The 114,482-nt window shown below is 71.7% G+C and carries 100 protein-coding genes, 2 tRNA genes, 1 other RNA gene and 5 pseudogenes (1 of these 108 only partly in view); 50 read left to right on the top strand and 58 right to left on the bottom strand.

Translation table 11 applies throughout. The features are described 5' to 3' along the window. Nucleotides 1-157 precede the first annotated feature (157 nt). The 3 genes from FHX44_RS14830 to FHX44_RS42780 all read left to right on the top strand — a co-directional run bounded on the left by FHX44_RS14830 (nt 158) and on the right by FHX44_RS42780 (nt 1,990). Nucleotides 158-1,006, top strand: coding sequence for an ATP-dependent DNA ligase (locus tag FHX44_RS14830; protein ID WP_147256338.1), 849 nt, complete (start codon nt 158-160; stop codon nt 1,004-1,006). Then, on the top strand, nt 982-1,440 hold the full coding sequence (locus tag FHX44_RS42785) for a site-specific integrase (protein ID WP_212612479.1): 459 nt from the start codon (nt 982-984) through the stop codon (nt 1,438-1,440). Before FHX44_RS14830 ends, FHX44_RS42785 begins: the two co-directional genes overlap by 25 nt. Nucleotides 1,441-1,606: 166 nt before the next feature. Beyond that, on the top strand, nt 1,607-1,990 hold the full coding sequence (locus FHX44_RS42780; protein WP_246170384.1) for a tyrosine-type recombinase/integrase: 384 nt from the start codon (nt 1,607-1,609) through the stop codon (nt 1,988-1,990). 79 nt (nt 1,991-2,069) lie between these two features. Here the strand turns inward: FHX44_RS42780 and FHX44_RS14820 are convergent. Continuing rightward, nucleotides 2,070-2,154, bottom strand: a tRNA-Ser gene (locus FHX44_RS14820). A gap of 62 nt (nt 2,155-2,216) precedes the next feature. Between FHX44_RS14820 and ffs the strand changes: the two genes are divergently transcribed. Together ffs and FHX44_RS14810 are read left to right on the top strand one after the other, a co-directional pair. Beyond that, nucleotides 2,217-2,311, top strand: an RNA gene (ffs, locus tag FHX44_RS14815) — signal recognition particle sRNA small type. A 680-nt stretch (nt 2,312-2,991) separates the two neighbouring features. After that, a complete protein-coding gene (locus FHX44_RS14810; RefSeq protein ID WP_212612478.1) occupies nt 2,992-5,112 on the top strand; it encodes a DNA polymerase III subunit gamma and tau in 2,121 nt (706 codons plus the stop codon). A gap of 320 nt (nt 5,113-5,432) precedes the next feature. Here the strand turns inward: FHX44_RS14810 and FHX44_RS14805 are convergent, their stop codons facing one another. After that, entirely contained in the window at nt 5,433-6,206 is a 774-nt protein-coding gene (locus FHX44_RS14805) for an N-acetylmuramoyl-L-alanine amidase (protein ID WP_246170383.1), read from the bottom strand. Nucleotides 6,207-6,301: 95 nt separating this feature from the next. On the opposite strand from FHX44_RS14805, the gene FHX44_RS14800 reads away from it, so the two are divergent. Together FHX44_RS14800 and recR are read left to right on the top strand one after the other, a co-directional pair. Further along, nucleotides 6,302-6,649, top strand: coding sequence for a YbaB/EbfC family nucleoid-associated protein (locus FHX44_RS14800; RefSeq protein WP_246170382.1), 348 nt, complete (start codon nt 6,302-6,304; stop codon nt 6,647-6,649). Between the two features lie 12 nt (nt 6,650-6,661). After that, nucleotides 6,662-7,282 (top strand): recombination mediator RecR, encoded by a 621-nt coding sequence (gene recR, locus FHX44_RS14795; protein ID WP_147256336.1) that lies wholly within the window; start codon nt 6,662-6,664, stop codon nt 7,280-7,282. Between the two features lie 9 nt (nt 7,283-7,291). On the opposite strand, the gene FHX44_RS14790 is transcribed toward recR, so the two are convergent. Beyond that, on the bottom strand, nt 7,292-7,522 hold the full coding sequence (locus tag FHX44_RS14790; RefSeq protein WP_147256335.1) for a hypothetical protein: 231 nt from the start codon (nt 7,520-7,522) through the stop codon (nt 7,292-7,294). Between the two features lie 248 nt (nt 7,523-7,770). Between FHX44_RS14790 and FHX44_RS14785 the strand changes: the two genes are divergently transcribed. The 4 genes from FHX44_RS14785 to FHX44_RS14770 all read left to right on the top strand — a co-directional run bounded on the left by FHX44_RS14785 (nt 7,771) and on the right by FHX44_RS14770 (nt 10,130). After that, a complete protein-coding gene (locus tag FHX44_RS14785; protein ID WP_147256334.1) occupies nt 7,771-8,634 on the top strand; it encodes a helix-turn-helix domain-containing protein in 864 nt (287 codons plus the stop codon). Nucleotides 8,635-8,739: 105 nt separating this feature from the next. Next, nucleotides 8,740-8,943: a DUF397 domain-containing protein gene (locus FHX44_RS14780; RefSeq protein ID WP_170308910.1), complete on the top strand. Its 204-nt coding sequence runs from the start codon at nt 8,740-8,742 to the stop codon at nt 8,941-8,943. 93 nt (nt 8,944-9,036) lie between these two features. Next, complete coding sequence (locus FHX44_RS14775; protein WP_147256332.1) at nt 9,037-9,936, top strand: helix-turn-helix domain-containing protein; 900 nt, start codon at nt 9,037-9,039, stop codon at nt 9,934-9,936. After that, nucleotides 9,933-10,130, top strand: a complete 198-nt coding sequence (locus tag FHX44_RS14770; protein ID WP_147256331.1) for a DUF397 domain-containing protein — start codon at nt 9,933-9,935, stop codon at nt 10,128-10,130. The genes FHX44_RS14775 and FHX44_RS14770 overlap by 4 nt, the downstream gene beginning before the upstream one ends. 118 nt (nt 10,131-10,248) lie before the next feature. Here FHX44_RS14770 and FHX44_RS14765 read toward each other — a convergent pair whose 3' ends face one another. Further along, nucleotides 10,249-10,458 carry a hypothetical protein gene (locus FHX44_RS14765; protein ID WP_147256330.1) on the bottom strand — a complete coding sequence of 70 codons (210 nt, stop codon included), beginning with the start codon at nt 10,456-10,458 and terminating at the stop codon, nt 10,249-10,251. A 520-nt stretch (nt 10,459-10,978) separates the two neighbouring features. Between FHX44_RS14765 and FHX44_RS14760 the strand changes: the two genes are divergently transcribed. The 5 genes from FHX44_RS14760 (at nt 10,979) to FHX44_RS14740 (ending at nt 16,810) form a co-directional block, all read left to right on the top strand. Then, a complete protein-coding gene (locus FHX44_RS14760; protein ID WP_147256329.1) occupies nt 10,979-12,658 on the top strand; it encodes an ABC transporter substrate-binding protein in 1,680 nt (559 codons plus the stop codon). 72 nt (nt 12,659-12,730) lie between these two features. Continuing rightward, nucleotides 12,731-13,735 (top strand): ABC transporter permease, encoded by a 1,005-nt coding sequence (locus FHX44_RS14755; protein ID WP_147261182.1) that lies wholly within the window; start codon nt 12,731-12,733, stop codon nt 13,733-13,735. Next, a complete protein-coding gene (locus FHX44_RS14750) occupies nt 13,732-14,655 on the top strand; it encodes an ABC transporter permease (RefSeq protein ID WP_147256328.1) in 924 nt (307 codons plus the stop codon). The genes FHX44_RS14755 and FHX44_RS14750 overlap by 4 nt, the downstream gene beginning before the upstream one ends. Continuing rightward, nucleotides 14,652-15,680 (top strand): ABC transporter ATP-binding protein, encoded by a 1,029-nt coding sequence (locus FHX44_RS14745; protein ID WP_147256327.1) that lies wholly within the window; start codon nt 14,652-14,654, stop codon nt 15,678-15,680. Before FHX44_RS14750 ends, FHX44_RS14745 begins: the two co-directional genes overlap by 4 nt. Nucleotides 15,681-15,685: 5 nt before the next feature. Beyond that, entirely contained in the window at nt 15,686-16,810 is a 1,125-nt protein-coding gene (locus tag FHX44_RS14740; RefSeq protein ID WP_147256326.1) for an ABC transporter ATP-binding protein, read from the top strand. Between the two features lie 235 nt (nt 16,811-17,045). Here the strand turns inward: FHX44_RS14740 and leuA are convergent, their stop codons facing one another. Continuing rightward, the gene (gene leuA, locus FHX44_RS14735; protein ID WP_147256325.1) at nt 17,046-18,842 is read right to left on the bottom strand and encodes a 2-isopropylmalate synthase; all 1,797 of its coding nucleotides are present in this window, start codon (nt 18,840-18,842) and stop codon (nt 17,046-17,048) included. A 280-nt stretch (nt 18,843-19,122) separates the two neighbouring features. Here leuA and FHX44_RS14730 point away from each other — a divergent pair, with 280 nt between their 5' ends. After that, nucleotides 19,123-19,425 (top strand): hypothetical protein, encoded by a 303-nt coding sequence (locus FHX44_RS14730; protein ID WP_147256324.1) that lies wholly within the window; start codon nt 19,123-19,125, stop codon nt 19,423-19,425. On the opposite strand, the gene FHX44_RS14725 is transcribed toward FHX44_RS14730, so the two are convergent. Further along, on the bottom strand, nt 19,385-21,598 hold the full coding sequence (locus FHX44_RS14725) for a helicase-associated domain-containing protein (protein WP_147256323.1): 2,214 nt from the start codon (nt 21,596-21,598) through the stop codon (nt 19,385-19,387). The genes FHX44_RS14730 and FHX44_RS14725 overlap by 41 nt on opposite strands. Nucleotides 21,599-21,679: 81 nt before the next feature. Between FHX44_RS14725 and FHX44_RS14720 the strand changes: the two genes are divergently transcribed. The 3 genes from FHX44_RS14720 to FHX44_RS14710 all read left to right on the top strand — a co-directional run bounded on the left by FHX44_RS14720 (nt 21,680) and on the right by FHX44_RS14710 (nt 24,932). Continuing rightward, entirely contained in the window at nt 21,680-22,381 is a 702-nt protein-coding gene (locus tag FHX44_RS14720) for a hypothetical protein (protein WP_147256322.1), read from the top strand. Nucleotides 22,382-22,542: 161 nt separating this feature from the next. After that, nucleotides 22,543-23,808, top strand: coding sequence for an aspartate kinase (locus FHX44_RS14715; RefSeq protein WP_147256321.1), 1,266 nt, complete (start codon nt 22,543-22,545; stop codon nt 23,806-23,808). Between the two features lie 5 nt (nt 23,809-23,813). Then, nucleotides 23,814-24,932 (top strand): aspartate-semialdehyde dehydrogenase, encoded by a 1,119-nt coding sequence (locus FHX44_RS14710; RefSeq protein ID WP_147256320.1) that lies wholly within the window; start codon nt 23,814-23,816, stop codon nt 24,930-24,932. Nucleotides 24,933-24,974: 42 nt separating this feature from the next. Here the strand turns inward: FHX44_RS14710 and FHX44_RS14705 are convergent, their stop codons facing one another. From FHX44_RS14705 to FHX44_RS14695, 3 genes are read right to left on the bottom strand one after another with little or no spacing between them, the layout of a single operon-like run. Further along, nucleotides 24,975-26,018, bottom strand: a complete 1,044-nt coding sequence (locus tag FHX44_RS14705) for an endonuclease/exonuclease/phosphatase family protein (protein ID WP_147256319.1) — start codon at nt 26,016-26,018, stop codon at nt 24,975-24,977. A gap of 15 nt (nt 26,019-26,033) precedes the next feature. Continuing rightward, nucleotides 26,034-27,254: an MFS transporter gene (locus tag FHX44_RS14700; protein WP_147256318.1), complete on the bottom strand. Its 1,221-nt coding sequence runs from the start codon at nt 27,252-27,254 to the stop codon at nt 26,034-26,036. A gap of 48 nt (nt 27,255-27,302) precedes the next feature. Beyond that, on the bottom strand, nt 27,303-31,436 hold the full coding sequence (locus FHX44_RS14695; protein ID WP_147256317.1) for an nSTAND1 domain-containing NTPase: 4,134 nt from the start codon (nt 31,434-31,436) through the stop codon (nt 27,303-27,305). A gap of 162 nt (nt 31,437-31,598) precedes the next feature. Here FHX44_RS14695 and FHX44_RS14690 point away from each other — a divergent pair, with 162 nt between their 5' ends. After that, on the top strand, nt 31,599-32,498 hold the full coding sequence (locus tag FHX44_RS14690; protein ID WP_147256316.1) for an SCO4651 family lipoprotein: 900 nt from the start codon (nt 31,599-31,601) through the stop codon (nt 32,496-32,498). A 13-nt stretch (nt 32,499-32,511) separates the two neighbouring features. Here FHX44_RS14690 and FHX44_RS14685 read toward each other — a convergent pair whose 3' ends face one another. The 4 genes from FHX44_RS14685 to FHX44_RS14670 all read right to left on the bottom strand — a co-directional run bounded on the left by FHX44_RS14685 (nt 32,512) and on the right by FHX44_RS14670 (nt 36,978). Continuing rightward, the gene (locus FHX44_RS14685) at nt 32,512-33,513 is read right to left on the bottom strand and encodes a LacI family DNA-binding transcriptional regulator (protein ID WP_147256315.1); all 1,002 of its coding nucleotides are present in this window, start codon (nt 33,511-33,513) and stop codon (nt 32,512-32,514) included. 20 nt (nt 33,514-33,533) lie between these two features. Continuing rightward, nucleotides 33,534-34,454: a carbohydrate ABC transporter permease gene (locus FHX44_RS14680; RefSeq protein ID WP_147256314.1), complete on the bottom strand. Its 921-nt coding sequence runs from the start codon at nt 34,452-34,454 to the stop codon at nt 33,534-33,536. 34 nt (nt 34,455-34,488) lie between these two features. Continuing rightward, entirely contained in the window at nt 34,489-35,457 is a 969-nt protein-coding gene (locus tag FHX44_RS14675) for a carbohydrate ABC transporter permease (protein WP_212612477.1), read from the bottom strand. Nucleotides 35,458-35,571: 114 nt separating this feature from the next. Then, complete coding sequence (locus FHX44_RS14670; RefSeq protein WP_147256313.1) at nt 35,572-36,978, bottom strand: ABC transporter substrate-binding protein; 1,407 nt, start codon at nt 36,976-36,978, stop codon at nt 35,572-35,574. Nucleotides 36,979-37,230: 252 nt separating this feature from the next. Here FHX44_RS14670 and FHX44_RS14665 point away from each other — a divergent pair, with 252 nt between their 5' ends. Beyond that, nucleotides 37,231-38,316, top strand: coding sequence for an ABC transporter ATP-binding protein (locus tag FHX44_RS14665; protein ID WP_147256312.1), 1,086 nt, complete (start codon nt 37,231-37,233; stop codon nt 38,314-38,316). Between the two features lie 54 nt (nt 38,317-38,370). Here FHX44_RS14665 and FHX44_RS14660 read toward each other — a convergent pair whose 3' ends face one another. After that, the gene (locus tag FHX44_RS14660; protein WP_147256311.1) at nt 38,371-39,417 is read right to left on the bottom strand and encodes a GNAT family N-acetyltransferase; all 1,047 of its coding nucleotides are present in this window, start codon (nt 39,415-39,417) and stop codon (nt 38,371-38,373) included. A 111-nt stretch (nt 39,418-39,528) separates the two neighbouring features. Between FHX44_RS14660 and FHX44_RS14655 the strand changes: the two genes are divergently transcribed. Further along, a complete protein-coding gene (locus tag FHX44_RS14655; protein ID WP_147256310.1) occupies nt 39,529-39,951 on the top strand; it encodes an organic hydroperoxide resistance protein in 423 nt (140 codons plus the stop codon). Between the two features lie 67 nt (nt 39,952-40,018). On the opposite strand, the gene FHX44_RS14650 is transcribed toward FHX44_RS14655, so the two are convergent. Together FHX44_RS14650 and FHX44_RS14645 are read right to left on the bottom strand one after the other, a co-directional pair. Then, nucleotides 40,019-41,863, bottom strand: a complete 1,845-nt coding sequence (locus FHX44_RS14650; protein WP_147256309.1) for a S9 family peptidase — start codon at nt 41,861-41,863, stop codon at nt 40,019-40,021. Nucleotides 41,864-41,870: 7 nt separating this feature from the next. Beyond that, nucleotides 41,871-42,791: a cation diffusion facilitator family transporter gene (locus FHX44_RS14645; protein WP_147256308.1), complete on the bottom strand. Its 921-nt coding sequence runs from the start codon at nt 42,789-42,791 to the stop codon at nt 41,871-41,873. A gap of 79 nt (nt 42,792-42,870) precedes the next feature. Between FHX44_RS14645 and FHX44_RS14640 the strand changes: the two genes are divergently transcribed. Then, a complete protein-coding gene (locus FHX44_RS14640; RefSeq protein WP_170308909.1) occupies nt 42,871-43,299 on the top strand; it encodes a DUF1707 SHOCT-like domain-containing protein in 429 nt (142 codons plus the stop codon). A gap of 4 nt (nt 43,300-43,303) precedes the next feature. Here the strand turns inward: FHX44_RS14640 and FHX44_RS14635 are convergent, their stop codons facing one another. After that, nucleotides 43,304-43,681: a VOC family protein gene (locus FHX44_RS14635; protein ID WP_147256306.1), complete on the bottom strand. Its 378-nt coding sequence runs from the start codon at nt 43,679-43,681 to the stop codon at nt 43,304-43,306. Nucleotides 43,682-43,904: 223 nt separating this feature from the next. On the opposite strand from FHX44_RS14635, the gene FHX44_RS14630 reads away from it, so the two are divergent. Further along, on the top strand, nt 43,905-45,080 hold the full coding sequence (locus tag FHX44_RS14630) for a Cmx/CmrA family chloramphenicol efflux MFS transporter (protein WP_147261180.1): 1,176 nt from the start codon (nt 43,905-43,907) through the stop codon (nt 45,078-45,080). Here FHX44_RS14630 and FHX44_RS43835 read toward each other — a convergent pair. Together FHX44_RS43835 and soxR are read right to left on the bottom strand one after the other, a co-directional pair. Then, nucleotides 45,055-45,180 carry a hypothetical protein gene (locus tag FHX44_RS43835; RefSeq protein WP_281287892.1) on the bottom strand — a complete coding sequence of 42 codons (126 nt, stop codon included), beginning with the start codon at nt 45,178-45,180 and terminating at the stop codon, nt 45,055-45,057. The two genes, FHX44_RS14630 and FHX44_RS43835, sit on opposite strands and share 26 nt — an antisense overlap. Before the next feature lie 67 nt (nt 45,181-45,247). After that, entirely contained in the window at nt 45,248-45,739 is a 492-nt protein-coding gene (gene soxR, locus FHX44_RS14625) for a redox-sensitive transcriptional activator SoxR (protein ID WP_147256305.1), read from the bottom strand. Nucleotides 45,740-45,793: 54 nt separating this feature from the next. Here soxR and FHX44_RS14620 point away from each other — a divergent pair, with 54 nt between their 5' ends. Beyond that, nucleotides 45,794-47,320: an MFS transporter gene (locus FHX44_RS14620; protein WP_246170381.1), complete on the top strand. Its 1,527-nt coding sequence runs from the start codon at nt 45,794-45,796 to the stop codon at nt 47,318-47,320. Here FHX44_RS14620 and FHX44_RS44205 read toward each other — a convergent pair. Continuing rightward, on the bottom strand, nt 47,262-47,507 hold the full coding sequence (locus FHX44_RS44205; protein ID WP_425469187.1) for an ester cyclase: 246 nt from the start codon (nt 47,505-47,507) through the stop codon (nt 47,262-47,264). The two genes, FHX44_RS14620 and FHX44_RS44205, sit on opposite strands and share 59 nt — an antisense overlap. Here FHX44_RS44205 and FHX44_RS14610 point away from each other — a divergent pair. Further along, nucleotides 47,494-49,353, top strand: coding sequence for a TetR family transcriptional regulator (locus tag FHX44_RS14610; protein ID WP_147256303.1), 1,860 nt, complete (start codon nt 47,494-47,496; stop codon nt 49,351-49,353). The two genes, FHX44_RS44205 and FHX44_RS14610, sit on opposite strands and share 14 nt — an antisense overlap. Before the next feature lie 28 nt (nt 49,354-49,381). Continuing rightward, complete coding sequence (locus FHX44_RS14605; RefSeq protein ID WP_147256302.1) at nt 49,382-49,759, top strand: hypothetical protein; 378 nt, start codon at nt 49,382-49,384, stop codon at nt 49,757-49,759. Between the two features lie 59 nt (nt 49,760-49,818). Here the strand turns inward: FHX44_RS14605 and FHX44_RS14600 are convergent, their stop codons facing one another. Together FHX44_RS14600 and FHX44_RS14595 are read right to left on the bottom strand one after the other, a co-directional pair. Beyond that, nucleotides 49,819-50,442, bottom strand: coding sequence for a maleylpyruvate isomerase family mycothiol-dependent enzyme (locus FHX44_RS14600; RefSeq protein ID WP_147256301.1), 624 nt, complete (start codon nt 50,440-50,442; stop codon nt 49,819-49,821). A gap of 293 nt (nt 50,443-50,735) precedes the next feature. Then, nucleotides 50,736-51,170, bottom strand: coding sequence for an Rrf2 family transcriptional regulator (locus FHX44_RS14595; RefSeq protein ID WP_147256300.1), 435 nt, complete (start codon nt 51,168-51,170; stop codon nt 50,736-50,738). A 125-nt stretch (nt 51,171-51,295) separates the two neighbouring features. On the opposite strand from FHX44_RS14595, the gene FHX44_RS14590 reads away from it, so the two are divergent. Continuing rightward, nucleotides 51,296-52,048, top strand: coding sequence for an SDR family NAD(P)-dependent oxidoreductase (locus tag FHX44_RS14590; protein WP_147256299.1), 753 nt, complete (start codon nt 51,296-51,298; stop codon nt 52,046-52,048). Between the two features lie 156 nt (nt 52,049-52,204). Continuing rightward, nucleotides 52,205-52,525: an alkaline phosphatase family protein gene (locus FHX44_RS42775; RefSeq protein ID WP_212612476.1), complete on the top strand. Its 321-nt coding sequence runs from the start codon at nt 52,205-52,207 to the stop codon at nt 52,523-52,525. 502 nt (nt 52,526-53,027) lie between these two features. Here FHX44_RS42775 and FHX44_RS14580 read toward each other — a convergent pair. Further along, nucleotides 53,028-53,264, bottom strand: a complete 237-nt coding sequence (locus tag FHX44_RS14580) for a hypothetical protein (RefSeq protein ID WP_147256298.1) — start codon at nt 53,262-53,264, stop codon at nt 53,028-53,030. A 1,605-nt stretch (nt 53,265-54,869) separates the two neighbouring features. Between FHX44_RS14580 and FHX44_RS14575 the strand changes: the two are divergent. Next, nucleotides 54,870-55,033: pseudogene (locus tag FHX44_RS14575) on the top strand (IS701 family transposase); the annotation flags it as partial. Nucleotides 55,034-55,153: 120 nt separating this feature from the next. Here the strand turns inward: FHX44_RS14575 and FHX44_RS14570 are convergent. Further along, entirely contained in the window at nt 55,154-56,134 is a 981-nt protein-coding gene (locus tag FHX44_RS14570) for a phosphotransferase family protein (RefSeq protein WP_147256297.1), read from the bottom strand. A 301-nt stretch (nt 56,135-56,435) separates the two neighbouring features. Between FHX44_RS14570 and FHX44_RS14565 the strand changes: the two genes are divergently transcribed. The 3 genes and pseudogenes from FHX44_RS14565 to FHX44_RS14555 all read left to right on the top strand — a co-directional run bounded on the left by FHX44_RS14565 (nt 56,436) and on the right by FHX44_RS14555 (nt 58,718). Next, a protein-coding gene (locus tag FHX44_RS14565; RefSeq protein ID WP_246170948.1) for an IS5 family transposase occupies nt 56,436-57,343 on the top strand; the annotation gives its coding sequence in 2 pieces (ribosomal slippage) (nt 56,436-57,093 and nt 57,093-57,343; 909 coding nt in all). A gap of 66 nt (nt 57,344-57,409) precedes the next feature. After that, nucleotides 57,410-57,910, top strand: a pseudogene (locus FHX44_RS42150) (IS701 family transposase); the annotation flags it as partial. Nucleotides 57,911-58,100: 190 nt separating this feature from the next. Next, nucleotides 58,101-58,718, top strand: coding sequence for a hypothetical protein (locus FHX44_RS14555; protein WP_147256296.1), 618 nt, complete (start codon nt 58,101-58,103; stop codon nt 58,716-58,718). Nucleotides 58,719-58,992: 274 nt separating this feature from the next. On the opposite strand, the gene FHX44_RS42145 is transcribed toward FHX44_RS14555, so the two are convergent. Further along, complete coding sequence (locus FHX44_RS42145) at nt 58,993-59,157, bottom strand: hypothetical protein (RefSeq protein ID WP_170308906.1); 165 nt, start codon at nt 59,155-59,157, stop codon at nt 58,993-58,995. A 146-nt stretch (nt 59,158-59,303) separates the two neighbouring features. Here FHX44_RS42145 and FHX44_RS14550 point away from each other — a divergent pair, with 146 nt between their 5' ends. After that, a complete protein-coding gene (locus FHX44_RS14550) occupies nt 59,304-59,696 on the top strand; it encodes a dihydrofolate reductase family protein (protein ID WP_246170380.1) in 393 nt (130 codons plus the stop codon). A gap of 77 nt (nt 59,697-59,773) precedes the next feature. On the opposite strand, the pseudogene FHX44_RS44200 reads toward FHX44_RS14550, so the two are convergent. The 3 genes and pseudogenes from FHX44_RS44200 to FHX44_RS14535 form a co-directional block, all read right to left on the bottom strand. Beyond that, nucleotides 59,774-59,998: pseudogene (locus tag FHX44_RS44200) on the bottom strand (GrpB family protein); the annotation flags it as partial. A 161-nt stretch (nt 59,999-60,159) separates the two neighbouring features. Beyond that, nucleotides 60,160-60,236: transfer RNA gene (locus FHX44_RS14540), tRNA-Pro, on the bottom strand. A 24-nt stretch (nt 60,237-60,260) separates the two neighbouring features. Beyond that, a complete protein-coding gene (locus FHX44_RS14535) occupies nt 60,261-61,199 on the bottom strand; it encodes a metallophosphoesterase (RefSeq protein ID WP_147256295.1) in 939 nt (312 codons plus the stop codon). A gap of 45 nt (nt 61,200-61,244) precedes the next feature. Here FHX44_RS14535 and FHX44_RS14530 point away from each other — a divergent pair, with 45 nt between their 5' ends. Further along, nucleotides 61,245-61,715, top strand: a complete 471-nt coding sequence (locus tag FHX44_RS14530) for a GatB/YqeY domain-containing protein (protein ID WP_147256294.1) — start codon at nt 61,245-61,247, stop codon at nt 61,713-61,715. 52 nt (nt 61,716-61,767) lie between these two features. Here FHX44_RS14530 and topA read toward each other — a convergent pair whose 3' ends face one another. The 6 genes from topA to FHX44_RS14500 all read right to left on the bottom strand — a co-directional run bounded on the left by topA (nt 61,768) and on the right by FHX44_RS14500 (nt 69,780). Next, complete coding sequence (gene topA, locus FHX44_RS14525; RefSeq protein WP_147256293.1) at nt 61,768-64,608, bottom strand: type I DNA topoisomerase; 2,841 nt, start codon at nt 64,606-64,608, stop codon at nt 61,768-61,770. 253 nt (nt 64,609-64,861) lie between these two features. Further along, a complete protein-coding gene (locus FHX44_RS14520) occupies nt 64,862-65,455 on the bottom strand; it encodes a hypothetical protein (RefSeq protein WP_147256292.1) in 594 nt (197 codons plus the stop codon). A gap of 62 nt (nt 65,456-65,517) precedes the next feature. After that, nucleotides 65,518-66,141 carry a hypothetical protein gene (locus FHX44_RS14515; protein ID WP_147256291.1) on the bottom strand — a complete coding sequence of 208 codons (624 nt, stop codon included), beginning with the start codon at nt 66,139-66,141 and terminating at the stop codon, nt 65,518-65,520. 4 nt (nt 66,142-66,145) lie between these two features. Further along, nucleotides 66,146-66,727: a hypothetical protein gene (locus tag FHX44_RS14510; protein ID WP_147256290.1), complete on the bottom strand. Its 582-nt coding sequence runs from the start codon at nt 66,725-66,727 to the stop codon at nt 66,146-66,148. 102 nt (nt 66,728-66,829) lie between these two features. Beyond that, nucleotides 66,830-67,378 (bottom strand): hypothetical protein, encoded by a 549-nt coding sequence (locus FHX44_RS14505; protein WP_147256289.1) that lies wholly within the window; start codon nt 67,376-67,378, stop codon nt 66,830-66,832. Between the two features lie 89 nt (nt 67,379-67,467). Continuing rightward, a complete protein-coding gene (locus FHX44_RS14500) occupies nt 67,468-69,780 on the bottom strand; it encodes a sodium-translocating pyrophosphatase (protein ID WP_147256288.1) in 2,313 nt (770 codons plus the stop codon). A 223-nt stretch (nt 69,781-70,003) separates the two neighbouring features. Here FHX44_RS14500 and FHX44_RS14495 point away from each other — a divergent pair, with 223 nt between their 5' ends. Then, nucleotides 70,004-72,409, top strand: a complete 2,406-nt coding sequence (locus FHX44_RS14495; RefSeq protein WP_246170379.1) for a DEAD/DEAH box helicase — start codon at nt 70,004-70,006, stop codon at nt 72,407-72,409. A gap of 462 nt (nt 72,410-72,871) precedes the next feature. Here the strand turns inward: FHX44_RS14495 and FHX44_RS14490 are convergent. From FHX44_RS14490 to FHX44_RS14455, 8 genes and pseudogenes are all read right to left on the bottom strand, one after another. After that, nucleotides 72,872-73,219 (bottom strand): annotated as a pseudogene (locus FHX44_RS14490) (Rv3654c family TadE-like protein); the annotation flags it as partial. Beyond that, nucleotides 73,216-73,599 (bottom strand): TadE family type IV pilus minor pilin, encoded by a 384-nt coding sequence (locus FHX44_RS14485; protein ID WP_147256287.1) that lies wholly within the window; start codon nt 73,597-73,599, stop codon nt 73,216-73,218. The pseudogene FHX44_RS14490 and the gene FHX44_RS14485, both read right to left, overlap by 4 nt. Then, a complete protein-coding gene (locus FHX44_RS14480) occupies nt 73,599-73,817 on the bottom strand; it encodes a DUF4244 domain-containing protein (protein WP_147256286.1) in 219 nt (72 codons plus the stop codon). Before FHX44_RS14480 ends, FHX44_RS14485 begins: the two co-directional genes overlap by 1 nt. A 32-nt stretch (nt 73,818-73,849) precedes the next feature. Continuing rightward, a complete protein-coding gene (locus FHX44_RS14475) occupies nt 73,850-74,599 on the bottom strand; it encodes a type II secretion system F family protein (protein WP_147256285.1) in 750 nt (249 codons plus the stop codon). Beyond that, nucleotides 74,596-75,399 carry a type II secretion system F family protein gene (locus tag FHX44_RS14470; protein ID WP_147256284.1) on the bottom strand — a complete coding sequence of 268 codons (804 nt, stop codon included), beginning with the start codon at nt 75,397-75,399 and terminating at the stop codon, nt 74,596-74,598. Before FHX44_RS14470 ends, FHX44_RS14475 begins: the two co-directional genes overlap by 4 nt. After that, a complete protein-coding gene (locus FHX44_RS14465) occupies nt 75,396-76,598 on the bottom strand; it encodes a TadA family conjugal transfer-associated ATPase (protein WP_147256283.1) in 1,203 nt (400 codons plus the stop codon). Before FHX44_RS14465 ends, FHX44_RS14470 begins: the two co-directional genes overlap by 4 nt. Beyond that, nucleotides 76,595-77,707, bottom strand: coding sequence for a septum site-determining protein Ssd (ssd, locus tag FHX44_RS14460; protein WP_342792566.1), 1,113 nt, complete (start codon nt 77,705-77,707; stop codon nt 76,595-76,597). Before ssd ends, FHX44_RS14465 begins: the two co-directional genes overlap by 4 nt. A 354-nt stretch (nt 77,708-78,061) precedes the next feature. Next, nucleotides 78,062-78,763 (bottom strand): GntR family transcriptional regulator, encoded by a 702-nt coding sequence (locus tag FHX44_RS14455; RefSeq protein ID WP_147256282.1) that lies wholly within the window; start codon nt 78,761-78,763, stop codon nt 78,062-78,064. A gap of 120 nt (nt 78,764-78,883) precedes the next feature. Here FHX44_RS14455 and FHX44_RS14450 point away from each other — a divergent pair, with 120 nt between their 5' ends. The 7 genes from FHX44_RS14450 to FHX44_RS14420 all read left to right on the top strand — a co-directional run bounded on the left by FHX44_RS14450 (nt 78,884) and on the right by FHX44_RS14420 (nt 87,926). Beyond that, nucleotides 78,884-80,170, top strand: coding sequence for an ABC transporter substrate-binding protein (locus FHX44_RS14450; RefSeq protein WP_147256281.1), 1,287 nt, complete (start codon nt 78,884-78,886; stop codon nt 80,168-80,170). Further along, complete coding sequence (locus FHX44_RS14445) at nt 80,167-81,120, top strand: carbohydrate ABC transporter permease (protein WP_147256280.1); 954 nt, start codon at nt 80,167-80,169, stop codon at nt 81,118-81,120. Before FHX44_RS14450 ends, FHX44_RS14445 begins: the two co-directional genes overlap by 4 nt. Then, nucleotides 81,117-81,935 (top strand): carbohydrate ABC transporter permease, encoded by an 819-nt coding sequence (locus FHX44_RS14440; protein WP_147256279.1) that lies wholly within the window; start codon nt 81,117-81,119, stop codon nt 81,933-81,935. Before FHX44_RS14445 ends, FHX44_RS14440 begins: the two co-directional genes overlap by 4 nt. After that, a complete protein-coding gene (locus tag FHX44_RS14435; protein ID WP_147256278.1) occupies nt 81,932-83,986 on the top strand; it encodes an alpha-amylase family protein in 2,055 nt (684 codons plus the stop codon). The genes FHX44_RS14440 and FHX44_RS14435 overlap by 4 nt, the downstream gene beginning before the upstream one ends. Next, a complete protein-coding gene (locus FHX44_RS14430; protein ID WP_212612475.1) occupies nt 83,974-85,929 on the top strand; it encodes an alpha-amylase family protein in 1,956 nt (651 codons plus the stop codon). The genes FHX44_RS14435 and FHX44_RS14430 overlap by 13 nt, the downstream gene beginning before the upstream one ends. After that, nucleotides 85,929-86,876, top strand: a complete 948-nt coding sequence (locus FHX44_RS14425) for a D-2-hydroxyacid dehydrogenase (protein WP_147256277.1) — start codon at nt 85,929-85,931, stop codon at nt 86,874-86,876. Before FHX44_RS14430 ends, FHX44_RS14425 begins: the two co-directional genes overlap by 1 nt. Before the next feature lie 243 nt (nt 86,877-87,119). Then, nucleotides 87,120-87,926: an HAD family hydrolase gene (locus FHX44_RS14420; protein ID WP_147261175.1), complete on the top strand. Its 807-nt coding sequence runs from the start codon at nt 87,120-87,122 to the stop codon at nt 87,924-87,926. 460 nt (nt 87,927-88,386) lie between these two features. Here the strand turns inward: FHX44_RS14420 and FHX44_RS14415 are convergent, their stop codons facing one another. Further along, a complete protein-coding gene (locus FHX44_RS14415; RefSeq protein WP_212612474.1) occupies nt 88,387-89,130 on the bottom strand; it encodes an oxidoreductase in 744 nt (247 codons plus the stop codon). Between the two features lie 224 nt (nt 89,131-89,354). On the opposite strand from FHX44_RS14415, the gene acs reads away from it, so the two are divergent. Both acs and FHX44_RS14405 read left to right on the top strand, forming a co-directional pair. Next, nucleotides 89,355-91,334 (top strand): acetate--CoA ligase, encoded by a 1,980-nt coding sequence (gene acs / locus FHX44_RS14410; RefSeq protein ID WP_147256276.1) that lies wholly within the window; start codon nt 89,355-89,357, stop codon nt 91,332-91,334. Nucleotides 91,335-91,445: 111 nt separating this feature from the next. Continuing rightward, a complete protein-coding gene (locus FHX44_RS14405; RefSeq protein WP_147256275.1) occupies nt 91,446-93,170 on the top strand; it encodes an NAD(P)H-dependent oxidoreductase subunit E in 1,725 nt (574 codons plus the stop codon). 57 nt (nt 93,171-93,227) lie between these two features. Here the strand turns inward: FHX44_RS14405 and FHX44_RS14400 are convergent, their stop codons facing one another. Next, nucleotides 93,228-94,229 carry a TerC family protein gene (locus FHX44_RS14400; protein WP_147256274.1) on the bottom strand — a complete coding sequence of 334 codons (1,002 nt, stop codon included), beginning with the start codon at nt 94,227-94,229 and terminating at the stop codon, nt 93,228-93,230. A gap of 439 nt (nt 94,230-94,668) precedes the next feature. Here FHX44_RS14400 and FHX44_RS14395 point away from each other — a divergent pair, with 439 nt between their 5' ends. Further along, on the top strand, nt 94,669-94,848 hold the full coding sequence (locus tag FHX44_RS14395) for a hypothetical protein (RefSeq protein WP_170308904.1): 180 nt from the start codon (nt 94,669-94,671) through the stop codon (nt 94,846-94,848). Nucleotides 94,849-94,869: 21 nt separating this feature from the next. On the opposite strand, the gene FHX44_RS14390 is transcribed toward FHX44_RS14395, so the two are convergent. Beyond that, a complete protein-coding gene (locus tag FHX44_RS14390; RefSeq protein WP_246170378.1) occupies nt 94,870-95,430 on the bottom strand; it encodes an Nramp family divalent metal transporter in 561 nt (186 codons plus the stop codon). 130 nt (nt 95,431-95,560) lie between these two features. On the opposite strand from FHX44_RS14390, the gene FHX44_RS14385 reads away from it, so the two are divergent. Then, nucleotides 95,561-96,013, top strand: coding sequence for an ATP-binding cassette domain-containing protein (locus FHX44_RS14385; RefSeq protein ID WP_246170377.1), 453 nt, complete (start codon nt 95,561-95,563; stop codon nt 96,011-96,013). 48 nt (nt 96,014-96,061) lie between these two features. Here FHX44_RS14385 and FHX44_RS43230 read toward each other — a convergent pair. The 7 genes and pseudogenes from FHX44_RS43230 to FHX44_RS14350 form a co-directional block, all read right to left on the bottom strand. Then, nucleotides 96,062-96,476, bottom strand: a pseudogene (locus FHX44_RS43230) (xanthine dehydrogenase family protein molybdopterin-binding subunit); the annotation flags it as partial. 60 nt (nt 96,477-96,536) lie between these two features. Beyond that, entirely contained in the window at nt 96,537-97,538 is a 1,002-nt protein-coding gene (locus tag FHX44_RS14375; protein ID WP_147256273.1) for a TerC family protein, read from the bottom strand. 89 nt (nt 97,539-97,627) lie between these two features. Then, nucleotides 97,628-98,224: a hypothetical protein gene (locus FHX44_RS14370; protein WP_212612473.1), complete on the bottom strand. Its 597-nt coding sequence runs from the start codon at nt 98,222-98,224 to the stop codon at nt 97,628-97,630. 2 nt (nt 98,225-98,226) lie between these two features. Further along, nucleotides 98,227-99,633 carry an Nramp family divalent metal transporter gene (locus FHX44_RS14365; RefSeq protein WP_147256272.1) on the bottom strand — a complete coding sequence of 469 codons (1,407 nt, stop codon included), beginning with the start codon at nt 99,631-99,633 and terminating at the stop codon, nt 98,227-98,229. A 324-nt stretch (nt 99,634-99,957) separates the two neighbouring features. Next, nucleotides 99,958-102,093 carry an acetate--CoA ligase family protein gene (locus tag FHX44_RS14360; RefSeq protein ID WP_147256271.1) on the bottom strand — a complete coding sequence of 712 codons (2,136 nt, stop codon included), beginning with the start codon at nt 102,091-102,093 and terminating at the stop codon, nt 99,958-99,960. A 2-nt stretch (nt 102,094-102,095) separates the two neighbouring features. Then, nucleotides 102,096-103,322, bottom strand: coding sequence for a formyl-CoA transferase (gene frc / locus FHX44_RS14355; RefSeq protein ID WP_147256270.1), 1,227 nt, complete (start codon nt 103,320-103,322; stop codon nt 102,096-102,098). Between the two features lie 13 nt (nt 103,323-103,335). Next, nucleotides 103,336-105,057: a thiamine pyrophosphate-binding protein gene (locus FHX44_RS14350; RefSeq protein WP_147256269.1), complete on the bottom strand. Its 1,722-nt coding sequence runs from the start codon at nt 105,055-105,057 to the stop codon at nt 103,336-103,338. 170 nt (nt 105,058-105,227) lie between these two features. On the opposite strand from FHX44_RS14350, the gene FHX44_RS14345 reads away from it, so the two are divergent. Continuing rightward, nucleotides 105,228-106,205: a 2-dehydropantoate 2-reductase gene (locus FHX44_RS14345; protein WP_147256268.1), complete on the top strand. Its 978-nt coding sequence runs from the start codon at nt 105,228-105,230 to the stop codon at nt 106,203-106,205. A gap of 1,008 nt (nt 106,206-107,213) precedes the next feature. On the opposite strand, the gene FHX44_RS14340 is transcribed toward FHX44_RS14345, so the two are convergent. From FHX44_RS14340 to sucC, 6 genes are all read right to left on the bottom strand, one after another. Then, nucleotides 107,214-108,140: a methylenetetrahydrofolate reductase gene (locus FHX44_RS14340; RefSeq protein ID WP_147256267.1), complete on the bottom strand. Its 927-nt coding sequence runs from the start codon at nt 108,138-108,140 to the stop codon at nt 107,214-107,216. A gap of 67 nt (nt 108,141-108,207) precedes the next feature. After that, nucleotides 108,208-109,923 (bottom strand): glyoxylate carboligase, encoded by a 1,716-nt coding sequence (gcl, locus tag FHX44_RS14335; protein ID WP_147256266.1) that lies wholly within the window; start codon nt 109,921-109,923, stop codon nt 108,208-108,210. Beyond that, complete coding sequence (locus FHX44_RS14330; RefSeq protein ID WP_147256265.1) at nt 109,923-110,801, bottom strand: 2-hydroxy-3-oxopropionate reductase; 879 nt, start codon at nt 110,799-110,801, stop codon at nt 109,923-109,925. Before FHX44_RS14330 ends, gcl begins: the two co-directional genes overlap by 1 nt. Beyond that, complete coding sequence (locus tag FHX44_RS14325; protein WP_147256264.1) at nt 110,798-111,643, bottom strand: hydroxypyruvate isomerase family protein; 846 nt, start codon at nt 111,641-111,643, stop codon at nt 110,798-110,800. Before FHX44_RS14325 ends, FHX44_RS14330 begins: the two co-directional genes overlap by 4 nt. Next, nucleotides 111,640-112,545, bottom strand: a complete 906-nt coding sequence (gene sucD, locus FHX44_RS14320; RefSeq protein ID WP_147256263.1) for a succinate--CoA ligase subunit alpha — start codon at nt 112,543-112,545, stop codon at nt 111,640-111,642. The genes FHX44_RS14325 and sucD overlap by 4 nt, the downstream gene beginning before the upstream one ends. A gap of 2 nt (nt 112,546-112,547) precedes the next feature. Continuing rightward, nucleotides 112,548-113,708 (bottom strand): ADP-forming succinate--CoA ligase subunit beta, encoded by a 1,161-nt coding sequence (sucC, locus tag FHX44_RS14315; RefSeq protein ID WP_147256262.1) that lies wholly within the window; start codon nt 113,706-113,708, stop codon nt 112,548-112,550. A gap of 130 nt (nt 113,709-113,838) precedes the next feature. Between sucC and FHX44_RS14310 the strand changes: the two genes are divergently transcribed. Then, on the top strand, nt 113,839-114,482 hold the 5' portion of the coding sequence (locus tag FHX44_RS14310) for an MFS transporter (protein ID WP_170308903.1). It continues 727 nt past the right edge of the window; 644 of the gene's 1,371 nt are visible here — the first part of the coding sequence; it begins with the start codon at nt 113,839-113,841; its stop codon lies off the right edge, out of view.

The raw sequence follows: 114,482 nt of genomic DNA, 5'->3' as shown, positions 1-114,482 counted from the left end.
GGCGGCCAACAGGACGCGGCGTGGACGGAGGGCAGCGGCGCGGTCACGGGCGTCGCCACGGCCCTGTCCACCAGCGTCGCACCCGCTGTGACCTGCGTATTGTCCGCGGGGTGAGCGGGTTGACGGGCATCGCCGGATCGAGTACCCGGTCCGACCGATGCTCGCCGTGCCCGCGCTGCAGCTGCCCACCAGCCGCCGCGGCGGCTGGGCAGCGGAACCCAAGCTCGATGGCTTCCGCTGCATCGCGCTGCGCAGCCTGGGCACCGTTGCTCTGCAGTCTCGCCAGTGCCGGTCGCTCACCCGGTACTTCCCGGAGATCGTCGACGCCGTCGCCGAGCTCGGCGGCGACGTGGTGCTCGACGGAGAACTCGTCTGCTGGAACGAGGGACGGGTCGACGTCGCTGCGCTGCAGCGGCGTCTGCACCCCAGCCAGGCACGAGCGCAGGAGTTGGTCGTCGCGATGCCGGCCGCCTACGTCGTGTTCGACATCCTCGCCCTCCCCGGCACCGACGTGCGCACGAGGCCCTATGCCGCGCGCCGGGCCCTCCTCGAGGACCTGACCGGCCTCGTCCTGATGCCCATGACCACCGATCTCGCTGTCGCCCGCACCTGGATGCTCGACCACAGCCATGCCGGAGTCGAAGGCGTGGTCGTCAAACGCCTCACCCACACCTACCGACCCAGCGGCGGCCGACCCTGGTTGAAGATCCGCACCAGGCTGACGGGCGGAGCCGTCGTGGGCGGGGTCCTCGGCTCGCTCGACCACCCCGAGGCCCTCTTCCTCGGCCGAGCCGATCCGCAGCGCCGGCTACGGGTCGCCGGCCGCACCAGGCCGTTGTCTCCCACGGCGCGCGCCGAACTCGCCGCCCTGCTGACCCCGGCCGCCGCGGCCACCCCTGGCCACCGGCCATCTCGTACAGCTGGTTCGGACAGCTACCGAGCAAGCAGCGCGACGCGGGATCGGTCCGTCGGACCGGACGGGTGTGGACGGTCGGCGAGTGGCTGACCTACTGGGTGGAGAACTTCGCTGCACCCGCCGTCCGCGAGAACATGCTCGCCGGCTATCGCGTCGCGATCAACACGCATCTAATTCCGGGTGTCGGGGCACATCGCCTCGACCGCCTCGAGCCGGAGCACCTGGAGCGGCTCTACGCTCGTATGATCGCGGCCGGCCGTTCGCCGGGGACGGCGCATCAGGCGCACCGCACCATTCGGACCGCGCTCGGCGAAGCGGAGCGACGCGGCCGCATCATCCGGAATCCCGCCAAGGTGGTTAAGGCGCCGCGGCTCGCAGATCACGACATCGAGCCGTACTCGATCGAGGAGGTGCAGGCGCTGCTGCGGACCGCCGACCGTCGCCGGAACAGCGCGAGGTGGGCGATCGCGCTCGCGCTCGGACTGCGCCAGGGAGAAGTGCTCGGACTCGGTGGTCAGACGTAGACCTCGACAGCGGCACCCTCTGGGTGCGACGAGGCCGGCTTCGACCACGCTACGAGCACGGGTGCGGCGGGAGGTGTGGAAAGTCGCCGGGGTACTGCCCGGACCGGCGACAGGTCCGGAGCGAGACCGACGAGACGCGGTCTCGCGCCCCCGCCGCGCCATTGGGTTGCCTGACGAGCTCATCGAGCTGCTCAAGCGGCATCGGGAGGAGCAGGAAGCAGAGCGGGCGACGGCAGCACAGCTCTGGCGAGACGGCGGGTACGCGTTCGCCACACCCACTGGGGAGCCGATCGATCCCAGCACCGACTACCACCAGTGGAAGCGGCTGCTGAGCGAGGCGGGGATCAGGGACGGGCGGCTTCACGACGCCCGGCACACCGCGGCGATCGTCCTGCTCATCCTCGGCGTTCCGGAGCGGGCAGTGATGGGACTGATGGGCTGGTCGACCACCGCGATGACGGCCCGCTACCAACACATCACCGGCACGGTCCGGGACGACGTGGCCCGGCTCGTCGGCGGGCTCATCTGGGGCGCTGTCGGGACCGACTGAGACTGAGACTGAGACTCGCACAGACGAACGCCCGGTGGTCGCGACCGCGACCACCGGGCGTTCGTGCTGCTCACAGCGGCGGAGGATGCGGGATTCGAACCCGCGAGGGCGTGAACCCAACACGCTTTCCAAGCGTGCGCCATAGGCCACTAGGCGAATCCTCCGCGTCGAAGCATAGCCGCCGGGTCGCCCGCCACCCTCACGCCCCCACTCCACTACACTCACCCACGGACCCCGCGCGGCGTCCATCCTGTGAACCCCCCCAGGGCCGGAAGGCAGCAAGGGTCAACGGGCTCTGGCGGGTGCGCGGGGTCCCCTTGCCTCGCTCATCGTGTTCCCTGGGGGCCAAGCCCCCAGACCCCTGCCGGAGGGGCTTCGCCCCCCGGACCCCCCGCCGTGGTCCCGTTGCGTTGCTCGCCCTCGCCCGTGAGTCGGTATATCGCCACGGTGAGTCTGGCGTCCACGCTGGGCGAGTTCCGCGTTTCAGCATGGTGAGTCGGGCGTCTCGGTGCGGTGAGTCGGGCGTTCGGCATGGTGAGTCCGGCGTTTCAGCGCGGTGAGTCGGGCGTCTCGGTGCGGTGAGTCGGGCGTTCGGCATGGTGAGTCCGGCGTTTCAGCGCGGTGAGTCGGGCGTCTCGGTGCGGTGAGTCGGGCGTTCGGCATGGTGAGTCCGGCGTTTCAGCGCGGTGAGTCGGGCGTCTCCGTGCGGTGAGTCGGGCGTCTGCGCGCGGCGGGTCCGGCGTCTCGGCGCGGCGGGTCCGGCGTCTCGGCGCGGTGGGTCTCGCGGTTCGGCTGGGTGAGTTCCGCGCTCGGCATGGTGGGTCCGGCGTTTCGGCATGGTGAGTCGGGTGTCTGCGTGCAGTGAGTCCGGCGTCTGGCCACGGTGGGCCTGGCGCCCGGGGCGAGCTCGGCGTCTCGGGGCGGCGGGTCGGCATCTCGGTGCGGGTGTGCAGGGCTTCCCCGTCGTTCGCGTGTCGGTGGTGGTGGGTAGCCTCGCGGCCGTGGCGCTGGCTCTGTACCGCAAGTACCGCCCGGCGAAGTTCGCCGAGGTGGTCGGGCAGGAGCACGTCACCGAGCCGCTGAGCACCGCGCTCGCCTCGGGCCGCATCAACCACGCGTACCTGTTCTCCGGGCCGCGGGGCTGCGGCAAGACGTCCTCGGCCCGCATCCTGGCCCGCTCCCTCAACTGCGAGCAGGGCCCCACCCCCGACCCGTGCGGTGTCTGCGCCTCCTGCGTGTCGCTCGCGCCGGGCGGCCCGGGCAACATCGACGTCACCGAGCTCGACGCGGCATCGCACGGCGGTGTCGACGACACCCGCGAGCTGCGCGACCGCGCGTTCTTCGCCCCCGCCGAGTCGCGGTACCGGGTGTTCATCGTCGACGAGGCCCACATGATCACCACGCAGGGCTTCAACGCCCTGCTGAAGATCGTGGAGGAGCCGCCGGAGCACCTCGTCTTCGTGTTCGCCACCACCGAGCCGGACAAGGTGCTCCCCACCATCCGCTCGCGCACCCACCACTACCCGTTCCGCCTCATCCCGCCCGGCACGCTGCGCAAGCTGCTGGAGCGGATCTGTGCGGAGGAGGGCGCGATCGTTGCGCCCCCCGTCTACCCGCTCGTGCTGCGGGCGGGCGGCGGGTCGGCGCGCGACACCCTCTCCGTCCTCGACCAGCTGCTCGCAGGCGCCGGGCCGGAGGGCGTCACGTACGAGCGGGCGGTCGCGCTGCTCGGTGTCACCGACGTCGCCCTGATCGACGACATGGTCGACGCCCTCGCCGCAGCCGACCGCGCCGCGGTGTTCGAGACCGTCGACCGGCTCGTGGAGGCGGGCCACGACCCCCGCCGGTTCGCCGCCGACCTGCTGCAGCGGCTGCGCGACATCGTGCTGCTCCAGTCGGTGCCGGAGGCCGCCGAGCGCGGGTTGGTCGAGGCCGCCGACGACGAGATCGCACGCATGGCCGAGCAGGCCGGCAAGATCGGCGCGGCCACGCTCACCCGGTACGGCGAGATCGTCCACACCGGGCTCACCGAGATGCGCGGCGCCACCGCTCCTCGGCTGTTGCTGGAGCTCCTCTGCGCGCGCATGCTGCTGCCCGCGGCCACCGGGGCCGAGTCCGGGCTCCTCGAGCGGATCGAACGGTTGGAGCGGCGCAGCGCCATCGCCTCCGCACCGCCCGGGCAGGAGGACCCGGCGGCGGCCGGGGAGGGGCGGCGCACCTTCCGCAGGCCGAGCGTGGCCCCGGCGACCGGCACCGGTGGTGAGCCGGCGGGTGCGGCGGCCGTCCCGCCCGCTCCCCGGCCCGAGGAGCAGGCCCCACCACCCGAGGCGCCTGCCGCCCGGCGCGCCGAGCGCCCCGCACCGGCCGCGCCCGTGTCCCCGGCGCCGAGCCGCCCGCAGGAGCCTTCGCCCCAGCCGGCACCCCAGCGGGCGCCCCAGCCTGCCGCCGTCCGGCCCGCTCCGCCCGAACCGGCCGCGCCCCCGCCGCCCCCGCCGCCCGCGGCGGCCCCGGAACCCGCGGAACCCGCCGCTGCCGCTCACGGCGCCGCGCTCGATGCCGCCGCCGTCCGGCGCGTCTGGTCCGAGGTGCTCGCCGCAGCGCGCGCGCAGAGCCGCAGCATCGAGGCGATGCTGGTCAACGCCACCGTGCGGGCCGTGCAGAGCGACACCCTCGTGCTCGGCATCGGTGCCCCCTCCCTCGCGCGCCGCCTCTCCGAGCCGCGCAACGCCGACATCGTCTCCGCCGCGTTGCACGCGGTGCTCGGGGTGCGCTGGCAGGTGCGGTGCGAGTCCGGCGACGCCCCGGCCGCCCCGGCCGCCCCGCCGGCCGGTGGCCGGGCCAGTGCTCCGCGGCGCTCCGAACCGCCGTCGCGCCCGCAACAGACGCCGCCGCAGACGCGGCCTCAGCGGCCGCCTCCGGTTCGCCGGTCGTCCGCCTCCGACGACGGCGTGCCGCTGCCCCCCGAGCCACCCGACGAGGACGTCCCCCCGGAGGACGACGAAGAGGCGATGCTCGCCGAGGCCGCCGTCCCGGTGAGCGACGCGGAGCGCCGCGACCCGGAGGAAGCCGCGATCGAGCTGCTCACCACGCAGCTCGGGGCGCGCGCCATCGAACGGCCGTAGCCGCCACGTCGGTGATCATCAGGTGGGCACGTTCGCGGCCGCCGCTGCACCGGACCGGTGGCGCACCTCGATCACCAGCCTGGTGCGCCCACGGCCGTATACGGCCGCCACCGCGCCGAACCGGTGATCAGCAGCCCCGTGATCGTCACCTTGGCGCGGAGGCGGCCACATCTGGCCGCCAGCGCACCGGTCTGGCGATCAGTGGCGGGGCAGGGCAGCCCGCCCCATCGCCGGCGCAGGCCGGGCCCGCCCGGTGATCGCCGCTCCGGCGCAGAACCGGCCAAATCCGGCCGCCGTTGCACCGGTCGGGCGATCATGCGTCATTCCTGCACGCCGAGGAAGGCCAGCACGCCGTCGCTGATGGCGGCGGCGTAGCGCTCGCGGCCATCCGGGGAGGACACCACCGCGGCCTCGTCCGGGTTGCGCATGTTCGCGCATTCCACGAGGGCCGTCGGGCGGGTGGCGTGGTTCAGTCCGGCGAGATCGGCCCGCGGGGAGAGCCCGTCCCGGCCGATGTAGTCCGAGTCGGGGAAGCCGCCCGCCCGCAGCGCGTCACGCAGGGCGGTGGCGAGCTCCAGCGCGGGTCCGGCCTGCGCCGGGTTCAACGGTGGATCGGAGTAGGCCACGTGGAACCCCGACGAGGTGGGGGCGGCCCCGTCGGCGTGGATCGACACCACGGCCGCGGCGCCTGCCGCCTCACCGGCGCGGCCGCGCTCGTCCACACACGGGCCCACGCCGTCGTCGTCCGGTCGGGTCAGCACGACGCGGACGCCGGCCGCCTCCAGCCTCGTCGCCACCCGCTCGGCGACGTCGAAGGCGAAGGCGTGTTCCGGGTAGCCGGCGTCGGTGGACGTGCCGGTGGTGTTGCACGCCTTCTCGCCGCCGCGACCGTCGGGCACGAGGCGGCGCGTCGCGGCCGGCTCGGAACCGTTGCGGCCGTTGTGGCCCGGGTCGAGCACCACCACGGGCGGCGCCGCCGCCTCTGACGGCGGTGCCGCCGGGGCCCGTTTCGGTGGCTCGGCGGCCGCGCCGGAGCACGCGACGGTGGTCAGGACCGTCGCGGCGACGAGCACGACCCATCGCGGGGTGCGCACGGCGCCAGCCTGCCACCCTCCCGGATCGCGGATGGCATAGCCTGGCTACGGAGCCGGCCGTGCCGGCGCAGGCGCGATGTGCGAGGAGATCGCTGGTGCAACCGGGTCAGCCCGACATGCAGATGATCCTGCAGCAGGCGCAGAAGATGCAGCAGCAACTGATGGCCGCGCAGGCCGAGCTGGCGTCCGCGGAGGTGGTCGGCCAGGCCGGCAACGGCCTCGTGCAGGTCACCACCACCGGGGCGGGTGAGGTGCGGGCGGTGCGGATCGACCCGAAGGTCGTCGATCCGGAGGACGTCGAGACGCTGCAGGACCTCATCGTCGGCGCGCTCGAGGACGCTGCGCGGGCGGCCCAGGAGCTGCAGGCCGAGAAGATGGGACCACTCGCGGGTGGTCTCGGCGACGCCACCGGTGGTCTCGGCCTGCCCGGCCTCGGCGCCTAGCGCTGTCCTGTCGTGTTCGAAGGGCCGGTCCAGGACCTGATCGACGAGCTCGGCCGGCTGCCGGGCGTGGGGCCGAAGAGCGCGCAGCGGATCGCATTCCACCTGCTCGCCGCCGATCCGGCCGACGTGGCGCGGCTCCAGGACGTGCTGCAGAAGGTCAAGGAAGGCGTCCGCTTCTGCGACGTGTGCGGCAACGTGTCCGAGCGGGAGCGGTGCCGCTACTGCGCAGACGCGCGCCGCGACCCCACCCTGGTGTGCGTCGTCGAGGAGCCGAAGGACGTGCTGGCGGTGGAGCGCACGCGCGAGTTCAAGGGGCGCTACCACGTGCTCGGCGGCGCGCTGGATCCGCTGGCCGGGGTCGGTCCCGACGCGCTGCGGATCCGGGAGCTGCTCGCCCGGCTCGGCGGCACCGGACCGGCGGCCGACGAGACCGAGATCGCCGAGGTGATCATCGCGACCGACCCGAACACCGAGGGTGAGGCCACCGCGACCTACCTCGTCCGGCTGCTGCGCGATTTCCCCGGCCTCACCGTCACGCGGCTCGCGTCCGGGCTCCCGATGGGTGGCGACCTCGAGTTCGCCGACGAGCTGACCCTCGGCCGCGCCCTGTCCGGACGGCGCGCTCTGAGCTGAGCCGCCCGGCTACATCGGGTCGTGCAGCTTGCCGCGCTCCCGGAGCAGCCGGCAGGCCGGGCACCCCTCCGACTCGGCGGCGCGGATCAGCTCGCGCTCCCACTCGCCGAGCTCCCGGCGATGGCGGGCGATGCGGTTCCACGCCTCCCGCTGCGCTCGCGCGTCCGCGTTGCCGATCAGGACGGCCAGCAGGACCAGCGCTATGACTCCTCCGACGGCGACGAATGCGATCCCGGTCATCGGTGCCTCCTCGGGCGGTGACCCGGTTCCGAGTGTGAGGCGCGGGCGCCTGCCATGCAAGTGCACAGCGGGATTGCTCATAGGATGTGCACAAGGAGTGCGGTGTTCTGCACGACAGTGATGGCCATCGCGTGACGGCAGGAGTACTCTCATTCGTCACGCACACCTGGCGGTCAGCCGCCGGGTACGCGCTCGGCGTCCGCGCACCGGACGTCCCCGGCTCAGGTCTGACCCGAAGGGGTTCCGGCATGGCTACCAGCCCTGTCCTGTCCCGTCGCACCCTCGGCACCGAGCTCCGGCGCCTGCGGGAGGCGGCGGGGGTGGCGGTCAGTCGGGCAGCGGAGGAGCTCGACTGTTCGGTATCCAAGATCAGCCGCATCGAGACCGGGCTGTCCACCCCCCGGCGTCCGGAGATCGACACGCTCCTGCGTCTCTACTCGGCCCCCGGCGCGCGCGAAGAGCTCGTGCAGCTGGCCGGTGAGGGCAAACAGGCAGCGTGGTACGACTCGTACGGCGACCTGCTCGCCCCGGGTTCGGCCCTGCACCGCTTCATCGGTCTCGAGGCCGGCGCGTCCATGCTCCGTCAGTTCTCATCGGGCGCCGTGCCAGGCCTGCTGCAGACCGAGCGCTATGCCCGGGCCATCATCACGGCGTCTCAGCCCACGGTGTCGGGCGAGGCGCTGGAGACGATGATCCGGATGCGGCTGGAGCGCAAGAGCGTCCTCCGGCGCGAGCCGGACCCGCTGCGTGTCGCGGCGCTGATCGACGAGTCCGTGCTGCGCCGTCCCGCGCAGGGGCCGGGCGTGATGCGCGAGCAGATCGAACACCTGTGCCGGATCATCGAGGAGGGTTCGTCGTCGATCGAGGTGCGCGTGCTCCCGTTCTCCATCGGGTTGCACGGGTTGCTCGGCGGCGGGTTCCAGATCCTCTCGTTCGACCAGGGCGAGAGCGATGTCATCTTCTTCGAGGGCCAGGACGGGGGCGGGCTGCAGGAGAAGGCCGACATCGTGCGGGCCCACTCCGACCGCCTCGACGCCGCCTGGAAGCAGGCCCTCGAGGGTCGCGAGCTGTTGAACTTCCTGCGGGAGGTCGCCGACACGTACGACGAGTAGGCCGCGGCCGCCACGTCCTCGCCCTCGGTCTCGCAGGTCGGCGAGACAGTGGATCACGCTCTGCCCTTGTACGATCACGCGATCGTGCGACGGAGGGGTGGACCGTTGAGTGATGCGGGTCGCGAACTCGAGTTCGTGGGGCGGGAGTTCTGCAGCGTGGGCGACTGCATCGAGGCCGCCCGTCTCCCTGACGGCCGGATCGCCCTGCGCAGCACCCTCGCCCCCGACGAGCCGCTGTGGCTGGTCACGGCGGGTGAGTGGGCCCAGTTCCTCCGGACGGTGAAGGACGGGGGCTTCGACGGCGTCTGACGGCGAGCCCTCATCGGGTCGGTCGTGGCGTTCGCTATCCTCGGTCGAGGCTGGTGCAATTGCACGCCTGGATTTCGACGAGTGGCGGACCTGATGCCCACTGCGCAAGGACCTGCGGGCCCGCGACGGCGGTTGGGGGCCGAGCTGCGCCAGCTCCGTCGCCGGGCCGAGCTGCAGCTGGTCGAGGTCGCCCGCGAGCTGGACTGCTCCGCGTCGAAGATCAGCCGTCTGGAGAACGGTAAGGGTATTCCCCGCATGCCCGATGTCGTCGCCTTGATGGAGCTGTACGACGTCACCGACGAGGAGCGCAGGGAGCGGCTCGCCCAGTTGGTGCACGAGAGCCGCGAACAGGGCTGGTGGGAGCGCTACACCGACGGCGTGCAGGCCGAGCGGTTCGTCATGAACGCGCCGGCTCGCTACACGGCGCTGGAGACCGAGGCGGTGCGGGTGCGGTCCTTCGAGGTCGCCTGGGTGCACGGTCTGCTCCAGGCGCCCGAGTACACCCGTGCGGTGCTGGAGGCGCTGCTGTCGGAACGTACCGGCGGCGAGGTGGACCGGCTCGTCGAGCTGCGCCTGCGCCGCCAGGAGGCGCTCACCAAACGGACGCCGCCGCTGGAGCTCGAGGTGGTGCTGGACGAGTCCGTGCTGAGCCGCGTGGTGGGATCGCCACGGGTGATGGCGACCCAGTTGCGCTATCTGCGTGAGCGCTCGGAGTTGCCGAACGTCACTGTTCGGGTGCTTCCGTTCTCGGTCGGGCTGCACCGGGCGCACGCGGGTCCGTTCCAGATCCTCGAGTTCCCCGACACGGTCGGGGGAGATGTCGTGTTCATCGAGGGCCCCGCGGGGGATACCTACGAAAACCAGTCCGATGTGGACCTGTATAAAGACGTCCTCGCGGACGTGGCGGACCGGGCGCTGGACCCGGACGCTTCGCGGGAGATCGTCCATCGATACGAGCTCCAGCACGCTCCCCCCGGAGGAAGACCGAGATGACCCAGCACACGGCGGCCGAGTACAGGATCAGCAGCTTCTGCTCCGGCGGCGACTGCGTGGAGGTGGGGGTGCTGCAGGAGGGTGTCGTGGCGGTGCGCGACACCAAGGACCGCAGCCGCGAGCTGACGTTCAGCTCGCAGGAGTGGGCGGCTTTCGTGGCCGAGATCAAGCGCGGCGCGTTCGACGCGCTCTAGGCGCGAGCCTGGGCGACGACGACCCGGCCCGGCCGTTGCGCGGGCGTATGGGCCGGGGCCGCCGCCCGACTCGGGGCGGCCCCGGCGGCCGCGCGATCACTCCCCGGGATCGCGCTGCCTAGTCGTCGTCCCACGACTCGTCGTGGTCGTAGGGCTGGGAGCCGGCGTGCGGGTCGAGGCCGTGCGGCTGAGGCTGCTTGGCCTCCCAGCGTGCGCGCCGCTCCGCCGCGATCTGCCGCCAGGTGGGTGCCTGTGTGGCCTCCACGATGCCGACCACGATCGCGACCAGGGCGAGAAGACCGATGCCTGCGACGATCAGAGTGATCATGGCGACGATCCCTTCCGGTCGGTCGAGCTGGCAGCGGTGTGCTTCCCCAGTGACATCAGTGGGCTCCTTTCCCGTGTGCTGCTCTCGCCGGCGGTCTGCCGGACGCTTGGGGCCCCGGGACGGGGGGCGGTTCCTGGATTGCAGGAGCTCCGCGATGAGTGCAGAGCGGCGGAGGTGGGTACCGGAGTGTTCGTCACGGTCGGCCTCCTCTCGGGATGACCCGGCCGGGCCCCCTCGGCGTCGGAGGTGAGGTCGGCCGGACACTTAGATTGCCGGACGCAAGGTCCTCCTGCAATTGCAAGAGGAGCGGTCCCGGGACAATCACCCGACTGCACCAGCCTGCGTTCGCTGTGGAGGGACGCCCACGGGCCGAAGGATGCCCGCCGCGTACGACATTCCGACCCGGCCGGCGTCACCTGATCGTTAGAGGCCGTAGCGGAACCGTGACTCGATGAGCTACCGGCAAGTGTCACGGCCGCACTAGTTTCCAGCGGGTCTCCTACGAAGAGGTGTTGCCCGGATGAGATCAGCCGCCAGACGAATCTCGGCCGCGTGCGTGGCCGGTGCGCTCGCCATCACCCTCGCCGCGTGCGCCGAGTCCCAGCGCGACTCCGGCGATGAGCAAGGCGGAGCCGGTGCCACCGGTGGGACGATGGTGTTCGGCGCTGCCGGTGCCCCGCGCAGCTTCGACCCGCTGTTCGCCCAGGACGGGGAGACGTTCCGGGTCTCGCGGCAGATCTACGACACGCTGATCACGTACAAGCAGGGCACCTCCGAGCTCACGCCCGGGCTCGCGACCGAGTGGTCCCCCAGCCCGGACGGCACCGAGTGGACGTTCACCCTCCGGGAGGGGGTCAAGTTCCACGACGGAACGGACTTCAACGCCGAGGCCGTCTGCTTCAACTTCAACCGCTGGTTCAACCTCCCCTCGGCGGCGGCGCAGAGCCAGGCGATCTACTACTACGAGCTGTTCGGCGGGTACGCGAACAACCTCACCGACGACACCACCGACCCCGTCTACAACTCCTGCCAGGCGCCGAACCCGACCACCGCGGTCGTCAAGCTGAACAGGGCCAAGGGCGCGTTCCCGGCGGCGTTCGGGCTCACCTCCCTGTCGATTTCCAGCCCGGCCGCGCTCCAGCAGTACAACGGGGACGAGGTCACGCAGAGCGGTGAGTCGTTCGCCTACAGCTCGTACGCGATGGAGCACCCCACGGGCACCGGCCCGTTCCGCTTCGAGAGCTACGACCGGACGAACCAGACCATCACGCTGGCCCGCAACGACCAGTACTGGGGCGAGCCGGCCAAGCTCGAGCGGCTCATCTTCCGCGTGATCCCGGACGAGAACGCCCGCAAGCAGGAGCTGCAGGCCGGCACGATCGACGGCTTCGACTACCCGTCCGCGGCCGACTGGCCGTCGCTGGAGCAGGCGGGGTTCCAGGTCCTCGTCCGGCCGGTGTTCAACATCCTCTACCTCGGGATCAACCAGAAGAACCCGGCTTTGCAGGACGTCCGGGTGCGCCAGGCGATCGCGCATGCGCTCGACCGCGAGTCGATGGTGCGCAACCAGCTGCCCGAGGGCGCGGTCGTGGCCACCCAGTTCATCCCGGACACGGTCAGCGGCTACAACCCGGACATCGCACCGATCCCCTACGACCCGGAGCGGGCGCGGGCACTGCTCGCCGAGGCGGGGCAGTCGAACCTGACGCTCAACTTCTACTACCCGACCGAGGTCAGCCGGCCCTACATGCCCAACCCGACCAACATCTTCACGGCGCTCGCGGAGAACCTGCGGCAGGTCGGGATCACCGTGAACCCGGTGGCGCGGCCGTGGAACGGCGGGTACCTCGACGACGTCCAGGTCAACGGCGTGCAGGACCTGCACCTGCTCGGCTGGACCGGTGACTACAACGACGCAGGCAACTTCATCGAGGGCTTCTTCGGCTCGCCGGGCCCCGAGTTCGGGCTCACCCTCCCCAAGGACGCGGCGATCGTCGACAGCATCGCCAAGGCGGACGCCACCGTGGGCGAGGAGGCGCACGCCGCCGCGTACCGGGACGCCAACCGGATCATCATGGAGCAGCTGCCGGGTGTGCCGCTGTCCAGCTCGCCCCCCGGGATCGTGGTGAGGCAGGGCGTGAACGGTCTCATCCCCTCGCCCCTCACCGATGAGCGGTTCCTCACGGTCAGCGTCGACTGAGAGGAGCTCCGAGTGGCACCGCCCTGCTGGGCGGTGCCACTCTCGGCGTCCTGGTTCGACGGAGGGGGGATGATGCTGCGCTTCGTGGTGCGGCGCCTGCTGCAGGTGATCCCGACGCTCCTGCTGCTGTCGATCGTGGTCTTCGCATGGCTGCGGTCGCTTCCGGGGGGACCGGCGTCGGCGCTGCTGGGCGACCGGGCGACTCCCGAGCGGATCGCGGAGCTCAACCGGGTGATGGGGCTCGACCAGCCGATCTGGGTGCAGTACTTCCGGTTCCTCGGTCGCGTGGCCACCGGCGACTTCGGCACGTCGTCCATCACCGGGCAGCCGGTCATGGACGAGATCGGCCGCGCTCTGCCGGCCACGATCGAGCTGTCCGTCGCCGCCCTCGTGATCGCGGTCGGGTTCGGCATCCCGCTCGGGTACGTCGCGGCGCGCTACCGCGGCCGTCCGCTGGACGTCGCCACGGTGATCGCCACGCTCGTCGGTGTGGCCGTGCCGGTGTTCTTCCTCGGGTACGTGCTGAAGGACGTCTTCGCCGTCGACCTCGGCTGGTTCCCGCCTTCGGGCCGGCAGTCGGTGGCGGTCGACGCCACCAACGTCACCGGCTTCGCGGTGCTCGACGGGTTCCTCACCCGTGAGTTCGACGCGAGCCTCGACGCGCTGCGTCACCTGGTGCTGCCGGCGATCACGCTCGCGACGATCCCGCTCGCGGTGATCGTGCGGATCACCCGCGCCTCCGTGCTCGACGTGCTCGGATCCGACTTCGTCCGGACAGCGAACTCGAAGGGCCTCGCGCCGGGCACGATCCGCGGCCGGCACGTGATGCGCAACGCGCTGCTGCCGGTGTCCACGACGATCGGGCTGCAGGTCGGACTGCTGCTCGCCGGGGCCGTGCTCACCGAGCGGGTCTTCGTGTGGGGTGGCATCGGCACGCTGCTCGCCGACGCGATCACCTTGCGGGACTACCCGCGGCTGCAGGCGGTGCTGCTGCTCGGCGCCCTGATCTACGTGCTGGTCAACCTGCTCGTCGACCTCTCCTACGCGATCATCGACCCCCGGGTTCGGTTGTCATGACGACCACGTGGCTCGAACGGCGCCGAAGCCGCATCGACGACATCGCGGGCGGGCGCAGCCTCGGCGCCGAGGCGTTCCGGCGACTGCGCCGCGAGCCGGCCGCGATCGTCGGCGCGATCATCATCGGGCTCTTCGTGGCGGTGGCCGCCTTCGCGCCGCTCCTGGCCCCGCACGATGCCACCGCGGCCTTCCCCGAGCTGCAGGAGAACCTGCGCCCCGGCGCGATCCCCGGGCCGCAGGAGGGTTTCCCGCTGGGCAGCGATCAGCTCGGACGGGACTTCTTCTCCCGGATGATCCTCGCCTCCCAGCAGACGCTGCTCGTCGGCGTGTTCGCCACGCTCATCGGGCTGGTGTTCGGCATCGTGATCGGCACGGTGGCCGGCGCGTTCGGTGGCTGGGTGGACACGCTGCTCATGCGGATCACCGACGTGCTGCTGGCGATCCCGAGCCTGCTGCTCGCGATCTCGGTGGCGGCGCTGGCGGCGAGCCCGTCGCAGACCACGGTGATCATCGCGGTCTCGATCGTGAGCGTGCCGATCTTCGCGCGGCTGCTCCGGGGGTCGATGCTCGCCCAGCGCCACAGCGACCACGTCGTCGCGGCGACCGCACTGGGCGTCAAGCGGCCCGCCGTCGTGATGCGGCACATGCTCCCGAACGCGATCGGTCCGGTGATCGTGCAGGCCACGCTCACGCTCGCGACCGCGATCCTCGATGCGGCAGCGCTGTCGTTCCTCGGTCTCGGCGACGCCGATCCCGGCCGCGCCGAATGGGGGCTCATGCTCGCCCAGGCCCAGACCTACCTCGACGTCCGGCCCGCACTGGCGTTCTACCCTGCGCTCGCGATCATCGTCGTCGCGCTGGGTTTCACGCTGCTCGGCGAGTCGCTGCGCGAGGCCATCGACCCGAAGGGGCGCCGATGACGGCCGCGCACCGCGCAGACGACACGCGCAGCAGCGGGCTGACGGCCGAGCCGCTGCTCTCGGTCCGTGACCTGCGCGTCACGTTCCAGCGCAAGGGCGAGCCCGAGACGGTGGCCGTCGACGGGGTCAGCTTCGACGTCGCGCCCGGGCAGGTGGTCGGCCTGGTCGGGGAGTCCGGCTGCGGCAAGTCGGTGACCTCGATGGCGATCATGCGGCTGCTCCCGGAACGCGGGGTGCGCGTGAGCGGCAGCGTCCTGATGGACGGCACCGACCTGCTGACGCTGTCCGACTCGCAGATGCGCGAGCGCCGTGGCCGGGACATGTCGATGGTCTTCCAGGACCCGCTCACGTCGCTGAACCCGGTGGTCCCGGTGGGGCTGCAGGTCACCGAGGTGCTGCGGCGCCACCGCGGGATGCGCAAGGAGGCGGCGCGCAAGGCCGCCGCGGAGCTGCTGGACCGGGTGGGGATCCCCGACCCGCGGCGTCGGCTCGACTCCTACCCGCACCAGCTCTCGGGCGGCATGCGGCAGCGAGCGCTGATCGCGATCGCGCTGGCGTGCAGCCCGCGGCTGCTCATCGCGGACGAGCCCACCACCGCGCTGGACGTCACCATCCAGGCGCAGATCCTCGAGCTGCTGCGCGAGCTGGTGCGGGAGACCGGCGCCGCACTCGTCATGATCACCCATGACCTGGGCGTCGTTGCGGGGCTGTGCGAGACGGTCAACGTGCTGTACGCGGGCCGGATCGTGGAGCGGGCCCAGCGGCACCGCCTCTTCAGCACGCCGCGGCACCCGTACACCCACGGCCTGCTGCGGTCGATCCCGCGGCTGGACAGCCAGAAGGGCGAGGAGCTCACGGCGATCCGGGGCTCGGTGGTCGACAACGTGCCGTGGGAGCACGCCTGCGCGTTCGCGCCGCGCTGCCCCCGGTCGCTGGAGCGGTGCATGGAGGTCACGCCGCTGGGCGAGACCTCCGGCGGGCGGCTGCTGCGTTGCCACAACCCGGTGCCTGCGAGCGCGGAGTGAGCGACATGGCGGAACCATCGAACGACCTCCTGCTGGACGTGCGCGACCTCGCCGTGCACTTCCCGATCAAGCGTGGTCTGGTGCTCGACCGCACCGTCGGCTACGTGTACGCCGTGGACGGGGTCTCGCTGCAGGTCCGCCGCGGCGAGACGTACGGGCTCGTCGGCGAGTCCGGCTGCGGCAAGTCGACCCTCGGGAGGGCGATCCTGCGCCTCGTCGACCCGACGGCCGGCACGGTGGAGTTCGACGGGGTCGACGTCGCGCAGCTCGCAGGTGAGCGGCTGCGCACCATGCGCCGACGCTTCCAGATGGTGTTCCAGGACCCGATGTCCAGCCTGGACCCCCGCCAGTCGGTGGAGTCGATGCTGCTCGAAGGGATCAAGGCCCACGGGCTGTCCCGCGGTCCGGAGGCCGACTCCGACCGGCTGCGGGAGCTCGTCGGCGCCGTCGGGCTGCCGGCGAGCGCCCTGCGCCGCTACCCGCACGAGTTCTCCGGCGGGCAGCGCCAGCGACTCGGGATCGCCCGCGCCCTGTCGGTGGAACCCGACCTGATCGTGGCCGACGAGCCGGTCTCTGCGCTCGACGTGTCCGTGCAGGCCCAGGTGCTGAACCTGCTCGGCAGGCTGCAGGCCGACCTCGGGCTGACCTACCTCGTGATCGCCCACGACCTCGCGGTGGTCCGGCACGTCAGCGACCGGATCGGCGTCATGTACCTGGGTGGGATCGTCGAGGAGGCCCCGTCGCAGGCGCTCTACGACGACCCGCAGCACCCCTACACGAAGGCGCTGCTGTCGGCGATCCCGGTGCCCGACCCCGAGCTGGAGGACCAGCGCGAGCGCATCCTGCTCACCGGCGACCTGCCGTCCCCTGCCGCCCCGCCACAGGGCTGCCGGTTCCACACCCGCTGCCCGTGGCGCCAGCCCACCCGCTGCGACTCCGAACGGCCCGAGCTCCGGGTGATCCCCGGCGGACCGGACGGGCACCGCGTGGCCTGCCACTGGGCCGAGGAGATCCGCAGCGGGGCGCTGCAACCCCACCGCGTGGAACCGGCCGCGGTGGCCGATGACGTGCTCGGGCCCGGCGCTGTGCCCGAGCACCCCGGCTCCGTCACGGAGATCCTGGGACGCTAGAACGAAGAACCCGTGAGTGGTTACGGGTACTGGTACAGGTTCTGGAGCACTCGTAACCACTCACGGGTCGGTGCTGGGCCGGCGTGGGGGATCGATCACGCCGGGCCGCTGCCACCCCGCGATCGGCGGGTCGGGCACCCACCGCAGGGTCGCGAATCCTCTGCCGAGAGGGATCGCCCCTCGGGAAGGAGTGGTTCCCGCGGCCACCTGTGGGCAGCGCGGGTGTGGCGGATGATCAGCGCATCGCGCGGTTGACCGCCGAGACGACGGCCTTGAGCGAGGCGCTCACGATCGAGCCGTTGATGCCCACACCCCAGAGCACGGTGTCCTCCACCGCGCATTCGACGTAGGCGGCGGCCCGGGCGTCGTCGCCCGCGGACATGGCGTGCTCGTGGTAGTCGAGCACCCGGACGTCGAAGCCGATGCCGGCCAGTGCGTCGACGAATGCGGCGATCGGCCCGTTGCCGCTGCCGGCGATCTCGTGGAGGTCGTTCTCGACGCGGACGGTCGCGACGATCTCGTCGTTGCCCTCGCCGTCGCTCGTGATCCGGTGGCGGATCAGCTTCAGCGGGGTGACCCGGTCGAGGTACTCCGACTCGAAGACGTCGCGCATCTCCTTGGGGGAGACCTCGCCGCCCTCGGTGTCGGTGACCTCCTGGATCACCCGCGAGAACTCCATCTGCAGCCGCCGCGGCATGTCCAGCTGGTGCTCGGCCTTCATGATGTAGGCGACGCCGCCCTTGCCGGACTGCGAGTTCACCCGGATCACGGCCTCGTAGGTGCGCCCGATGTCCTTCGGGTCGACCGGCAGGTAGGGCACCTCCCAGCGGAAGTCGTCGACCTCGACGCCGGCCTCGGCCGCGTCCGACTGCATCGCCTGGAAGCCCTTGTTGATCGCGTCCTGGTGGCTGCCGGAGAACGCGGTGTAGACCAGGTCGCCGCCCCAGGGGTGGCGCTCGGCGACGGGCAGCTGGTTGCAGTACTCGACCGTGCGGCGGATCTCGTCGATGTCGGAGAAGTCGATCTGCGGGTCGATGCCCTGGGTGAACAGGTTCATCCCCAGCGTCACCAGGTCGACGTTGCCGGTGCGCTCGCCGTTGCCGAACAGGCACCCCTCGATGCGGTCGGCGCCGGCCTGGAAGCCCAGCTCCGCGGCGGCGACGCCGGTGCCCCGGTCGTTGTGCGGGTGCAGAGACAGCACCACGGCGTCGCGGCGGTCCAGGTGCCGGTGCATCCACTCGATGGAGTCGGCGTAGACGTTCGGGGTGGCCATCTCCACGGTCGCCGGCAGGTTGACGATCATCGGCGACTCGGGCGTGGGCTGCCAGATCGCGCTCACGGCGTTGCAGACGTCCACGGCGTACTCGAGCTCGGTGCCGGTGTAGGACTCGGGGGAGTACTCGAAGCGCCAGTCGGTGGAGGGGTACTTCTCGGCGAACCGCAGCACCTCCTCCGCGCCGTCCGTGGCGATCTTGGTGATGCCGGCGCGGTCGGAGCGGAAGACGACGCGGCGCTGCAGGATCGAGGTCGAGTTGTAGAGGTGGACGATCGCGCGCGGCGCGCCCTCGCACGCCTCGTACGTGCGCTCGATCAGCTCCGGACGGGCCTGGGTCAGCACCTGGATCGTGACGTCGTCCGGGATCAGGTCCTGCTCGATGATCTCGCGGACGAAGTCGAAGTCGGTCTGGCTCGCGGCGGGGAATCCGACCTCGATCTCCTTGTAGCCCATCCGCACCAGCAGGTCGAACATGCGGCGCTTGCGGGCCGGGCTCATCGGGTCGATCAGCGCCTGGTTGCCGTCGCGCAGGTCGACGGCGCACCACAGCGGGGCCTTGGTGATCCGCTTGTCCGGCCAGGTGCGGTCGGGCAGCGATACCGGCTCCACCAGCTCGTGGAAGGGCCGGTAGCGGTGCACCGCCATGTGCGAGCCACGCTGCGGATTCCAGGGCGGCTGATCATCCGGAACCGGGCGGTCGGGCGTGCGCAGACGGCTGGCGGACGACGAGGTGTAGGCGTCGGGGGACGTGGTCATCGGGTGCTCCTGTGGTGGTGGGCCGATCTTCCAGGACCGGCGCACGCCACGACCCGCGACGAGGGGCCGGTCGGTCAGACCCCGCCGCGGCGGCGAAGGAGCAGGCGTGCCACGTGGTCGAGAGTAGCGCCGGGGTGGGGGAGTTCCGCAACCCACCCCTCTGCGGCATGCCCGGCCGGGGGCCCGAACCGCCGTCACCCGATCGGGTAATACCAGTCAGTAGCGCATGCCGGTGGGCCCCGTGGGAGCATGGCGTACAACGAGCCCGGGGAGGTCTCCAGTGGCAGTGGGGAGCACGGCACGGCGGGGTATCGACGCCCTCGGCAACGTGCTGCGGATCGTCGGCATGCTGATCGTCACCGTCCTCGTGGTGCACATCGTGCTCACGCTGCTCGGCGCCAACCCGGAGAACGGGCTGACGCAGCTGATCCGGGACGCCGCCGACACGTTCAACCTCGGCCTGAGCGACCTGTTCCTGCCCCAGGACCCGCGCCTCGGGGTGGTGCTGAACTACGGCACCGCCGCCCTCATCTGGTTCGTGATCACGACGGTGGTCGTGCGCCTGGTGCGACGCATCCCCTGACCGTCCCTACGCAGCGCCCGTGAGCCGGGGCCGCGAGCGCGGCCACGTCGATCGGATTGCCCGTCCACTGCTGTTCCGCGGGTGCGGGCGCCCGGCGGACCGGAGCGCGGGTGATCACCGCGGTGCCCGACGCGTCCTGCTCCACCGGCGAGTAGCCGGCCGAGCGCAGTGCTCCCATGACCTCGGCGGCCGGGCGATCGCTGACCAGGACCGTGTCGGTGAGCGGGCGCAGCCGCAGCGGGGCGAGCCCGCGCTGTGCCGCGAGCTCGGCGCCCAGTGCGGGGTCGGCTACCCGCACGCACGTCGCGACGGCGCACACCTGGACCTGACCGTGCCGGCGGGCGACGTCGCGGACGAGGTACTCCAGCGGCTGGGGGAGCGGGTGGTCGGCGGCGCTGGCGAGCGCCGCGAGCAGCCCGTCGGCGGTGTGGCCTGCGTCCAGCGCCCGCCGCACGCTCGCGGCCGTGAACCTCCAGACGGAGGTGATGTCGCGGCGCTCGGCATCGGCGACGGCGTCGAGCAGCCGTGTGAGCGGGGCTGCCGCGATGCCGGTGACGAGCGCGGTGAGGTCGGGCAGGAACGTGGCGGTGCCGGTGGGCGCCGGCAGGACGCCCGCGAGGGCGCGGCGCAGCGCGGCGTGCGGCTCGTCGGTGCGGACGGCGGCGAGCAGCTCGTGGCCGAGTGGGGTGAGCGCGCCGGTGGCGATCAGGCCGAGCAGCTCGGCCTCGGCGAGGGTGGCGCGCAGCTTGGCTGCGTCATCGGGGAGGCCGCGGTCCAACGGGGCCCGGTGGGCCAGTAGCTCGTGCACGGCGTCGAGGTCGACGAGGCCCCGGCCCGGGCCGTGTCCTTCCCGCCCCCCTGCCCTTCGGGCCCACCCCCCGAGCGTGGCCAGCGCGGCGAGGGCGCCGGAACGCATCCGCAGGTGTTCCGGGTGGCCGTAGGCCCGCACGAGGGCGGGCGCGGGTCGGCCCGACTCGTCGACGCGCAGGCTGGGGACCATCGGCAGCCGCCACCACGCGAGCAGGAGGCGGGCGTAGGCGTCGGCGGGCTCGGCCGCCAGCCACTCGTCGACGACCTCGGTGGGAAGCGCGACGCCGACGGGCGACTGGTGCCCGCGCCGCAGGCTGGTGCGTGCCGGGCCTTCGCGAGCGAGCGCGACGAGCCCTGCCGCGGCGGCGATCTCCAACCCGAGCCGGACGACCGTGAGGTCGGAACCGAGCTCCTTCGCCGCCCGCCGCAGCTCACGGACCCCGATGCCGCCACCCTGCACGGTGGTGAGCGGGCTGTGGTCCAGCAGCGTGACCAGCGACCGGACCGAATCCAGCGCCGCGACCGCCGCGTGCCCACCGGCCGCGCGCAGCTGCCCGGGATCGACGGGCGCGGTGGCCGGGCACGGCGGATGGGCGTCGAACGGTGCGTGGTACTCCGGCCCCCGCACGGCGAGCGCGACCTCCCGCGGCATCTCGGCGATGCCCCACTCGGTGGGTACCGCCCACCCCTGCAGCGCGAGCTGGCGGGCCACGTCGTGTGGCTCGACGGGCTCGCCGGGCTCGGGGAACTGCACACCCGACCGCCGGGGCCCGTGCCAGGCCAATTGCCGTACCGCCTCCGCGACCCGGGGACCGGCCCTGGACAGCCGGTCCGGCACCGCGCCCGGGTCGGAGAGGACGGCGACGACGGTGTCGATCCCGGCCCGCCCCAACCCGTGGACGCCGTGGTGGGCGCCGATGCGATCGAGCTGCTCGGCCGTGAGCCTGCCGTAGAGCTTGCGGCCCGAGCGGCCCAGCCCGAGCGGATCCGGGGAGATCGCTCCCCAGCCGCCGACCTGACGCACCCGTCCCTTCAGCGACCACGCGAGCGCCATCGAGGTGAGCTCGGCGACCGCGGCGTCCACCGCATCGGGGGCATCGGTGGCCCGGAGCAGGGCGTACAACTCCTCGCGCGACGCCGAGCCGCCGAGGGCGAGCAGGGCCTCGGCGACCTGCAGCGCGGGCTTGGAGAGCTCCGGCAGCGCCCGGTTGACCGAGGCCCGAGCCGCCAGCCGGTCGGCCAGCACGGCCAGATCCGTGGGCGCGGGGTGGCGCAGCACGTCGGGCCGGGCGCGCAGGATCGCCTCCAGCTCCGCTGTGCTCAGCGTGGCGAGCCACGCTGCCAGCCCGGCCGACCCGCTCATGAGCAGCAGGGTAGGCCGGTGCGCCGACAGATCCACCCTCTCCAGGAGCGCCCTGGACAGGGCCCTCCTAGGCTGCGGGCCGTGGCTCGTGAGGAGCGCGTCGACGTCCTGCGTCTGCAGTGGTACGTCGACAGCCGCCGCGAGCCGGCCGACGTGCCCGAGCGCTGGCTCGCGCTCTGCCGCCGGCACCTCCCGCAGGCCGTGCCCCGGCGGTTCGGCGCCACCGAACCGCTGCGCGGTCGGCTGGACCGCGACGGCGACACGGCCTTCGTGCGGGCGTACGCCGATGCGGACACGCTGCTCTTCATGGCGGGCGAGCCGCCCTGCCTCCACGCGAGTCTCGGCACGCCGCGGCGGCCCGTGCGGATCGGCCCCATGGCCACGCACCAGCTCGACGTCCGGTTGGACGCCGCCACCGCGGACCCTGCCGTCCGCGCGCTGTTCGAGGCGGCGGCGGAGGCGTTCGGCACCGTCTTCGCCTCTGCGTCGGTGCGGCGCGACCTGCTGTGGACCGGCCGCACGCTCGTCGTCGACCGGCCCGACCCGGACGAACAGCCCTTCCTCGCGCCGCTCGGCGAGTGGCTCGGCCTGCCGCCGCGCCCACCCCGGTGGGCCTGGTTCGGGCCGGGCTACCGACGGCTCGTGCCGCGGAGCTGGGAACGGGAGTGGGTGCCGCCGGACCTGATCGCCCGGCTCGCCGAACCGGATCCCGCGCGGCGGCGGGCGCGGCGGCTGCCCGGGGTGCTGGGCCGTTCGCCATGGTGGGTCTTCCGCCGCCCGTGAGCTGTGGCGTACCCCATTCCGGTCGGCGCCGCGAGCCCCGGCCGGTAGGGTGGGCTCCCGACCAGCACCCGGAGCGCACGTCCCCTGCGTGCGCGCACCTGCGGTGATGAGCCCCCAAGGCCGCGTCGGGACAGCCGCGCGGCCAGGACAGGAGGTCGGCGGTGGCCCTCGTCGTGCAGAAGTACGGCGGATCGTCCGTACAGGACGCGGACCGCATCAAGAAGGTCGCCGAACGGATCGTCCGCACGCACAAAGAGGGCAACGACGTCGTCGTGGTGGTCTCGGCCATGGGCGACACCACCGACGACCTGCTCGACCTCGCCGACCAGGTCTCCCCGGCGCCGCCGCCGCGCGAGCTGGACATGCTGCTCACCGCGGGCGAGCGCATCTCCAACGCGCTCGTGGCGATGGCGATCCACGCGCTCGGGGTGCAGGCCCGTTCGTTCACCGGCTCGCAGGCCGGCATGGTCACCACGTCCAGGCACGGGGACGCGCGGATCGTCCAGGTCAACCCGCAGCGGCTGCGCGAGGCGCTCGACGAGGGCGCGATCGTGCTCGTCGCCGGGTTCCAGGGCGTGAGCCAGGACTCGAAGGACGTCACCACGCTCGGCCGTGGCGGCTCGGACACCACCGCGGTGGCGCTGGCCGCCGCGCTGGAGGCGGACGTCTGCGAGATCTACACCGACGTCGACGGCATCTACAGCGCCGACCCGCGCATCGCCCCGGACGCGCAGCTGCTCGAGACCATCACCTACGAGGAGATGCTCGAGATGGCCGCCTGCGGGGCGAAGGTGCTGCACCTGCGCGCCGTGGAGTACGCCCGGCGCTACAACGTCCCGCTGCGGGTGCGCAGCTCGTACAACGACAAGCCGGGCTCGCTCGTCACCGGCTCGATCGAGGAGATCCCCATGGAGCAGGCGATCATCACAGGGGTCGCTCACGACCGGTCGGAAGCGAAGATCACCGTCGCCGACGTGCCGGACACGCCCGGCATGGCGGCCCGGATCTTCCGCACCGTGGCCGACGCCGAAATCAACATCGACATGGTGCTGCAGAACATCAGCCGCTCGTCGGCGCGGCGCACCGACATCACGTTCACCCTCCCGCGCACCGATGGCCCGCGCGCCGTCGCCGCGCTCACCGCGGCGCAGCCCGAGATCGGGTTCGCCGAGGTGCTGCACGACGCAGAGGTCGGGAAGGTGTCGCTGGTCGGCGCCGGGATGCGCTCGCATCCGGGCGTCACGGCCACGTTCTGCGAGGCGCTGTCCAGCGCCGGGATCAACATCGAGACCATGAACACCTCGGAGATCCGGATCTCCGTGCTCTGCCGGCCCGACCAGCTCGACACCGCGGTGAGCGCGCTGCACGCCGCGTTCGAGCTCGGCGGTGACGAGCAGGCCGTGGTGCACGCCGGAACGGGACGGTGACGGGAATGACCGACGAATTCGCCCATGAGCAGCACGGCCGCCACGAGCACGGGCGCCACGAGCGGGGCCCGGTGCTCGCGCTCGTCGGGGCCACCGGCGCGGTCGGCACCACGATGATCGAGATCATCGACGCGCGCGAGAACGTGCCGTGGTCGGAGATCCGGCTCGTGGCGTCGCCCCGGTCGGCCGGGAAGGTGCTGCGCGTGCGCGGGCAGGACGTCACCGTGCAGGCGCTCGCGCCCGAGGTGTTCGACGGCGTGGACGTCGCGCTCTTCGACGTGCCCGACGAGGTCAGCGCGCAGTGGGCGCCGATCGCCGCCGAGCGTGGCGCGGTGGCCGTGGACAACTCCGGCGCCTTCCGGATGGACCCCGACGTGCCGCTCGTGGTGCCCGAGGTCAACGCCGAAAAGGCGGCGGAGCGGCCGAAGGGGATCATCTCCAACCCCAACTGCACCACGCTGTCGATGATGGCCGCGATGGGCGCGCTGCACCGCGAGTTCGGCCTGGAGGCTCTGGTCGTGGCCTCGTACCAGGCAGCGTCCGGTGCGGGCCAGGGAGGCATCGACCGGCTCTACGCCGAGCTCGCGGCCCTGGCCGACAAGCCGGTCGGCGTGCGCGGCGGGGACGTCGCGGCCGCGCTGGCGGCCGCAGGCCTCGACCCGGCCGACTCGCCGTTCCCGGCGCCGCTCGCGCTGAACGTCGTGCCGTGGGCGGGTTCGCTCAAGGACGACGGGTGGTCGTCGGAGGAGCTCAAGGTTCGCAACGAGGCGCGCAAGATCCTCGGCATCCCGGACCTCAAGGTCTCCGCCACGTGTGTGCGTGTCCCGGTCGTCACCACCCACTCGCTCGCGGTGCACGCCACGTTCTCGCGTGAGGTGTCGGTCGAGGCGGCCCGCAAGGTGCTCGCCGAGCAGCCCTCGATCGTGCTGCGCGACGACCCCGCCGCGGGCCAGTGGCCCACCCCGGCCGACGCGGTGGGCGCCGACCCCACCTGGGTCGGCCGGATCCGGCAGGCGCTGGACTTCCCGAACACGCTCGAGCTGTTCGTCTGCGGCGACAACCTGCGCAAGGGCGCCGCCCTGAACACCTACGAGATCGCGGAGACGGTGGCGATCAGCCTCTGACCACCTCGTGAGCGGTGACGAGCGATCGACGCTCGTCACCGCTCACTGGTTCGTGAGGCGCAAGGTCGTCATGATCGCGCGGTGGTCGCTGCCCGGGATGTCGCGCACGTCGAACGTCTCGGCGGTGATGCCGTCCGTGGCGAACACGTGGTCGATCTGCGGACCGAAGCGGCGCAGGTTCGGGCTCGGCCCCCAGGTCGGGATCAGCCCGGCGCCGCGCTGGGCTGCTGCGTTCCCGCACCCGGAGGTGCCGTCCCGCAGCGCGGAGTGGTCCAGGGTGGCGTTGAAGTCGCCTGCGATCACCGCAGGCGTGGGTCCGGCGCACCACCGGGAGAGCAGGGCCAGGTCCTCGTTCCAGTCCGGCACGGAGCCGGGCACCGGGGCCACCGCGTGGAACGCCACGAAGCGGAGCGTGTCGAGCGCGCCACCGCTCACCTCGATGTAGGGGAAGGCGGAGGTCTCGTCGCCGACCCGGACGTCGACCTCACCGAGCTGGTCCGACACGACGGCGGTGACCTCCTCGACGTCGTCGTCGGCGCCGTCGTCGGTGGACACGTGCACCCGGTAGCCCAGTGGCTCGACCAGAGGGGTGAGCTTGTCGGCGAAGTTGTTGCCGGACTCGCTGATCGCGACCGCGTCCGGCTGCTGCTCCTCGATCAGGGCGGCGAGCTGGTCGGCGTCGGCCTCGCCCTCGAACGTGTTGAACGCCAGCACCCGGAAGGGGGCTCCGCGCACGGTGTCGGCGTCGGGCAGCACGCGGGGCAGCACCATCCCCCCGCCGACCAGGAGCACGGCCAGCACACCGGCGGCGAACGGCCACACCCGGCGCTCGAACACCATCACCAGGAGCAGCAGCACGAGCAGGGCGAGTACCCCGCCGAGGATCCACGGCCGCAGCGACACGAGCTGCACGAACGGGCTGCGGCGGTCGAGCCCGAACAGCAGGTCCGGGAGCGTCGCCACCGCGACGATCAGCGTGAACACGACCGCGACCACGTATCGGACCGTGCCGCGACCGCGCCGGACATCCCGCGCGCGTGGGATCGGCGGGTTGGCGGAGGCGAGCCGATCCGGCGATGCGGTCATCGACCCGAGTGTTCCCTAGATCGGTTGAGAACCGGCTGAGGGTGTGACGGGTGCCTCCCGCCGTGGGCGGACGAGCATCCCGACCAGCACCGCTGCGCCCAGCCCGGCGGCCCCGACGGTGAGGACCGCGACGGCGGGTGAGGCGACGTCGACGAGAAGGCCGGCGAGGGGGGTTGCGACGGTGGCGCCGATGGTGATGGCGGAGCCGTGGAGCCCGGTGACCAGCCCGCGCGCATGCTCGGGCGCCAGCGTGCTGACGGTCTCGGCGCTGGCGGCCATCGAGGGCGCGATCAGCAGCCCGACGGGTACGAGCAGCAGTGCGTAGGACCACCACGGACCGGCCAACGCGACCGGCAACGCGGCGGCCCCGAGACAACCGACGAGCAGCGGGAGGGGGAGGGAACGCCGGGCCCCGCCGTACACGAACCCGCCGATGAGCGATGCCACGCACCACACCGCGTTGACGAGCGGGATCCAGCCTGCCTGCCCGCCGAGCTCGAGACCGGCGATCATCGACAGCTCGGTGCCGAAGACGACGATCACCGCCGCGGTGGTGGCCAGCAGGGCTCCGAGCAGGCGCAGGTCGAGCCACTGCCGGACGGGCAGCGGTGGCCCGGTGCGCGAGGTGCCCGCCGCGTGGGTGGGCGGGTTCAGCAGCATGAGCGCACCGCCCGCGACCAGCCACCCGGCCCCGACCACCCACATCGCGGAGGCGGACGACACCTGCAGCGCCAGCAGCGCACCGATCGCCGGTCCGATGATGTAGGAGACCTCGACCGACATCGAGTCGAGCGCGAATGCGGTCCTCCGGCGCTCCGGTGGCACCAGCACGGCGAGCGACTGCCGGGTGACCGAGTAGACCGGCACGCCCAGCAGCCCACCGATCAGGGCGCTCACCAGCAGCGCCGGGTACGCGAGGAACGGCGCGACGCTCCAGAACACGGCCTGCGCGGACAGCGTCAGGCCGAGCATCGTGCGCAGTCCGCGGCGGTCGACGAGCCGGCCGAGCAGCGGCGCCCCGACCGCCATGCCGACGGTGGCCGCGGCCCCGACCATGCCCGCGGCCGCATAGCCCCGATCCTGGGTGAGCACCACGTGCAGCGTGAGCGTGATGGCCGCCGCGGAAGCGGGCAGGCGGGCCAGGAAGGAGACGGCGGTGACGGCGCCGACGCCGGGAAGGGCGAGGACCGCGCGGTAGGCGGTGAGCCCCCGGGCGGGCGCGGCGTCGACGTCCACGCGTCCATCGTGCTCCGGGGCACCGACGGAACACGACCGGATTCCCGCTCAGCAGGGCGGGTCGATGGTGCTCCCGGACGGCAACGCGGCCCGTTCCACATCGGTGAACTGGTGGCGGGACACGTGGCACAGCTCGTCGGCCCACTGCTGCGCCGTGAGCGCCATCGCGATCGGCAACGCCCCGCTCGACTTCGCGGTGTAGCCGTCGCCGCCCGCGACCTCCAGCCGCGTGCCGTCGACGACCTCGGCCTCGTTGTCCTCCCCGAGCGTGAGCCGCACCGAGCCGCTCGCCCGGCCGGATGCCGGGTCCCAGAACGTGAGTACCCCGCTTTCACCCCCCGGGGAGGAGGTCACCACCATGCCATCGGCGGTGAACCCGACGGGGTCCTGCGTGCCCTCGGTCGGGACGGAAGGGGCGACCAGTTCGCGGCGGTCGAGATCCCAGACGTCCAGCACCCCATGGCTCGTCGCGCTCGCGAGGCGGGACCCGCTGTCGTCGAACGCGAACGCGTAGGACTGCCGGCCGGCGACCTGCGGGAGGGTGGTGAGCTGGATGCCCCGTCCGACGTCCCACAGCTCGATCGTGTTGTCCGGCCCCAGCACGGCCACCTCGCCGGGATGGCCGGGACGGGCCTCGAGCACGGATGAGGTGTCGATGAACCATTGCCTGCGCTGCGGCGTGGTGGCGAGGTCCACCGGCGGCCCCAGCGGGGCACCCGTCGCCCTGTCCCACCCGGTCAGCAGGCCGTCCGCGAGCGAGTAGATCCGGTCGGGGAGCGTGTCGGTGTCCGCCCTCGATGCCGGTCCGCTGGTGCGCGAAGGCAACTCCACGCGCAGCACCCGCTCCAGCGAGGGCAGCGCGTACTCGGCGATCGACCAGCCGTCCTCTGCACGGGTGCGCAGGGCGAGCCGGTGGTCCACCGTCGGAGCGAGCGTCGGCTCGCCGCCGAGCGCCGCCACGTCGAGCCGCCCGATCGGTCCACCCCCCGCGCGGTCGAACGTCGTGTAGTCCCGGTGACCCTCGGTGGCGACGATCGTGCGCCCGTCGTCGCTCATGCCCAGCCAGGGTTGCTCACCCGCCGCGACGTAGGGGTTCGGGAGGGCGGTGAGCCGCAGGAGAGAGGTTCCGTGCGGTGCGAGGACCGTTCGGGTTCCGTCCGGTCCCGGCAGCACCAGCATCTTCTCGGCTGGTACGCGGCCGCCGCCGAACGTCGTGGCGATGGGGTCCGGTGGCAGGGTCACGTCGTATGCGCTGCCGTCGCTCAGGTCGCGGATGCGCACGAAGTCGACGTCCAACGGCCCGCCGAGCCGCTCGGCGCGGTGCCGGCCGTCCAGCGTGACCGTGCGGCGGAAGCCGGCGCACGTGTACGAGTCGACGGGGATCCGCCGTTGCGGCGTGGCCAGATCCGGACCCGTGACGACGGCGGTGGCTCTGTTCGCGGCCGAGCCCGCACCGGTGGCCGGCGACTGGCAGAGGACGGCGGACGCCGCGCCCGCGAGGAGCGCGCTGTGCTCCGGCAGCGTGCCGAGCGTCGCACCGTCGGCGAGCGACCGCACCGTGAGGCGCATGACGTCCGGCTGCTCGATGTCGCCCAGTCGGATCACGGCCCGGGTGAAGTCGGGTGTCAACACGATCCCGACGACGTCGGGCTCCATGATCGTCCCGAGCCCGTGTGCCACCGGCGCTGCCGCAGCGACATCCCAGATGCGTAGGTCGGCGCCACCGCGCACCGGCTCGAGCCAGAGCAGGCGGTCGCCGGCGAACCCGAACACACGGCTGTCCGGAGTGCCGGGTGGGGGCGCCGACTCGAACCGCGGACCGCCGCCCCCGGCGACGTCCCACATGCGCACGACCCCGGTCCGGTCCATCGTCGCGACGTAGCGCCCGGTCGGGTCGACGGAGGCACGCAGGAGTCCGGGCGGGGCGCCGGGGAGGGTGTGGCGCTGCACGGGGCCGTCCGGGAGCCCGGTGAGGACCACCAGCCCCTCGTTCTCGGGGACGACCATCACCCGCCCGTCCGCCGACAGCCCGAACCCGATGATCGACTCGGTGGTCACAGCGGGGATGACACCGTCGACGGAGCGCATCGCGACGTACTGCCGCAGGAGGGCCGTGCGGGCCGCCGCGTTCCCCGGGTCGAGCCGCCACGCCGCGAGCGCCAGCTGTGTGCTCGTGACCGGGTCCGTCGGTGCCCGCGACAGCGACGTCTGGGCCAGCAGCTCGGCGTTCGCCCGGTCGAGCTGCTCGCCGAGCGCGTTGCCGCGGTCGACCGCGACGACCGCGAGGGCACCGGCGGCGAGCGTGATCACCCCCAGCACCGCGGTGACGATCCGCCACCGCCGCACCTCGCGACGCTGCCGTGCCCGGCTGCGCTGCACGAACTCGACATCGGGCGCCGGTACGTCCGCCGTCCGGGCCGGCAACCGGTCGAGCGCGGTCGCGAGTGCCGCGCCGCGCAGCAGCGCGCCGTCGTCGTGCCCGCTCTCTTCCCAGCGTTCGCGCTGCTGGCCGACCTGGTCGCGCCAGGCGATGAAGTCGCGGTCCTCGGTGAGCCAGTCGCGCAGCCGTGGCCAGTGCGCGATCAGGGCCTGGTGGGCGAGCTGGATGGTCTCCTGCCCGTCGGCCGCCCGCTCCACGACCACCAGCCGGCCTGCGGCGAGCCGCAGCACCAGCGGGCGCAGGTCGGCGGGCACGTCGCCCCAGCGCAACGGCCTGCGGACGAAGCGGCCGTCCCGGTCCGGCCCGGCCAGCGCCGTGAACAGCCGCCGCAGGCGATCCCCGTCCGCAGGGTCGAAGCCTGCGACGACGGACTCGGCGTGCGTGGCGACCACCCCGGCCACGCCGCCCGCCTCCTCGTACGCGCGGAGCGTGAGGTACCCGCCGTCCCTGCGCGCCCACAGCTCGGTGAGCAGCGACTCCACGAGCGGCAGCTGACCGGGCTCCGCCGCGGCGTCGTCGAGGATGCGGTCGACGAGGCCGGGCTCGAACGACAGGCCGGGTGCCCGTTCGGCCGGCGCCACGATCGCCGCCCGGAGCTGCCGACGGTCCATCGGGGGGAGCAGCACCGTGCCGGAGCCGAGGAGGTTCGCGAGCTCGGGGACCCGGATGTCGTCCAGCGTGGCGGAGCGCAGGGTGAGCACCGCCCGCGCGCGTCCGCCTCCGACCAGCTCGCCGATCCGCTCGAGCAGCTCCGTGGCGGCGTCGGGATCGGTGGCGGCGAGCTCCTCGAACTGGTCGAGGACGAGCACCACGCGCCCGTCCTGGCCTGCGGGGACGAGCGCGGCCACGTCGGCGACCAGCTCGGCGACCGGGCGCCCCGGCATCGGCCGCAGCTCGGCGACCTGCACCCCATCGGCGCGCAGCCGCGGGAGCAGACCGGCCCGCACCAGCGACGACTTGCCTGCACCGGACGGGCCCGCGACCGCCACCAGCGGTTGGCGCTCGACGGCGTCGACGAGCCGCCCGATGTCGGCGTCGCGGCCGAAGAAGAAGCTCGCGTGCTCCTCCCCGAACGGCTCCAGGCCGCGGTACGGGCAGGGTAGGAGCTCCGGGTCCACGCCGAGCACGAGGTCGATCGGGATCAGGTAGGCGGTGGACGTGCCGGCGACGTCGGTGGCGACCGTCATCCCGACGACGGCACCCGACTCCTCGTCCCACACCGGCGAGCCGCTGAAGCCCGGAACGATCGGCTGCTCGCCTGCGGTGGCCTGCATCTGGAACCACCGCGTGCCCTGCCGGCCGCGGAACCGGCCGGTGGCCCACACGCCGTCGGCCATCCCGGCGGGGAAGCCCAGCACCCGGAAGGTGTGGTCCCACAGCTGATCGACCCGGCGCAGCGGCGGCATCCGCGCGCCCTCGGGCAGCGGGTCCCGCACGCGCAGCACGGCGATGTCGCCGGTGCCTTCCGGGGCGATCGGGATCCACCGCGCGACCTCCGCCGACACCCGCGCGGGGACGTCCGCGTCGGATTCGATCAGCAGGGGGAGGTCGAGCGCGATCCGCTGCGAGGGAGGCTGGGCGTCGTACGGGTCGGCGCGCACGGCCGCCGCCGCGACGTGGGCGCACGTGGCCACCAGGTCCTCGCCGATCACGAAGCCCGCGCCGACCGGCTCACCGGCGGGGTCGAGCACACGCACGATGACGCGCGCGGGTACCGCCTGGTCTCGCTGTGTCGTGGTCACTGACCCCCCGATCGTGCCGGCCGGGAGTGTAGCCGCTGATCAAAGTGATCCACGTCACTCGGGGGCAACGGCCGCTGCTCCCGGCGGGTCCATCCCAGTGCCGGCCGGGCCGACGACGGGTGGGGGGCGGTCCGGCCGGATCGACTCGACGAGGAGGGGACGATGACGATCACCATCGTGCGGAGGAACAGGGCGGTTCTCGCGGGCTGCGTCGCCGGGATCGCGCTCCTCACGGCGTGCGGCGGCGGGGGCGGCCCCGCGGGGAGCGGCCCGCTCGCGGCGAAGCCGGCGGCGGAGGTCGCCCGCGAGGCGCCGGACGTCACCCGGGCCGCGGGTTCGTCCCGCTACGCGGTCGAGATGACCTATTCCACCACCGGAAGCCCGATGGGTGACTCGTCGTGGACGGCGAGCGGCACCGGCACCTACGACTACGCCCGCCAGATCGGCGAGGGCCGGATGACCACCAAGGACGCGCAGTTCCCCGTGCCCCCGCAGGAGACGGTGTTCCGCAACAACGTGCTGTACCAGCGCGACGTCGGGGCGACCAGGTGGCAGAAGTTCGACTTCTCCCAGCTGGTGAACACCCCGATCGGTCAGCACGACCCGAGCCAGCAGCTCGATCTGCTGCGCGGGGTCTCCGACGACGTCCGCGAGGTCGCAACCACCCAGGTGCGCGGTGCGCAGGTGCGTCAGTACGCGATCACCATCGACCCCCCGCGGCTCGCCGGCGCGAGCGGTGTCGTCGTCGACGGCGGGCTGGTCCAGGCGGCGCTGCAGGCCGCTGGCCCGATGCCCGGCCAGGTGTTCGTGGACTCGGACGGGCGAGTGCGACGGCTGGAGGTCAGCATCGAGTCGAACGGCGCGGACCTCGCCGCGTCGCCGGAGATGAGCCAGATGTTCGGTGACAACCCGCAGCTCCAGGAGATGTTGCGGAACCGGAGGACCACGTCGTCGGTCAGCATCGAGTACTTCGACTTCGGGGTACCGGTGACGGCCCAGGAGCCCGACCCGTCGCAGGCCGACACCGGCCCCGCCGTCCCCGGCTTGCCCGGGGGGAACTAGCCGCCCGGGGGAGCTAGCCGCGAGGAGAGCTCGTGGTGCCCCGCACCATGAGCTCGGTCGGCACGGTGATCGCGGGCAGGGGTTGCTCCCCGTCGGTGAGCGCGGTGAGGATCATCTCCGCGGCCAGCTCCCCCTGCGCGACCACCGGCTGCGCCACGGTCGTCAGGTCCATCAGCTCCGCCATCTCGTGGTCGTCGATGCCGATCACCGACACGTCCTCCGGCACGCGGAGCCCGCTGCGGCGCGCCGCCTGCACGGCACCCATCGCCATCTCGTCGGAGGCGGCGAACAGCGCCGTCGGTGGCTCCGGCAGCCCGAGCAGGCGCTTGGCCGCGAGATGCCCTCCGGAGACCGTGAACCCGCCGACGGCTTCGAGCTCGGGGAGCGCGGGAAGGCCTGCGGCGGCGAGCTCGGCCCGGTACCCGACGCGCCGGTCGGCGGGCATCGCCGTGTGCAGCTCGTCGGCGCCGCCGATGAACCCGATGCGCCGGTGGCCGAGATCGAGCAGGTGCCGCACGGCGCAGCGGGCGGCGGCCTCGTCGTCGATGCGGACGCTCGCCCAGCCCGGCACGTCCGCGCCCACGATCGCCACCGGCCCGCCGACCGCGGAGAGCGCCGCGACCTCCTCGGCGGTGGGATGCAGGCCGAGCACGAGCACCCCGTCCACGCGCTTGCGCAGCAGCGTCCCCGAGAACGCGCGGCGACGCTCGTGGGTGTCGGTGCCCAGGCTGTAGAGCAGCAGGTCGTAGCCGGCCTTGCGGAGCCGCTCCTCCGCGCTGTGCACGATCGCGGCGAAGTACCAGCGGTTGACGAACGGCGCGACCACCCCGATGGCGTTCGTCTGGCCGCTCGCGAGGCTCGCCGCGCTGGGGGACGCCACGTACCGCAGCTCGGCGGCGGCGGCGAGCACGCGTTGCCGGGTGGCCTCGGAAACCCGGGGCAACCCGTGCAGCGCGCGCGAGACCGTCGCGATGGAGACCCCCGCTGCCTCCGCGACGTCCTTGATCGTGCTCACGACGGGCCCCGGCGCTCCGATCAGCCCTTGACGCTGCCGGCCAGCAGGCCGCGGACGAAGTAGCGCTGCAACGAGAGGAAGACGATCAGCGGAACGATGATCGCGACGAACGCCCCGGGCGCGAGGAGGTACCAGTTGGAACCCCGCTCGCCCGCGAGGTTGGCGAGGCGGACGGTCAGCGGGGCGACGTCGAGCGTGCCGCCTGCGAAGACGAGCGCGACGAGCAGGTCGTTCCAGACCCACAGGAACTGGAACACCGCGAACGCGGCGATGGCCGGCTTCATCAGCGGCACCATGATCGTGGTGAAGATCCGGACGTGGCCCGCGCCATCCACTCGCGCCGCCTCCACGAGCTCGGCCGGGATCTCCCGCATCGAGTTGTGCAGCAGGAAGATCGCGAGCGGCAGCGCGAACGTGGAGTGCGCGATCCAGACCGTCCAGAACGTTCCGTTCAGCCCGGTACCGACGAAGATCTCCAGCAGCGGGAGCAGCGCCACCTGCAGCGGCACGATCTGCAGGGCGAAGATCGCCACGAACAGCGTGTCGCGCATGGGGAACTTCGTCCACGCGAACCCGTACGCGGCCATCGTGGCCAGGATGATCGGGATCGCGACCGCGGGGATCGTGATCAGGATCGAGTTGGCGAAGAAGTCGATGAGCGGCTGGTTGCCGCCGAACAGCACCTCGGCGTAGTTGTCGAACGTGATGGCGGGGTTCGCGAAGAACGTCCACCACCCGGTGCGCTGGACGTCGCGCTCGGGGCGGAAGGACGACAGGAACAGCCCGAAGGTCGGGATCGTCCAGAGCACGGCGATCACGAGCGCGGCGAGCGACGCCCACGGCGAGGTCAGTCCCTTCCGCGCCGCCGCTGAGCGGGAGGTCGCCGCGGCGAGGATGTCGGGCCCGGGGGACGCGCCGTCCTTGGTGTCGAGGACTGTCATGATTCCGCCTCCGCGGGAAGACCTACGTCGGCGGTCATCGCCCGTCCACCTTCCGCATCTGCCGCACGTTGTAGATGACGATCGGCACCACGAGGACGAAAAGGATCATGGCGAGCGCGGATCCCATGCCCAGGTTGGAGAGCCGGAAGCTCTGCACGTAGAACTCGTTCGCGACGACGCTCGTGTCGAACTGGCCGCCGGTCATCGTGCGGACGATGTCGAAGACCTTCAGCACGGCGATGCTGATCGCGGTGATCACGACGACCACGGCGGGCCGGATGCTCGGGAGCGTGATGTAGAAGAAGAGCCGCATGCCGCCGACCCCGTCGAGCCGGGCGGCCTCGATGATGTCGCTCGGGATGGCCTTGATCGCGGCCGAGAGCACGGTCATCGCGAAGCCGGCCTGGATCCAGATCATCACCACGATCAGCAGCAGGTTGTTCCAGGGCTCCGCGAGTATGAAGTTCACCGGCTCGAAGCCGAGCCAGACCAGGAACTGGTTGAGCAGCCCGATCTGCTGGATGTTCTGCTGGTTGGGCCGGTACTCGTACACGAACTTCCAGATGATCGCCGCGCCGACGAACGAGATCGCCATCGGCAGGAAGATCAGCGCCTTCGCGAACGCCTCGAACCGGGTGCGGTCCACGAGCACGGCGTAGACCAGGCCGATGGCGGTGGCGAGGATCGGGGTGATCACGACCCACAGCAGCGTGTTGCGCAGCACGACGACGAGGTCGGGCTGGGTGAAGATCTGGACGTAGTTGGCCAGGCCGACGAAGCCCGCGCTCCTGGCGTCGAGGAAGGACTGCACCGCCGTGCGGGCCGCCGGGTAGAGCAGCCCGACGAGCAGGAGCAGGAAGGCGGGGGCCGTGAACGCGATGCCGGACACCAGGTCGGTGCGGCGCCCCCGTGCGCGGTCGGCGACGAGCAGGACCACGCCCATCACGGCGGCGAAGACGACCACCGCGACGAGCAGTTGAAGCAGTTTGTCGAGCAGGGTCAAGCCGGCTCACCTCCGAAGGGGGACGCGTCGCGGGCCGGCGCCGAGCGCGCCGAGGGAGGCGCCGGGACGGACGGATCGCGCCCGTCCCGGCGCAGGGGTACCTCTGATGCCCCGCTAGGAGGAGGCGGGCCAGGACTGCTCGACGTAGGTCAGCGTGTCCGAGGTGCTCTGACCGGTGATCCAGTCGGTCATGCCCCGCCAGAACGACGCGGAACCCACGGCCGCAGGCATGAGGTCGGAGCCGTCGAACCGGAACGTGTTGGACTGGTCCTGCAGGATCTCGGCCGAGAGCCGGTCGATCGGGTTGGACAGGTTGTTCGGGTCCAGCCCGGTGTTGGCGCTGATCCAGCCGCTCTGGCCCAGGTCGCTGCCGGCCTTCGCCTTCATGTTGGCCCACTCCGGCGAGGACAGGTACGCCTGGAACGCCTGCACCTCCGGACGGTCGGAGAACGCGGCGACGAACTCCGAGCCCACGAGGATCGTCTGCGGCTGCGATGCCTCGATCGGCGGCAGCTCGAACGCGAAGGCCTGCCCGTTCTCCGAGATGTCGGTGCCCTCGGGGAAGTTCGCCGCGTAGAAGTTGGCCTGGCGGTGCAGGTAGCAGGTCCCGTCGAGGATCGGCAGGCCGCCGTCCTGGAAGGTCGTCGTGGCGATCGAGGCGACGTCGCCGAGGCCACCGTTGACGTAGTCGGGGTTCTTCAGGATCGAGCCGACGCGGTCGAGGGCGGCCGCCACGCGCGGGTCGTTGAACGGGATGGCGTGCGAGACCCACTGGTCGTAGACCTCGGGGCCGTTCTCGCGCAGCATCACGTCCTCGAGCCAGTCGGTGAGCGGCCAGCCGGTGGCGTCACCGGAGGCGATGCCGGCACACCACGGCTTGCCGCCATCGGCGGCGATGCGGTTCGAGAGCGCCACCAGCTCGTCCCAGGTGGTGGGGACGGTGTAGCCCTTCTCCGCGAACGCCTGCGGCGAGTACCAGACGTAGGACTTCACGTTCGAGCCGAGCGGGGCGCCGTACAGGGTGCCGTCGACGCTGCCCGCCGCCTTGAAGGTCTCCGAGTAGTACTGGTCGACGTTCGCCACGACGGCCTGCGGGGCGGGCTTCACCGCGCCGGGGTTCTGGGTGACGAGCGTCTTCAGCAGACCGGGCTGCGGGACGTAGGCGATGTCCGGCGGCGAACCCGCCTGGACGCGCACCGGCAGCTGGGCCTCGAACTCCTTCGAGCCCTCGTAGACGATCTGCGTGCCGGTGCACTCCTCGAACGGCCGGTACGAGTCGATGTGCGGCTGGTCCTCGGGCGCGACGATCGAGGTGTAGATCGTGACCCGGGTGCCGGACAAGTCGCCGTACTGGGCGAACGCCGCGCAGTCCTGGCTCGAGGCGGCGGGGTTCCCGCCACCACCCGCGACGTTGCTGCCGCCGCATCCGGCGAGCACGAGGCTGAGGCCCAGCGCGGCGCTGATCGCGGCCGTACCGCGCGACGGTCTCCGCAGGATCGATCCGGATTTCGGGGCTGGCATCGCACCCTCCGCGTCGATGGGGATGGAGCGGGCCGGTCGCCCGCTCCCTGAGATCCGGGCAATGAAAGCGTTTACGCAGGACGCGAGCAACAGGGCGCGGTAACGATGCCGTAACTCCGACTGTACGTACCCGATCACTCACTCTTCGTGTTTGCTCTTCTCCTCGTGCCCGCTGCCATGGCAGGCTGCAAGCGCTTTACTCCCTCTCACTCGGATCGTCCGGCACGTTCCTGCCGGTGGAAGGAGCACAGCATGGCTGCTGTGACTTTTGACAAGGCGACTCGCATCTACCCGGGGTCCACCAAGCCCGCGGTCGACCAGCTCGACCTGGAGGTCGCCGACGGAGAGTTCCTCGTCCTGGTCGGACCGTCCGGATGCGGCAAGTCCACGTCGCTGCGGATGCTCGCGGGACTCGAGGACATCGACCAGGGCTCCATCCACATCGGCGGCCGTGACGTCACGCGCGTCCCCCCGAAGGACCGCGACATCGCGATGGTCTTCCAGAACTACGCGCTGTACCCGCACATGACGGTCGCGGAGAACATGGGCTTCGCGCTCAAGATCGCCGGGCGTCCGAAGTCGGAGATCCAGCAGCGGGTCCAGGAGGCCGCGAAGATCCTGGACCTCGAGGACTACCTCGACCGCCGCCCCAAGGCCCTCTCCGGTGGTCAGCGCCAGCGCGTCGCGATGGGCCGGGCGATCGTGCGCTCGCCCCAGGTGTTCTGCATGGACGAGCCGCTGTCCAACCTGGACGCCAAGCTGCGCGTCTCCACCCGCACCCAGATCGCCTCGCTGCAGCGCAGGCTGAACATCACCACGGTCTACGTCACGCACGACCAGACCGAGGCCATGACGATGGGCGACCGGGTCGCCGTGCTGAAGGACGGGCTCCTGCAGCAGGTCGACACGCCGCGCGCGATGTACGACAAGCCCGCCAACGTCTTCGTCGCCGGGTTCATCGGCTCGCCCGCGATGAACCTGCTGCAGGTCGATCTCGACGTCGACACCCTGCACTTCGGCGGTGCCGACGTGCACATCCCGCGCTCGGCCGTGGAGGAGGTCGGCTCCACCCGCTCGGTCACCGTCGGCGTGCGTCCGGAGGACATGGAGCCCGTCAGCGCAGGGAACGGGCTGGCCACCGAGGTGGACGTCGTCGAGGAGCTCGGCGCCGACGCCTACGTCTACGGCACCACCGAGATCGGCGGCGAACGCCGCGCGATCATCGCCCGCGTCGACGGCCGCACCCCGCCCGACAAGGGCTCGGTGCTGCACTTCGCACCGCGCGAGGGCCACCTGCACCTGTTCGCAGGCGACACCGGCGAGCGCATCGACGCCTGATCCTCGGCTACTGCGGCCCCGGGACCGATCCGGTCCCGGGGCCGTCGTCTGCTCTCAGCCGACCGGGGTCGGCAGCGCGGCGCGCAGCCGCACCTCGGTGCCGAGGATCTCGGCCGCCGGGCGCAGCCCCGCGCGGCGCAGCAGCCGGGTGATGCCGACGTCGTCCGGGCGGGCACAACCGACGAGCTCGGCGAGCCCGCGCTCCGCGGCCGTCTCCACGATGCGGCGCAGCAGCGCGGTGCCGAGCCCGCGGCCCTGCCACGCGTCCTCCACCAGCACGGCGGCCCTCGCCGATCCGGAGGCGTCCGGCTCCGCGTCCAGGTTCGCGATGCCGACGGCGCTGCCGCCGTCCGCGGTGACGGCCAGGACGGAGTGGAGCGCGGTGGGAGAGGTGGACGGGCCGAGCAGCGCGGCCAGCTCGTCGGGCTGCAGCCGCGGGGCCGGGTTGAGGAAGCGGGAGCGGCGCGACGCCGGGGAGCAGCGCGCGTGCAGCGCGGCCACCAGCGGGCCGTCAGCCGGCTCGGCGCCGCGCAGCCGCACCTCCGACCCGTCGCGCAGCTGCAGGGCGCGATCAGCGCCCAGCGTGCGGACCGGGGCGCGCATCTCGAGCTGCGTGGCGAGCTCCAGCAGGGCGGCGGCTCGGGAGAGCTCGGTGGCCGTGAACGGCCACGGGCGTCCGACGTGGATCTGCTGGGTGCCGCCGCGCAGCGTGTGGACGTGCCCCGTCGGCGGCGCGGCCGGGTCGATCAGGCGGGCCCGCAACATCGTGGCCACGGCGCTCGCTGCGCTGCCCGGGTCGGCCACCACCATCCGTGCGAGGGCGAGCGCGGTGGTGGCGGCATCGGACAGCTCCGTGGCGTCGGCGCGCACCAGCAGCGTGCACGGGATGCCTGCGGCCCCGACCGCGTCGACCAGCGCCGTGGGCTCGACGTCCGCGGGCACGTGGACGAGCAGCTCGTCGGTGACCGCGCCGTCGTCGGTCGGCTCGCCGACGACGTGGAGGGAGAGGATGTTGCACCCGGCCTCGCCGACCGCCGTGGCCAACCCGCCGAGTCGACCGGGCCGGTCCTCCAGCTCGACGTGCATTCGCCACAGTGCCATGACGGCCAGCGTCCCCCCGCCTTGTTTCCGATCCGCTACCGGTGCGTGACAGGCCCGCGGCGGCCGAGTTATGTTGTGCACAACATATCTGCGGCGAAAGGTGAACGAGCGATGGCGGAACCGGTCTACACAGCCGAGGCGACCTCGTCGGGCGGCGGTCGCGACGGAAGGGTCCGTACCTCGGACGGCGTGCTCGACGTCGAGCTCAAGCTGCCGCCCGCGCTGGGCGGCCCGGGCGGCGCCACCAACCCCGAGCAGCTGTTCGCCGCGGCCTACGCCTCCTGCTTCCACGGCGCGCTCCGCCTCGTGGCCAGGAACAAGGGCGTGCCGATCGGCGACGACGCCACCGTCGATGCGGCCGTCGACCTGGGCAAGGACGCCACGAGCTTCGCGATCAGCGCCACCCTCACCGCCCACCTGCCCGGCCTGGACCAGGCGCAGGCCGACGAGCTGGTGGCCGCCGCGCACGAGGTCTGCCCCTACTCGAAGGCGACCCGCGGCAACGTCGAGGTCCAGCTGAAGGCGACGGTCTGACCGGGCCCGGATGCCGGCAGAGCCACTTTCCTGACGGCACACGTCGGGAAAGTGGCTCTGCTGACGCTCAGCCGACCGCCCTCCGCGCGAAGCCGATCTCGGTCGCCACGTGGCGGAGCGTCTCCTCCACCACCAGGGAGCCGTGGCCTGCGTCGAAGCGGCTCACCTCGTACCGCACGTCGCCGCGGGCGGCAAGGGCATCCAGGTAGTTGTCCACCTGCCGGATCGGGCAGCGCGGGTCGTTCTCGCCGGCCAGCACGAGCACCGGCACGCGCACGCGGTCGACGTAGGTGATCGGCGATGCCTCCCGGTACACCTGCGGCAGCTCGGCGGGCGAGCCTCCGAAGAGCGCGCGGTCGAAGGCGCGCAGCTGCTCCATCTCGTCGGCGTAGGCGGCGAGGTAGTCGGCCACCGGCACCCCGGCGACGGCGGCCGCCCAGCGGTCCGGCTGGGTGCCGACGGCCAGCAGCGCGAGATAGCCACCCCACGACCAGCCGTCCACCACGCAGCGGCGCGGGTCCACCAGGCCGTCGGCCACGCAGCGGTCGTGCACGGCGGCGACGTCCTCCAGCTCCGTCAGCCCCGGCCGGCCCTCGATGGCATCCCGCCAGCCGGAGCCGTAGCCGGTGGAACCGCGGTAGTTGACCTCGACCACGACGAACCCGGCGTCCACCCACGCGGCCCGGCCCGCGCTGAACCGGTCCTCGTCGGCGGCGTGCGGCCCGCCGTGCAGGGCGAAGACGGCCGGCGCCGGGCCGTCGACGCCTGCGGGGCGGGCGACGAGGGCGTGCACCCGCCCGCCCGGCCCCTCCACCCACAGGTCCTCCACCGGCACCGAGCCCGGGGCGCGTCGCCCGGGCGGCGCGACGAGCACGCGGTCCGTGCCGTCGGGGTGCAGGGCCCGCACGGTCGGCGGCTCGGCGGCCGACGAGCACGTGTACTCGACCGTGCCGTCCGGGCGGACCTCGGCGGAGCCCACGCACCCGGGGGCCACCGGGAGCTCGGTCAGCTCGTCGGTGTCGAGGTCGTAGCGGTGCAGCCGGGTGCGGGCGGCGGCCGTGTGCCAGACGAGCAGCCTGCGCCCGTCGGGGTGGAAGTCGGCGTAGACCTCGCCCGGCAGGTCGAGCGATATCTCGCGTTCGGTGCCGGCGAGCACGTCCCACAGCAGCAGCTCCTCGCGGCCGTGGCGCTCGTGCAGCAGCAGGAGGCGGCCGTCCCCGCGGACCGGGGCGAACGCCAGCGGAGTCAGGCCCAACCCCGGTCCGTCCGACTTCTCGGCGACGAGCCCGCCGTCCGACACGCGCACCACCCGCACCGCGGGGTGCCGCGAGTCCCCGTGTTCGGAGTGGCTGATGGCGAGCAGCGTCTCGTCCTCCGACAGCGCGCCGACGCCCGCGTCCTCCGCGTGCTGGTAGACGACCTCCGCGGGGCCGTTGCCGCGGCGCAGCCAGATCTTGGTGCCGTCGTCGGTCGAGGTGCCCGCGGCCACGACGGACCGTCCGATCTCCAACCCGGCCGGGTAGCCGTCCTCGACGGCGGGGAGCGCCGGCTCGGGCAGGTCGTCCACGTGCCGCCCGGCGAACGGTTCGCGCACCCAGTGCCCGAACTCGTCGCCGTCGGTGTCGGCGAACCACCAGACCGTCGCGCCGTCCGGCGGGAGGGTGGCGATGTGGGTGCCGCTGCGCCGGTCGGTGACCCGCCGGTGCTGGTCGGTGACGCGGTCCCAGACGTACACCTCTGTGGTGCCGCTGGCGTTCGAGGTGTAGACGCAGCGGTCCGGCGCGTCCCGGGCCCATGCCGGCCGGGACATCCGCGGCGCGGTGAACCGGGCGCGCCAGCGCTCCTCGCGCTCGTCGTCGAAGAGCCGGTCGGGAACGGGGGCGACGGGGTGCTCGGTCACCCCTGGGATCATGCCTCAGCTACCAGCTGAGCTCGGCACACCCGGTGCGGCAGCCGGGTGGCTCGACCTGCACCGTGAAGTGCGCGAGCGCGTGGCGTTCGGTGAGCAGCCGCTGGGCGGACGTGAGGACCTCGGCCGGATCGCAGGCGGCCCCGATCGTGAGGTGTGCCGAGCCCACCTCCATGCCGGAGGTGAGCGTCCAGACGTGGACGTCGTGGACGTCCTGCACGCCCTCCAGCGCGGCCAGCTCGGCGCGCACGGCCGCGACGTCCACGTGCGCCGGAGCGGCCTGCACGAGGATGCGGACGGCCTGCCGGCCGAGGGACCACGTCCGGGGCAGGATGAACAGCCCGATGCCGATCGCGACGATCGGGTCGGCGTGGCGCCAGCCGAACACCAGGGTGACCACGCCGGCGAGGAGCACGCCGAGGGAGCCGAGGGTGTCGGCGATGACCTCCAGGTAGGCGCCGCGGATGTTGATGCTCTCCTTCGCGCCCCGCCGCAGCAGGGCGAACACGAAGAGGTTCGCGGCGAGGCCCACCACCGCCGTGAGCACGATGGGCAGGCCCGGCACCTCGGGCGGGTCGGCGAAGCGCTGGACGGCCTCCAGGAGCACCCAGCCGGCCACCCCGAACAGCAGCACGGCGTTGGCCAGCGCGGCGAGGACCTCGGCCCGGTAGAGGCCGAACGTGCGCCGGTCGTCGCTGCGTGACGCCCGGGCGGCCGCGATCGCGGCGAGCGCCATGCCCATCCCGAGCACGTCGGTGAAGTTGTGCCCCGCGTCGGAGAGCAGGGCCAGCGACGAGGTCATGAGACCGACGACGACCTGCAGCACGAGGGAGGCGAGGAGGACGCCCAGCGAGATCGCGAGGCGCCGCACGTGGCGCCCTGACGCGCTCGTGCCCGCCGCGTCGATCCCGTGTCCGTGGCCCGCGCCCATGCCCGCGAACATATGCGGAAGTACGCATAGGTGCAATGTGACGCTCGATCGGGTGAGGGCCTCTGCCATGATTCGCCCCGTGACCGAGCCGGTGCGACCCGACGACATGCGCATCTCGGACGCGGAGCGGAGCGCGGTCCAGGAGCGGCTCCGGCGGGCCCATGACATCGGGCAGCTGGACCTCGGCGAGTTCGACGACCGGGTCAAGTCCGTCTGGTCCGCCCGCACGCGGGGCGAGCTCGCCCTCGTCACCGCCGATCTCCCGACGCCCCCGCCCGAGCCGGGGCGCCGCCGGGTGTTCTCCGACACCGGCGGCGGCGTCACGATGCGGGTGCTCACGATCGTCTGGAGCAGCCTCGCCGCCGTGAACTTCGTGGTGTGGGGTCTGATCGGGCTGACCGCCGGTCATTTCCTCCACCCGTGGTGGGTCTGGGTGGCGGTGCCGCCCGGCATCGCGCTGGCGGTGCTCTACGTCGCGGGGATCGGCCGCCCGCGGCGCGAGAGCTGATTCATCAGCCCTGCACGAAGAAGCAGAACGGGTGCCCGGCCGGGTCCAGGAGCACCCGCACGTGCTCCTGCGGTTGGAACTGCACGAGCGTGGCGCCCGCGTCGAGCGCGTGGGCCACGGCGCCGTCGAGGTCCTCGACCTCGATGTCCAGGTGCAGCTGCATCTGCTGCCCCTCACGCTCCGCAGGCCATGTGGGTCGTGAGTACAACTCCTCGAGCTGGAACGACAGGCCCGGCCCGCCGCCGGGCGGCCGGAGCGTGACCCATGTGGGGTCGTCCTGCACCACCGGCCAGCCGAAGAGGTGGTGGTAGAACGCCGCGAGGGCGCGCGGATCCGGGGCGTCGAGCACGGTGGCGGACAGCGTCAGCGCGGGTCGCTCCATCCCGGCGAGTATTCCGTTGGTGCGCGGTGGTCGCAGGGCGTTAGCATCGCGATCATGTCGAGCCCCGAGGCGTCCAGAGTCTGACCGCCGGTCGCACGGTGGTCAGGTGAGCCACGGCTCCCTTCTCGTACCTCGCAGTTCCTGCACCCCGCGCCGTTCGACCGGTCCGGCCTTCACCGACCTCGTCGACATCGCCACGGAGCGCGCTGTGCAGAAACATCCCTTGCCGTCCGTCGTCCCCCTGCTCGGGACGGCCGTCTTCGCCCAGGGAACGTCCGAGTTCATGGTGGCCGGCCTCGTGCCGGACATCGCATCGGAGCTGTCCGTCTCGATACCCGCCGCCGGCCTGCTGACCTCCGCGTTCGCGGTCGGGATGGCGGTCGGCGCGCCGGTCATGGCGTTGTTGGCCCTGCGCTGGCCCCGCAGGCTCGCGCTCGTCGCCTTCCTCGCCGCGTTCGTGCTCGCCCACGTCGTCGCGGCCGTGACAGGCAGCTTCGAGGTGCTGGTCGCGACCCGTGTGATCGGCGCATTGGCGAACGCCGGGTTCCTCGCTGTCGGGCTGGCCACGGTGACGAGCATCGTGGCGCCCGACGCCAAGGGGCGCGCGCTGGCGGTGCTGCTCGCCGGCACCACGATCGCCTGCGTGGCAGGCGTCCCCGGTGGGGCGTTGCTCGGCAGCCTGTGGGGGTGGCGTTCGGCGTTCTGGGCCGTCGCCCTGCTCTGCGTCCCCGCCCTCGTCGCGGTGCTCACCTCGGTGCCGGGGGACCGTTCCGGGGCGGCCCCGCCGAGCGCACTCGGCGAGCTCCGGGTGCTCCGGCGTCCGCGGCTGCTGGTCGTTCTGCTGCTCGGCGCGCTCGTCAACGGCGCGACGTTCTGCTCGTTCACCTTCCTCGCGCCGGTGCTCACCGACGTCAGCCGGATCGGCGCCGAATGGGTTCCTGCGATGCTCGCCCTGTTCGGCGGCGGATCGTTCCTCGGCGTCCGGCTCGCCGCCCGCTGGTCCGACACCCGGCCAGGACCGGTTCTCGTGGGCGGCGGCGCGGTGCTCGCGGTCGGATGGGCCGCGTTCGCGCTCACGACCACCGCCGTCGCGGCGATCGTCCTCGTTCCGCTGCTGGGGACGCTCGCGTTCGCGGTGGGGAGCACGTTGATCGCCCGCGTGCTGTACGCGGCGTCGGACGCACCGAACCTCGCGGGGAGCTACGCGACGGCGTCGTTGAACATCGGCGCTGCGGTCGGCCCGTGGATCGGGGGACTCACGATCGGTGCCGGCCTCGGGCCGGGTTCGCCGCTGTGGGTGAGCGCGGCCCTCGTCGCCGTCGCGCTCACGATCGCCGCGCTCGCGAGCGTGGCCCGTGCGGCGGTGGGTCGGGCTACTTCTCCGACTTCTTGTCCATGATCCGGGTGACGACCGCCAGAGCCACGATGAGCAGCAGGACGGCGGGGAGGAAGATCGTGACGGTCCAGTAGTCCAGGATCCAGTCGTAGGGCGTTTCCATGTGCCGTTCCTCCGCGCGGGAATCTGCCGGTCGGATTCGACGGTAGCAACCTCGCCGCACCGCGCTCTCAGTGGATGCGCAGGTTGGCCCGGTCCTCCTCCTCTCGGACGGCCCGTGTGAACAGCCGGCGTGGGCCGCTGCCCTGCTCACCCAGCCGGTCGTCGCGGTTGCGCAGCAGGCACCGGTCCAGGGAGAGGCAGCCGCAGCCGATGCAGTCGGCGAGGCTGTTGCGCAGGCGGGTGAGCTGCTCGATGCGCGTGTCGAGCTCGTCGCACCACGCGGCGGACAGGCGGGCCCAGTCCTCCCGGTCCGGTGTGCGCCCGTCCGGGAGCGTGGCGAACGCTTCCTTGACCATCCGCAGCGGGATGCCCACGCGCTGGGCCACCCGGATCGCGGCGACGCGCCGCAGCGTCTCGCGGGGATAGCGGCGCTGGTTGCCGCTGGTGCGGCGGCTCGAGATGAGCCCCTTCTCCTCGTAGAAGTGCAGGGCGCTCACGGCGACGCCCGAGCGCGCGGCGACCTGACCGACGGTGAGCTCTGCGGGCGGGGTGCGGGTCACAGATCGAGATTAGCCCCTTGACCTCAACTATGCCTGAGGTTTCAGGCTGGGGTGGTGACCGAAACCGCCGCGACGCGGGCCGGGGTGCGGGAGTGGATCGGCCTCGCCGTGCTCGCCCTCCCGGCCCTGCTCGCATCCCTCGAACTCACCGTCACCCACCTGGCGCTACCCGCCATCGCCGCCGACCTGGCGGCCAGCAGCACGCAACTGCTCTGGATCGTCGACGTCTACGCGTTCCTGCTCGCCGCCGTCCTCATCCCGGTCGGCGCACTGGGCGACCGGATCGGGCGGCGCAAGGTCCTGCTCGTCGGCTCGGTCGGGTACGGCCTCGCCTCCGCGTTCGCCGCGTACGCGCCGAACCCCGAGCTGCTGATCGTCGCGCGGGCCCTGATGGGGGTGGCGGGCGCGACGCTCATGCCGTCGACGCTGTCGCTCACCGCAGCGATGTTCCGCGACTCCCACCAGCGGGCCGTCGCGATCGGCGTGATCATCGCCAGCGTCTCGGGCGGCACCGCGATCGGACCGCTGGTGGGTGGCTGGCTGCTCGAGCACTTCTGGTGGGGGTCGGCGTTCCTGCTGGCCACGCCGGTGATGGCGGTGCTGCTGGTGGCAGGTCCGCTGCTGCTCCCCGAGCACCGCGATCTCCGGCCCGGCCGGCTCGATCTCGCCGGCGCGGCGCTGGCACTGCTCGCGGTGCTGCCCGTCGTGTACGGGCTGAAGCAGATCGCCGCGGACGGGCTCTCCGCGGTGCCGGTCGTGGCGGTCGCCCTGGGCGTCGCGATGGGCGTGCTGTTCGTGCGGCGCCAGCGCCGCCTGTCCGATCCCCTGATCGACCTCCGGCTGTTCGCCGACCGCGCGTTCAGCACCGCGGCCGCCACGTTGGCGTTCGGGATCTTCGTGCTGTGGGGCTCGAACTACGCGATCGCCCAGTACCTGCAGCTCGTGGCGGGGCTCTCCCCGTTGACGGCAGGTCTGTGGACGGCGCCGTCGGCGGCGGGCGTGATCGCAGGCTCGCTGCTCGCCCCGCGGATCGCGCGGCGCGTACCGGCGCCCGTTGTGATCGGCGTCGGGCTGATCGTCTCCGCGATCGGGTACGTCGTGCTGGCCACGGTCGGCCCTGCGGACGACCTCGTGCGCCTCGTGCTGGGCGCGATCGTCGTCTCCGCGGGTCTCGGCCCGATGATGGCGCTGGCCACGGACATGGTCGTCGGGTCGGCGCCCGTCGAGCGCGCAGGCGCGGCCGCCTCGATCTCCGCCACGGCACCGCAGATCGGCGGCGCGTTCGGCGTGGCGGTGCTCGGCAGCGTCGTCACCGCGGTCTACCGCAACGCGATGGCGACGGGAGTGCCCGCCGATGTGCCCCACGGCGCGGCCGACGCCGCCCGCGACAACCTCGGCACCGCCGCGGCGGCGGCCCAGGCGTTGCCCGAGTCGCTCGCCGGGCCGTTGCTCGAGGCCGCCCGTGCCGCGTTCACGTCGGGGTTCCGCCTGACGGCGATCGTCAGCGCCGTGTTGATGGTGCTCATCTCGGTGCTGGTGCTTCGGCTCCGGCCAGCTGACCGCTCGTCAGCCGGCGCATGAGGGAAGCGTCGTCGCGGACGGCCCAGTGTTCGGTGCCCTTGCCGTCCACGATCCGGACGATGTGGATCTGCTCGTAGGCGAAGCTCCGGGGAAGACCTCTTCCAGTACCCGGCGGGCAACGGCCTTGATGTCGACCTCGGCCGTGGTCCCCTCCCGGGCACGGCCTCGTATTCGTGCCAGTAGCAATCTCGCCGATTTGCGAGAGTGCAAGGGCCGGACGGCGCTACGACGCACCCCGCAGGCGGCACCGGGCAGCCGAGACCCGGGCGAAGATCATCGAGGCTGCGACGGGGGTGTTCCTGGAGCGCGGGTACGCGGGCGCGACCATCCTGCAGATCGCCGCCGAGGCGGGAGTCGCCGTCGAGAGCGCGTACCGGTCCGCGAGCGGCAAGGCCGGGCTCCTCGCGGAGGCGGTGCAGGCGGCACTGGCGGGCGGCGTGGAACGCGCCGACGTACCGGTCGAGGAGCGCCCCGCGATCCGCCGGGTGATCGAGGAGACCGACCCGCGACGCCAGCTCCAGGCGTACGCCGCCACCCAACCCGGGGTCTGGGGCCGGGTGGGCCCGCTGCTCCGGGTCTTGGACGCGGCCGGGTCCCTCGTCGAGCTGCGCGACCGGCTCGCCGTCCAACGCCTGAACGGGCTTCGCCGCTTCGCCGCTCTCCTCGCCGAGCGAAGCGCGCTGCGGCCTGGGCTGACGGTCGATCGCGCGGCGGACATCATCTGGACGGTCTGCGCCCAGGCCAACTACGACAGCCTCGTCACCGCCCGGGATGGACACCGGCCGAGTACCGCGACTGGCTCGCCGAGACGCTCGCCGCCGGCCTGCTCAGGGATTGGTGAGCGCTGGAGGCCCCGTTGTATCAACGGCCTCGGCCGCAACCTCTCCCACCTTGCGAGGATCGGCATCGACACGGAGGTCCCCATGGCGCAGCGACCCGCCCGAAGGCCGGTCCCCGGTCCGCGCGCGTTCACGGAACGGAGTCGCGACGCACAGCTGAGCCAGGCGGCCATCGTGCTGTCGGTGGGCGCGGCGGCCCGCGGGGAACCGGAGCGGGTGGACGCTCCGGCGGAGGTCGGACTCCCGTCGGATCTCGCGTCGCTGGGCCGCCGGGATCCCATCCCCGTGGCGGAGGCGGCGGAGCCGCTCGGGATCGAGCTCTCCGCGCATCTGACCGACCGGAGCCTGCGGGTCCCGCCGTCCACGACCGCCGATCTCATGACCCGGCTGCTCGACCGGCCCGAGCCGATCGCCGCGGCGGCGCTCGTCGAGGCGAACCTGCACAGCGAGAGCCGCCTGGTGCGAACCGCCGCCGCGGTGGCGGCCATCGACACCACCGGACCCCGCGACGACGTGGTGGCGCAGCTCGTGGACGGCGCCACCCGGGGCGACCGGCTGACCAAGGAGATCGGCCGGATCGGGCTCGCCCGGGTCGACCCGCAACACACGGTCCTCAGCCGGCTCGTCGGCCCTCCGTCCCCCATGACAGGCACCGACCGGCTGTCGCACACCGCCGTGCTCACGCACGGGACGTTCGCCTCACGGGCCCGGTGGTGGCAGCCCAACGGTGACTTCTACAACTACCTCAACGGGCTCGTCCCGCCCCTGAAGCTGCACGACCCGAGCTTCCAGTGGAGCGGCGCGTACTCGGACCCGGCCCGCCAGCTCGCCGCCCAGCAGATGGTCGACTGGGTGACCGACCAGAACCTCCAGCGGCCCGACGTCTTCGCGCACAGCCACGGTGGGACCGTGGCGAACCTCGCCACGCGGCGCGGACTGCAGCTCGACCGCCTCGTCCTGTTGAGCTGGTCGGTGCACGACCAGTGGTTCCCCGACTTCGCGAACGTGCAACGGATCATCGACATCCGGGTGCGGTTCGATCTCGTGATCCTCGCGGATCTGGGGGGACAGACGTTCACCCCGCCGCCAGAGCATGCCGGCAAGGTGGTCTCGCACGTCAACGGCTTCTTCGAACACAGCGACACGCACGAACCCGACTACTGGGAGCGGAACGACCTTCCGGACGTGCTGTGAGCCGGTCCCAGGTGAATAGGCTTCCGGCGTGGGCGCCGCAGCATCCGCCAAGCTCCTGGCCGTAGGTGCGGCATGGCGACTCACCGGGGTCTCGGCAGCCGGTGACGCACTCGTGGCCGCGGTGACGACCGGTGGTGAGACCGAGCGGACGCTCGCCGGCATGCTGCTGGTCAAGGCCGGTGATCGCTCCGTCCCGGTCGTGACCGACGCGATCATGGCAGGCCCGGAACCCGCTGATCTCGTCGACGTGCTCGTCAGCATCGGCACGGACGACGCCCGGGCCGCGCTTCTCCGGGTTTCGCAGGCCCCTCCACCGGCGGTCCGGCCGGCGACGCGGCACGCGGCCGCGGAGGCGCTGCGCACCCTCGATGAGATCCGGCGCCAGGACGGCCGCGGTCGTCACTGATCCGGCTCGCGCCCGCGCTCCGGCCTGTCGACGACCGCTCCGGGAGGCGCCGGCGCGGATCACACCGCGGGTGCCAGCATGCCGACCCCCGGCCCGTCGAGGTCGCCCAGCGCCACCCGTCGCCCGGAGACGGCCAGGAGCAGGGACAGCGCGCTACCGGTCACGTCCGGGCCCTCACCGATCGACACATCCGTGTCTGCTGCGGTCAGCCGGACCCGCGCCACGATCTCCTTGGCGCCACCGAAGGACGCCGGGGTGCGAGCCTGGAGGCGGAGTGCCCGGACGACGGTCTCGAGCGGGTACGAGCGCGTGAGCCCCAGCGGCCGGCGGATGTCCTCGCCGTGGACGACCTCCTCGACGAGCCGCGTGTCGAGGGGCGCAGGCGGACCCGACGTGCGGGACGCCACTCGCCGGAGCTCCTCCAGCGTCTCGCGCGGCGATGCCCGGCGCTCGCGCTCCACCCCGCGGGCGTTCTGACGGTCGAAGTCGAACCTCGCCCGCGCCATCCCGACCAGGAAACCGAGGCGCGTCGTCCGAGCGGTGTCCACCAGATGGGCCACGACGTCGTGCACGGTCCAGTCCGGGCACAGCGAGGGCAGCCCCCACTGGTGCTCGTCGAGCCGCTCGAGGTCGTCGATCAGGGCCGCCCGCTCCGCATGCACCAGTGTCCAGACATCTGCCACGTCTTCTCCTCCGCTCGGGTCGCAGCCTCCGACAGGTGAGTCGTCCTTGGCCGAGGAGATTCATCGCTCATGTGAAAGGCCTGGCCGGCGTGGCACACAGTGCTGGCGCCCGGCGAGGGGCATCTGCGGTCACGCGGTGCCGGTTCCTGCGCCGGTGATGTGGGCGACGACCGTGTCGAACGCGGATCCACGGTGCTCCGCAGGGTCGGCGAGGGCTCTCCTGGCTGCTCGGCGTGCTGGGCGGTGCTGAGTCCGGACGGGGTGTGCCAGGGCTCGTGATGCCTTCCTGCTGCCTAGCGCGGTACCGCGAGGACGTCCCGGAGCACGTCCTCCATCGTGACGCGGGCCAACTCCGCTCTCAGCGTCCCCTCGATGCCCCCGTAGATGCCCTGCATCGCCGGCCGGATGCCGTAGCCCACCACGCACCCCTGGTCCGGGGTGGCGCGGTGCATCGCGAACAGCGGACCGGGCTCCACCGCGTCGTACACGTCGAGCAGAGTGATCGACTCAAGCTCGCGCGCCAGCGACCAACCGGCGCCCACGCCCCGCCGGGACTCCACGACCCCCGCCTTGCGCAGCTCGCCGAGCAGCCGCCTGATCACCACGGGGTTGGTGTTCGCGCTGGTCGCGATCTGCTCGGACGTGGCCACCTCATGGCCCTGGCGCTGGTAGAGGCCGATCCAGGCCAGCGCGTGAGCGGCGATGGTCAACCTGCTGTTGGCGCTCACGAACCCCTCCCTCGGCCGTAACGCGCCATGTTACGACCGGCCTGTCGTAACAGCAACAGTTGCGACCGCCAATCGTAACAACTAGCGTTACGACTACTGAATGATCGAACAGCGAGGTGGGAAGAATGAACGAACCGCTCAACGGCAAGGTCGCCCTGGTCACCGGAGGGTCCCGCGGACTGGGAGCCGCCACCGTCAGGCTCCTGGCCGAGCAGGGCGCCGACGTGGGGTTCACCTACGTCAGCTCGGAGAAGCAGGCGCAGGCCGTCGTCGACGAGGTGCGCGGCACGGGCGCGAAGGTCGCGGCCTTCCGGTCCGACCAGGCGGACACGAGCGGGGCGCCGGCGCTGATCGACGAGGTGGTCGCGTACTTCGGCGGCCTGGACATCCTCGTCAACAACGCGGCGATCGGTGTGGCGGGGCGCACGGTGGACGACCCGGACGCCGACACCGCCGCGCTGGACCGCATGCACGCCACGAACTACCTCGGCGTGATCGCGATCATCCGGGCCGCCTCCCGGGTGCTGCGCGCGGACGGCCGCATCATCACGGTGAGCTCGGGACTGGGCTCCCGGGTGGGCGTCCCCGGCGTCGCCGACTACTCGGCGACCAAGTCCGGGATCGAGCGGTACACGATGGGCGTCGCTCGCGACCTCGGATCCCGGGGCATCACGGCCAACGTGGTGGAAGCCGGGCTGATGGAGAGCGGGATGGAACCGCCCGACCCCGAGACCCTCAAGGTTCTGCTCAGCTCGCTGTCGCTGCAGCGCATGGGTCATCCGCGGGAGATCGCCGCTGCGATCGCCTTCCTGGCGAGCCCTGCCGCCTCGTACGTCACGGGCGCGGTGCTGGACGCCCACGGCGGCTACAACGCCTGACCCGAAGGCCGTTCCCGTGGGCGGGCGATCGCCGCCGTAGGCGGAAGCCGGGTTCCCCGGCGGCACCGCTCGGCGGACGGTTGTGGCGCATCCGACCTCGGGAGGAGCGCCACTGGGGACCCGACATCGTTCGTCGTCGACGGCCGGACCTACGTCATGCCGGGCGCGCCGGTCGTCGTGATCTGCATCGACGGCAGCGAACCCTGCTACCACGTGGCGGCGCTGGGGGCCGGCCGCATGCCGTGGCTGCGTGGGGTGCTCGACGGCGAGGGCAGCTCGTGGCCCGCGCACTGCGCCCTGCTCGCGCTGACCAACCCGAACAACCTGTCGATCGCCACCGGCCGTGCACGACACGAGCGCGCGTCGACCACGCCGGACCTCTACACCCGCCGGACCGACGACTCCACTCGCATCCTGCGCGCCCTCAACGACGAGGATCCGGACGACGGCGCGGCCGGTGCTCCTGTCCCCGCCTGATGCCCTTTTGCTGCCTCGCAGCACGCAGGAACGCCGAAAGCCCTGGTCAGGTACTAATCCTTGAGTACCTGACCAGGGGTTTCGCTGTGTCGGGGTGACAGGATTGAACCTGCGACCTCTTCGTCCCGAACTCGTGGCGATCAAGCTTCGGGAGGCTTCGTACAGGGTCAGGCGGCATGTTGATGGCCGGCCGAGCTCCTTCGGCGGCTGGCGTTGCTGTACTTCACTGCTGTACGCGCACCCTTTGACCTCGTGCCGCCGAACCACCGGCCGTCCGTGGAACGAGCCCAGCGCTTCAGTAGGCCAGGGACGCGTCCTGTCGCGACGAGGAGGCCACCGGGCGGGGGATCGGCAGCCCCGGCCCGGCGGGCCAAGAGTCAGGAAAAAGATCTTTTCGCAGCGGTTGTACTCCGTTCATTCGACCGTGTCTTCGTGGCCGGCCCAACGTCTCACCCCGGGCCCTGCTGGACTGCCGTGTGACTGCCTGGCCTTTCGCCGAGGCTCAGGCCGGTGCCGTCGTCTGCGGTGCCGGCAGGTTCACCGACCGGCCCGGGTCCGCGACGAAGACGTCGTGCACGACTGCGTCACCGAACGCCCCCTCCAGCAGGCGCTGGAGCTCGGCGGCGCTCGGCGCTTCCCAGAAACACACCCCCCGGGCGGCGTCGTCTTGCGTGACGCTCGCGAGAATCGCGAAGCCGGGCGGAAGGTCGGGGTGGCCGTAGAGTTCCTTACTGCCCATCACGCGGTCCCACCCTGCGGGGTCGCGGATCTCATGTATGACTCCGAGGTGCATTACGATCTCCTCCACGTGTCGAGGCGAGGCCAGGGGAGTATCCCGCTCGACCTCCAAGGTCGTAACCCCTTCCGCCATGGTCAATTTTTTGCCGCGCGGTCGGATATCCACATCCGAGTCGGAGATACCGCTTTTGCGGCCCGGTACCTGCGTATATTGCGCACTGTGGCTGTTTGATGACAAGGAGCGACGAGGACTTTTGACTCCGTGGGCTTACTGCAAATGAACCCTTTGGCTTAGCGCAAATGACCCCCATGGCTTTGCGCAAATGAACGCTGGGCTTAGCGCAAATGAACCTCGGCGGGTCGGCAGCGGCTTCCATGGCCCAGCCAAACTTGTCGCGCCCGTCAGGGCTAGTATCGCCAATCCGGCGGCAATCTGCATGCCGAGTAATGGAATTCCCTTGCAGTCGCTTTTGACGGGTGGGCGACCTCAAGCTCAACGGTCACACTCTAATCGTTGTTGATGAGCACGGCGGCCTATATCCCGCCCTATCCTCTGGTGGTCGCCGAGCTGGTCCGTCCCCTCGACAGCTGGCGTTGCTGTACTTCGCTACCTCGCTGCTGTACGGCGGCCGACGACGTGAGCCTCACCCATAGCGGCCACTCGCCCCCATCCACGCGATCATAAGACGATCTGCGGCCAGCGGGGATGATCACTACTCGACGTCGCCCATCTTCCCCTTGCCGGCGATGGCCGGCGGCCCATAGGCGCGCGGCCGCCCGTGAGCGGAGCGGCAAGGTAGCGGACGCGCGTGCCGTCCGGACGCAGGCCGGCCCGTCCCCGGCAGGGGACGGCTTGACGTACACCCGCGAGTGGCGATGCAGATCCTGCGCCACGCCGACCTCGACCTCACCATGGAGATCTACACGCTCGCCTCGTCGTCAGCGACGCGCGACGCGCTCAAGCGCCTGGGCGACAGCCTCGATGGGCCCCGGTAGCTGTACTTCGCAGCTGTACCAATGACGGAGGCCCCACCGGATTGTCTCCGGCAGGGCCTCTGACCTGCGTCGGGGTGACAGGATTTGAACCTGCGACCTCTTCGTCCCGAACAAGGTCAGGTTCTAGGCCTAACCTGCGATGGCGGCTCAATAGCCTGGTCAGTGCGTTGGTGCTCTGCGGAGGCGCCGCAGCCGCTCCGCGGCAAGATCGTCTCCCAGGTTCTCCCAAGCTGCACCAGCCCGGAGAACGGGGTCGCCGACGCTGCTCGACATGGCGCAGGCTGAGCGCAGCGGCCGGCACGAGCACCCCTTCATGACGTGCCTGGACCGCTCCTGGCGTCCACTCCGCTCGGCCAGCTCACGGAGTTCGATCCGGTTGCCGCCCTGCCTCACATGTCCGAGCGTGTCCCGAGGTTTCGTGACCATCCGAGTGACCACGGATGGCCCGCACCATCACAGCTGGGGACAGATGCGCCGGTGTATCTTGCGGCGTGGCGGTCCCGGATGTTGGGCGGCCACCGCTTGATGATCGTCCGTTGTGTCGACATCAGATGACCAAGCGGTGGCCGTGGGCCACAGCGTAGAACCCGGCCGGTGGCGGCCTAGACCGATAAGGGCTGCTCGATCGGATGGCTGGGGTTCACCCGGGTCGAGACGCGCCGTCGGGCCCGGAAGTTCGTGCTCGGGCCGCTGGCCGACCTGCCGCGCAAGAACTGCTGGACGATCGCCGAGCACGCCGGGGACAGCGATCCGCACGGGATGCAGCACCTACTCGGAGGCCGCGATGTGCATCGGGGTCGACTTGGCGCCGCCGACGACAACACCATGTCTGCGCCAACCACTACCGCCACCGCGTCCACCGACCCTCATGGCCCACGGACCGCCATTGCAGTATTAACCGAGGCGCTGCAGCGCCTTCTCTACGGCGACCTCGACACGAGCCGTCATGCCAGACACATCGACTGGGCGGCGCCCTGCAACCTGGCGGCGAATCAACTTGGGTCCCTTGTCATCATGGTGAAGCAGGGTGTACAAGTCCCACCACGGGTCGAGAGTTGCGCCCGCGATTGATTCGTACAGCAACCGGAGCCGCTCGGCCCAATTAGGCGAATAAAGTGAAGTCAGGTATCGCCGACACTGTCCGACGTCGATGGCACGAGATCCTCGGTGAATTCCATTCCAGTCGGTGAGTCCCGTGATCTTGCCGCGCGACCAAAGCAGATTGACAGGTAGGTAGTCGCAGTGCAGGAAGACGTCACCATCCTTAGGTGGTGGTGCTTCCATGACATTGAAGGCTGCCTTCCACACTTCAGGCCGCTGCGCGCCGTCTGGCACCCGAAAACGACCAAGAGGTGCGATCCACGAGTCAGTCCAAGGCCGAAAAGTCGGCGCTGGAAGGTCGACGGAATGCAGTAGGGCGGCGAACTCTGCGATCCTCGCTATCCACGACCCGTGCTCCGCCGGATTCAGGTGAATGCGGCCAGGTAACCGTGTCATCAGCAGAGAGGGCGCACCCTTCGTGGCAACGCCGGCAACATCAGCCGCCAGAATCCTCGGCACCGGAAGCCCGCTTCCTGCCACCACGTTTAAGTTGACGATTTCCTTCTCCATGGCGGCCCGAAGCGCCGCCTTGCCCGGCGGGTACTGCCGCAATACCACAGTGGTTCGTGTGTCGTGTCGCTCAACCGTCAAGCGATGGACGGCAGAGTTGACGCCACCGGTCAATCGGCGATGCCCGACGATGCGACTGCCCTCACCTATAGACGCCGCAGCCCAGGCGAGAGCATCCGTGGAGGGCCGACGTTGGAAGAATCTGCTCTCTCTCCAGTCGCTGCCGGTCGGCTCATCTTGGTGGGTCGCATCGTCTCTGTCCATGACTGAGAACCTATGACCTTCCGGGAGCAATGATTGGAATCTCTGGATTACCGGGGGCGTACCCTTCCGGCGATCTTGAGGCGATCAAGCAAGATCGGCGCGCCTACGCCGGTCGGGAGGGTACGAATCGTGCTCACCGTAGTTCCTGGAGCTGCCGACGCCGATACCCCTCGCTAGCTAGGAGCTGTTTAGGAAGTCGTCGCGCTGGCTCGGCGCGGGGTGTGTCGGTGCCTGGAGATGAGTGAGGTCTCCGGTAGGTGGATCAACGACGAAGAAGATCATCATCTGTCCGGAGACCTCGTTGGCCAGCCTATCGATCGGAGCATGCAAAGACCTGACCGACCGGCAGTGGCGGATCGTGGCGCCGCTGCTGCCGAAGGGGAAACGCCCTGGTCGGCCACCGAAGTGGAGCCGCCGCCAACTGCTGGACGGCATCCGCTGGCGGGTCCGGGACGGCGCGCCCTGGCGCGACGTTCCCGAGCGCTACGGCCACTGGCAGTCGATCTACGGGCTGTTCCGCCGCTGGCAGCTCGACGGGATCTGGACCCGGATCCAGATCACCCTGCAGGGCTTCGCCGACGCCGCCGGGCTGATCACCTGGCAGGTGTCGGTGGACGCCACGATCAACCGGGCCCACCAGCACGCCGCCGGCGCCCGCCACCACCCTGATCAGCAGGTCGAGCCGCCCGGCCCGGAACCGGCCGATCACGGGCTGGGCCGTTCCCGAGGCGGCCTCACCACCAAGATCGACCTCGCGTGTGAGCAGGGCCGCAAACCCCTCGCGCTGGTGTTCACCGCCGGCCAGCGCGGTGACAGTCCACAGTTCGTGCCGGTGCTCGAGCAGATCCGGGTGCCCCGCCTCGGGCCCGGGCGCCCGCGCACCCGCCCGGATCGGGTGCTGGCCGACAATGCCTACTCCTCGCGCGCGAACCGCGCCTACCTGCGCTGCCGCCGCATCCCGGGACCATCCCGGTCAAGGCCGACCAGGCCGCGAACCGGACCAAGCGCGGCTCACGCGGCGGGCGCCCACCGGTGTTCGATCCGGAAGCTTACCGCGACCGGCACGCCGTCGAATGCGGCATCAACCTGCTCAAACACTACTGTGCGGTCGCTACCCGCTACGACAAACTCTTGCTGTGCTACGCCGCAACCGTCCAGGTCGCCGCCATCGACATCTGGCTACGCCCCCTGGCCAGCGACACTTCTTAAACAGCTCCTAGTACTCCAGCCATAGTTCGTCATCTCGGCGGCGTGGCGGTCCCAGACGTAGCGCGGGCGTTGATCACGCTGACCCCGCCAGCGCAGTCACCGGAGTCGGCGTGCTCGTGGCTGCTGGTGCGGCGCCGCCGCGACACCGGCGAGTGCGCGTACTACCGCTGCTACAGCCCCGATCCGGTGCCGCTGCGCGAGCTGGTCCGGGTCGCGGGCCGCCGCTGGACCGTCGAGGAGTCCTTCCAGACCGCGAAGGGCCTGGCCGGCCTCGACCAACACCAGGTCCGCCGATGGACTTCCTGGCGCCGGTGGACCCTGCTCGCGATGCTCGCCCACGCGTTGCTCGCCGTCATCGCCGCACACGCCCACGCCGACCAGCCCGCACAGGCCGGGCTGATCGCGCTGACCTGCAACGAGATCCGGCGACTCCTCGTCACGTTCCTCGTCGAACCCACCCGCACCCTCGCTTGCCCGCTGGCGTGGTCACGATGGCGACGACGCCACCAATACCACGCTCGAACAAGCCACTACCAGCGTCAGAAGACCGCTCAGGGACGCGCGTAACGATCTACGGCTGGAGTACTAGGCCGGAGGCCGCCCGTCCGGCACCCGACGGACTCGTCACACTCCTGACATCTGCACCATCAATAATTCCGCCGTCCGCACCTTTAAAGGCGGCCAAAAGGGTGATCGATTGGAGAGTGGATCGCGTGGAGTAGCTTGCGTCGATCATCCTTCCGAGCAACCGATAGTGGTGAATACCTTCGTGTCGAAAAGTGTCAGGACTTCCGTCCGCTGGGCCGCGCTGACGGTCGTGGCAGCTGCATTGCCGTTGATGTCAGCATGTTCGGGGAGCAGTTCCGCCGGATCCGCCAGCGCGGTCGCACCGGCGACCGCGCAGCCCACTCCGAGCGCGGGCGGCCAGTCGAGCCCGGCCGGCCTGCGGACGGCCGCCGAGATCACGGGGGCCTGTCCGTTCGTCGAGACCAGCGAAGTCGATGAGGCGTTCTCGATCTCCGGGGCCACCGGAACGGAGGCAGCGCCGCAGAAACTCGCCAATGGCGGTCAGGCCTTCGTCTGTTCCTACGCAGTAGGCGGGGAAGACGCGGCCGCGCTGGTCGCCTCGGTCTACGAGGGCAACAAGGTCACCCCTGATCAGATGATCAAGGCGATTCTGGATAAGAAGGCCGGCGCCGAACGGGTCGGTGGAATCGGTGAGGGTGCCGTCTACTACACCGAGGACGAGGTCGCGACGTTCTCGGCCGTGAAGGTCGTCGGCGGGACACCGGTGATGGTGGCGGTGAGCGGTCCCGCGACCGCTGACAAGGACCGGGTCGGTGTGCTGGTGAAGCAGGCGGTGGACAAGCTCTGATCAGATTCGGCCGCTCTTCCTGATCCCCGGAGCGGTGCCGGGTCCGGGCGTTCAGGTCGGCGGACGGCTGCCGGAGCCGATCGAGGTCGCCGCCTACTACCTCGTGTCCGAGGCCCTGACCAAATCGACCGAGCACATCGACGCCTCCATGGTCTTCGTCGAGGGTGCTGGATGGCCGGCTCTCGGTCCGGACCGACCCGGACGAGGGCACGACGGTGGCGGCCGAACTCCCGATCCCGACAACGCAACCCTGACCGGACGCCGGTCGTCCGGTTCAGCCGGCGCCCGATTCAGTGGTGAACGCGCGGTGAGCGCGATGCAGGGCACAGGCGGCGACCGCTGTCAGGACCGCCGCGCCGACCAGGGTGGCGGAGTGGCCGCCGAAGGCGGCGACGCCGAGGCCGGCGAGCAGGGGGCCGGCGGCACGCGCGGCGACCACGAAGATCGCGACTATCCCGTTGATGCGGGGGTAATGGCTCGGTCCGTAGTAGCCGACGAGCAGGGTGCCGCGCAGCAGGTCGGGCAGCCCGTACCCGAGCCGAAGAACACGACCAGCGTGATGACGGCGACAGTGGCTGCCGGCCCGTGGCCGGTGGCGAGCAGCGGGGCGGGAAGGGCGGCCGCCTGCGCGACGAACAGCAGGACCGCCGTGCGCTGCGCGGGGAACCGGGGCTGCAACGTTGTGCAGGCCAGCCGTCCGAGGACCTGGAAGGCGCCGACGGTGCCCGCGGCGAGGGTCGCCTGGGTCAGCGAGTAGCCGACGCGGACGCGTGGCATAAGTCGATCCTGCTGCGGGGCGAGGCCGTCGACACGGTGGCGGAGCTGAAGGCGCGGCCGGGCAACGATCTGTCGATCAACGGCAGCGTGTCGCTGGTCCGAAGCCTGCACGCCGCCGGCCTGATCGACGACTACACGCTGCTGATCCACCCGCTGGCCCTGGGAAGTGGCACGCGGCTGTCCGACGGGCCGCTCGGCTGACCGACTTCGAGCTCACCGGGAGCGTCACGACCACCAAGGGCGTGATCGTCGCCCACTACGCCCGCCGGTGAATGGCGTTATGCGGTCCACTGCCAGCTGTACTTGCGGGTCTCCGGGTGGTCGGGCGGGTAGCAGTGCAGGTTGACGGGTTCGTCGGGGTCGCCCGCGCGAAAGCACCGGTGCTGGGGCTCGCGAACGCGAAGGTCGTAGCCCAGGTTGGCGAGTGCTGGCCGGTAGGAGGCTTCGTCGTCCGGGTCATCGATACCGACGACGACGTCGACGACGTTCTTCGCGGCGAGTCCCGGGACCGATGTCTAGCCGATGTGCTCGATGAGCTTCACGCGCGGACCGAGCGCCGCCCTGCCTAGGCAAGATCTTCTCCCCGATTTCTCCCAGATCGACCGGGAGAACAGAATCAGGGCCGGTCCTCCCGATGGAGAACCGGCCCTGACCCGGTGTTTTCTGGTCGGGGTGACAGGATTTGAACCTGCGACCTCTTCGTCCCGAACGAAGCGCGCTACCAAGCTGCGCCACACCCCGATGGCCCGAGGGCCGTCGATGAGTCTAGCCGACGTCCACAGGCGCCGACGCAGGGGTGGCCCGAGCCGCGGATGCGAGCGACAACCGGGGAACGAGGGTGAGCAGGGTGGCCTCCGGCGGGCAGGCGAAGCGCACCGGGGCGAAGGGGGACGTGCCCAGCCCGGCCGAGACGTGCAGCCACGTGTGGGCGCCCCAGCGGGACGCGCCGCGGGCGCGGGAGCGGTCGAGGCCGCAGTTCGTGACGAGCGCACCGATGCCGGGAACGCGCAGCTGGCCGCCGTGCGTGTGGCCGGCGAGCACGAGGTCGTAGCCGTCGGCGGCGAACCGGTCGAGGACCCGTGGCTCGGGGGAGTGGGTGAGGCCCAGGCGCAGGCCTGCGCTCTCGCGGCGGCCTGCGACGCGGTCGTAGCGGTCGAGGCCCAGATGCGGGTCGTCCACACCGGCCGCGGCGACCTCGATCCCGGCGACGGTGAGGTCGATGCGGGCGTGGGTGGCGTCGTGCCAGCCCCGCTCCAGGAGCGCGGCCCGCAGGTCGCGCCACGGCAGCGGCTCCCCGTGGCTGCGACGGGAGCTCTTCACCAGGTAGCGGGCCGGGTTCTTGGGTCTCGGTCCGAAGTAGTCGTTGCTGCCGAACACGAAGAGGCCGGGCAGGTCGAGCAGCGGGCCGAGCGCGGCCATGGCGGCGGGCACGGCACGTGGATGGGCGAGGTTGTCGCCGGTGTTGACGACGAGATCGGGTTCCAGCTCGGCCAGCCGGGCGACCCAGCGCTGCTTGCTGAACTGGCGGGGTGTGAGGTGCAGGTCCGAGACGTGCAGCACGCGCAGCGGCCGCGCGCCCGAGGCCAGCACCGGGAGCGTGTTCTCCCGGAGGGTCCACCGGCGGCGCTCGATGCCGGCCGCGTAGGCGAGGGTGGCCGCACCGGTGGTGGTCGCGCCGAGCGCGAGCCGAGCCCAGCTGTTCACGACTGCAGGGTACGACGGGTGGGGAGTGCATTAGCGTGCGCTCCCGTGAGCACTCTCAAGGAGCAGCTGCGGTCCGATCTGACCGCGGCGATGAAGTCCAAGGACGAGCTGGTCAAGGCCACCCTCCGGATGACGCTGACGGCCATCGGCAACGCCGAGGTGGCCGGGGATGCGGCGCGGGAGCTCGACGACGCCGAGGTGCTCGCGATCATCCGCAAGGAGGCCAAGAAGCGTGCCGAGTCGGCCGAGGCGTTCGCCGGAGCGGGCCGAGACGAACTCGCCGCCCAGGAGCGCGCCGAGGGCGAGGTACTGGCCCGCTACCTGCCCGCGCAGCTCTCCGACGAGGAGCTGGCCGGGATCGCACGCGCGGCCGTCGAACAGGCCGCGGCCGAGCTCGGCGAGCGGCCGGGGCCGCGGCAGATGGGCCAGGTGATGAAGCACGCGTCGGCGGCCGCCGCGGGGCGCGCCGACGGCAAGCGCCTCGCAGCGGCGGTCAAGGGCCTGCTCACCGCCTGACCGCGGCGAGTCCGGATGCCGGACTCGCCGGGTCGGGATGCCGGACTCGCGGTCAGCCGGTCGTCTCGGCCTTGGCCTTCCGCGGCGCCGCCTTCCTGCGTGCGGGGGCCTTCTTCGTCGTCGTGCCGGCCTTCGCGCGCCGCTCGGCCAGCAGCTCGCTCGCGCGCTCGTCGGTGATCTTCTCGACGTCGTCGCCCTTGCGCAGGGACGCGTTGGTCTCGCCGTCGGTGACGTACGGGCCGAACCGCCCGTCCTTGATCACCATCGGCTTCCCGGTGGCCGAGTCCTTGCCGAGCTCGCGCAGCGGCGGGGTGGCCGCGGCGGTGCGCCTGCCCCGCTGCTTGGGCTGCTTGTACAGCTCCAGCGCCTCGTCGAGCGTGACCGTGAAGAGCTGCTCCTCGCCTGCGAGCGAGCGCGAATCGGTGCCCTTCTTCAGGTACGGCCCGTAGCGGCCGTTCTGGGCGGTGATCTCCTCACCGCTCTCCGGGTCGGTGCCCACGAGCCGGGGCAGCGAGAGCAGCCGCAGCGCGTCATCGAGCGTGACGGACTCGGTGGTCATCGACTTGAACAGCGAGCTCGTGCGGGGCTTGGGCTTCGCGGCGGCCTTCTTCTTGCCGTTGCCGTTGGTCTCGGCCGTCGCCTCGGTGTCAGGGAGGATCTCCGTGACGTAGGGCCCGTAGCGGCCCTCCTTGGCCACGATCTCGTGTCCGGTGACCGGGTCGACGCCGAGCGAGCGGCCCTCCTGCGGCACCGAGAACAGCTGCTCGGCCACCTCGGGGGTGAGCTCGTCGGGCGGCAGGTCGTCGGGCAGGTTGGCCCGCTGCGACTGCCCGTCGCGCACGCGCTCCAGGTACGGCCCGTAGCGGCCCACGCGCACCACGACGTCGTCGAACACCGGCACGGAGTTGATCTCGCGGGCGTCGATCTCCTCGAGGTTGACGCCCACGAGCTTCTTCAGCCCACCGGAGCGTGCGACCGAGCCCTCCCGGCCCTGGTCGGCGCCGAAGTAGAAGCCCGACAGCCAGTCGGTGCGGTGCTGGGTGCCCTGCGCGATCGCGTCGAGCTCGTCCTCCATCGCGGCGGTGAAGTCGTAGTCGACCAGCCGCCCGAAGTGGTGCTCGAGCAGGCCGACCACGGCGAACGCGATCCAAGACGGCACCAGCGCCTGGCCCTTCTTCCAGACGTAGCCGCGGTCCTGGATGGTCTTGATGATCGACGAGTAGGTCGACGGGCGGCCGATCCCGAGGTCCTCGAGCGCCTTGATCAGGCTCGGCTCGGTGTAGCGCGCCGGCGGGTTCGTGGTGTGCCCCTCCGGCGTCAGCTCCGCCGCCGTGAGCGGCTGCCCCTGCGTGAGCTCGGGCAGCCGGGACTCGGCGTCGTCGGCCTGGCCGTCGCTGCCTTCGTCGAGGGTCTCGACGTAGGCCTTGAGGAAGCCGGGGAACGTGATCGTGCGACCGGACGCGGCGAACGTGACGTCCTCGCCGGTGGCGGCCGTGCCGGCGATCCGGACGCTCACGGTGGTGCCGCGTGCGTCGGCCATCTGGGAGGCCACCGTGCGCTGCCAGATCAGCTCGTAGAGCCGGAAATCATCGCCGTCGACCTCGCCCGCGATCTCGCCGGGCGTGCGGAACGTCTCGCCCGCCGGCCGGATCGCCTCGTGGGCCTCCTGCGCGTTCTTGACCTTGCGCGTGTACTGCCGCGGCTGCGGCGAGACGTATTCGGCGCCGTACAGCTCGCGGGCCTGGGTGCGGGCGGCCTGGATGGCCGTGTCCGACAGCGTGGTGGAGTCGGTGCGCAGGTAGGTGATGTAGCCGTTCTCGTAGAGCCGCTGCGCGCTGCGCATCGTGCGGTCGGCCGAGAACCGCAGCTTGCGGCCGGCCTCCTGCTGCAGCGTGGACGTCATGAACGGCGGGTACGGCTTGCGGGTGTAGGGCTTCGACTCGACCGACTCGACGGCGAGGTCGCGGCCTTCGAGGGCCTCCGCCAGCCGGCGGGCGCTCGCCTCGTCCAGCGCCCGCGGCGCGTCCTTGCCGCGCGACGACTTGAGCTGCCCGTCGGAGCCGAAGTCGCGCCCCGTGGCCACCCGGGTGCCGTCGACGGCGACCAGTCGCGCCGGGAACTGCCGCGGCGAGGCGTCGGCCCCCGCGTCGAGCAGCGCCGCGATGTCCCAGTAGGACGCCGGGACGAACGCCATGCGCTCGCGCTCGCGCTGCACGACGATCCGGGTGGCCACCGACTGCACCCGGCCCGCCGAGAGCCTCGGCATGACCTTCTTCCACAGCACGGGGGAGACCTCGTAGCCGTAGAGGCGGTCGAGGATGCGGCGGGTCTCCTGGGCGTCGACCAGGTCGTGGTCCAGGTCGCGCAGGTTCTCCACGGCGGCGCGGATCGCGGGCTCGCTGATCTCGTGGAAGACCATCCGGCGCACCGGGATCTTCGGCTTGAGCGTTTCGAGCAGGTGCCAGGCGATGGCCTCGCCCTCGCGGTCGGGGTCGGTGGCGAGCAGCACCTCGTCCACCGACTTCATCGCGTCCTTGAGCTCGGCGACCTTGCCCTTCTTCTCGGGCGTGATGATGTAGAGCGGCGCGAACTGGTTGTCGACGTCGACACCGAGACGGGCCCAGGGCTCGCCCTTGTACTTGGCCGGGACGTCGGCAGCCCCGCGAGGCAGGTCGCGGATGTGCCCGACCGAGGCCTCCACGATGTAGTCGCGGCCGAGGTACTGCTGGATCTTCTTGGCCTTCGTGCCGGACTCGACGATCACCAACCGTCGCGTCGGTCGCCCGTTCGCGGCGCCGGTGGACGTGCCGGTACCCCGGCCGCCGCCAGCCGCGCGGCCGTCGCCCGCGCCCTTCCCGGTCGCTGGCTTCGCACTCGTCGTTCCGGTTGCCACCTGGTCCTACTCCATCGTCTACGGACGTGTCGGCGAGCGCCTCTCGTCGGCACGCGCACCGGCCGTCCCCGGAACCCACCGCGCCGGCTGCACGGGGGCCAGGACACCGAGTATGCGTGGCCTCGGTAGCGGCTTTCGCCGGAACCCTGCGTTCGCACACCCACCCGCTTTGTCACGCTCGTCACATTCAGCTGCGGAACCGGGGAGGGACCGACGTGCTGCCGACCTGCGCCGCGAGAGCGTAACCATCCCGTCAAGACGCCGTTCTACCCCAGTACCTCGGCCACTCCGCCGTCGCGGCCCCCGGCGGGACCGGTCCGACCAGCTCAACCAGGCGTGCGACGCGACGCGTGCCGCTGATCCGCAGCGCAGGCCCCGACCCGATCCGCGCCGGTGGGAGGCCTGCCCGCGTGGCCGCCGCGATGAGCGGGAGGTGCGTCTCGGGGGCCTGCGGGTCGAGGTCCAAGAGGTAACCGCCCCGCCCGTCCGGCCTGCCCGCCGCGAGCGCCCACATCCGTAACGCCGCGCCGTCCAGTTGCCATCCCTCCGGCACGCATTTCGCCGAATCCCGCATCCACGCCTTCGCCAGGCCGACCAGGTCGCACCGGAACGCCGTGCGCAGCGCGAGTGCGCCGGACTCGGTGCGGACGGTGGTGACCGGGATGCCGGTGGCGGCGCACGCGGTGGCGACCGCGGGGGCGCGGGCCGGGTCGGGCAGGACGATCGAGAGGCGGGCCTGGTCCCCGGCCCCGAACCGGGCGATCTGTCCCGGACCGCAGAGCAGCCCCGCCAGGTCGCTCACCTGTGGCGGCCGCGCCTCCGCGGAGAACATCGACAGCTGCGACACGAAGCGCAGAGTAGAACACCCGTTCGATCCGTGGTACCGGGCGCGCCGTTCCACCTACCCCGCTAGCGCGGCGTGTCGGCCGCCAGAGCGGACAGCCGCTGGCACTGCGGCGAGCGCTCGGCCGCCCGGTACAGCCGGGGCGCGGTGGTGAGATCGCCGAGCGGGTTCGGCGGGTCGACCGCCGCGACCTTCGACTCCACCTGGGCCAGGGTCGTCATGAAGGCCGCAGGATCATTCGGGTTCATGCCGTCCACCGTGGCCTTGACCCCGCCGAAATCCTCCTCGAGGGCCCCCAGCGCGTCCTGTGCGCGGCGGGCGGCCTCATCACCTCCCGGCTCAGGGGCGCTGCCCACCTCGGCCAGCTGGGCCTTGCCCTGCCGGGCGCCGGTGACGACGGTCCCCAGGTAGGAGCTGACCGCCCGCTGGATCGCGGGCAGGTCGCTCGTCCGTGAGAAGTCCGGGGCCGACGTCGCGGGCACGGCGAAGCTCAACGCGGCCTCGCAGACCCGATCCGCCCATGCGACCGGGTCGCTCCCCGGGCCCTCGCTCGGCACGGGTTCCGTGTCGGCCGCCGGTGTGCCCCCCACCGTGGTCGTGCAGCCCGCGGTGAGCAGAGCCGTGACGACGAACGTTGCGGTGGCGAGCATCCGGATCTGGACCGACCCGCGCCAGGACCAGCGGGTCATGCGATCACCTCCCCACCACACGCGCGATCTGCTGACAGCCTGCGGCTTCCCTGCCCGCCTGGGCGAGCTCGGGGTTGCGCTGCAGGTCCGCCATGGGGCTCGGGGTGTTCGCGAGCCGCTCCACCGACTCGATCGCGGCGGGCACCTCGCGCTGCAGCTCCTGCCGGTTGTTGATGTCGACCCGCTCGATCCGGCTCCGTGCGTCCCGCAGCGACGCCTGCATCGTCTCCAGCGTGCTGCGCAGCCGCCGGACGATCTCGTCGCCCCCCGCGACCGGTGCCGGTCCGGCAGCGGTCATGCCGGTGACCGCGGCCCCGGCGCTCTGCTCGGACTCGCTGAGGTAGTTGGTGATGTCGCGGACGAGGGTCGCCGCGTCCGGTGCCTCGGTCGGTTGCGGCGGCGAGCCCGCGGCCTCGACGTACGGCAGGAGCGAGCCGCAGATCTGGTCGACCCACGCCACGGCGCCCTGCTCGACCGCGGCACCGTCGGCGGAGGCGGCCCCTGATACGGAGGTGGTGCATCCACCGCTCAGTGCCAGGGCCGCGACGGCCGGAAGGAGGAGGGCGGACGGGGTGATACGGGGCATGTGGCTGCTCCCGGCGCGTGGGGACACGGTCACCGGACAGTGTGCCCGGAGGCCGGACGCACTCCGCACCGGCCCTCTACGGCGGCGGGGCGGTGTCTCCGGTCAGCCCTCAGGCGCGCTGGTCGAGCGGAGCCGGCGGCAGTTCTCCGCCTGCTCGCTCGCCGCAGCGAGCTGCTCGCTGGCCCGCATCCCCTCGGTGGGCGCGGGGAGGTTCCGCAGCTCCTGCAGGGGGGCCAGGGCGGCCGGTACGGCCGTCGCCAGCTCCGCCCGGTCGGACACGTCGATGGCGGCGAGCTGCGTGCGCGCCGAGTCGAATCCGCTCCGGATGCCGCGCAGCGCCTCCTCGAGGCGGCCGACGTACGAGTCGCCGCCGTCCACCGGCGCCGCGCCGACGGTGCCCAGTGCGGTGAGGGAACGCTGCAGCTCGTCGGACGTCGCCAGGAGGTACCGGTCCAGCTCCTGCACAGCGGCCGCCGGATCGGCGGGGTCGATCCGGGGGCTCGTCGTCGCCGCCCGTGTGAAGCCGGAGAGCGCCCCGCACACCTGGTTCGTCCAGGCCACGGCCTCATCGCTCGGCGTGGGCGAGCCGCCGCACCCGGCGGCGATCGCCGCGAGCGCGGCGACGGTGCAGCTGATCGTGCGCGTCCTCATGGGTCCTCCCGGGGGCTGGCGCTTGCCCTATCAACGACGGAGGCCGTCCACCCGTACGGGTGAACGGCCTCCGTGTTGAGCAGATGCGGTCAGCTGACCGTGCTCTCCGCCGGGGTGTCGGCGATGCTGGTGGACCGGCGCTTGGACACGACGACCGCCGCGACGATGATCGCGGCCGCGACGAGCGCGATCAGGATGCGGATCGGCGTGGATGCCGAGTCGCCCACCGAGAACGTCACGATCGCCGGGGCGATCAGCACCGAGACCAGGTTCATCACCTTGATCAGCGGGTTGATGGCCGGGCCCGCGGTGTCCTTGAACGGGTCGCCGACCGTGTCGCCGATGACCGTGGCCTCGTGCGCCGACGAGCCCTTGCCACCGTGGTTGCCGTCCTCCACGAGCTTCTTCGCGTTGTCCCACGCGCCGCCGGAGTTGGCCAGGAAGATGGCCATCAGCGTGCCGGTGGCGATCGCGCCGGCCAGGTAGCCGGCGAGAGGGCCGACGCCGAGGCCGAAGCCGACGGCGATCGGGGCGAAGATCGCGAGCAGGCCGGGGGTGGCCAGCTCGCGCAGCGAGTCGCGGGTGCAGATGTCCACGACGCGGCCGTACTCCGGGCGGACGGTGCCCTCCATGATCCCGGGGTCCTCCCGGAACTGCCGGCGGACCTCGAACACGATCGCTCCCGCCGCGCGCGTGACGGCGTTGATCGCGAGCCCGGAGAACATGAACACGACGCTCGCGCCGATGATCACACCGACGAGCGTGTTCGGCGCGAACACCTCGAAGGCGAACGCGGTGCCCGCGTCGGCGAGCGTGCCGCCTGCCTCGGTGAGCGCCTGGTTGATCGCGTCGCGGTACGACCCGAACAGGGCCGTGGCGGCGAGCACCGCCGTGGCGATCGCAATGCCCTTCGTGATGGCCTTGGTGGTGTTGCCCACCGCGTCCAGCTCGGTGAGGATGCCGACCCCGTCGCCCTCGACGTCGCCGGACATCTCGGCGATGCCCTGCGCGTTGTCGGAGACCGGGCCGAAGGTGTCCATCGCGACGATCACGCCGACCGTGGTGAGCAGGCCGGTGCCGGCAAGGGCCACGGCGAACAGCGCCACCGTGATCGAGCCCGTGGCCAGCGCGAACGCCCCGAAGACGGCAGCGCTGATCACGAGCGCGGTGTAGACGGCCGACTCGAAGCCGATCGAGATGCCGGCGAGGATGACCGTTGCCGGCCCGGTGAGCGAGGACTCGCCGACCGTCTTCACCGGCTTGTCCTCGGTGCCGGTGAAGTAGCCGGTGAGCCAGAGGATCACGCCGGCCAGCACGATGCCGATGATCACCGCGACCGATGCGATCACGCGCGGGTCGGATCCGGCCATGGCGGCGACGACGCTGGCGTCGCTCGGCGAGGTCAGCGCGTCGAAGCTCGACGGCAGGTACACGAAGGCGGCGATCACGCACAGCACGGCCGAGATGACCGCGGAGATGTAGAAGCTGCGGTTGATGGCCTTGAGGCCGCCCTCGCCCTCCCGGGCGCGCGTGATGTAGACACCGACGACGGCGGTGAGCACCCCGATGGCCGGCACGATCAGCGGGAACAGCAGGCCCTGCTGGCCGAACGCCGCGGTGCCCAGGATCAGGGCCGCGACGAGGGTGACCGCGTACGACTCGAACAGGTCGGCGGCCATCCCGGCGCAGTCGCCGACGTTGTCGCCGACGTTGTCGGCGATGGTGGCCGCGTTGCGCGGGTCGTCCTCGGGGATGCCCTGCTCGACCTTGCCGACGAGGTCGGCGCCCACGTCGGCGGCCTTGGTGAAGATGCCACCGCCGACACGCATGAACATGGCGAGCAGCGCCGCTCCGAAGCCGAAGCCCTCCAGCACCTTCGGGGCCTGGCCGGTGTAGACCAGCACGACCACCGCGGCGCCGAAGAGGCCGAGGCCGACCGTGAACATCCCGACCACACCACCGGTGCGGAACGCGATGCGCATGGCCTTCTCACGGCCGCCGGTCTCGTTGGAGGCCGCAGCGACCCGGATGTTGGCGCGGGTGGCCAACCACATTCCGAGGTAGCCGATCGTGGCCGAGAACACGGCGCCGATGACGAAGAAGATCGACCGCCCCACGCGCTCGCCGATGTCTCCCGGCAGCGCGAACAGCAGTACGAACACGACCACGACGAAGATGCCGAGTGTGCGGAACTGGCGGTTGAGGTACGCCGCGGCGCCTTCCTGGACCGCTCGACCGATGTCCTGCATCTTCGAGGTGCCCTCGCCGGCAGCGAGAACCTCCCGGAGCAGGACGAAGCCGATGGCCAGTGCGGCGAGCGCGACCACCGCGACCACGCCGACGATGGCGTAGTCGCCCCCCGCGAGCGTCAGATCGCTCGCGGCGAGGGTGGACACGGACATCCGTCCTCCTGGTCACTAACGAAACGGGCCAGGGAGCACGGACGGCAACCCTGGCGTCTTGGAGAACCCGTCGCCCCACGTGGGCGCGGTACAGGCGCGTGCAGTGTAAGTGTGTGGCTTTCGCCACCGCGCAGTGAGCCCCCTCACCGTCGGCTGATCGACTCGTCGGGCCGAGGGCACCGGAGGGAGAGACCGTCGGTGCGGTGTGCCAACCTCGGACACCGTGGGTGACGGGCGCGAACAGGAGGGGCGGGGCGAAATCCTGCTGCGCCGCCTGCTCGCCGGGGGCGAGGCGCCGTCTGATGGCGACGAGGCCGGTCCGCTGCGGCACGCGGTGCGGCTCCCGCCGCGGACCGGGCGGACCGCGGCCTGGCCGGAGTGGGCGCCACATCGGCTGCGGGAGGCGTGGGGCCGTCTGGGGGTGCCGGCGCCGTGGACCCACCAGGCCGAGGCGGCCGAGCTGGCCTGGGCGGGCAGGGACGTCGTGGTCGCCACCGGGACGGCGTCGGGGAAGTCGCTGGCCTACCAGCTGCCCGTGCTCGCGCGGTTCGCGCAGGACCCCAAGGCCACCGCCCTCTACCTGTCGCCTACCAAGGCGCTCGCGGCCGACCAGCTGCGCGCGCTGGACGCGCTCGCCGTGCCCGACGTGCGTGCCACCCCGTTCGACGGCGACACGCCGACCGACGCGCGTGACTGGGCGCGGCGGCACGGGCGCTGGGTGTTCAGCAACCCGGACATGCTGCACCGCGCGCTGCTGCCGAGGCACGGCCAGTGGGCGATGTTCCTGCGCAGGCTGCAGTTCGTGGTGGTGGACGAGTGCCACACCTACCGGGGTGTGTTCGGCTCGCACGTGGCACTGCTGCTGCGCAGGCTGCTGCGCGTGTGTGCGCGCTACGGCTCGCGCCCCACCCTCGTGCTCGCCTCGGCCACGGTGGCCGAGCCTGCGGAATTCGCCGCTCGACTCACCGGGCGGCAGGTGGTGGCGGTGACCGACGACGGCTCGCCCGCGTCGGGGCGTACCGTCGCGCTGTGGGAGCCGCCCCTGCTCCCGGAGCTGACCGGCGAGAACGGGGCACCGGTGCGCAGGCCCGCCGGCACCGAGGCCGCCCGGATGCTCGCCGACCTGGTGGTCGAGGGGGCGCGCACGCTCGTGTTCGTGCGCTCCCGGCGCGGCGCCGAGGTGGCCGCGCTCACCGCGCAACGGTTGCTCGCCGACGTCGACCCGGGCCTCGCGCCTCGGGTGGCCGCCTACCGTGGCGGGTACCTGCCCGAGGAACGGCGCGCCCTCGAGGCGTCGCTCGCCGACGGTGAGCTTCTCGGCATGGCGACCACGAACGCGCTCGAGCTCGGCGTGGACATCGCAGGCCTCGACGCGGTGGTGGTGGCGGGCTTCCCGGGCACCCGCGCGTCGTTCTGGCAGCAGTCCGGACGTGCCGGCCGCGCCCGTGACGAGGCGCTCGTGGTGCTCGTGGCGCGGGACGACCCCATGGACACCTATCTCGTACACCACCCGGACGCCCTCCTGGGCGCCCCGGTGGAGGGCTGTGTGCTCGATCCGGCGAACCCCTACGTGCTGGGCCCCCAGCTCGTCTGCGCCGCGGCCGAGCTGCCCGTGACCGACGACGACGTGCGCGACGTCTTCGGCGGCCCGCCCGCGGCCGCCGTGCTCGACGAGCTCGTGTCCGACGGGGTGCTGCGCCGCAGACCGACCGGCTGGTACTGGCCGTCCACGAGGGAACGGCCCGCCGGTGCGGTGGACATCAGGGGCTCTGGCCTCGGCCAGGTGGCCGTGGTGGAGGCGGAGACCGGCCGCATGCTCGGCACGGTGGACGGCGCGTCCGCTCCCGCGACCGTGCACTCCGGCGCGGTGTACCTGCACCGCGGCGAGACCTACCTCGTGCAGCAGTTGGATCTCGAGGCCGGGATCGCCGTGGTGGCGGCGGCCGACCCCGGGTTCCGCACCGACGCGCGGTCCACGGCCGACGTCGAGGTGGCGCGCGTACTCGATCAGCGCGACCTCGGCCCGGTGCGGGTGTCGTTCGGCGAGGTGACCGTGACCTCGCAGGTGGTGGAGTACCTGCGACGGGCCCCGGACGGCACCGTGCTGGCAACCACCCCGCTGGACCTGCCCGAGCAGGTGTTGCGCACCCGAGGGGTCTGGTACGACGTGGACGAGGAGGCGCTCGTGGCGGCGGGAGTGCCGCCCCGGCGGATCCCCGGCGCGCTCCACGCCGCCGAGCACGCCGCGATCGGTCTCCTGCCGCTCTTCGCCATCTGCGACCGCTGGGACGTCGGGGGCATGTCCACCGCGCTGCACCCGCACACCGGACGGCCCACCGTGTTCGTGCACGACGGCCACCCGGGGGGCGCGGGCTTCGCCGAGCGCGGGCACGCGGTGCTCGGCCGCTGGCTGGCCGCCACCCGTGCTGCGATCGCCGACTGCGAGTGCCGCACCGGATGCCCGTCCTGCGTGCAGTCGCCGAAGTGCGGCAACGGCAATGCCCCACTGGACAAGTCGGGGGCGCTGGCGGTGCTCGACGTGGTGCTGGCGGCGCTGGGCGGGCCGTCCGCGGCGACCGGTGCTCCCGACCGGCGGGCCGGGCCGTGCGTAGGCACGGCCCCGAGGTAGACCGCCGCCGGCCGGCCACGTCGGGGGCCGGGCCGGCCGGCGACGGTCGGCGCGCGGTGGGCCGGATATGGGGTGGGCGTCGGTTCCGACGTTCCGGCCCCACCGCAGTCTGGGGAGCGACATCCGGGGTCCGGCCTGGCGTGCATGGCCGGGGACTGCATCCAGTAGGCGCGTCGGATCCCTCCGATTCCAGTACGTGTCGCTGATCGGTACCGATGTGACGACGAGCGTTCCCGTGGTGCGCCGAGTCGTCGGGCGGCCGTGGAAGGCCGCGGGTGGGGCGATCACCAGGCAAGCAGGTCCGCCTGCCCACGTCGGCATACCGCTCGTCGTGGCGCTCGGCGGTCTGCCGCCGCACCGGGCGCCGACCGGCTGAGTCACGGCTGGTGCGTTCGGCTGTGTGCCGCCGACCGCAGGCGGTGCGGGCTCCGAAGTGCCCGTTGTGGGGACCGGACCGGCCCGCGCCCGGCCTGCGGCGGTGCCGATCCCGATGCCGGGCGCTGTGACCGCGGCCGGTACGCGGACCTCCACCAGTGCGTCCCAGCCGACGAGCCGACACGAGGTGAGGGTGCCGCCCACCGCTCCCGCCACGTCCCCGGCTCGGCGGCATGCGGCCTCCTGCCCCTCGACGGCGAGGCCCGCCGCCGCGAGCGCGGCGAGGTCGGCCGCCGCCTCGGCTCGGTGCCGGGCGATCACCGCGGCGCCCAGGTGCAGCCCGACGACGAACACGGTGGTGATCACTGCTACGCCGACCGCCGCCCACACGGTGGCGCTGCCTCCGTCGTGGGAGCGGCGTGGGTGGCCGCTCATGGTGGCGTGGCTCCCGGCTCGAGTGCCGCTACCGCGCGACCTCCGATCCGCACCGGGAGGGGGTGCAGGACATCCGCCGACACCTCGGCGACCACGAGGTCGCCCTCGGCGCGCAGCGTCAGGCGGGCGCCGGACGGCGCCAGCTGGGCGGCGACGGCGTGGCCGCGGTCGGCCTCACCGCGAGCGGCGAGCCGGGCGAGCTCGCGGGCCGCGTCGACGCACCGGATGGACCCGCCCGCCGCGGCGATGGCGCCGACCGCCACGGCGAGGAACACCGCGAGGCTGCACAAGGCGAGCGCCGCCTCGACGGTGACGGCTCCACGATCCCGGTCGTCGGCCGTTTCCCGGCGTCGGCGCCTGGCCGGGACCCGGGCGCCCATCAGAACGTGACCGTCAGGGCGCGCTCGACGAGCCCGGTGAGCGCCGTGAGGATCGAGTCGCCGGTGACGACCGTGTAGAGCAGTGCCCCGAAGGCGGCGGCGGCCACCGTGCCTATTGCGTATTCGACCGTGCTCATTCCCCGGTCGTCGTGGACGAGCCTGCGCAGCCGTGACTGCAGCTGCGTGCTGACCGGACGGGTGGCGTGGGACTGGATCATTGTTCTCTCCTCTTCTCGTGGGTGGACGGTGCTCACCAGTTCGCGAGCACCTCGCCGGCGAGGCCGACGACGACCGGGGCTATGCCCAGGACCAGGAATGCCGGCAGGAAGCACACGCCGAGCGGCGCGGTGATGAGCACGGCGGCGCGCTGGGCCTTCGCCTGCGCCGTGTCGAGCAGGCCGGCCCTGATCCGCTCGGCCTCGGCACGGGCGACCTGGGCCAGCGCCGAACCGGTGCTCGCCGACCGCCCCGCCGCACGGGCGAACGTGGCGAGGGCAGGCAGCCGCTCCGCGGCGATCCACGCCGCCTCCGCGTCGGCGCCGAGCTCGAGCAGGCCCGCGGTGCGGCGCAGGCGCGCACCGACGGCACCCCGGAGCGGTTCGGCGGCCGCCGTGACGGCGAGCGCGACGGGCAGCCCTGCCTCCAGGCACACGGCGAGCAGCTCCCAGCCGGCCGCGAGCTCCGTGTCCGGCTCGGGAGCGAGCGCTCCGTCCGGCCGGCCGCGGCGCGCCGCGAGGACGCCCGCGCCCGCCGCGGCGGCGGCGAGCAGCAGCCCGGCCGGGGCACCGGCGGCCGCCCAGCCCAGTGCGCCGGTGGCCGCAGCGCCGACCGCGATCCACGCCGGGCGGACCGGAGGGCTTTCTCCAGGTGGGTGTGACGGTGGGGTCTGCAGCGCGCGGAGCCGGTGGTGGCCGTGCCGGGCGCCGCAGAGGAGGAGCGCGGCGGCGAGCAGAACCAGCGCCACGATCTGGCCGGACGAGACCGGCTGCCCGCCCGTCATCGGGGTACCGCCGAACCGAGGATCCGCTCCGACCACGCGCTGCCCGCAGCCAGCAGCACGACGCCGATGACCAGCAGGACCTGTCCGAGCGGGCCGCCGCGCAGGACGCCGATCGGGTCGGCGCCGATCAACTGCCCGAGCGCGATGCCGAGGACCGGCAGCGTGGTGAGCACCGCAGCGGTGGCACGCGGCCCGGCGAGCTGTGCCCGGACGGTGGCGGCGAACCGGACCCGCCAGCGGATGTCCTCATGGGCACGGCCGAGCAGGTCGGCGAGCGGGATGCCGTGCCGTTCGGCGAGCGCCCACGCCGTGGCGATCCGTTCGACGTCGGCGTTGATCTCGGCGCGGGTCACGCCGCCACGCCGCAGCGCCGGCACGATCCCGTCGCCGAGGCGCGCGGCCACCGCGGCCGGGGCGAGCACGGATCGGGCGAGCGGGCCGTCGGCGTCGATGCCCGCGAGCGCCGCGGCCGGATGGCTACCGGCGCGCAGCTCGTCGGTGATGCGGGCAACCGCGGCGGCCAGCTGCTCGGCGGCGGTGGCCCTGTCGTGGGCCGCACGCCGGACCGCCCGTCGCTGCCGGACCACGAGCGCGGCGACCGCGCCGGCGAGCGCACCGCCCACCCCGGCGAGCACGGCCCCAACGAGCCCGCCAGCGAGAACGGGCCCGACGAGGTTCGGCCACCGGATGCGCGGGGGGCGCGTGGCCGGCCACAGCGCCGCGAACCGGGCCACCGCGGGCGGTGGTGGTGTGCAGGCGACGGCAGCGGCGAGTGCGGCGCACGCGGCAGCGGCGTTCACCACGGGAGGGTCACCTCCCGCTCCTCGAGCAGCGCACCGAGCACGGGGCGGTCTGCGGTCCAGCCCTGCGCCCGTGTCCAGACCGGTCGGACGGTGACCGCGTGGTGGTCGGTGTGGAGGTCATGGCCCAGCACGGCGACCGTGTCGAGCACCCGTGCCCCGGACGGCAGCCGGTGCATGTGCAGCACGACCTGCACGGCCGCGGCGAGCTGGCTGTGGAGCGCGTCGCGGGGCAGCCCGCCTGCGGCGGCGAGCGCCTCCATCCGCGCGGGAACCTCGCGTGCGGAGTTGGCGTGGATGGTGCCCGCGCCGCCGTCGTGGCCGGTGTTGAGCGCGGCGAGCAGGTCGCACACCTCGCCGCCGCGCACCTCGCCGACGATCAGGCGGTCGGGTCGCATCCGGAGGGCCTGCCGCACGAGGTCGCGCAGCGTGACCCCGCCTGCGCCCTCGATGTTGGCGGGCCGGGCGACGAGCCGCACGACGTGCGGGTGGCGCGGCCGCAGCTCCTCGGCGTCCTCGACGCAGACCACGCGCTCCCGCGGGTCGACGGCGGCGAGGAGTGCCGCGAGGATCGTGGTCTTGCCGCTGCCCGTGCCCCCCGAGACGACGAACGCGAGCCGGGCGGCGAGCACCGCGCGCAGCACCGCCTCGCCGGTGGCGTCGATGGTGCCCGACGCGCGCAACGCGGCGAGGTCGTGGGCCGCCGGGCGGAGGACGCGCAGCGACAGGCAGGTGCCGTCGGCGGCGACCGGTGGCAGCACGGCGTGCAGCCGCACGCCCGCGTCGGCGACCCAGCCGTCGACGTACGGGCTGGCGTCGTCGAGGCGACGTCCGGCGGCGATCGCGAGGCGCTGCGCGAGGCGGCGCACCGCGCCGTCGTCGGGGAAGCGGACCGCGGTGCGCTCGAGGCCGGCTCCTCGGTCGACCCACACCGAGGCGGGCCCGCAGACGAGGACGTCTGTGGTGCGCGGGTCGCGCAGCAGCTGGTCGAGCGGGCCTGCGCCGATGAACTCCTGGCGCAGTACCCGCAGCGCGGACAGCACGTCGAGGTCGGAGACGACCCCTCCGGACTCGGCCCGCACGGCCGCGGCCACGGCGGCCTGGGTGAGCTCGCCACCGGTGGCGGCGAGCCGGGAGCGCACCCTGTCGACGAGCGGGGTGGTGTCGGCCGGTGGCGCCGTGCCGGCGTGCGCGTTCATGAGCGCGCCCCCGATGCGGCGCGCACCGCGGCGAGCACGGCGCGGGCCGCGCCGGCCAGTGGACCGTGGGGCCGCGGCGGAGCCTCGCCGCGCTCCAGCGCTCGCGCCAGCCCCGGCTCCGGGCGCATGGCGGCGAGCAGCGGGACTCCCACCGCCCTGGCCACCTCGTCGGCCTCGACACCGCCCGGCGCAGGGCCGCGGACGACGGCTCGGACCGGCCTGCCGTGCCGGCCGAGCAGCGCGGCGACCCGCGCGCCCGCGGCGGAGGAGCGGACGTCGGCGGTGACGACGAGCGCGACGAGGTCGGCGACCGCCAGTGCGGCGGCCGCCGCCTCGGTGGGATGGCGCGGGAGGTCGCACACGACGATGTCGCCTGCCCGCCGGCCCGCCTCGACCACGGCGCGCACGGCCGCGGGCGCGGGCCCGTGGGTGCTGCGGTCGCAGGAGAGGACGCCGAGCGCGCCCTCGCGGCGCCCGACACGGGGTGACGGGAGTGCCGCGTGGAGGGCCGAGGCCGGGACCCGGCCGCCCTCGACCCCGACGCCGGGCCAGCGCAGCCCGCCGAGGTCCTCCGCGCCGAGGACGAGATCGAGCCCGCCGCCGAGCGGGTCGCAGTCGACGAGGAGGGCTCGGGCACCCTCGCGCACCGCGGTGACCGCGACGGCCGCGGCCAGCACCGATGCCCCGGCTCCGCCGCGGCCGCCGACGACGGCGAGCACGGTGCCGCCCGGACGCGGGCCCTCAGCGGCGTCGGTGAGCGCGGCGACCAGCCACTGCTCGGCCTCGGGCAGCGTGATGACGTGCTCGGCCCCGACGGCGACCGCGTGCCGCCACACCGAGGCCGGCGGTTCGCCGCGTACGGCGAGGACGACGTCGCCGCGCCGGGGCAGGCCGGCCCGGGCGCACTGCGCGGCCGCGGCGGCGTCGAGCAGCACCAGCGGGGCGTCGCTCCAGAACGCGCGGGCCTGCGGGGGATCGACCGCGCGCTGCATCTCGCACCCCGCGGCCGCCGCGAGCCGCAGGAGCGCGTCGAGCAGGTCGGGGTCGGAGACCATGACCAGGCCTCGGGGCGGCGGACCCGGCCGCTCCGTCATCTCTCTCGATCGCACGACAGCCTCCTCGTGGACCCGGTCGGGCGAGCCGGGTACGAGCCAGCGTGGCCGGTCGAGGGGGCGTGTGGCGGACGATCACCGAACCTGTGGACAACCTGTGGTTGATGTGGACAACTCGGTCAGCAGGTGGCTGACCAGCCCGTTCTCGTCGGCCCCCTGGGGAAGAATGGATCGGGGGCTGCTCGCTTCCGGCGATCGATCCACAGCCTGTGAGGCCCCACGCGGGCCCGAGACGCACGCGGTTGCGGCACCCGCATCGCTCGTGCGCTCCTGACGGCGATCACCACGTCGAGATCGGCGCGAAGGCACGCCGCCGTCACCGCCTGGACGTTCCCGTGCTGCTCGCTGCGGTCAAACGCCCACGCGCGGAGGTTCCTGCTGTCGTTCGTCGCGGGCCAGCCGGGCGACCAGCCGGTCCCGCGCGGCCCGCAGGTGGTCGGACAGGTGGTCGGCGGCAGCCGCGGGATCGCCTGTCTCGATCGCCGCGAGGATCGCCCCGTGCTCCGCGGCCACGGTGTGGGGGTCGGTGGTGCGGTGGGCCTGGAACTGGCCCATCGTGAGGTGCACCTCGCCCATGATCAGTTCGTGCATGCGGGAGAGCCGCTTGCTGCCCACGGCGTCGACCAGTGAGGTGTGGAACGCGATGTCGGCTTCCACCTGGTGCGCGAAGTCCTTGTCGGCCACCGCGCGCTCGATGTTCTCTTGGGCTCCGCGGGCCTCGTCCGGGACCGTGCCCAGCTCGGCGAGCCGCTGCACCGCGCGCCGTTCGATCGAGTCGCGCGCGAAGTAGAGGTCGAGGATCTCGGCCACGCCGAGCTCGGGCACCACCGCGGTGCGGTGGGCCGTGCGCTGCAGGAGCCCGGCGGCCGTGAGCCGCTCCAGGCAGGCCTTGGCCGTGGGGCGGGCGACCGCGTACTCGCCGGCCACCCGTGCCTCGGTGACCTTCTCGCCCGCGGCGATCTCGCCGTTGATGATCCGCTGCCGCATCGACTCGTACAGCGCGTCGATCATCGACGACGGCGCGAGCGTGAACCGCGACGTGCCTGCCGACATGCGCCTACGCTACTGCCCGGCAAAATTGTTAGACAAGTATGCAGAGCATCTTGACTGACAAGTGCACCAGTTCGTAGCGTCGGCACGGCCGCATCCACCTCAGAGCCGAGGAGCACCTCGATGGACCCGATGAACCGACGACGTTTCATGCAGCTGGTCGGACTCGGAGCCGGGATGACGGCGCTCGCCTCCTGCGGCGGCGGGTCGGACGGCAGCGCGATCCGCTACGCGTGGTGGGGCGACACGGTCCGGCAGCAGAAGTACACGGCCGCGCTGGACGCGTTCGTCGCGCAGAACCCCGGGATCGAGGTCCGGCCCGAGTTCGCCGACTACGACGCGTTCCAGGAACGCATCACCGTCCAGACGGCGGGCCGCGACGTACCCGACGTCTTCTGGATCCCGTCACCGCACGTCATGAGCTACCACGATGCGGGCCTCTACCGGCGCCTCGACGACATCGGCTCCCTCGACCTCTCCGCGTTCAGCGCCGCGCAGCTGGAGTCGTTCAAGATCGACGGCGAGCTGAACACGCTGCCGCGCTCCGTGCTGACGGCAGCCGTGCGCTACAACCAGACCTTCCTCGACGAGGCAGGCGCCCAGCTGCCCGCCGACGACCCGCAGAGCTGGACCTGGGACGCGCTCTCGGAGTTCCTGATCGACTACGCGCGCAACGCCCCGGCGGGCCGCAAGGCCATCCACTACAACGCCCAGGCCGACCTGTGCTTCGAGGCATGGCTGCGCCAGCACGGGCAGGACCTGTGGACCGCCGACGGGCGCATGGGCTTCGACGCCGCCGCGCTCGAGGGGTGGTTCGAGTGGTGGGAGGTGCTGCGGCGCGCAGGTGCCACGACGAGCCTGTCCGAGCAGGAGGGCGCGTCGCCGGAGTGGGAGGTGGTCGGCGACAAGGTGCTGATGACCTTCGGCAACTCGAACCACATCGCCGACGAGGCGCCGATGTTCCCCGACTACGAGTTCGGCCTGCGGATGATGCCGGTGCTCCCCGACGCGGCCCCCGGCCACCGCTTCGGCTACCTGAGCCGGCTCGCCGTCTACCGGGGCATCGACGACGACGCGCTCGACGCCGCAGGCCGGCTCGTGCAGTTCAACATCAACGACCCGGCGTTCCTGCGCATCGTGGGGCTCTCGGTGGGCGCGCCCGCGAACCCGCGGATGCTGCAGGAGGCCTACGCCGTGGCGAACGAGGACGAGAAGAAGATGCTCACCGTCGTCGAACAGGAGCTGGCGCAGGAGCAGAAGCCCCGATACGAGGCGCCGCCCGGCTCGGGGACGTGGCGCACGATCATGGCCCGCGGCGTGGAGGAGGTGGCGCTGGAGCGGGCGAGCGTCGCCGACGCCGCCGCGCGCGTGATCGCCGACATCGATCGCGAGCTGGGCCAGGCGTCATGACCCAGGACACGCTCGTGCGACCGGTGGCGCAGAGCCCACCGCCACCGCCGCGGCGCCGTCGGACGCCGTCGTTCCGCAGGCAGGGCGGCGCTGCGCACGTGTTCCTGCTGCCGTTCCTTCTGGGGCTCGTGCTCATCACGGCCGTGCCGCTGCTGGCGTCGCTGTACCTGTCGTTCACCGACTACGACCTGCTGCACGACCCCGAGCTGGTCGGGCTGGACAACTTCCGCCGGATGGTCGAGGACGAGCGGTTCTGGGCCTCGGTCGGCGTCACGCTGTGGTACGTGCTGGTCTCGGTGCCGCTGCAGCTGGGCTTCGCGTTGCTGCTCGCGGTGCTGCTGGACAAGGGGATGCGCGGCCTCGCGCTCTACCGCAGCGCCTTCTACCTGCCGTCGCTGCTCGGGTCCAGCGTGGCCGTCGCGATCCTCTGGCGGCAGCTCTTCGGCCACGAGGGCCTGGTCAACAGCCTGCTCGGCTGGTTCGGCGTGGAGGGTGAGAGCTGGCTGCAGAACCCGGACACCGCGCTGTCGACGCTCGTGGTGCTCAACGTGTGGACGTTCGGCTCGCCGATGATCATCTTCCTGGCCGGGCTGCGGCAGATCCCCGAGGAGCTGTACGAGGCGGCGCGGGTGGACGGCGCCGGCCGGGTGCGGCAGTTCTGGAGCGTCACGGTGCCGCTGCTCACGCCGATCGTGTTCTTCAACCTCGTGCTGCAGACGATCGGCGCGTTCCAGGCGTTCACCCAGGCCCACATCATCAGCGGCGGTCAGGGCGGGCCACTGGACTCCACGCTGTTCTACACGCTCTACCTGTACCAACAGGGGTTCCAGAGCTTCAACATGGGCTACGCGTCGGCGATGGCGTGGGTGCTGCTGCTCGTCATCGCGCTCGTGACCGCCGGGCACTTCCTGCTGTCGAGGTACTGGGTGTTCTACGGGGACGAGCGATGAGGGCGGGCGTGCGGCACGTCGTGATGTGCGCGTTCGTGCTGGTGATGATCTACCCGCTGATCTGGATGGTGGCCAGCTCGTTCAAGCCGGGCAACCTCGTGCTGTCCGAGCCCGGCCTGATCCCGTCGGAGGTGACGTTCCAGAACTACCGCGACGGCTGGAACGCGCTCGACGAGCCGTTCTCGCTGTTCTTCCTCAACTCGCTGATGGTGAGCGTCGGCTCGATCGTCGGCAACCTGGTCTCCTGCTCGCTCGCGGCCTACGCCCTCGCCCGGCTGGAGTTCCGGGGGAGGCGGCTGTACTTCGCCATCACGCTGGTGTCGGTGATGCTGCCGCTGCACGTGCTGGTGGTGCCGCAGTACATCTTCTTCTCCCAGCTGGGGATGGTGAACACCTACTTCCCGCTGCTGCTGCCGAAGTTCCTCGCCACCGACGCGTTCTTCACGTTCCTCATGGTCCAGTTCATCCGGACGATCCCGCGCGAGCTGGATGCTGCGGCGTGGGTGGACGGCGCGGGACCGTTCCGCACCTTCTGGTCGATCATCCTGCCGCTCATGACGCCCGCGCTGGTGACATCGGCGATCTTCACCTTCATCTGGACGTGGAACGACTTCTTCACGCCGCTGATCTACCTGACCTCCACCGAGATGTTCACGGTGCCGGTGGCGCTCAACTCGATGATGAGCTCGGAGACGTCGAGCGGGGTGGGCGCGCTGTTCGCGATGTCGCTGCTGTCGTTGCTGCCCATCATCGTGTTCTTCGTGACGGCCCAGAAGTACCTGATCCGCGGCATCTCGACGACGGGACTGAAATGAACCTGCGCACCCCCGACTGGCACCGGACGGCCACGCGCTGGACCCAGCTCACCCTCACGGAGAACGACCCGGTCGAGTTCGATCCCGCGTTCTGGATCGACGTCATGCGCCGGACCCGGTCCAACGCCGCGTGCATCAGCGCGGGCGGCTACATGGCCTTCTACCCGACGCGGATCCCGTTCCACTACCGCAGCCGCCACCTCGGGGACGGCGACCCGTTCGGCGAGCTCGTCGCGGGGGCGCGCGGGCTGGGCATGCACGTGATGGCGCGCGTCGACCCGCACGCCGTGCACACCGACGCGCTCGCGGCCCACCCGGAGTGGGTGGCCCGTACACCCGACGGCGCGCCGCGCGAGCACTGGGCGTTCCCCGGCACGTACGTGACCTGCCCGTTCGGGCCGTACAACCGGGAGTTCGTCACGGAGGTCGCCCGCGAGCTGATGCGCGAGTACGACATCGACGCGATCTTCGCCAACCGCTGGCAGGGCCACGGCGTGTCCTACAGCGAGCACGCGCGCCGGTCGTTCTTCGACGCCACCGGCCACGAGCTGCCGCTCGAACCGTACGACCCGGACGACCTCGCGTGGAAGGCCTACGTCCCGTGGCGGCGCCAGCAGCTCAGCGAGCTCGTGGCGCTGTGGGACACGGCGGTGAAGGACATCCGCCCGCACGCGCGGTTCATCCCCAACCTCGGCTCCCTGGCCGTGCACGAGCTCGACCGCGACCTGATCGAGCGGCACTACCCCTTCTTCGTGCTCGACCGGCAGGGGCGTACCGGCATCGAGCCGCCGTGGACCGCGGGCCGCAACGCCAAGCGCAGCCGCGGGGCGTTCCGCGACCGCCCGGCGGTGCTGATCTCCTCGGTGGGCCCCGAGCACCACGCGCACCGCTGGAAGGACTCGGTGGCCGGCCCTGCTGAGATCCGGATGTGGATCGTGGACGGGTTCGCGCAGGGCGGGCTCCCGTGGTTCACCAAGTTCAACGGCGTCGTGCCCGACGACCGGTGGGTGGCCCCCGTCGTCGATGCCTTCGGCCTGCACGCGGCCGTGGAGCCGGTGTTGTCCCGGATGCGGGTGACCGCCGACGTCGCGGTGTTCGACACGGCAGAACCCGGGGGCGACCCGCACGAGGACGGCTTCCACCAGGCGCTGGTGGAAGCGCGGATCCCGTTCGAGTTCGTCTCCGCCACCCGGTTCACGCCGGAGGAGCTCGGGCGCTTCCGGGTGCTCGTGCTGGCCAACGCGGAGCGGTTGAGCGACGAGGCGTGTGCCGCCGTGCGCGAGTTCGTGCGAGCGGGCGGCGGGGTGGTGGCGGGGTACCGGACGTCGCTGCAGACCGCCGACGGCACGCCGCGGGCCGACTTCGGGCTCGCCGACGTGCTCGGCGTGCACCTGGAGCAGGACGCCCGCGGCCCGGTGAAGAACAACTACATCGCGCTGACGGGGGAGCATCCGCTCTCGGCCGGGTACGAGGGCGCCCGGCGGATCATCGGCGGCACCCACCTGGTGCGCGTCGCCGCAGCCCCGGACGCCGACGTGCCCTTCCGGTTCGTCCCGGACTACCCGGACCTGCCGATGGAGGAGCTCTACGCGCGCCGCCCGCCGGAGGACCCGGCCGTCGTGGCGCGGCAGGGCGAGGGGCGCACGGTCCACATCGCGTTCGACCTCGGCTCGCTGTTCTGGGAGGCGCTGCAGCCCGACCACGGTCGGTTGATCGCGAACGCGGTGACGTGGGCGCTCGGCGGGCCGCACCGGGTCGCCGTCAGCGGGCCGGGACTGCACGACATCGCCGTCCACGAGGGCGACGATGAGCTCGCCGTGTGCCTCGTCAACCTCACCAACCCCGGCGCGATGCGCGGTCCGGTGCGAGAGCTGATCCCGGTGGGTCCGCTCACCGTCTCGGTGGCGCTGCCGGACGGGCGGACCGGGGCGAGCGCGCGGCTGCTGGTGGCGGGAGCGGAACCGGACGTCACGGTGGCGGACGGCCGGGTCTCGGTGGTCGTCGACTCGGTGGAGCTGCTCGAGGTGCTGCACGTGACGTGGGATCGCTGATGGGGCTGTGGTGGCACGAGCCGTTCCGCGCGTTCCAGACGAACCTCAGGGAGATCGACGCAGGCCTCGACGTGGAGCGGGTCCTGGACCAGATCGAGGACTTCGGCGCGAACGCGTGGCTGCTGTCGGTCGGCGGGATCGTCTCGAACTACCCGACCGACCTGCCCGCGCAGACCCGCAATCCGGCACTCGCACAGCGCGCGAGCGGCGACCTCGTCGGTGACGCCGTGGCCGCGGCGCACGACCGCGGGATCCGGCTGCTCGCCCGGATGGACTTCTCCAAGGTCGACCGGCGCCGCGCCGAGGAGCACCCCGAGTGGTGCTTCGTCGGTCCGGACGGCGAGTGGCAGGTCTACAACGGCCTCACCAGCGTCTGCCCGAGCGCGCCGTACTACCAGCGGGAGAGCTTCGCCGTGGTCGACGAGGTGCTCTCGCGCTACGAGGTCGACGGCTTCTTCTTCAACTGGGCCTCCTACAACGAGCGCGACTACAGCGGCCGCTACCGCGGGGTGTGCCAGTGCCTGTCGTGCGCGCGGGCGTTCGGCGCGCCGCTCCCGGCCGGGCCGGACGATCGCTCGTACCCCCGGTGGCGCCGGTTCGCCAAGGGCATGATCGACGAGTTCTGCGGCCGGATGCGCGAGTGGATCGCGGTGCGCAGGCCGGAGGCGCCGCTGATCATGGGCGACACCGCCGACATCGTCTTCCACGAGGCGAACAACGCGGTCGGGCGCCCGCTGTGGCACCACCGCACCAGCGAGCACGTGAGCGCGGCCCGCACGTACCGCCCGCACGTACCGGTGTTCACGAACGCGGTCGGCTTCGTCGACATGCCCTACCGGCTCGCCGGTGAGGAACCGGAGCACGTGGCGCAGTACCTCGTGCAGGCGATCTCGCGGGGAGCGAACCCGTCGACGTACGTCATGGGCACGCCGGACGACTCGCGCTACGAGTGCCTCGGCGTCGCCGGGCGGATCACCCGCCACCACCGCGACCACCAGGACGTCTACACCGACCTCGTCCCGGCGGCCCGCGTGCTGCTGGTGCGGCCGGACCCGCTCGCGCCGCGGCCCTCGACCGCGGAGTTCCAGGGCCTATACCGGGCACTGCTCGAACGGCACGTGCCGTTCGACGTGCTGGGGGAGGAGCGGCTGGGCGACTGCGGGCGGCTCGACGAGTACTCGGTGGTCGTGCTCCCCGACCTCGGTGCGCTCGATCCCGCCGCCGTCGCCGCGCTCGACGCGTTCACCGGCGCGATCGTGACCACGGGTTCCAGCGGGTTCGACGGGGAAGTCGCACAGCTCGTCGGGTCGCCGGTGCGGGAACGCCTCGCCGTACGCGACGGCGTCGAGGCCGTCCGGTCGATGCACCTGCTCCCCGACGGTGACGGCGCGTTCCCGGTTCCGGTGATCGGCGCCTACCACGTCGTCGCGCCGACGGACGGTGCGCGCACCGCGATGCGGGTGCTCTCCCGGGCGCCCTACGGGCCGCCGGAGAAGTGCCACGGGCACGTCGAGCTCGCGCAGCCCGGCCTGCTCGCCGCGGGCCGGATGACGGTGCTGCCGTGGACCGTGGGCCGGGCCTACCGGGAAGTGGGCCTGTCCGCGCACCGCGACCTGTTCGTCGACGCCGTCCGCGCGGCCGTGCCGGTGCCGGTCGGGGCGGACACCGACCTGCCCGACCAGGTGGAGGTGGTGCTCGGCCGCTCGCGGGCCGGGCTCGTGGTGCACCTGGTGAACCTCACCGGCGCCGGGCCGCAGCGCTTCGGGCCGCCCGTCCCCGTGCACGGGGCCCGGCTGTGGATCCCGTGGGCGGACCCGGCGGCGCGGGTTCGGGCCGTTGGCGCGAGCATCGACCTGGGCGTGACCGAGCGCGACGGCAGGCCGGGTGTCGACCTCCCGCCGCTCGGGCTGTTCGAGGTGCTGGTCATCGACAAGGAGACGTGATGGGTGAACCGCTTCTCGTGGTCGTCTGCGGGGTTCCGGAGCAGGAGGAGGAGCGGATCAGAGCGGCCGCGCCGGACGCCGAGGTCGTGTTCGCGGCGCGGACCGCCGAGGTGGCGGACCGGCTCCCGGATGCGCACGTCGTGGCCGGGAACCTCGAGGCCGCGGGGCTCGCGGCCGCGGGTCGGCTGCGGTGGGTGCACAGCTGGGCCGCGGGCGTCGACGGCGCGCTGTACCCCGAGATGGTGGCGAGCCCGGTCGTCCTGACGTCGTCGAAGGGCAACGGAGCCGTCCCGCTCGCCGAGCACGCGCTGATGCTCATGCTGATGCTCGACCGGGACGCGCCGCGCTGGCTGCGCGCACAGGGCTCGCGCAGCTGGGACCGTCACCGGCACGGCGAGCTCGCCGGTGCGACGTGCGGCATCGTGGGGATGGGCGGCGCAGGCACGGCCCTCGCCCGCAGGGCCGCCGCGTTCGACATGCGGGTGCTGGGGCTGCGGCGCCGCCCCGACCAGCAGGTGCCCGAGGTGGACCGGATGTACGGGCCGGGCGAGGTCACCGACTTCGTCGCGGAGTCCGACTTCGTGGTCGTCACGGCCGCCCTGACCGCGCAGAGCCGCGGGTTGCTCGGAGACGCCGCCTTTCGCGCGATGAAGCCCACCGCGTTCTACGTCTGCGTGTCCCGCGGCGGCATCGCCGACGACACCGCGCTGCTCACCGCGCTGCAGGACGGCGGGATCGCCGGTGCGGGCCTGGACGCGCACGCCGTCGAGCCGCTGCCGCCGGACAGCCCGTTCTGGTCGCTGCCGAACGTCATCGTCACGCCGCACAACGGCGCGACCACGGCGCAGACGCAGCGGCGAGGCGTGGACATCTTCGTCGACAACCTCACCCGTTTCGTCGCGGGCGAGCCGCTGCGCAACGTCGTCGACAAGCACGCCGGGTACTGATCGCCCCCCACACATGGGACGGCCCCCGCCAGGGGGGATTGGCGGGGGCCGTCTGTTGGTTCAGCTCCGGGGGGTCGAGCTGAACCGCGTCCGGACAGAGCCGGACGGTTCCATCGTAGCCCTTGACGAGCACATCCGCGCGCTTCAGATGCAAAGCCGCTGCCATGGTGTCGGCCCAGGACCCCGTCGGTGTCCGTCCTGTCTGGCAAGCTCGCCCGGGTGTCCGGTGCGCTCCCCCCGCAGCTGCCCACCCCGGCGCCGGCTCGCTCCGGCGCCGCCGCGTTCTTCGATCTCGACAAGACAATCATCGCCGGCTCGAGCGCGCTCGCCTTCAGCCGCCCGTTCCGCCGGCAGGGGCTCATCAGCAGGCGCGCGGCGCTCCGAAGTGGTTACGCACAGTTGCTCCTGGTGCTGTCCGGCGCCGACGCGAACACGATGGACCTGCTGCGCAAGCGGATCACCGCGCTGTGCACCGGCTGGGAGGTGGCGCAGATCAGCAGCATCGTGGCCGAGACGCTGCACGACATCGTCGAGCCGCTGGTCTACGCCGAGGCCACCGCGCTGATCGCCGAGCACCGGGCGAACGGCGACGAGGTCGTCGTGCTCTCGGCGTCGGGCCACGAGGTCGTCGAGCCGATCGCCGCCCTCGTCGGTGCCGACCGCTGTGTCGCCACCCGCATGGGCGTGGTCGACGGCCGGTACACCGGACTGATCGACTATTACTGCTACGGCGAGGAGAAGGCGCAGGCAGCGCGCCGCCTCGCCCAGGAGCAGGGGTACCGGCTCGAGGACTGCCGCGCCTACTCCGACTCGATCACCGACCTGCCGCTGCTCGAGGCCGTCGGGCATCCCACCGTGGTCAACCCGGACCGCGCGCTGCGCCGGGAGGCCGCGCTGCGCGGCTGGCCCGTCCTGACGTTCGCCGATCCGGTCGCGTTGCGGTTCCGCCGTCCGCCACTGCGCACCACGCTCACGGCGGCCGGTGTCGGGGCGGCTGCCGCGCTGGCCGCTATCGGCTGGTACGCGTGGCGGCGACCGGTCCGTTCGTGATGCCACCGGGGTCCCTGAGGGTGATGGCACAGTCACTGATCGCCACCCTGCGTGCCTGAACCGGTGCACCTCTCGAGGCCCCTTGCTGTGGTCCGAGTCACCGACTACAAAGAGCCGTACGGACCCCTGACGGCCAGGGGCGGTGCGGCAGAGAAGCACCCGTCCACCCCGAGCAGGGCTCCGTGCGGGAAGGTCGGGCGCTCCACGCACAGCACGCCGCGGGAGGCATGTCGTCGTGGGCCTGCGTACCGGGACGCCGGACGCCGAGGCCACTACCACGACACGTAGTGCACGCCTGGATCTCGGACTTCCCGCGAGGCGGGCGGTGCTCCCACGGGAGCGCCGCCCGTCTCGTCTGTCCGGGCCCGGCCTCTGGCCGCGGGCGGGGCCGGCGACGTCGTGATCGGCAGGTCGGTGCGACAACGGCCGGATCCCGCCGCGATCGCACCGAACCGCTGACTCAGCTGCGGGAGTCGGCGATCGACGTGCCCTCCCGCGCCCCCGCCTCCCACTGCGCGCAGCAGTGCAGCACCCATTCCCGCACTCCGTCGCTGGTGCCCCCGGCGAACGCCGCCGCCGCGTCCCGGTACTGCGCGGCATGGCGCAGGTGCCCCACCTCCGGCACGGCGAGCCCCTTCGGATCCAGACCCGCAGCCACCGCGGCCAGCCGGGCCGCGGCCCGCGCCACCACCCCGTTCGCCGCCCTGAACGGTGCGAGGGCGAGCAGCTCACCGTGCACCACCGACACGAGCACCGGGGCCGGCACGCGGGTGCCGCCCGTGACGAGGTCGGCGAGCAGTCCGATCCGCGTGGCCACCCCCTCGCCGGCGCACGGCCTGCCCAGCTCCGCCTCGTGCCGGTCCGGTGGTACGAGGTCGGCGGCGGCCACGACGTGCAGCCGGGCGAGGGCCTGCAGCGGAGAGCTGCGCCAGGCACCGAGCAGCCGCCCGCACTCCTCCGCGGCGCGCACGGCGCCGGCGAGCACCGGATCGCTCACGGCGTCGTTCGGCGCGAGCGCGGCTCCGTCAAGGGCGGCGGACGCGCGCGCCGCGCGCAGGCTCGCCTCGGCGGCGCTCGCCGGCCAGCCCCGCCGGTTGACCGGGTGGTTGTGCACCGCGACCAGCGCGTCGCGCGCCCGCGCCACGGCCTCGGGTACCCCCGGCAGGTCGAGCAGCGGGGCCAGCGGATCGGCGGTCACGGCCACCTGCGCATGCTGCCACCCGGCTCGTGGGACGCGCGCGACGGGCGATGCTTCGAGCAGCGGCCCGGGCTCGCCGCTTCTCGGCCGCCGGTCGGCCCTTCGTCGACCGTCCGTCGAAATCGCCCGACCTGTCCGGACCGACGGTGCGTTCAGGTGTGCGGCGCACTAGCGTCGGACACCGAGAATGTGGAGCCGGGCGCCGCCGCCCAGGAGCCAGGAGGGCACTGATGGCCGAGGAAAACGCCACGCTGAGCAACCTGTCCACCGAGAACCGGAGCTTCCCGCCGAGCGACGAGTTCGCCGCGCAGGCCAACGCCACGGCCGACTGGTACGACCGCGCCGACGCCGACCGCGAGGCGTTCTGGGCCGAGCAGGCCGAGCGGCTGCACTGGGAGCAGAAGTGGGAGCGCGTGCTCGACTGGGACGCCCCGTTCGCGAAGTGGTTCGTCGGCGGCAAGCTCAACGTGGCCTACAACTGCGTGGACCGGCACGTCGAGGCCGGGCACGGCGAGCAGGTGGCCTTCCACTGGGAGGGCGAGCCCGGCGACACCCGCACCATCACCTACGCCGACCTGCAGCGTGAGGTGTGCAAGACCGCCAACGCGCTGATCGAGCTGGGCGTGGGCAAGGGCGACCGCGTGGCCATCCAGCTGCCGATGATCCCCGAGGCCGTGTTCTCGATGCTGGCGTGCGCGCGGCTCGGTGCCATGCACAGCGTGGTGTTCGGCGGGTTCTCGCCCGGCGCGCTCAAGGCCCGGATCGAGGACGCCGAGGCCAAGCTGCTCATCACCTCGGACGGGCAGTACCGCCGCGGCAAGCCGGCGCCGATGAAGGCGAACACCGACGAGGCGACGGGGCAGACGCCGACGATCGAGCACGTGCTGGTCGTCAAGCGCACCGAGATCGACGTGCCGTGGACCGAGGGCCGCGACGTCTGGTGGCACGACCTGGTGGACGAGCAGTCCGACCAGCACACGCCCGAGGCGTTCGACGCCGAGCACCCGCTCTACATCCTCTACACCTCCGGCACCACGGGGAAGCCGAAGGGCATCCTGCACACCTCGGGTGGCTACCTCACCCAGTGCGCCTACACGCACAACGTGGTGTTCGACCACAAGCCCGGCGAGAGCGTCTACTGGTGCACCGCCGACATCGGCTGGGTCACCGGGCACAGCTACATCGTCTACGGGCCGCTGGCCAACCGGGCGACGTCGGTGATGTACGAGGGCACCCCGAACACCCCGCACGAGGGCCGGCACTGGGAGATCATCCAGAAGTACGGGGTCTCGATCTACTACACGGCGCCCACGCTGATCCGCACGTTCATGAAGTGGGGCCACGACATCCCGGCGAAGTACGACCTGTCGTCGCTGCGGGTGCTGGGCAGCGTCGGCGAGCCGATCAACCCCGAGGCCTGGATGTGGTACCGGGAGCACATCGGCGGCGACAAGTGCCCGATCGTCGACACCTGGTGGCAGACCGAGACCGGCGCGATCATGATCTCCCCGCTTCCCGGCGTCACGGCCGCGAAGCCGGGTTCGGCGATGCGCCCGCTCCCGGGGATCAGCGCCGAGATCGTCACCGAGGAGGCCAAGCCGGTGGGCCCGGGCGGTGGCGGGTACCTGGTGCTCGACAGGCCGTGGCCGTCGATGCTGCGCGGCATCTGGGGCGACGAAGAGCGCTACCGCGAGACGTACTGGTCCCGGTTCGCCGACCAGGGCTACTACTTCGCCGGTGACGGCGCCAAGTACGACGACGACGGCGCGATCTGGCTGCTCGGCCGGGTGGACGACGTGATGAACGTGTCCGGCCACCGCATCTCCACGACGGAGGTGGAGTCGGCGCTGGTGAGCCACCCGACTGTGGCCGAGGCGGCCGTGGTCGGTGCGTCCGACGCCACCACGGGGCAGGGGATCGTCGCGTTCGTGATCCTCCGCGGCAACGTCGCCCAGGACGAGGCGAAGGGTGCCGACGCCATCAAGGCGCTGCGCGACCACGTCTCGAAGGAGATCGGTCCGATCGCGAAGCCGCGCCAGATCATGGTCGTCGACGAGCTGCCGAAGACGCGCTCGGGGAAGATCATGCGGCGGCTGCTGCGCGACGTGGCGGAGAACCGCGAGATCGGTGACGTCACGACGCTGGCCGACTCGTCGGTGATGGACATGATCTCCGAGGGCTTGAAGGACACCAGCAAGTCGGAGGACTGACACATCTCCGACGCATAGTGGATACGAGTGCTCCGGCACTCGTATCCACTGACGGCTTGTGGACGGTATACGGTAGACGATGATGCAGGTCGAGGCGATCGGAGCCAGGCGATGACGGCGGCGAAGGTGCCGGGCGTCGAGGCGCGGGCCGGGAAGTTCCCGGGACCGAGCCTCATCCCGGAGCTGAACGCGATCCAGGCGCGGCTGGGCTGGCTGCCGCGCGAAGAGCTGGTGGCGCTCGGGCGCGAGCTGCGCCGCCCGCTCTACGAGATCGAGGGGCTCATCTCGTTCTACCCACACTTCCGCACCGACCCGCCACCCAAGGTCGCGGTGCACGGCTGCCACGACCTCACGTGCTGGCTCGCCGGCGCCGATGAGAGGCTCGCCGAGCTGCACGCCCGGCTGGACGGCGACGCCGACGTCGAGTTCACCGAGGTGTCCTGCCTCGGCCGCTGCGACATCGCACCCGCAGTGGCCGTCAACGAGCATCCGGCCGCGCTGGAGGACACCGACGCGCTGGTGGCCGCCGCCCGCGTCGACGACCTGGGCCACGCGTCGCCGACCCCGTCCGGGCGCGCCGAGCCCTGGCCCAACGACCCCTACGCAGCGGGGGAGGAGCGCTACCGCGTGCTCCGTTCGGTGCTCACCGGTGAGCGGACCACGCAGGAGGTCATCGCCGCCGTCACCGACTCCGGCCTGCGCGGGATGGGCGGTGCGGGCTTTCCCACCGGCCGCAAGTGGCAGCTCGTCGCCGACCAGCCGGCCGGGCTCAAGTACGCCATCTGCAACGCCGACGAGTCCGAGCCCGGCACCTTCAAGGACCGGCAGATCCTGGCCGACGAGCCGCACCTGGTGCTGGAGGGCCTGCTGCTCGGCATGGTCTGCACCGGGGCGGAGCAGGGATACGTGTTCATCCGCCACGAGTACGGGCCGGAGGAGCACGTGCTGCGGGCCGAGATCGAGGCGATCCGGGCCGCCGGGCTGCTCGGCACCGATGTGCTCGGTTCGGGCCGGACGCTGCAGCTGGATGTCTTCACCTCACCCGGCGGCTACATCCTGGGCGAGGAGTCGGCGCTGATCGAGGCGATGGAGGGCCACCGCGGCGAGCCCCGCAACAAGCCCCCGTTCCCCGGCGTGCACGGGCTGTGGGGCCGGCCCACCTTGATGAACTCGGTCGAGACGTTCGCCGACGTGCCCGTCATCGTCGAGCGGGGCGCGCAGTGGTGGCGCGACCAGGGCGTCGGCGACTCCGTCGGCTGGAAGTTCTTCGCGGTGTCCGGGCACGTCGAACGGCCCGGTGTCTACTGCGTGCCGATGGGCACGACCGCCCGTGCGCTCCTGGAGGAGGCGGGCGGGGTGGCCGGGGGTGCCGCGCTGCAGGCCGTCCAGCCCGGTGGGGCGTCGTCGAACTTCCTCGGGCCCGACCAGCTGGACGTCCCCCTGGATTTCGGCACGCTCGCGGAGGCGGGGTCGATGCTCGGTTCGGGGGCCCTGGTCGCGATCGCCGAGGGCACCGACCTGCTCGCCGCCGCCACCAACGTGCTGCGCTTCTTCCGCAACGAGTCGTGCGGCAAATGCGTGCCGTGCCGGGTCGGCTCGATGAAGGCGCACACCCTGCTCACGGAGGCCATCGGCAGCGGCGGCCTCGACGACGCGGGCCGCGAGCGCGTCCTGGAGCTCGAGATGGTGATGCGCAAGACCTCGATCTGCGGGCTCGGCCAGGTGGCGCTCGGCCCGGTGGTCAGCGTCCTCGGCATGCAGCGCGGGGCGACCACGGTGCGACGGCACCCGAAGAACGACGACCCCGAGGTGGACGACAAGACACCGCGCGGCTGAGCCCGTACGCACGACGAGCGCCCGCCCCAGTAGGGGCGGGCGCTCGTGTCGTGTCGGTCAGTTGCCGGACGTGTGGTGCTTCGGCCCGGTCAGTTCGTCGCCCGAGGTGGTCGCGGCTGCGGCGTCGCGGCGGGACTTCATCAGGCTGAGCACCGTCGTCACGGCGAGGGTGCCGACGATGACGGCGAGCGAGACCAGGATCGGGATCTCGGGGGCCCAGGCCACGCCGTGGTGGTGCATGGCCTCAAGGATCAGTTTCACCCCGATGAAGGCGAGGATGAGGGCCAGGCCCTTGCTGAGGTAGATGAGCCGGTCCAGGAGCCCGCCGATCAGGAAGAACAGCTGCCGGAGCCCCATCAGCGCGAATGCGTTGGCCGTGAACACCAGGTACGGCTCCTGGGTCAGGCCGAAGATCGCCGGGATGGAGTCGACCGCGAACAGCAGGTCGGTGGTGCCGATCGCCACCATCACGATGAGCATCGGCGTCACGAGCCTGCGGCCGTCGACGACGGTGGTCATCTTCGCGCCGTTGTACTGGTTCGTGGAGGGCACCACGCGCTCGACGAAGCGCAGCAGGCGGTTCTCCTCGAACTCCTCGTCCCCGTCGGCCTCCTTGATGAGCTTCCACGCCGTCCAGATGAGGAACGCCCCGAACAGGTAGAACATCCAGTCGAAGCGGGAGATGGCCTCCGCGCCGAGTGCGATGAAGATTCCGCGCAGCACGAGCGCGAGCACGATGCCGATCAGGAGCACCTTCTGCCGGTAGTCCCGCGGTACCGCGAACTTGCTCATGATCAGCACGAAGACGAAGAGGTTGTCCACCGAGAGCGAGTACTCGGTGATCCAGCCGGCGAAGAACTCACCGCCGTACTGCGGTCCGGCGACGGCGAGCACTCCCAGCCCGAACGCGATGGAGAGGGAGACGTACACGATCACCCAGATCGTGGACTCCCGCATCGATGGGTCCCGCGGGTTGCGGGCCACCAGGTAGAAGTCGAATGCGATCACGGCGAGGAACGCCGCGATCGTCGTGATCCACGCCCAGGTCGGAACGTTCATCTCTCTCCTGTCGGGGTTGTGCCCGGCAGCGGGCGTCGAAACGGGGACGGCGCGGCGGGCAGGCTCGCACCACCGCGCCGTCCGTCACGAGGACCGGCGAGTCCTCGCCCGGGCGGCGGCCCCGGTGGACGCCGCAGGCCGGGGCCACGACGCCTGGCGCGTCGGTGCTCCCTGGCCACCCACACCGCTTCGGCGTGGGCGACGTAGCGGGTGTATACCCGCTGCGCGTACGGATTATGGTCCTTGATCTGCGCCATCCAGGCCGGACTGATCCTTTCGTACAGCCAGATGAAGCCGATCGCGAAGCCCATGCTGATGAGGGCCTGGTACGCCAGGAACGTCACGACGTCGTCGGGCGGTGTGGCACTCCCGCCGAGCAGGACGGGGGGAATCCCAGGAACCAGATGAGTGCCGCCGGCGCGAACATGCCCGGCTTGGCGTGGCCGAGACCGACGAGCACCCCGTAGATCGCGCCGAGCACGGCGAGCGGCACGGCGAGTGCGACCGCGCCCGCGAGCGCCCAGCCGACGGGCTGGCCGACGACCGCGGCCAGCCCGCCGACAACGGAACCCCCAGCACGCCGATCACCGCGCCGGGCACGCTGACCTCGGCGAGCTGACGTGCGTGTACGAGGGACACGTCAACCCACGACCACACCGAAGCGGAAGAGGCTGTAGAGGAGCATCCCCAGGTAGAAGAACGCACCGAACCCGATGATCAGGTTCGTCCACAGCTTCGGCCGGATCGGCTTGGGCAGCAGCCGGTTGTTCACCAGCAGGAGCACGATGCAGTACGCGCCCATGGCGAAGGTGGACAGGAACGCCAGGACGTCGAGGATCGCAGCCGGACCGTCGGCAGGCCCCCAGAGCAGGATGCAGATCCCGAAGATGATCACACCCCAGAGGAACCCGCCGTAGAGGTGCGAGGTCCGGAACCGCTTGGCGCCGGGCACGACGTTGTACGTCATGTCGGCCTGGCCCCGGGAGAACGAGTCGAAGAGCCCGAGGGTGGCGTTCAGACCGATCAGCGCGATGAACCCGAGGAACACACCGCCCATCGCCGGTACGCCGACCGAGGCGAACGAGGACGGCATCGCGTTCAGCGCGGCCTCCCGCTCGCCCTCCCGCAGCAGGGCGACGACGTCCGAGCTCTGCCGGGCCGCGGCCTGCGTGAGCACGGTGAACGACACGGTGGCCAGCATCGCGATACCCCAGAAGAGCAGCAGCGTCGAAGGTGACCCAGCGTCGCCAGCCGGGCCGTTTGGCCATCTCGGCCGGGTCGTCGGTGTCGAAACGGACGGATTGGCTAAGGATACCGCATACAGTAGGCATGTGGTTGTCGTACCGCTCGGCACCGACGCGGTGGTCACCGGCCTGCCGGACGGGTGGTCCACCGTACTGTCGCGGCATTTCCAGGGCGGTCGTGATCTGTCCGGCGGGCAGTGGCAGCGCATCTCGGTCGCGCGCGGGCTCTACCGCGATGAGTCGGTCGTGATCGCCGACGAGCCCACCGCCGCGTTGGACGCCCGCGCCGAGCACACTGGGTTCGCCGCGCTGCGCGGGCTCGACGGCCGCGCCGACCAGCGGATCACCGTTCTCGTGACCCACCGGCTGGCGAACGTCAAGCACGCCGACCAGATCCTTGTGCTGGAGCGCGGGCGGCTCATCGAGCACGGCGCGCACGACGAGCTGATGGCCCTCGGCGGCACCTACCACGAGCTCTTCGTTCTCCAGGCCAGCGCGTACGCCGACGAGGGGGACGAACGGGACACGGTCCCGGCATGACCGAGCTGTCTCAGCTGGGTCGACGGTAGCGGCCGGAGGCGTGGCGTGGTCCAGCAGGTCCTCGATCGTGATCGGGATGTGCCGGACCCGGATGCCGGTGGCGCGTGCACGGCGTTCGCCACGGCCGCGGCCATGCCGACCGTGCCGATCTCGCCGACGCCCTTGGCACCCATCGGATTGTGCAGCGTGTCCGGGTGCTGCACGAAGTGCATGTCGACCTCGGGGAATGTCGGCGTTGACCGGGAGGAGGTACCCGCGGCCAGGTCGCCGTTGGCGATCCGGCCGTCCTCCTCGATCTCCAGCCCCTCGTGCAGCGCCGCGGAGACGGGACATGCGCGCCTCTCGCGTCCACCCCGTGCACCCGGACCTCGCAGAACTGGCACCGAACACGACGAACGAGTGCTTGGTCAGCTCCTCCCCCCGGGGCCGACGACCCGCTGGCCGAGATCGACGCGCGGCTGAGCCCGTACGCACGACGAGCGCCCGCCCCCTTTGCTGGGGGCGGGCGCTCGTGTCGTGTCGGTCAGTTGCCGGACGTGTGGTGCTTCGGCCCGGTCAGTTCGTCGCCCGAGGTGGTCGCGGCTGCGGCGTCGCGGCGGGACTTCATCAGGCTGAGCACCGTCGTCACGGCGAGGGTGCCGACGATGACGGCGAGCGAGACCAGGATCGGGATCTCGGGGGCCCAGGCCACGCCGTGGTGGTGCATGGCCTCGAGGATCAGTTTCACCCCGATGAAGGCGAGGATGAGGGCCAGGCCCTTGCTGAGGTAGATGAGCCGGTCCAGGAGCCCGCCGATCAGGAAGAACAGCTGCCGGAGCCCCATCAGCGCGAATGCGTTGGCCGTGAACACCAGGTACGGCTCCTGGGTCAGGCCGAAGATCGCCGGGATGGAGTCGACCGCGAACAGCAGGTCGGTGGTGCCGATCGCCACCATCACGATGAGCATCGGCGTCACGAGCCTGCGGCCGTCGACGACGGTGGTCATCTTCGCGCCGTTGTACTGGTTCGTGGAGGGCACCACGCGCTCGACGAAGCGCAGCAGGCGGTTCTCCTCGAACTCCTCGTCCCCGTCGGCCTCCTTGATGAGCTTCCACGCCGTCCAGATGAGGAACGCCCCGAACAGGTAGAACATCCAGTCGAAGCGGGAGATGGCCTCCGCGCCGAGTGCGATGAAGATTCCGCGCAGCACGAGCGCGAGCACGATGCCGATCAGGAGCACCTTCTGCCGGTAGTCCCGCGGTACCGCGAACTTGCTCATGATCAGCACGAAGACGAAGAGGTTGTCCACCGAGAGCGAGTACTCGGTGATCCAGCCGGCGAAGAACTCACCGCCGTACTGCGGTCCGGCGACGGCGAGCACTCCCAGCCCGAACGCGATGGAGAGGGAGACGTACACGATCACCCAGATCGTGGACTCCCGCATCGATGGGTCCCGCGGGTTGCGGGCCACCAGGTAGAAGTCGAATGCGATCACGGCGAGGAACGCCGCGATCGTCACGAACCAGGCCCAGGTCGGAATGTTCATCTCTCTCCCGAGGAAGGGACGCCCTGCTGTCGCCGGCGTATGTCCGGTTCAACGATCGGCGCGGCGGAGAATCTCCGCCGCGCCGATCGTCACGAGGACCGTTTGGCCCTCACCTTGGTGGTGCCCCCTGGGGGGCCCACCTGCCCGGGAGCATGCCCCGCCTGGCGGCGGGCACGTCTCTGCTCCCTGAGGTTCCACATGTGTTCGGCGTGGGCGATGTAGCGGGCGTACACCCGCTCGGCGTAGGGATTGTGGTCCTTGATCTGAGCCAGCCATCCGGGGATGATCCGCTCGTAGAGCCAGATGAATCCGATCGCAAAGCCCATGCCGACCAACGCCTGGTACAGCAGAAATGTGACGACGTCATCAGGCGGGGTGGCAGGACCACCCAGCACGACTGGTGTCATCGTCTCGTGCCACAGGCGGGAGAGCGGGAAGCCCACCAGCCACAGGACGGCAGCAGGCGTGAACATGCCGGGCTTGGCATGTCCGAGCCCGGTGAGCACGCCGTAGCACCCGCCGACGCAGGCGAGTGGTACAGCGAGCATCACGGCACCGGTGAGCGCCCAGCCGAGGGGTTGGCCGACGATGCCGGCCAACACCCCGACCACGGCGCCGGCGATCACGCCGATCACGGCACCGGGGGCGCCGATCTCGGCGAGCTGACGTGCGCTCCGGATAGTCATCATCAGTCCGGCAGGGCGCCGAAGACGGCCAGGCTGTAGAACAATGCGCCCAGGTAGAACACCGCACCGAAGCCGATGATGGCGTTGGTCCACCACTTCGGACGGATCGGCTTGGGCAACATCCTGTTGTTCACCAGCAAGAGCACGATGCAGTACGCACCCATGGCGAACGCGGACAGGAACGCGAGGACGTCCAGGATCGCCTCGGGGCCGTCGGCCGGGCCCCCCCACAGGATGATGATCCCGAAGGTGATCACGAACCACAGGAAGTACCCGTACAGGCGGGACATGCCGAACTTCCGCGTGCGCGGGATGAAGGTGTAGGCCATGTCCGACTGCCCGCGGGCGAACGAGTCGAACAGACCCAGTGTGGCGTTCAGGCCGATCAGCGCGATGAACAGGAGGAACACCGTGCCGAGCACCGGAAGGCCGACCGAGCCGAAGGACTCTGACATCGCCAGCAGCGCCGCTTCCCGCTCACCATTGCGCAGTTCGTCGACGACGGCCGGGTTCTGTCGCGCCGCCGCGCGGGCGAGCACGGTGAACGAGATCGTGACGAGCATCGTGATGCCCCAGAAGAGCAGGATGGCGTCGAACGTGACCCACCTGCGCCAGCCCTTCCACTTCGCCAGCTCTTCCGGATCGTCGGTGTCGAACATGAAGCCGGTCGCGGAGCGCTCCTCCTCCACTCCCGCCCGGGCGAGACCGCGCACCTTCGGCACGTGCGCGCCCATCCCGGCGCCGCTCTCCCGCAGGTGCAGCGTGTACCACATCTGCTGCATACCCGAAGGGCCCGCGAACGCGATCGAACCGACGATGATCGGGAACCACTCGGCGGTGTGCGCCTCGGCCGGGATGAAGCCGAACGCGAACATGCCCGCGATCGTGGAGCTCAGATCGTCCCAGTTGCCGACCAGCGAGGCGATGATCGCCGTCCCGACCACGAGGAGGCCGATCAGGAGTCCGAGGATCTTCTCCACGAGGTCGTAGATCACCTTGGCGAGCGTGAACAGCGTGCCGACCAGCAGCATGCCGATGGTGGCGGTCACCTGCCACGGGACACCGGTGGCCTGTTCGAACGCGCTCGCGCCGGCCGAGAGGTGACCCGGCCAGATGTAGATGAGGATCGCGATCGTGAAGAAGAACCACATGATCGGTTTGAAGACGCGCGCCGCGCCGGTGAAGATGGACTCACCGGTCGCCATTGCATAACGCGCCATCTCCAGCAGGACGAACGCCTGCAGCGTGACACCGATCAGGAACAGCCACCGGATCTCGGGCCCGAACAGCAGCACGAGTCGTGGCCACATGTACGACTCGCCCATACCCACACCGAGCGCGACGAGGAATACCGTCGGGCCGAGGAGGTGGACGGAGGGGGGTGCATCCGGAAGCTTCCGGATGGGCATCGGAGCTAGGCCGCCAGCGTGCCATACGCGTGTGTCGGTGGCGGTCGGATCGCCCGACGCGGCCTCGGGTTCTTTTGAAGTCGTCACTGCTGGGACCTCTCCATTGGGATCTCCTGAGTGGGGCCTACCCGCCCGACCCTGCCTTTCCGCGACTTCCTCCTCGTGTGGAACATATGACGAATCGGCTGCCGACCGGCCCGGTCGGTCCCTGGCGGGTGGGCGAGTTCCCCAGGGCTACCGGCCGGGCCTACCTTCCCGATACCCGATGCGCTTTTCGGTACCAGGCCGAGCCGGGCTCAGTACCAGCCCCAGCTCTGCATCTCCTCAAACGAGACCGGCACTACGCGCCCAGCGGTACTTCGCCCCGAGCACGGCCACCGGCTTCTCGGTGGTGTACGGGTAGGCGACGACCCCGTGGTCGTAGAGGTATGTGCTCGCCTCCTCCACCTCGGTGTCGCCGGCGAGGGACGCCACCACCGGCTTCTCGATCCCCTTCTCCCGGAACTCGGCCACCACGCGGGCGGTGAGCTCGGCGAAGACCATCGGCGGCGTCACGATCGTGTGCCAGTAGCCGAGGACCAGTGCGTGGATCCGGTCGTCCTCGAGGCCGAGCCGGATCGTGGCCTCGTAGGTCGACGGCGGCTCGCCGCCCGTGATGTCGATCGGGTTGCCCGCGGCACCGAACGGCGGGATGAACTTCCGGAACGCCTCGTCGAGGTCCGGCGGGATCTCCATCAGTGACATGCCGTTGTCGACGATCGCGTCGGACAGCAGCACGCCGGATCCGCCCGCGCCGGTGATGATGACGACGTTCTCGCCCTTCGGCGTCGGCAGCACCGGGATGCCGCGGGCGAACTCGAGCATGTCGTTCAGCGAGTAGGCGCGCACCACGCCGGACTGGCGCAGGATGTCGTCGTAGACCTTGTCGTCGCCGGCCAGTGCGCCGGTGTGCGAGCCCGCGGCCCGCGCCCCCATCGCGGTGCGGCCGGCCTTGAGCACGACCACCGGCTTCTTCTTGGTGATCCGCTGCGCCGCGTCGACGAACGCCCGGCCGTCCTTGAGGTCCTCGAGGTGCATCGCGACGACGTTGGTGTCGTCGTCCTGCTCGAAGTAGGTGAGCAGGTCGTCCTCGTCGAGGTCGGACTTGTTGCCCAGGCCGACGATGGCCGAGACGCCCGTCTTCGTGGTGCGGGCGAACCCGAGGATCGCCATGCCGATGCCGCCGGACTGGGAGGTGAGCGCCACCCCGCCCTTGACGTCGTACGGCGTGCAGAACGTGGCACAGAGGTTCTGCGGCGTGTAGTAGTAGCCGTAGATGTTCGGCCCGAGCAGGCGCACGCCGTACTCGCGGCCGATCTTCACGATCTCTTCCTGCGCCTCGTGGTTGCCGGTCTCGCCGAAGCCGGAGGGGATGAGAACCGCGGCCGGGACGTTCTTCTCGCCGACCTCGCGCAGGGCCTGCGGCACGAACTTGGCCGGCACGGCGAACACCGCCACGTCGACCTCGCCGGGCACGTCGCCGATGCTCTTGTAGGCCTTCTTCCCGAGGATCTCGTCGGCCTTCGGGTTGATCGGGTAGATCTCGCCCGCGTAGCCCCCGTTGATGAGGTTCTTCATCACGGAGTTGCCGATCTTGCCGTTCTCCGCGGAGGCCCCGATGACGGCCACGGCGTTCGGCCGCATCATGCGGTTCATCGTCGCCAGGATCTCCTCCTGGCTGTAGCGCACCGGCTCGGCGGGCTCCTCGGCGTCGAGCAGGATGCGGACGTCGGCGGCGGACGCGCCGTCGGGGCGGGCGAACACCGGGTTGAGGTCGAACTCGCGGATCCGCGGGAAGTCGGTGACCAGGTCGGACAGCCGCGTGATGATCTCGGCGAGCGCGTCGGCGTCGGCCGGCTCCGCCCCACGAGCGCCCTTGAGGACCTCGGCCGCCTGGATGCCGTCGAGCATCGAGTGGGCGGTCTCCGCGTCGACCGGAGCGAGTCGGAAGGTGACGTCCTTGAGTACCTCGACCAGCACACCGCCCAGACCGAAGACCACGACCTTGCCGAACGTCGGGTCCGTGGTGGCCCCGATGATCACTTCCTGGCCGCCGGCGAGCATCTGCTGCACCTGCACGCCGTCGATGTCGGCGTCGGCCTTGTAGACCTTGGCGTTGGCGATGATCTCGTCGAAGGCCGCGCGTACGGCGTCGTCGCCGGAGACACCGACCTTGACGCCGCCCGCCTCCGTCTTGTGCAGGATGTCCGGCGACACGATCTTCAGTACGACCTTGCCGCCCAGCTCGGCGGCGAGGCGGACGGCGTCGTCGGCCGTGCTGGCGAGGCCCTCGCCCGGGGTCGGGATGCCGTACGCCTCGCAGACGCGGCGGCCTTCCGGGGCGGTCAGCGAGTCGCGGCCTTCGGCCAGTGCTTTGTCGAGGACATCGCGCACGGCGTCCTTGTCGTACCCGGCTCCCATGCTCAGATCACTCCGTTCGTCTTGAGCTCGGCGAAGCGCTCCGGGTCGAGGCCCAGCTCGCGCACGTACACGTCTTCGTTGTGCTGGCCGAGCAGCGGAGAGGTCTCGACCTTCACCGGGGAGTCGGACAGCTTGATCGGGCAGCCGACGGTCTTGAACGCACCGCGCTCGGGGTGGTCGACCGTGACGATCATGTTGTTGTCGGCGAGCGACGCGTCCTCGATCAGCTCCTTGGTGGAGAGGATCGGGCCGCAGGGGATGTTGTGGGCGTTCAGCTCGGCGAGCGCGTCCCACTTGCTGAGCCCGGAGGACCACTCCTCGATCAGCTGGAACATCTTGTCGAGCTTCGGCAGCCGGGCCTGCGGCGTGGCCCACTCGGGGTCGTCGGCCAGCTCGGGCCTGCCGATCAGCTTCGCGATCGGCGCCCACCCGGGCGGCTGCACGATGACGTAGATGTAGTCGTTGGGACCACCGGGCGCGCACCTCACCGCCCAGCCGGGCTGCCCGCCGCCGGACGCGTTGCCCGAGCGCGGCACCTCGTCGCCGAACTCCTCGTTCGGGTACTCGGCCAGCGGGCCGTGGGCGAGCCGCTGCTGGTCGCGCAGCTTCACCCGGCACAGGTTGAGCACCGCGTGCTGCATCGCCACCGTGACGCGCTGGCCGCGACCGGTGCGCCCCCGCTGCACGAGCGCGGCGAGGATGCCGGCGACGGCGTGCATGCCGGTGCCGGAGTCGCCGATCTGCGCACCGGTGGCGAGCGGCGGACCGTCCTCGAAACCGGTGGTGCTCATCGAGCCGCCCATCGCCTGTGCGACGACCTCGTACGCCTTGTAGTGCGTGTACGGGCCTTCGCCGAACCCCTTGATGGAGGCGTAGACCAGGCGCGGGTTCAGCTCCTGCAGCCGGTCCCAGGTGAATCCCATCCGGTCGACCGCGCCCGGACCGAAGTTCTCCACGAGGACGTCGGCCTGCTGCACCATCTCGATGAAGAGCTGCTTTCCCTCCTCGCTCTTCAGGTTCAGCGTGATGCTGCGCTTGTTGCAGTTCAGCATCGTGAAGTAGAGGCTGTCGACATCGGGGACGTCGCGGAGCTGCTGGCGGGTGATGTCACCGGTCGGAGCCTCGAGTTTCACCACGTCAGCGCCCAGCCAGGCCAGGATCTGGGTGGCCGACGGGCCCGACTGGACATGTGTCATGTCCAGGATGCGGATGCCTTCCAACGCACTCATCTATCGCCCCCGATCACTTGTACATCGTCTGGTTCATGGTGCCCGGCGCATACACGTCGGGATCGACCCACACATTGATGAGTGAGGGCAGACCCGATTCACGGGCGCGCTGCAGCGCGGGTGCGATATCGGCGGGGTCGCGCACTTCCTCGCCGTATCCGCCGAGCATCTTCGCGAACTCGTCGTACTTCACGTGGCCGAGCGTGTTGCCGACCCGGCCCCGGTCCTCGCCGTACTTCTGGATCTGCCCGTAGCGGATCTGGTTCATCGACGAGTTGTTGCCGACGATCCCGACGAACGGCAGGTTGAAGCGCACCAGCGTCTCGAAGTCCCAGCCGGTGAGGCTGAAGGCTCCGTCGCCGAACAGCGCGACGATCTCCTTGTCCGGCCGGGCGTGCTTGGCGGCCATCACGAACGGGATGCCGACGCCGAGGGTGCCGAGCGGGCCGGGGTCCATCCAGTGACCGGGCGACTTGGGCTGCACGACCTGGCCGGAGAACGTGACGATGTCGCCGCCGTCGCCGATGTAGATCGAGTCCTCGGTGAGGAACTCGTTGATCTCGTGGACCAGGCGGTACGGGTCGATCGGCGAGGCGTCGGAGTGCTGGCGGGGGAGCCGCTTCTCGTAGGCGGCGTCCTCGAAGGCCCGCAGCTCCTCGATCCAGGCCTTGCGGTCCGGGGCGCTCGTGACGCGGCCCGACGAGGCGGCGGTGACGGCGGCGAGCACTGCGCCTGCGTCACCCACGATGCCGAGGTCGATGTCGCGGTTCTTGCCGACCGTGGCGTAGCTGAGGTCGATCTGCACGACCTTGGCGGCGGGGGAGAGCCTGCGCCCGTAGCCCATCCGGAAGTCGAACGGGGTACCGACGATGATGATCAGGTCGGCCTCGTTGAAGGCGTGGCGGCGGGCCAGCTGGAAGTGCATCGGGTCCTTGGGCGGGAGCGTGCCGCGGCCGGCGCCGTTCATGAACGCCGGGATGTTGAGCGTGCGCACGAACTCGATCGCGGCGTCGGTGGCCCGGCACGTCCAGACCTGGTTGCCCAGCAGCACGCACGGCTTCTCGGACCGGGCGATGAGGTCGGCGAGCTGCTCGATCGCGGCCGGGTCGCCTGCCGAGCGGGTGGACGCGCGGTACGAGCCGGCTAGGGGGATCCTCGCCTGCTCGAGGGGAACGGAGGCGTCGAGGACGTCGCGGGGGATCTCGAGGAACGCCGGCCCGGGGGCGCCGTTCCAGCACTCCCGGAACGCCATGGAGACCATGTCGGCCACGCGCGCGGTGTGCGGCACGGTGGCGGCGAACTTCGTGATCGGGTTCATCATGTCGACGTGCGGGAGGTCCTGCAGGGACCCCATCTTGTGCTGGTTGAGCGCGCCCTGGCCGCCGATGAGCAGCATCGGGCTCTCCGCCCGGAAGGCGTTGGCCACGCCGGTGATCGCGTCGCTGGTGCCGGGGCCCGCCGTGACGACGGCGCATCCGGTCGTGCCGGTGATGCGCGAGTAGCCGTCGGCCGCGTGTGCCGCGACCTGCTCGTGCCGCACGTCGATGACCGCGATGCCCTCGTCCACGCAGCCGTCGTAGATGTCGATGATGTGTCCGCCGCAGAGCGTGTAGACCGTGTCCACGCCTTCTGCCTTGAGTGCCTTCGCGACCAGGTGGCCACCGGAAATCGTCTCGGCGGCGGGTGGATCTCCGACCCCGTTGCGGGCGGCGCTTCCGGGGATCGTCTGCGTCATGGGAAGCATCTCCTCGTCGTCACCGCCCGTGGAGCCCGACGGCCTGTCTACTGCATACGGTATGGCTGTCTTGGTACTCCACGGTCGGCCCGTTGTCCAGAGGAAGCTTGACGCATCGTCGACTCCATACTGCATACTGCATGCACAGTCACTGAGGACGGGAGCCCGACGTGAAGGTTGCTGTGCTGGGAGCGGGTGCGATCGGTGCGTACGTGGGAGCGAGCCTCTGTCGGGCGGGTGCTGACGTGCACCTCGTCGCCCGCGGGCCGCACCTCGCGGCGCTGCGCGAGCGGGGAGTGGAGGTGCGCAGTCCGCGGGGGGACTTCACCGCACACCCGAACGCCACGGACGATCCCGCCGAGATCGGACCGGTGGACCACGTCTTCCTGGGGTTCAAGGCCAACGCCTACGCCGCCGCAGGCCCGATGGTCGCGCCGCTGCTGCACGAGCGCACCACGATCATCGCCGCCCAGAACGGCATCCCGTGGTGGTACTTCCACAAGCTGCCAGGCCCCTTCGAGGGCCACCGGATCGAGAGCGTCGACCCCGGCGGTGCGGTCACCAGGGCGCTGCCCCTGGACCGGGCGATCGGCTGTGTCGTCTACGCGGCCACCGAGATCGAGTCACCCGGTGTCGTCCGGCACCTGGAGGGCACCCGCTTCTCCATCGGCGAGCCGGACATGAGCATCTCCCCGCGCTGCACCGAGTTCGCGGAGGCGATGGTGGCCGGCGGGCTCAAGTGCCCGGTCGAGCGCGACCTGCGCTGCGACATCTGGATCAAGCTGATGGGCAACATCGCGTTCAACCCGCTCAGCGCGCTCACCCGCGCGACCATGGCCGGGATCTGCCGGCACGCGGGCACGCGCGCGCTCGTCGCGCAGATGATGGAGGAGACCCTGGAGGTTGCCCACCGCGTGGGCTGCCACCCGGAGATCTCGGTGGAGAAGCGGCTCGCAGGCGCCGAGCGCACCGGCGAACACAAGACCTCCACGTTGCAGGACCTGGAGCGGGGCCGCCCCATGGAGCTCGACGTGCTCCTCACGGCCGTGGTGGAGCTCGCCGACCTCACCGGTGCCGATGTGCCCACGCTCCGGGCGATCACGGCGGTGGCCGACCTGCTCAACCAGCAGGTGGTCGCGGCATCCTGAGACGCCGCCGCCGCGCGCACCCACGCGGGGGCCAGCGGTTCCTGCCGGAAGTACGACACGTATCTCGCGGCTCAGCGTCCCGCCGGCCACACCGGCCGAGCATGTCCAACACGAGGCCGGGCCGCCGGCGCACCGAGCGATTCGTTGTGCCCGGGTGTGGAAGGGCTTTTTCCCTGCGGCGGCCGACCGGGTGCGTTCCGCGGAACGCACCCGGGCGCCGCTGCGGGGGCGATCCGTCTCGTGGGCGCGCCGTTCCCGGCTCGGGCCGCTCCGCCTCACGCCCGGCCCCGGGGCTGCTGTCGTGTCGATCCGGTTCGGCCTCGCCCCTCACCTGCGCGGGATGGCCGGGTGATGGTTCGTCCGGACGAGGGGTCGGCCGTTCCGGCAGTGGCGACCAAGGGCAGATTGTTGCTCCTGGAGATCACTAGCCGCCATCTCGCCTTGATCGTTGAAGGCCTTCGTGTCGATCGGGCAACAACCTCCCGGTGCAAGCTGGTCCTGTTTCCGCTGATCATGAGGCCTGACACCGGCCCGCCCCGCCGCCGTTTGCGTGGGCACCGCGCCGGGCGTCCCGAGCCGGGAACGGCGCGCCACCGGAACCCGGGCCCGACCAGGCCGACTCGATGGGATCCGATCGACGGGGTGGCCGCGCTCACGCCCGCCGGGTGACCGGGCTGGGCCACGGCCTCAGGTGCCCATGATCCGAGCTGAGCGCGAAGATCGCGCGTGTCGGTTGTCCATTGCCGTCGCCACAGCCGTGGCCAACCGATACTGCGGATCTTGGGGGCGACCACTCGGAACGGGCCTCGGTGGCAGCGCCGAGCACTCGTGATCCCGGCCGGCGCGGCACCCGGTGATGCCGATGTCCCGTTGTCGCGTCCAGCTGTCGCGGTCGGCGCGGGTTCCGCGGGACGAACCCGATGCATGATCACGTCGACGGCACGCCTGGGGCCGATCTGATCATGCAGAGCCGGCTCGACCCGGCGGCATCGGGTTCGGAACTGCTCGTCAGCCCGAGCGGTGCAGTTCTCGCCGGAGCTGCGCGGCGAGGCTCACCGACTGCTCGATCTCTGCGCGCCGGATGGAGACGCTCTCGACGTTGAGCCCGAACGGGACTCCGAGACGCCGGCAGTAGGCGATGAGGTCGAGTGCTGTCGCGAAGGCATGTTCGTGAGACGCGACGAGCGGGTCCGCCGAGTGCCTCAGCTCGTTCTGGATCCAGCGCGGCACGTCGACACCGAGCCAGCTCAGGAACTCGAGGGTCTTCGTCGAGCCGACGACGGAGAAGGTGAACACGATCGGAACCGGTGTGACGCCTCGGGCCTCGCACTCGTACCGGTAGTCCGAGACGAGGTCCTTCGCCGCGTTGACGTCGTAGACGACCTGGGTGACGAAGAAGGAGCAGCCGGCGGCCTGCTTCGCGAGCAGGCGCAGGTGCTCGTCACCGCGGCGGGTGTGGCGTTCCGGGATCGCGACACCGCCGAGCGTCAACTCGGGTCGCACCGCTGCCCGCAGCTGCCGGGCCTGCGTCAGCGACGTCGCCACCTGCTTGCCGTGTGAGGACGCCCCGACGAAGACCGACAACACGCGGTCGGCGTCCTGGGCGAGCAGCCACGACCGGAGGTCGGCCTCCGGGTATTTCCCCACCACGCGGTAGACCACGGCCGGGACGTCCCACGCCGAGAGGTGCCGCGCGAGGTAGTCCGCCGGATCCATGGTCGGCAGGAACGGGAAGGGACGCTCCTGGGAGGTCCGGTCGCTCTCGTCGTCGATGTCGTACAGGACGAGGCCGTCCAGGCCCAACGGGCGTAGCCGCTCGAGCGTCACCTCGGCGATCTCCTGGGCCCGTTCCGGCGACGCCGCCTGCCGGGGCGGCGTCACGGCGAAGAGCAGGAACTCCCCCTTGCCCTCCAGAATGCGCCGTCGCAGATCCACGCTGCCATCCTAGGAGCGGCACCCTCGCCCGAGCCTTCGCGACGAGGGTGCCGCCCAGCCGGGTGGGTCAGTCCGCGGCGGGCACGAGGTCCGGGACCGGCTCGAACTCCTTGATCGCGTCGAGGCTCTGACCCATCGCGGCGTTGGCCTCGCGCTCCACCATGATCTCGACGAGCACCGGCAGTTGCTGTGCCTCCGACTCGAGGGCGGCCCAGGCGAGCGCGTCCTCGATGTCGCCCGGCTGCTCCACCCGGCGGGCGGGGCAGCCGAAGGCCTCCATGAGCTTGACGTGGTCGATGCCGCCCTCGCCGTAGTGCAGGTCCACGGCGTAGTTCATGTCGTAACCGAGCTCGGCCTGCCGGATGAGCCCCAGGTACTCGTTGTTCACCATCACGATGACGAACGGGATCTTGTACTGGGCGGCCACGGCGATCTCCTCCATGAGGAACTGGAAGGAGTAGTCGCCGACGACCGCCACCACCTGCTTGTCCGGGTATGCGCACTTGACGCCGATGGCGGCGGGCACCTCCCAGCCGAGCGGCCCGGCCTGCCCGCACACGAGGTAGTGGCGAGGGCGGAACGTCTGCTGGAACTGGCCGGACCAGATCTGGTACAGCCCGATCGCGGTGACGAACGTGGTGTCCGGGCCGAACGCGCGGTTCAGCTCGCGGTAGACGCGCGGCGGCTTGATCGGGACGTCGTCGAAGTCGTCGCGGCGCAGCAGCGTGCCGCGCAGCTCGGCCACCCGCTCCACCCACCGGCCGGGCGCGTGCTGCGGCGATGCGTGGCGCGCGTGCTCGGCGAGCGCCGCGAGGGACGGCTTGGCGTGGCCGACGATGCCCAGGTCCGGTTCGAAGACCTTGCCGAGCTGGGTCGGCTCGATGTCGACGTGGATGAACCGGCGTCCGCGCCGGTAGGTCTCCAGGTCGCCGGTGTGCCGGTCACCGAACCGCGCGCCGACGGCGAGCACGAGGTCGCTCTCCAGGAACGCCGCGTTGCCCCACCGGGTCTGGGTCTGGATGCCCGCCATGCCGGCGAAGAGCGGGTGGTCCTCCGGGAACGCGCCCTTGCCCATCAGCGTGACCTGCACCGGCACCTGCAGGTGCTCGGCGAGCGACCGCAGCTCCTCGCACGCCTCCGCGCCGATCACGCCGCCGCCTGCGAGGATGATCGGACGTTCGGCCTCCAGCAGCATCTGGACGGCCGCGGCGATGGGCTGCGGCCGCGGTTGCGGGACGTCCACCGGCAACGGCGCGTCGAACGCGGGGTCGTAGACGCAGGTGCCCTTCTGCACGTCGAGCGGCAGGTCGATGAGCACCGGGCCGGGGCGGCCGGAGCGGGCGATCCGGAACGCCTCGCGGAACACCCACGGCGCCTGGGCCGGCTCCTTGAGCTGCACGGCCCACTTCGTCACGGGCTTGGCGATCTCGACGATGTCGACGGCCTGGAACGCCTCCTGGTGCAGCTTCGCCCGCGGCGCCTGGCCGGTGATGCAGATCATCGGGATCGAGTCGGCCTGCGCCGTGTACAGCCCGGTGATCATGTTGGTACCGGCTGGGCCGGAGGTCCCGATCGACACCCCGACCTTGCCGGTGGCTCGCGCCCACCCGTCGGCGGCGTGCGTGCCGCCCTCCTCGTGGCGGACGGTGAGGTGGCGGATGCCGCTCTTCTGCAGCGCGGCGTAGAGCGGCAGGATCGCGGCACCCGGGATGCCGAAGACGGTGTCGACGCCTTCCGACTCGAGCACCGCGGCGACGGCTTCCATGCAGGGGATCCGGGTCATCAGGCAGCCTTTCCCGAGAAGTTCTCCAGCACCTTCAGCAGCACCGAGTGGTCGAGCGAGCCGTAGCCCTGCGCGCGGGCCGCGGCGATGAGCTGGGCGGTGAGGCCGGTCATCGGGAGGGCGACGCCCGCCTCCTGCGCCGCGGCGATCGCGATGCCCATGTCCTTGTGGTGCAGATCGATCCGGAAGCCGGGAGCGAACTCCCGCGCCGCCATCGACCTCCGCTTGAGCTCGAGGATCCGGCTGCCGGCGAGACCGCCGGCCAGCACGTCGAGCGCGGGGCCCGGGTCCACCCCTGAGGCCTCCAGCAGCACGATCGCCTCGGCGACCAGGGCGTAGATCCCGCCGACGACGAGCTGGTTGGCCGCCTTCACGGTCTGGCCCGCGCCGCTCGGCCCGACGTGCACGACCGTCTTGCCGAGAACCTCGAACACCGGCCGGGCCGCCTCGAACGCCTCGGCGTCGCCGCCCACCATGATCGAGAGGACGCCGTCGATCGCGCCCTTCTCACCGCCGCTCACCGGCGCGTCGAGGGCGCGTACCCCGCGGGACGCGGCCGCCGCGGCCACCGCGACGGACGTGTCCGGCCGGATCGTGCTCATGTCGATCAGCAGCAGGCCGGGTTCTGCGTGGTCCAGCACCCCGCCGGGTCCGAGGACGACCTCCTCGACCTGCGGCGAGTCGGGCAGCATCGTGATCACGACGTCGGCGGCGGTCGCGGCGGCCACCGAGTCGACGTACTTGCCGCCCGCGCTGACCAGCCGCTCCGCGGCAGCCTGCTGGGTGTCGTGGCCGAGCACGGTGTGACCTGCGGCGATCAGGTTGGCGGCCATCGGGCCGCCCATGATCCCCAGCCCGATGAACCCGATCGTCGTCACGCGGTCTCCTCGACGGTGGTGGAACGGAGCTGGCGGGGGAGCCAGTCGAAGCTCTCGGCGCTCGGGCCGACCGGCTTGTACTCGAGCCCGACGTGGCCGGAGTAGCCGCTCTCGGCGAGTCGCTCGAGCACGGCGTCCCAGTCGAGCTCGCCGGTGCCGGGCTGCCCGCGGCCGGGCGGGTCGGCGATCTGGACGTGACCGAACCGGTCGCCGCGCAGCTCGACCAGCCGCTCGACGGGCTCGCCCATCCGCGCGAGGTGGTAGAGGTCGGCGAGGAACGCCACGTTCGGCACGCCGTGCACGACCTTGAGGTAGTCGACGAGGTCGAGCGCCTTCTGCGACGACGTGAGGGGGTAACGCGGGCTCTCGTAGCTGTTGAGGGCCTCGATCACGACGGTCGCCCCGGCGCGGTCCGCGGCCGCCGCGGCGAACACGAGGTTCTCGGTGGCGAGCTCCCGCTGCTCAGGCACCGTCACGTCGACGTCGCGGTTGCCGTACAGCGCGTTGAGCACCGTGCAGCCCAGCGAGGCCGCGAACCCGACGGCCACGTCGACGTTGGCGCGGAACCGTGCGCTCTCGGACGGCCGGGAGAGCAGCCCGCGGTCGCCCGCGGCCATGTCGCCTGCGTCGAAGTTCAGCCCGACCAGCCGGACGCCGGCGTCCGTGATGGCGGTGCGCAGGGCGTCGAGGTCGCGGTCGGCGGGCACCGGCTCCGGGAACGGCCACCAGAGCTCGACCGCGTCGAACCCGGCCGCTGCCGCGGCGGCGGGCCGCTGCAGGAGGGGGAGCTCGGTGAACAGGATGGACAGGTTGACGTCGTAGCGAAGCCCCGCGGCGGTCACGCGCCGGCCCCGAGCTGCAGTCCGGCGAGCTGCTCCCGCATCAGGGCGGCGGTCTCGCTGGGGGTCTTTCCGACCTTCACCCCGGCCGCCTCCAGCGCGTCCTTCTTGGCCTGCGCGGTGCCCGCGGAACCGGACACGATCGCACCGGCGTGCCCCATGGTCTTGCCCTCGGGCGCGGTGAACCCGGCGACGTACCCGACGACCGGCTTGCTCACGTTGGCCTTGATGTAGTCCGCGGCGCGCTCCTCGGCATCGCCGCCGATCTCGCCGATCATCACGATCGCCCGCGTCTCCGGGTCGGCCTCGAACGCCTCCAGCGCGTCGATGTGCGTGGTGCCGATCACCGGGTCACCACCGATGCCGATCGCCGTGGAGAAGCCGTACTCCCGCAGCTCGTACATCATCTGGTAGGTCAACGTCCCGGACTTGGACACCAGCCCGATCGGGCCCGCACCGGCGATGTCGGCCGGGATGATCCCCGCGTTCGACTTCCCGGGCGAGATGATCCCCGGGCAGTTCGGGCCGATGATCCGCGTCTTGTTGCCCGTTGCGCACGCGTGCGCCCACACCCGCGCCGTGTCGTGAACGGGGATGCCCTCGGTGATCACGACCGCGAGCCCGATGCCGGCGTCGATGGCCTCGACGGCGGCGTCGCCCGCGAACCGCGGCGGCACGAAGAGGACGCTCACGTCCGCGCCCGTCTCCGCCATCGCCTCGGCGACGGTGCCGAAGACCGTGAGGTCGCGGCCGCCGATCGTGACGGTGGTGCCGGCCTTGCGGGCGTTGACGCCGCCGACGATGTCCGTGCCGGCGGCGAGCATCTTCGCGGTGTGCTTGGTGGCCTCGCTCCCGGTGATGCCCTGGACGATGACCTTGCTGTTCTCGTGCAGGAAGATCGACATGCTCAGGCTCCCGCCGCCAGCTCGGCGGCGCGGTCCGCCGCCTCGTCCATGGTCGTGACCTGCGTGACGAGGGGGTGGTTCGCCTCGTCGAGGATGCGGCGGCCCTCCAGGACGTTGTTGCCGTCCAGCCGCACGACCAGCGGCTTGGTGTCCGCGTCGCCCAGGATCTTCAGCGCCTCGACGATGCCGGTGGCCACCGCGTCGCAGGCGGTGATCCCGCCGAACACGTTGACGAACACGCTCTTGACGTCCGGGTCACCCAGGATCACGTCCAGCCCGGCCGCCATCACCTCGGCCGAGGCCCCACCACCGATGTCCAGGAAGTTCGCAGGCTTCACCCCGCCGTGCTTCTCCCCGGCGTACGCGACCACGTCGAGCGTGGACATGACCAGGCCCGCGCCGTTGCCGATGATCCCGACCTCGCCGTCGAGCTTGACGTAGTTGAGGTCCTTGGCCTTCGCCTTCGCTTCTAGGGGGTCCTCGGTGCGCTGGTCCACCAGGTCGGCGTGGCCGGGGTGCCGGAAGGCGGCGTTGTCGTCGAGCGTGACCTTGCCGTCCAGAGCGACGATCTCGCCCTGCCCCGTCCGGACCAGGGGGTTCACCTCGACGAGGGTGGCGTCCTCGGCCACGAACGCGTCCCACAGGCTGGTGATCGCCTTGGCGGCTTCCTCGGCCACCTCGGAGGGCAGCACGGCGGCGATCCGGGACGCGGTGTCCGCGTCGACGCCGATCAGCGGGTCGATCGGCATCTTGAGGAGCGCGTCGGGCCGCTCGGCCGCGAGCTGTTCGATCTCGACGCCGCCCTCGGCGGAGCACATCGCGAGGAACGTGCGGTTCGAGCGGTCCAGCAGGAACGAGAAGTAGTACTCCTCGGCGATGTCGCTGGCCTCCGTGACGAGGACCCGGTGCACCGTGTGGCCCTTGATGTCCATGCCGAGGATCGCGGCGGCCTTCTCCTGCGCTTCTTCCGGTGTACGGGCCAGCTGCACACCTCCGGCCTTGCCTCGTCCACCGGTCTTCACCTGGGCCTTCACCACGACCGGCCCGTCGAGCTCACGGGCTCGGTCGGCGGCCTCGGCTGCGGTGTCGGCCACCGCACCGCGGGGGACGGGCACGCCGTGGGCGGCGAACACGTCCCTGGCTTGGTGCTCGTAGAGGTCCACAGTGCGGTCTCCCGTCTGCTGCGCGAGCAATGACGGTCGACTGTATGCAGTATGGAGAAAGTTGTCCAGAGGGCTTGTGTGCCGGGTCACGCTTGCCGCACTATCGGCATACAGTATGGAAGGAGGCGGCATGGCGATTCCCGACTCGGGCGCCGTCCGGGAGATCCGCGACAACCACGGTCGCCGCTACCGCGTGGGCGAGTCGCCGGAGCAGCTCATCGGACGTCCTCGCTCCAGCGTGTTGTGGCAGGCGTGGCTGCCCATGGCGGCGGTCGGCGTGTTGCAGTACGGGTACGGCGCCGCGGTGCCGGCGCTGATGGAGCGCAACGGCTGGAGCCTCGCCGGGGCGATCTGGCTGCTCGCCGGGTGGACCCTGCTCCAGGCGGGCGTCGGCCTGCCCACCGCTTACCTGCGGGAGCGCCACCGCATCGGGCCGCGCCCGGTGATGCTGGCCGGGGCCGCTCTCTCCGCGCTCGGGCTCGTCGTGCTCGCGCACAGCACGGACCTTCTGGGCGCGCTCCTCGGCTACGCCCTCCTCGGTGGCACCGGCGCCGGGCTCGTCTACGCGGCCTGCACGTCGACCGTCGCGAAGTGGTACCCCGAGCGCATGGGTCGGCGCGTCAGCACGGTGACTGGCGCCTTCGCCTACGGGTCCGTGCCGCTCATCGTCGCTGCCGTCATCGGTCTCGACGCCGCCAACCTCACGACGGTTCTCGACACCGCCGCGGTCGTGCTCTTCCTGCTCGTCGCCGGTCCCGGCCTCTTCTTCCGCGA

This window comes from Pseudonocardia hierapolitana, assembly GCF_007994075.1.
GTDB lineage: Bacteria > Actinomycetota > Actinomycetes > Mycobacteriales > Pseudonocardiaceae > Pseudonocardia > Pseudonocardia hierapolitana.
This window is presented reverse-complemented; position numbering and strand designations above follow the sequence as displayed.

Bases quoted from the DNA above. Each gene is read 5' to 3' on its own strand.
- FHX44_RS14830 (WP_147256338.1), top strand. From the start codon at position 158: ATGCTCGCCGTGCCCGCGCTGCAGCTGCCCACCAGCCGCCGCGGCGGC.
- FHX44_RS14790 (WP_147256335.1), bottom strand. From the start codon at position 7,522: ATGACCGGGATCGCATTCGTCGCCGTCGGAGGAGTCATAGCGCTGGTC.
- FHX44_RS14785 (WP_147256334.1), top strand. From the start codon at position 7,771: ATGGCTACCAGCCCTGTCCTGTCCCGTCGCACCCTCGGCACCGAGCTC.
- FHX44_RS14775 (WP_147256332.1), top strand. From the start codon at position 9,037: ATGCCCACTGCGCAAGGACCTGCGGGCCCGCGACGGCGGTTGGGGGCC.
- FHX44_RS14770 (WP_147256331.1), top strand. From the start codon at position 9,933: ATGACCCAGCACACGGCGGCCGAGTACAGGATCAGCAGCTTCTGCTCC.
- FHX44_RS14765 (WP_147256330.1), bottom strand. From the start codon at position 10,458: ATGATCACTCTGATCGTCGCAGGCATCGGTCTTCTCGCCCTGGTCGCG.
- FHX44_RS14760 (WP_147256329.1), top strand. From the start codon at position 10,979: ATGAGATCAGCCGCCAGACGAATCTCGGCCGCGTGCGTGGCCGGTGCG.
- FHX44_RS14755 (WP_147261182.1), top strand. From the start codon at position 12,731: ATGCTGCGCTTCGTGGTGCGGCGCCTGCTGCAGGTGATCCCGACGCTC.
- FHX44_RS14750 (WP_147256328.1), top strand. From the start codon at position 13,732: ATGACGACCACGTGGCTCGAACGGCGCCGAAGCCGCATCGACGACATC.
- FHX44_RS14745 (WP_147256327.1), top strand. From the start codon at position 14,652: ATGACGGCCGCGCACCGCGCAGACGACACGCGCAGCAGCGGGCTGACG.
- FHX44_RS14740 (WP_147256326.1), top strand. From the start codon at position 15,686: ATGGCGGAACCATCGAACGACCTCCTGCTGGACGTGCGCGACCTCGCC.
- leuA (WP_147256325.1), bottom strand. From the start codon at position 18,842: ATGACCACGTCCCCCGACGCCTACACCTCGTCGTCCGCCAGCCGTCTG.
- FHX44_RS14725 (WP_147256323.1), bottom strand. From the start codon at position 21,598: ATGAGCGGGTCGGCCGGGCTGGCAGCGTGGCTCGCCACGCTGAGCACA.
- FHX44_RS14710 (WP_147256320.1), top strand. From the start codon at position 23,814: ATGACCGACGAATTCGCCCATGAGCAGCACGGCCGCCACGAGCACGGG.
- FHX44_RS14705 (WP_147256319.1), bottom strand. From the start codon at position 26,018: ATGACCGCATCGCCGGATCGGCTCGCCTCCGCCAACCCGCCGATCCCA.
- FHX44_RS14690 (WP_147256316.1), top strand. From the start codon at position 31,599: ATGACGATCACCATCGTGCGGAGGAACAGGGCGGTTCTCGCGGGCTGC.
- FHX44_RS14680 (WP_147256314.1), bottom strand. From the start codon at position 34,454: ATGACAGTCCTCGACACCAAGGACGGCGCGTCCCCCGGGCCCGACATC.
- FHX44_RS14670 (WP_147256313.1), bottom strand. From the start codon at position 36,978: ATGCCAGCCCCGAAATCCGGATCGATCCTGCGGAGACCGTCGCGCGGT.
- FHX44_RS14665 (WP_147256312.1), top strand. From the start codon at position 37,231: ATGGCTGCTGTGACTTTTGACAAGGCGACTCGCATCTACCCGGGGTCC.
- FHX44_RS14660 (WP_147256311.1), bottom strand. From the start codon at position 39,417: ATGGCACTGTGGCGAATGCACGTCGAGCTGGAGGACCGGCCCGGTCGA.
- FHX44_RS14655 (WP_147256310.1), top strand. From the start codon at position 39,529: ATGGCGGAACCGGTCTACACAGCCGAGGCGACCTCGTCGGGCGGCGGT.
- FHX44_RS14650 (WP_147256309.1), bottom strand. From the start codon at position 41,863: ATGATCCCAGGGGTGACCGAGCACCCCGTCGCCCCCGTTCCCGACCGG.
- FHX44_RS14645 (WP_147256308.1), bottom strand. From the start codon at position 42,791: ATGGGCGCGGGCCACGGACACGGGATCGACGCGGCGGGCACGAGCGCG.
- FHX44_RS14635 (WP_147256306.1), bottom strand. From the start codon at position 43,681: ATGGAGCGACCCGCGCTGACGCTGTCCGCCACCGTGCTCGACGCCCCG.
- FHX44_RS43835 (WP_281287892.1), bottom strand. From the start codon at position 45,180: ATGGAAACGCCCTACGACTGGATCCTGGACTACTGGACCGTCACGATC.
- FHX44_RS14590 (WP_147256299.1), top strand. From the start codon at position 51,296: ATGAACGAACCGCTCAACGGCAAGGTCGCCCTGGTCACCGGAGGGTCC.
- FHX44_RS42775 (WP_212612476.1), top strand. From the start codon at position 52,205: ATGCCGGGCGCGCCGGTCGTCGTGATCTGCATCGACGGCAGCGAACCC.
- FHX44_RS14580 (WP_147256298.1), bottom strand. From the start codon at position 53,264: ATGGGCAGTAAGGAACTCTACGGCCACCCCGACCTTCCGCCCGGCTTC.
- FHX44_RS14570 (WP_147256297.1), bottom strand. From the start codon at position 56,134: ATGGACAGAGACGATGCGACCCACCAAGATGAGCCGACCGGCAGCGAC.
- FHX44_RS14515 (WP_147256291.1), bottom strand. From the start codon at position 66,141: ATGACCCGCTGGTCCTGGCGCGGGTCGGTCCAGATCCGGATGCTCGCC.
- FHX44_RS14510 (WP_147256290.1), bottom strand. From the start codon at position 66,727: ATGCCCCGTATCACCCCGTCCGCCCTCCTCCTTCCGGCCGTCGCGGCC.
- FHX44_RS14505 (WP_147256289.1), bottom strand. From the start codon at position 67,378: ATGAGGACGCGCACGATCAGCTGCACCGTCGCCGCGCTCGCGGCGATC.
- FHX44_RS14500 (WP_147256288.1), bottom strand. From the start codon at position 69,780: ATGTCCGTGTCCACCCTCGCCGCGAGCGATCTGACGCTCGCGGGGGGC.
- FHX44_RS14485 (WP_147256287.1), bottom strand. From the start codon at position 73,599: ATGGGCGCCCGGGTCCCGGCCAGGCGCCGACGCCGGGAAACGGCCGAC.
- FHX44_RS14480 (WP_147256286.1), bottom strand. From the start codon at position 73,817: ATGATCCAGTCCCACGCCACCCGTCCGGTCAGCACGCAGCTGCAGTCA.
- FHX44_RS14475 (WP_147256285.1), bottom strand. From the start codon at position 74,599: ATGACGGGCGGGCAGCCGGTCTCGTCCGGCCAGATCGTGGCGCTGGTT.
- FHX44_RS14465 (WP_147256283.1), bottom strand. From the start codon at position 76,598: ATGAACGCGCACGCCGGCACGGCGCCACCGGCCGACACCACCCCGCTC.
- FHX44_RS14455 (WP_147256282.1), bottom strand. From the start codon at position 78,763: ATGTCGGCAGGCACGTCGCGGTTCACGCTCGCGCCGTCGTCGATGATC.
- FHX44_RS14450 (WP_147256281.1), top strand. From the start codon at position 78,884: ATGGACCCGATGAACCGACGACGTTTCATGCAGCTGGTCGGACTCGGA.
- FHX44_RS14445 (WP_147256280.1), top strand. From the start codon at position 80,167: ATGACCCAGGACACGCTCGTGCGACCGGTGGCGCAGAGCCCACCGCCA.
- FHX44_RS14440 (WP_147256279.1), top strand. From the start codon at position 81,117: ATGAGGGCGGGCGTGCGGCACGTCGTGATGTGCGCGTTCGTGCTGGTG.
- FHX44_RS14435 (WP_147256278.1), top strand. From the start codon at position 81,932: ATGAACCTGCGCACCCCCGACTGGCACCGGACGGCCACGCGCTGGACC.
- FHX44_RS14425 (WP_147256277.1), top strand. From the start codon at position 85,929: ATGGGTGAACCGCTTCTCGTGGTCGTCTGCGGGGTTCCGGAGCAGGAG.
- acs (WP_147256276.1), top strand. From the start codon at position 89,355: ATGGCCGAGGAAAACGCCACGCTGAGCAACCTGTCCACCGAGAACCGG.
- FHX44_RS14405 (WP_147256275.1), top strand. From the start codon at position 91,446: ATGACGGCGGCGAAGGTGCCGGGCGTCGAGGCGCGGGCCGGGAAGTTC.
- FHX44_RS14400 (WP_147256274.1), bottom strand. From the start codon at position 94,229: ATGAACGTTCCGACCTGGGCGTGGATCACGACGATCGCGGCGTTCCTC.
- FHX44_RS14390 (WP_246170378.1), bottom strand. From the start codon at position 95,430: ATGCTGGCCACCGTGTCGTTCACCGTGCTCACGCAGGCCGCGGCCCGG.
- FHX44_RS14375 (WP_147256273.1), bottom strand. From the start codon at position 97,538: ATGAACATTCCGACCTGGGCCTGGTTCGTGACGATCGCGGCGTTCCTC.
- FHX44_RS14370 (WP_212612473.1), bottom strand. From the start codon at position 98,224: ATGACTATCCGGAGCGCACGTCAGCTCGCCGAGATCGGCGCCCCCGGT.
- FHX44_RS14365 (WP_147256272.1), bottom strand. From the start codon at position 99,633: ATGCCCATCCGGAAGCTTCCGGATGCACCCCCCTCCGTCCACCTCCTC.
- FHX44_RS14360 (WP_147256271.1), bottom strand. From the start codon at position 102,093: ATGGGAGCCGGGTACGACAAGGACGCCGTGCGCGATGTCCTCGACAAA.
- frc (WP_147256270.1), bottom strand. From the start codon at position 103,322: ATGAGTGCGTTGGAAGGCATCCGCATCCTGGACATGACACATGTCCAG.
- FHX44_RS14350 (WP_147256269.1), bottom strand. From the start codon at position 105,057: ATGACGCAGACGATCCCCGGAAGCGCCGCCCGCAACGGGGTCGGAGAT.
- gcl (WP_147256266.1), bottom strand. From the start codon at position 109,923: ATGACCCGGATCCCCTGCATGGAAGCCGTCGCCGCGGTGCTCGAGTCG.
- sucD (WP_147256263.1), bottom strand. From the start codon at position 112,545: ATGTCGATCTTCCTGCACGAGAACAGCAAGGTCATCGTCCAGGGCATC.